This window comes from Guyparkeria sp. TX1 (genome assembly GCF_046523965.1).
Taxonomy (GTDB): domain Bacteria; phylum Pseudomonadota; class Gammaproteobacteria; order Halothiobacillales; family Halothiobacillaceae; genus Guyparkeria.
The window spans coordinates 707,489-821,808 of the sequence record NZ_CP144142.1; the positions used below are offsets into that span (position 1 = coordinate 707,489).

Here is a 114,320-nt window from a genome sequence, read left to right on the forward strand (position 1 = left end):
ATCGTCGGGGCGCCAGGCCTCGCGTCGGTAGGTCATCACGGTGTTCAGGCGGTCGGCCACGTGGGCGACCAGCGCATCCGGGTGGAAATGTGCCGAGAGTTGCCGGTGGGCCTCGACCACCGCCGGCATGTGGTTGCGCCACAGGTTGAGGCAGATCATGCCGCCGGGGGCCACCGCCTCGGCGAGCCGCGCGACCGCTTCGTCCGGCAGGCGGATCATGCCGTCCTGGTCGAACAGGTCGATCAGCACGACATCCAGTGGTGCCGGCGGCTCCCAATCCGGCGAGCTGACGTCGGCGAACTGCAGGTCCAGCCGGGGGTGCTCGAGATCCACTCCGAAGTGACGCGCCGCAATCGGACCAAGGGCGGGGCGCAGATCGACGGCGTGGATGCTAGACTCGGTATGTTCGAGAAGAAACTTCGCCAGGACGCCGCCACCGAACCCCAGCAGCCCGACGCGGGCGGGGTGCGGGTGCAGCGCCAGGGGCAGCATCATGGCCCGGTAATAGGCGAAGCAGAGTTGCTCCGGCTGCTCCGGTCGCCAGGCCGATTGCGAGGTGTGGTTGCCGAACTGGAGCGCGACCTCGCCGCCCTGCTCGATGACCTCGAGCGGGCCATGTTCGTCGTTCAGCCGTTCGAGCACGTTGGCCTTCATGCGATGGCCCCGTGATTCGATGAAGGATGAACTCGGCGAGAGGCCGCTGGTCTCTCGGTGACCCGGCGTGGCCTTGCGCGCTTGGAAAACAGGTATTTCGAGGTAACGATAATGTGGATCTCCCTTTCAGCGGGGCAGACAAGTGGGATGGGCGTGCCCGCTATTATCGGTGAGTGGGTTCGTGAACGAGTCATGAAACCGATCACCCGTCATATGGCCCGTGTGGCCGGCGTCACCGTTGGCGCGACACTGCTGCTCTCCGCCGGCCTGGCGTCCGCCGCAAGTTTCGAGGTGGGCGAAAAGGTCTTCGTGCCCATGTTCGAACCCAACCCCGAACTGGACGGTTACGCGGAGGGCTTCGTCGAGCAGGTGCATGACGATGGCACCTTGACCCTCCGGATCAACAAGGTCCAGACGGGCAAGGGCAAGACGCTGAGCGGCACCTGTCATCCCTCGGGTGGCACGGCGCTTTCCGGGGCGGAAATCGTTTCCGACGACCCGGATGACCTGGTGGTCGAGCAGCGCCTGCCGACCGATGAGGTGATGACCTATCGGCGTGGCAGCCAGCTCTATCTCAAGCGCGAGAACCTGAGTATCGCCTATCTCAAGTACCTCGGCAGCGGCATGGGCATGACGCCGGATCGATTTGACGTGGCCATCCGTCGTGCCGAGGAGGTGGGCCTGCCGCGCATGGTGGCGGCGATGGAGATCGGCAAGATGCAGGTCGAATCGACCCAGGGCAGAGGATTCCCCGTGCCGGCATCGCGAGCCCTGCAAAAGGCCGCACCGATGCTCGACGAGGTCGCCGCCAAGCTTGAGGGCTACCCCGAGTCGGTCGAGACGGCCGCGCGCATGCTCGGCGGCACCACCCCCGAGCATCGCGATGACCCACTGGCGGCAGTGATCGTGCGCCTGCACGAGATCCTCGACAAGCAGCTCGGCGAGCTTGCGCAGCAGAGCGACGATCCGCGCGAGGTGTCTGGGTTCAGTGTCGACGACCTGTTGGCCATCTACACCGGCTGGTTCCGCGTGATCACCGTCAATGACACCCAGCCATTCCAGAATGCCGATGTCGACTACTACCGCGAGCGCGCGGCCAAGGCGCTGAACGATGGCGAGTGGCCGGCACTCAAGTAAGCGCGCTGCACGTCGCGTCACAAAAACGCCCGGGCCATGCTGGTCCGGGCGTTTTTGTTGGGCCCGACCTATTTCTGGTAGCGGGCCTTCCACTCCTCGTAGGGCATGCCGTAGACGTGTTCGCGCGCCTCGGCATCCTCCAGGTCGATGCCCTGCTCCTCGGCCTCCTCGCGCAACCAGCGTGACAGGCAGTTGCGGCAGAAGCCGGCCAGGTTCATCAGGTCGATGTTCTGCACGTCGGTGCGTTCCTGCAGGTGAGCCACCAGCCGGCGGAAGGCGGCGGCCTCGATCTGATCACGGTTGCTGGAATCGATGGCCATGAGGGTCCCTCGCGTAACGGTTTTATTCACTTGGGGGGTGACTCACTCCGGGTGGCGCAAGTCGGGGCGAATCAGCTGTCGGGCGTCCGTGTGTCGTAGGTGACGGCATGCAGCTCGCCCGAATCAAGCAACGGCTTGAGGATGCGATTGAGGATCTGGTGTTGCTGCAGCAGGGACTTGCCGACAAAGGCGCTGCTGGTCACGGCGATGCGGAAATTGCAGCCTTCACCGTCCGGCCGTACGCGGGCGTCGGGCAGTTCGGCCTGGATCAGCTCGATGATCTCGTTGTCGGTCATCTGCGGAAGGTCCTCCGGGTCGTGCGGGTTTGAGGAAGGTCTGCGCGAATCCGATGTCACTCTGGCTTGGCGAGCCATTCGTGATCAAGGCGCGTCGTCGCCGACGTGCCGGTGGCCACGTCAAGACGGCGCAACACCGAGCACGGAAGGCTCGCCAAGCCCCGCAGGGCGCGCTCTGAGCCGCGCATCTGCGGTGTTGTCGTCCTATGAAAGAGAATAACTCTTTCACGACGGACGAGCGCCTTGCATCTGCGCGGCTCAGTGCGCGCAGAGCGATATCGGATTCGTGCAGACCTTCCCTAGTCGGGTGCCTGCAGGATGGGCGCGAGCAGTGGGGCTCGCCAGCCCTGCGTGAGCCTAGATGGCCGATCCGGATTGGCCAGCTGTTGTCTGAGTTCGGCGCTGGTGGCCAGCCGAGAGGGGCTGATGGCATGCTCCTCGGCGACGGCGACCAGCCTTGCCTGTCGGGATTTTACCAGCTCGCGCTGCGCTGGCGGCAGTGCCGGTGGACGCGACAGCCGCGGCCAGTCGGCCGGATCGCCGGCCAGTGCCGCCGCGATCTCCTGACCGAGGGCGTCCTGGGCGCTCGAATCCCGGCCTAGCGGGGATCGAGCGCGGACGACCTGGTCGGTGATGACCTCGGCACTCGGCCGGTTGTCGGCCTTGGCGGTCTGTCGCGCGATGGCGTGGGCGAGGTCCAGCATGGCCTGGTCGCCCCATACCCAACGGCGCGGCCGGTCCTGTTCGCGTGCCAGCCGTTCCCGCCAGGCCGCGAGGACCTGCAGTACCACCAGACCGGCCCGGTTGAGCGTCTGCACGCCACGCATCTTTTGCCAGCGTTGCTCGTCGGGCGGGGTGAAGCGCGCCGGCTCACATTGGCGTGCCATCTCTTCGGTCATCCAGTCGAGGCGCCCGGCGTCTTGCAGGCGTTGCTCGAGTAGCGGGTAAAGAGCGTGGAGCTGGGCGACATCCTGCACGGCGTAGTTCAGCTGCGTGTCGCTCAAAGGGCGGGCAAGCCAGTCGCTGCGTGTCTCGCCCTTGTCCAGGCGGGTGCCGAGCAGGGCCTCGGTCAGGGCCGCGTAACTCAATTGGCCGCCGATGCCGAGCAGTTCGGCCGCGACCTGGGTGTCGAACACCTGCGGCGGCAGTCGCCCGGCGGCCGTGAGGATCAGGTCGAGGTCCTGATCGCCGGCATGCAGGACCACCGGGGTGTCACGCGAAACCAGCTCCTGCCAGAAGGGCGTGAGATCGAGCCCGGCGATCGGGTCGACCAGCCAGACCGTGTCGGTGGTGGCGATTTGCAGCAGGGCGAGCTGGGGAAAGTAGGTGCGCTCGCGGACGAACTCGGTGTCCAGCGGCAGGTAGCGAGCCGCGCGCATGGCCTCGAGCAGGGCGTCGAGTTCTTCGCCATGGGTGACGAAACGGACCTGAGGTTGCTCGTGGTTCATGCGCCCGTCGACGGGGTCTGGCGGCGGGATCTAGGGAACCTCGGCACGCCGGTTATTCGCCAGGCTCGACGATGTGCGCCGATTCGATCCGCACGGTCTCGCGGGGCACGTCCTGGCGGAACGGGCCGGCTGCACCGGTCGGGATGGCGGCGATGGCCTCGACGTTGTCCAGCCCCTCGATCACCCGGCCGAACACGGCGTAGCCGGGCTTGCCGGCTTGACGATCAAGGAAGTCGTTGTCGGCGAGATTGATGAAGAACTGCGAGGTGGCCGAGTCCGGGTCGTTGGTGCGCGCCATCGACAGCGTGCCATGGAGATTCTTCAGGCCGTTGTCGGCCTCGTTCTCGACCGGGGCCCGGGTGGCCTTGCGCTCGAAGTCGGCGGTATAGCCACCAACCTGAACGACGAAGCCCGGGATCACGCGGTGGAAGATGGTGTCCTCGTAGAACCCGTCACGGACATAGGCGAGGAAGTTGTCGACCGTGGCGGGGGCCTTGTCGTCGAATAGCTCGATGAGGATGGCCCCGTGACTGGTATTCAGCCGCACCTGGGTGTCGGCGGCTGCCGGCAGGGTCGCAAGTGCCAGCGCGGCGGCCAGGGCGGCAGCCGCGAGACGGCGTACCGCATCAATCATCGCGCTGGACACGCTCGAGGCGCTCGTGGCGCTCTTGGGCCTCGATCGTCAGGGTGGCGATCGGGCGGGCTTCCAGGCGCTTGAGGCCGATCTCGTCACCGGTCTCCTCGCAGAAGCCGTAATCGCCGTCGTTGATGCGCTTGAGTGCCTTGTCGATCTTGTTGATCAGCTTGCGGTAGCGATCGCGGGTGCGCAGCTCGAGCGCGGCGTCGGATTCCAGCGTGGCGCGGTCGTTGATGTCCGGCTCCTGCCAGTTCTCTTCGCGCAGGTGGTTGATGGTCGAGTCCGACTCGGTCATCAACTGGTCGCGCCAGGTCATGAGCTTCTGCCGGAAGTACTCCAGCTGCATCGGGTTCATGTATTCCTCGTCTTCCGAGGGCTTGTAACCTTCCGGGAGTTCAACTGCCATGTTTATCCACCACCTCTGCCCGAGCAGACGCTGTAATTGAATGTGAAAGCGCCGAATGACGACTCGCGGAACGGGCCCTTTCGGGGCCGCCCCGGAGGTTGTGCAATCGCGCGGATCGCGCCGGGGCCGCTGCCTGCCTCGTCCTCCGGTCCATGGCCGAGAACGGGCGACGGGCAAGTATAGGGGCGGTATCCGGTGAGCGCAACGCCCGCCGAATGGGGCTGTCGGTTGTCAATCAAGGGCTTGTCGCCTCGTCGAGCAGCCGGCGGTCGCTGGTGAATACCCAGGTGCGCGTGATCACCAGCCGATCGTGCCGGGCGGCCAGCTCGTCGGGGAACGCCGGATAGGGGGCGGCGGCCTGCAGGAGGTTGCGTGCGGCGTTGTCGAGGATCGGGTTGCCGGACGACCGGCGAATGGCGAGGTTGAGCACGTGCCCGCCCTTGCCGATGGTCACCTCGAGGATCACCTGCCCCGAGAGGTTCTGCTGCACCAGCGCATCGGGATAATGCTGGTTGCCGTAGGCCTCGACCTGGCGCTTCCAGCGTGCGAGATAGCGCCCGGCAGGGCCGCCCTGCGTGCGGCTGGTGGCGTAGCCGGTGCGCAGTGCCTCGTTGACTTGTTCGTAGAGCTGGTCGATCTGATCCTGGGTGGAGATGCGGCGCGGCGTGTCGCTCGCCGCCCAGGCACCTTCCTGCTGCGGGCCCTGTCCGTCTTCCTTGAGGGTGTCGGTGGGGCTGTCCGGGCCGCGCTGGCCGGCGAGCATCGGGTCGGCCGGCAGCTCGCGATTGATGGCATCGGTCTCCCGGCCCGCATCGACGCTGCGTTCAGCCTCTGGGGCATCCAGGGTGATCTCGATGACCGGGCGCTGTTCGGCTTCAGGGCGGGTGATTTCGAGCAGCAGCAGGCCGACGTGGGCCAGCACGGCCAGCCCGATGGCGATCGGCAACACCCGGGACGAGCCCAGCGCGGGACTCGCGGCGAGGTCGTCGGGGCGGTGGTGTTCTTGTGTCGTTCCCTTGGTCGGCATCCCTGCGTTTTCCGGGTGGTTCTGGATTAGGGCGTGTGCCAGTCGATCGTGCGCCCGGCCGGTGTTGTGGACATGGCCGACTGCATGCCGGCATCGCGCCACGGCCTGCCATTCTCGGTTACCAGCAGGACGCCGTCGAGTCCCAGCTGTCCGGCAAGGCGCGCGGCCTCGCGGGGGGAGAGCAGCATCAGCGCGGTGGCGGCGCCGTCGGCGGTTATGGGGTCGCGGCCCAGCACCGTGGTGCCGGTGTTGTGGTGCGCCGGGCGGGCGGTCAGCGGATCGATGATGTGACCGAAGCTCTTGCCCTGATAGCGCAGGCGACGCTCGTAGTCGCCGGAGCTGCACAGCGCATGCCGTCCTGCGACCCGTACGCCTCCCAACGCCGCCGCGCCGTGCGGATCGCCCCTGGGGTCACGAATGCCCAGTTGCCAGTCCCGCCCGCCGGCGCGGCCCAGGGTGTAGAGATCGCCGCCGGAGTCGAGCAGGCAGTTGGTCACCCCGGCCGCCTCGATGGCATCGAGCACCCGTTCGGCCGCGAAGCCCTCGGCGAGGGCGTTGAAGTCGAACTGGACCCGCGGGTTGGTGGTGATCACGCGGTTGCCGTCGATCCGCACATCGTCGAGCGAGGGCGCCTCGGCCAGCCAGGCGTCCAGCACGGACTCGGCGGGCGGCGTGATCGGCGTGTCGCCGGCGTCCCGATGAAAGCCCCACAGGGCGATGAGCCCGCCGATGCTGGGATCGAAGCGTCCATGGCTGGCCTCGAACAGTGGGCGGGCGGCCCGGATCAGCGCGCGCACCTCGGCACTGGCAGTAGCCTCGCCGTGCTCGGCCAGCTGGCGGTTGAGCCGGGTCAGTTCGCTGTCGCGCCAGGGGTGCAGGCGACGGTAGAGCGGCTCGACGATGCCCTGGGCGGCATTGACGGCGGCATTGATCCGCTCGGCGGGGGTGTCGGCGAAGCGCAGGGTCCAGACCTGGCCGAAGACGCTGAAGCCCGCCTCGCGGAAGGTCGGCTCGTCCCCGCAACCGGGCAGGGTAGTCAGCGTGGCCAGCGGCAGGCCGGCCAGCCCGCCAAGCAGGGCGCGCCGGCGGCGGTCGATCATCGGTCGAGGCGTTCGGCGAGCCGGTCGAGCATGGTGCCGGTCACGTCCTGCCCGGTGACCGCGCTGATCTCGCGGGCACAGGTGGGGCTGGTGACGTTGATCTCGGTCAGCCAGTCGCCGATCACGTCCAGTCCGACGAACCCGTAGCCGCGCTCGGCCAGCCACGGGCCGACGGTCGCGGCGATCTCCCGGTCGCGCTCGCGTAGTGGCACCACCTCGCCACGGCCGCCGGCGGCGAGGTTGGCGCGAAAACTCTTCTCGCCCGGCACGCGCAGCAGGGCGTGATCGACCGGCTCGCCGTCGATCAGCAGCACGCGGCGGTCGCCGGTGCGGATCTCGGGCAGGTAGCGCTGCGCCATCACCAGCTCGGTCTGATCGCGCGTCATCACCTCGAGGATCACCTGCGTGTTCTCGTCGTCCGCGTGGATCTTGAAGATCGAACTGCCGCCCATCGCATCGAGCGGCTTGACCACGATCTCGCCCTGCTGGGCGATAAAGGTCTTGAACTGGTCGATCGAGCGGCTGACCAGCGTCGGTGGGCAAAGGGCGGGGAAATGCTGTGCCAGCAGTTTCTCGTTGGCGGCCCGGACGGCGTCCGGACGGTTGCCGACCACGACGCCGGCCTGCTCCGCGAGCGACAGCAGACCGGTGATGTAGTGGTAGTCCAGGTCGATCGGCGGGTCCTGGCGTTGCAGGATGATGTCGAAGTCGGTCAGCGCGTGGACGCCGCGCTCGCCGAGCGTGTAGAAGTCCGTGTCGCGATCGACAACTGTGATCGGGGCAGCCTGCGCTTGAGGCATGCCGTCGGCGAAGAACAGCCAGTCGGGCTCGATATACCAGCAGTCCCAGCCGCGGGCCTGGGCGCTGAGGAGGAAGGCGAACGAGGTGTCCTTCCAGGGCTTGATCCGTTCGATCGGATCCATGACGACGGCGATGCGCATGGGTTGGCTCCGGTTGCGGTTCGGATCAGTCGGTGGCCGGGCCGCCGATCAGGTCGCCTTGCTCGCGCGCGGCGGCGAGCAGCGCCAGCCGGGCCACCACGCCGTAGCAGTACAGCCGGTTCTGGTCGCTGTCGGGCGAGGCGCCCGGTGCCGGCGTCACGCAGGACTGGGTGAAGGGCAGCGGCACGAATTCCGCGCCGGGCGAGTTGAGGTTCTCGCTCTGGCCCTTCTTGGTGTGAACGCGATAGAAGCCGCCGACGACATGGCGGTCGATCATGTAGAGCACCGGCTCGGCGACGTGTCCGCTCGAGCCCAGCTTCTCGAAGCTGTAGATACCTTCCTGGATCAGCACGCGGTTGATGCTGCGGCCATCCTTGGAGGCGGCCATGCGCGTGCGCTGCTTGCGGTTGAGCCCGACCACCTCCTCGGCGGACTGGGCCATCATCACGCCCATGCCGTAGGTGCCGGCATCGGCCTTGATCACGACGAAGGGCTTTTCCTTGATCTCGAGTTCGTCGTATTTCTTCTGGATGGCGGCGAGCATCTCGCTGACCTTTTCCTGCAGGCAGTTCTCTCCCTCGCGCTTCATGAAGTCGATCTGGCCGCAGTCGAGGATCATCGGTGCGAGATGCCAGGAGTCGAGATCGATCAGCTCGGCCAGCTCGTTGGCCAGTGCTTGGTAATGACTGAAATGGTTGAACTTGGAGCGGTGCCACCAGCCCAGCGCCGTGGGGGGGACCACCGTCTGCTCGATATCTTCGAGGATGTCCTCGCGCCCGCCGGACAGGTCGTTGTTGAGCACGATGGTGCAGGGCGAGAAGCCGTCGACCTCGATCCGGCGCCCTTCGCGGTGGATCGGGTGCTGGGTCAGGGTGCGGCCCGACGGCAGGTCGAAGTGCGCCGGCTCCTCCAGTGCGTCGAGCGAACCGATGCGCGTCTCGAAGCCGGCCAGCTCGAACAGCTCGGCCATGGTGGCCAGTGACTCGAGGTAGAACTGGTTGCGCGTATGGCGCTCCGGGATGATCAGCATGCCGCGCGCGTCGGGGCAGGCGTGCTCGACCGCTGACTGGATCGCCTGCACCACCAGCGGGTCGAAGCTGTGGTTGAGGTTGTTGAAGCCGGCCGGGAAGAGATTGGTGTCGACCGGGCCGAGCTTGTAGCCGGCGTTGCGCAGGTCGACCGAGGCGTAGAAGGGGGCCGGCGTCTTGCGCCACTGCTCGCGGAACCAGGTCTCGATCTGGCGGCGGTTCTCGATGATGTGCGATTCGATCATCAACAGCGGGCCGCAGTAGCTCGCTTCGAGCTCGGGGGTCGAGTCCGAGGTGTCCAGTTGCAGGGCGGAATGATTGTTTGTCATCGACTTTTCGTCACGGTATTCGCGGGGGTGGGTGCGGGCCGGTGCTTGGCCACGCTTTCGTGCCCACAGTGTAAACGATGGCCGGCTCGCTTGTTCCTTCACGCGGGTAGCCGTCAAGGCGTTTGCCAAAGGCCGGCGCGTTGGTTACATTCGGCCGACGCAAGGCAAGAATTGGCCAGCAGCAAGGACGAAGACATGGAAGCGACAGAGAATCACGCCGGCCTCGACGGGCTGAGGGTCATGGTGGTCGACGACAGCAAGACCATCCGACGGACAGCAGACAGCATCCTCAGCAAGGCGGGCTGCGAAGTGGAAAGCGCGATCGACGGATTCGACGCCCTGGCCCGCATCGGCGCGTTCGACCCGGACGTGGTCATCATCGACATCCTCATGCCGCGTCTCGACGGCTACCAGACCACGGCGCTGATCAAGAACAACGATCGCTTCGCCGAGACGCCCATCATCCTGCTGTCCAGCAAGGACAGCATCTTCGACAAGGCGCGCGGCCGCATTGTCGGTGCCTCCGATTACCTCACCAAGCCTTTCAACAGCGACGAGATTCTCGCCGCGGTCGAGCGTTTCGCCGAAGGACGCCCCGTGGCCGACGAAGGCGCGATGGCGGACTGAGAATGGCGTGGCTACCGGGGTCCGATCGCGGATGTCGGCAGGATCGTATTGAACCGGATTTTTCTAGAGGAACAGGGTAGTGGCTCACATCGTTGTCATTGATGACTCGCCGACCGAGGTGTACGTGCTCCAGCAGATTCTCGAGCGTCACGGTCACCAGGTTTCCGTCGCCAACAGTGGCGAAGAGGGCATCGAGCTGGTGCGCCAGGTTCGCCCCGACGCGGTACTCATGGACGTGGTGATGCCGGGCATGAACGGCTTTCAGGCCACCCGCACACTCAACAAGGACAGCGAGACGAGCGGGGTTCCGGTGATTATCGTCACCACCAAGGACCAGCAAACCGATCGCATCTGGGGCATGCGCCAGGGGGCCAAGGAGTACCTTGTCAAGCCGGTCAAGGAGGCCGACCTGATCGACGTGCTCAAGAGCGTGCTCGGCTGACGTCATGCAGCGCACAGAGGACGTGTTCGACTATCTCGGCTGGATCAATCGCCAGGTCGATGAGCATGCCGTCGGGCTGCCGAGCAGCGACGACCATGTCAGGACCTGGCAGGGCATCCTGTTTGCCGTCGACGGTCGGCGCATGATCGTCGCCCTGGACGAGGTGCGGGCAATCGTCGCCCCGCCGCGCATGGTGACGCTTCCCGGGGCGCGCCCCTGGGTGTCGGGTCTGGCCAACCTGCGTGGCGAGCTGACCGGTGTGTTCGATCTGGCCCGCTTCTGGTTCGATGTCACCACACCGGAATCCCGCCACAGCGTGGTTTTCCTCGCCAAGCACGCCCAGGCCTCGTCCGCCTTTCTGGTAGAGCGTTCCTACGGAATCCGCCAGGTTGCCTACGGCGATGAGCGCCCCCTGAGCGATTCCGATCACCACCGCGAGCTTGCGTCCCTGCCGGGCTTCCACCAGGAGGTGCGGCTCAACGAGGAGTGGCTACCGGTGCTCGAGTTCCGGTCGCTGCTCGACCACGACCAGTTTCTCAATGCCGTCGCATGACGTCGGCTCCGGGCAGCTGCCCGGATATAACTAAACAATGACGATGAATTCCATTCAGGAGTAAGTGGCAACTATGAGTCTTGGCGCACGGATGGGCGGCATCAGCCGTAAGATACTGATCCTCGTGGTTCTCGCGGTTCTGGCCCTGGTCGCGACCGTTGTCGTGTTCATTTTCGCGGCCCAACGCGAGCAGGAGTTCCTCGACCGCCGTCTTGCCGGCGCCGAGTTGGAGCGTTCCTCGCAGGAGATCACCATCGAGGTGTTGCGTGCCATTCGCGGTAATCCCGGGGCATTCGATCGGGTCCAGTCGGTCCGCGCCGAGTTCACCGACAGCCTCACGGCCTTGCAGGGCAAGGACGCCGAACAACCGCAGTTAGCCGTGCCCGGCAATCGTCAGGACCTGCTTGGCACGGTCGATAGCCAGTGGATTGCTTACAACGACTCGCTGAGCAAGGTGCTCGAGGGCCGGGAGGCCATCCTCAGCGTCGGCGAGCAGTCCGCGCAGATCGAGGAGATCCTGCCGGACCTGACCGCGGCCTCGGACGAGGTGGTCCAGACGCTGGTCGCCAACGAAGCGCCCAGCCATCTCATCTACTTGGGCACCCGGCAGTTGATGTTCATCGAACGCATCGGCACCACGCTCGACGAGATCACCGGCGGTGGCGAGCAGGCCGTGAACGCCTCCGAGCGTTTCGGCCGCGATGTGGCCCTGTTCGGCGGCGTACTCAATGGCCTGCTCAACGGCAACCGCATGGCACCGCGCGTCAACAACGCTGAAGTCCGCGACGGGCTGCGCGAGGTGGGCGTCCTGTTCGCCACCGTCAACCAGCTGGTATCGGCCGTACTCGAACAGGCGCCACAATTGCTGGCGGCCAACCAGGCCGCGCGTGAAATCGACCGCATGTCGGGCGACTTCACCAGCGCGACCTCCGAACTGGCGCGCACGCTGGCCGCCGATCAGAACAAGGCATCGCAGTTCCTTTACCTTGGTTACGCCAGTGGCGCGATCGGCCTGTTGCTGCTCGTCTGGCTGGGCGTGACGCTGGTGCAGGAATCCCGCCGGGCCCTGAATGAGACCGAGGCGGCCAACCAGCGTAACCAGGCGGCAATCCTGCGTCTGCTCGACGAGATGATGACGCTCGCCGACGGTGACCTGACCGCGCACACCACCGTCACCGAAGACATCACCGGCGCGATCGCCGACTCGGTCAACTACACCATCGACGCCCTGCGCGACCTGGTCGGCACCATCAACGACACCTCGGTGCGGGTTGCCGCGGCGGTGCGCGCCTCGCAGGACAGCTCGCGGGCGCTCGCCGACAAGTCGCGCGGCCAGGCCCAACGCATCACCGAGATCTCGGATGCCATCGCGCAGATGTCCGACGAGATCGAGCGGGTCTCGGTCAGTGCGCAGGAATCGGCCCAGATCGCGGAATCCTCGGTCGACGTGGCCCACCGCGGGGGCGATGCGGTGCGCCAGACCATCACGGGCATGAACCAGACCCGCGAGCAGATCCAGGAAACTTCCAAGCGGCTCAAGCGCCTGGGTGAGTCCTCGCAGGAGATCGGCGACATCGTTGGCCTGATCACCGACATCGCCGACCAGACCAACATCCTGGCACTTAACGCCGCCATCCAGGCCGCCATGGCCGGTGAGGCCGGTCGCGGCTTTGCGGTGGTTGCCGACGAGGTCCAACGACTGGCCGAGCGCGTCAGTGACGCGACCCGCCAGATCGAGTTGCTGGTCAACACGATCCAGACCGACACCTCCGAGGCCATGCTCGCCATGGAACAGACCACCTCGAACGTCGTCGACGGTGCCACGCTCGCCGAAAACGCCGGTAAGGCGCTGTCCGAGATTGAGAGCGTCTCGTTGAAACTCTCGCAGCAGATCAACGACATCACCTCGGTGGCCCAGAAGGAGGCCTCCGTGGCGACCGAGCTGCGCGAGGCGGTCAACCGGATTCGCCAGGACACGCAACAGACGGCAGAAAACGCGACCCAGGCCGCCGACGAGATCGGCGAGCTGGGCTCGCTCTCGCAGGAGCTCAACCGCTCCGTGGCCGGCTTCACGATGCCCGAGCGGGACGACGCTCAAGCAGCGGGCTGAGTCCGGCAGGACAGCAGGCGGCCCGGTCGGCCGGCGAGGCTATCGTCGTGACCGGGGCACGGATCTTCCAGCAGGCGGGATGCCGAAAGGCGGTGAATTGAGACATGCGGACAGAAAGGAAAGTCGACGCGATCGTATTCGACTGGCTCCGTGAGGGGCTGGAGGAGCGGCTCGCCGAGCTCTTGAGGGCGCTGGAGCAGCTTTCCGAGGGCGAAAACGTCACCGAGCATGTCTTCGACGCCACCCAGGCGTTGCAGACCATCGACCGCGTTTTCTCCATGGTCGACATCCAGCTGGTGCGCGTGCTGGTGCGCACCCAGATGGCCGCCCTCGAGCCGCTTGAAGAGCCGTCCGACGACCAGACGGCTATTTCCGCGCAGATCGAGTCGGCGGCCCTGCTGCAGGCGCTGCTGGATCGCATGGCGGCCGGGGCGGAAATCGCGCCGGCAAGCCTGCTGCCGATGGTCAACCGCCTGCGAGGGACCATCAAGCAGCCGCCGCTCGAGGCCCGTGAGTTGGCCGCGCGCGCCTTCCTGTTGCAGGCCGAACACGAGCTGGGCAAGCGCCCGCACCGCGAAAAGGGGGTGGACGAGGAGGCCGAACTCCGCCCGCTGTTGCGTCGGATGGAGCGTGAAGTGCTCGCCGTCATGCGCGACGACTGGTCCGTCCTGCCGGGGTTGCGGGATCTGTCGATGCAGATCATCGCTCACGAACCCAGTCGCAGCGCGATCATCGCCATCCGGGTGGTCGGCGAATTGCTGCGCCTGACCGAATCCGATCCCGATCGTTACGCGCCGATGCTCAAGCGAGCGGTCGGGCGGGTCCTGCAGCTCTTCCGCCTGCAGCTTCAGGGTCGCAGCGAGTCGGTGATCAACCATGCCGGCCTGGACCTGGGCGCTTCCGTGCTGCTCTCACTGCTGGAGCGGGTCGACGATGACGAGTCAATCTGTCGGGACCGTGCCGGCGATTGGCTCGAGCAACTGGATCGCGCCGATGTGCCGGCGCGTTTCGTCGGCCTTGATGCCCAGGCCCTCGAGGCGGTCCAGCAGGCGCTTGAGGAAGAGCTGCTCGCCACCCAGGATGTGCTCGACCTGTTCGTCCGTGGCAAGCGCGATGACCTCGAGCCCCTCGGACGGATCCTGAACAAGTTCGAACAGATGAGCGGGGTGCTCTACACGCTTGGCTACACGGCTGCGGCCGAGGCGCTGGCAGACGGTCGCGAGCGCTTGCAGGCGGTGACACGGGGCGCCGAGCTCCTCGATGACGAGATGCTCATGGATCTGGCCGGCACGGTCATGTTGGTCGAGCAGGTCATCGACGGCATCCCGCGCAGCATGGCCGACGGTGACCGGGCCGAGGCCCTGCACGACCAGACGGTTGCCAGTTCGATTGGTGCGATCGCCAGCGCGGCGTTCGAATCCCTGAGCGAGGCTCGCGAGAAGATCAACACCGGCCTCGCCGGGCAGGGCGACGGCGAAACGCCGTCCGACGACCCGTTTGCCCAGGCGGCCGATCGGCTGACCGGCATCGGCGAGGTGCTCCGTCTGTCCGGCCGCGATGCCGCGACCCCGCTGGTCATGGCGTTGGCCCGCTGGAGTCGCGCACAGACCTTCGGTGAGCCGGTCGGCGACGAACATACCCTGTCGGCCTTGAGCGAGATATTCGCTGCGCTCGAGTTCTATCTCGAGAACCTGCGCGATTTCAGCAAGGAAATCGCCCGTTTCCTCGAAGCGCCCAAGCGGCGGATCGACGATCTATTGGGCGGCGCGGGCGACGTGAAGGAGACCATGGCGTCGGTCGAGGACCGCACGACCGAATCGGCGGCGTCCCACACCGCGCCAGACGAGTCCCAGTCGACTGCCGAGGAGGTGCCAGCCGCACCGGTCGACGACAGTCTCGCCACCCCGGACGAGTTGATCGAATTCTGGCAGGTCGAGGAAGAGGAGCTCGCCGCGGATGCCCCCGAAGCCGATCGCACATCGCCTGCCGAAGACGTCGAGCCGATCGAGGCCGAAACCCGTGACCAGGCGACTGGCGAGGAATTGGAGGCGGCGCTCGACTTCGCACTGGACGAGGGCGAGGAAGAACAGCGTGTTGCACCCGCGTCGGACGACCTGCCCGACTTGCCCGACGAGGTGGCGTCAACACCGCAAGCCTCGGAAACCCCGGCCGATCTCGATGCCCTAAGCCTGCCGGCAGACGAGCCGACCGAGGGGGATGAGGCGGAGTCTCAATCGGAGACGTCCGAGGGCGAATCCGACGAGACGGCGTTGGACTCTCTGCCACGGGACGAGTCGTCGGCCACTGCCGAAACGAAAGCCGAGTCGGACGAGGGCACGAGCGCCGTACGGGAGGAGGTCGAGGCGACGCAAGTCGCGGATCAGCCGGACGTCGATGCGCAAGCGTTGACGTTCTCCGAGACATCGGAGGAAAACTCGGAGGCCCTCGAGTCGGCTCTCGATTTCGGCTTGGCCGACGATCAGGACGAGTTGCGTTTTGAGCAGGCGCAATCGGAACGGCCCGAGTCGCCCGATGATGGGCTGACCGTCGACCTTCCCGATCAGCCGGTGGCCGCACCCGAAGAAGCGGGCTTGTCAGCAGACCAGCAGGACCACACGCTCGCGGAGACCGAGACCGAGACCGAGACCGAGACCGAGACCGAGACCGAGACCGAGACCGAGACCGAGACCGAGACCGAGACCGAGACCGAGACCGAGACCGAGACCGAGACCGAGACCGAGACCGAGACGGCGGGCGATCAGGGCGAGCCGCTGATGACCGACGCCTCGGACAGCGATACGGAGTCTGCTAGCGGCGAGCCGGCTGCCCTGTCCTTCGGAGAGACGGAAGACCTGCCCGATCAGTCCGCCGAGGCCCCGGAGCTGCCCGAGGTGGAGGCTGTCGCCACCTCCGCGGACGAGTTCGAGGAGACGCCGGACACCGAGGCCGTCACCGAGCCGGAAGACGACCCGATGATGGCGGAGATGCGCGAGGTCTTTGCCGAGGAGATGGCCGAGACCGTGCCGGACATGGGTGAGGCGGCCGAGGCCTGGCGTAGGCGAGAGGATGCCGAGGCGCTGGTGACCCTGCGTCGCGGTTTCCACACCATCAAGGGCAGTGGCCGGATGGTCGGTCTGGACACCATCGGTGAGTGGGCCTGGGGTTGGGAACGACTGCTCAATCAGGTGATCGACGGCAAGATCGACGGCGAAAAGGCGACTCGTCAGGGCGCGCTCGAGGCCGTTGCCCTGATGCAGGCTGCCCTGCCCGATCTCGAGGCGGGGCAGGCGACGCCCGAGTCTCACTGGGCCGAATCCCGCCGGCTGGCCGAGCGTCTCGAATCTGGCGAGCCCGTTGAGGTGGAGGCCTCGCCCGACGAGGCCACGGCCGAATCCCCGGCGGAGACCGAACCCACTTCACCTGCCGCTCCAGAAGGGGCGATCGAAACCGACGCGGTGTCATCGGACGAGATGTCGGCCGATGCCGAAGCGGTGGCGCCGGTCATCGACGACCCGGTGCTGCGAGAGATCTTCGATCAGGAGATCGGCGGCTATATCGACGAATTGCATCGCGAGATCGAGTCCGCGCGCGAGCATGGCGTCGGTCTTGCCTGTGACAACGACCTGGTGCGTCTGCTGCATACCACGCTCGGCTCGGCGCGCACCGCCGGCGTGGACATCATCGCCTCGCTGGCCCGTTACCTGGAAGACTGGACCCGCGCCCTTGCCGAGCATCAGGAGCGTCTGGGCGGTGAGGAACTGGCCCTGTTCGCCGAGGGGGCTGATGCCATCGAGGCATTGCGCCGCTGGGCGGTTGATCCGAGCCTTGAGCAGCCCGACACGACCGATCTGGAACAGCGCCTGGATATCCAGTTGCAGCAGGTGCTGGCCGAGTATGGCGAGGTGGCGGAAAGCGCCGAGGCGCGCGATTCGCGTCAGGCAGAAGAGCCCAAACCGTCGCTGACCGCCGACGATTCCGACGACGTGGCAGAAGAGGACGAGGCGTCCGACGCCCCGGCAGATGAGTCATCGGGTGTCGAGCTCCGGGAAGACGAGCAGACGGTCGATGAAACGGCCGTGGACGATGCCGAACCGGGTGAAGTCGAGACAGATCAGGTCGAGTTAGGTGACGTCGAGGCGTCACGAACCGAAGCGGACCATTCGCCTGGCGCGTCGGTCGGCGATGACGAGGTGGACGACGAGTATGCCGACATCGAGCATCGCCCGGACGATGATCCGTCCGAGCAGGACGAAGACATCCTGCAGATCTTCCTCGACGAGGCCGACGAGCTACTCGAGCAGGCCGATGCCTACCTGGCCCACTGGCGGGTCCACCCGCACGACCTCGAATCGATCCGTCTGCTGCACCGCAACCTGCACACCCTCAAGGGCGGTGCCCGCATGGCCGGCCTGCTCAATCTGGGGGACGTGGCGCACCATCTCGAGGGACGCCTGGACCTGGCCCGGCGCGACGAATCCGCGGATAAAGAGCCCCTGGTGGCGCTGGTCCAGCACAGTTACGACGTTATTGCCGGCCTGCTCGACCGGGTGCGCAACCAGCAGCCGATTCCGCAACAGCGCGAGTTGATAGGTCGGATTCGCGATCCGGAAGGTGCCCGCCGGTTTGCCGAACGCAACCAGGGCGGAGATGTTGCCCGTTCGGACGAAGCCGGTGGTCAAGGCACGCCATCGTCAGCCGCTGCCGGACCGGCGCCGCTGACCGTCGAATCAACCGAGGCCGGCGGCGGGTTCGGGCAGGAGGCCGGCGCCGAGCGCCGAGACGAGCAGGTGCGGGTCGCCGCGGGCAGCATCGATGCCATGGTCAACCAGATCGGCGAGTCGGTGTTGCTCCAGTCGCGCATCGATCGGCAGGTCAACGGCTTCGAGCGTCAGCTGTTCGAGCTTCAGCAGACCGTCACTCGCCTGCGCAGCCAGCTGCGCCGACTGGAGATCGAGACCGAGACGCAGATCAAGGCCGACCTGATGGAAGAGGCCGGGATCAGCGAGGAACAGTTCGATCCGCTCGAATTTGACCGCTTTACCCAGGTTCAGGAGCTTTCGCGCGGCATCATGGAGTCGCTCGGGGACGTCGCCAATATCGAGGAGAGCCTCAGTTCGCTCACCGAGCAGTCGCAACTGCTGTTGCTGCAGCAGTCCCGTCTCGGGCGGAAGATGCAGGACGGCGTGCTTGCCATGCGTCTGGTTCGCTTCAATGACGTCGCCGGTCGCCTGCGCCGCATCGTGCGCCAGGTGGGTGACGAGATGGGGCGTCAGGCCGAACTGGTGATCGAGAACGGTGATGCCGAGATCGACCGGGTCACCCTGATGGCCATGCTGCCGTCGCTGGAACACATGCTGCGCAACTCCATTGCCCACGGCATCGAGTCACCCGAGGAGCGGCGCGCCGCCCACAAGCCGCCGGTGGGTCGCCTGTTGGTCAACATTGACAGCGGGGGCGGCAATATTACCGTCAGCTTGCGTGATGATGGCCGCGGGCTTGATCTGGATGCCATTCGTCGCAAGGCGATCGAGCGCAGCCTGATGCCGGCCGACATCGACATCAGTGACGAGGAGGCGCGGTCGCTGATTTTCCTGCCGGGCTTCTCCACCGCCGGGAACCTCTCCCAGGTGGCCGGGCGCGGGGTGGGGATGGACGTGGTCGCCAGCGCCACGCGTGAGCTCGGCGGTTTCGTCGACGTGGGTTCCGAGCAAGGGCGCTACACCGAAATCCGGCTCAATCTTCCGCTGACCCAGGCGATGACCCGCGGGATCCTGATTGCCAGCGGCGATGATCGTTACGCCATCCCCTACAAGGGGGTAGTCGCGGTTACCCGCATGACCGGCGTGGCGCTCGCCGAGCACTATCGTGAGGAAAAGCCGCAGATCGAGCACGACGGCGAGCACTACCCGCTGTATTACCTGGGCGAGCTCCTGTGGGGGCAGCCGCCCGCCGAGACGGCGCAGGACGTGGCGGCCATCCGCCCGATCATGCTGTTCAAGCTGGGCGAGCGCCGTTTCGCCCTGCATGTCGACCATCAGCTCGGTGGCATCCAGCTGTTCGTCAAGTCGATGGGGCCGCAGCTTGGGCGTATTCCGGGCATGTCCGGGGCCACGATCGCCGACGATGGCGACGTCATCCTGGTGCTGGAATTGTTCGAGCTGGTCCAGCAGTTCCAGCGGCGCGATTATCAGCGTCGTCTGGGCACGCAGGCAGGCCTCAAGCCCGCTCGCGCCCGTCCGTCGGTGCTCGTGGTGGACGATTCGCTTACCGTGCGCAAGGTCACCGCCCGCACGCTGGAGCGCAACAACTACGACGTCGTCCTGGCGCGTGACGGCGTCGAGGCACTGGGCCTCCTGCAGGACAGCCTGCCGGATCTCGTGCTCACCGATATCGAAATGCCCCGCATGGACGGCTTCGAGCTGCTGGGTGCGATCCGCAATGATCGATCGGCCGCCGACACGCCGGTGATCATGATCTCCTCACGGACCGGCCAGAAGCACCGCGCGCGTGCCGAGGCGTTGGGCGTTTCCGCCTACCTGGGCAAGCCTTACACGGAACTCGATCTGATCGACACCATCACGCGCCTGCTGCCGGTAGCCGCGGTGGCCGGTGCCGACGAGGGTGCGGGTGACGAGCATGCCGACTGAAGGACAGCAAGCAGCCATGGCACAGCAAGAGCAACCGCAAGCCGGCGAGGCCCCGATCCGCGCCGTGCGACTCCCCACGCAGCTAACCGACCTCGAGCTGCTGATCCCCTATGCGCTGATCGCCGAGATTACCGATGTGTCCCTGCCCGAGGGCAGCATTCGTCTGGGGCGAAACGAGGCCACTATCGTCAACTGGCGCGGTCAGCGCGTGCCATTGGTCAGTCTCGAGGCGATGAACGGCGAGACCGTGCCCACCATCGGCCGGCGCGTGCGGTGCGCCATACTCTATGGAACCGATCCCGATCGGGCCTTGCCCTACTACGCCTTGCTCCTGTCCGGCGTGCCGCGTTCCGAGCAGGTCGAGCGTCGCCAGATCGAGACGGCGGGCCCGCAGGACAACCCGCTCTGGCATGCCGTCGTTCGTCTCGATGGGCGCCTGACGGCCATCCCGAATATCCGCGTGCTCGAGGAGCGAATCGATCAGATGCGCCTTGGCGAGGAAGAATCGCGAGCATCTCCCGACAGCGAGTAGTCCCTGCCTCGAGTTGTGCTCAGGCGTCGACGAAAAAACCCGGCCACTGACGTGTGCCGGGTTTTTTGTTGTGCCTCGCCAATTCCCGGGGCGAGGCGTGGGGGCTGGCGGCTAGCCGTGCCGCTGTGCCCGGGCTCCGTGGCGAACGACATTCGTTGCGGCCATGCCGGCCAGCGCGACTGCGCTGTAAATCGCCGCATTGATCACATAGCCACCCAGATACGGCGCCGTACGCTGGGCGTATTCGAATGCCGCCATGGCCCCGAACTGGCCGGAGAAGGCGTAGAAGGTGACGTTCGAGATGCCGAATGCGATCACGCTGCCCGCGAGCAAAGCCCCAGCAATCCATGCCGTCCCTGCGAAGGTGTTTTTCGAGCCATTCGTCAGTTGCGTGTCCGCGAGTCGCCCCGCGCCCCAGAGGGCGGCATAGGCGGCCAGCACACCGGGATAGGCCGGTGAGAAGCAGCTGGCCATTGCCGCGCCATCGAGCCAGACGCTGCCCAGATCGATCGCGACGGCAAGCATCAGCAGACCGCCCAGCACCCGCAGTTGACGGAACCACAGCCCGGCCAGGAAAAAGACCGCCCAGGAGGTGTCCGCCAGGTGCAGCGCCGAGCTGAAGTGGTGATAGCGCGTGGCCAGCATCGAGATCGCCATGACGGCAAGCGCCGCAATGGCGACAACTCGGCTGGGCGGGAAAAGTCGTTCCTGGAGCGGATGGGGCATGGTCGGATGACGTCCTGAAAACCGGGTGGGAAGCGCTATGTTACCGGCCGTAGCGCAGGCTCACAAACACGCCACGTGGGGCTTGATTGTATCCCTGCTCGATCTGGTAATCGCGGTCGAAGAGATTGTCGATGCGTGCCTCCACGCGCCAGTTGGTATTGATCCGGTAGGCGCCGCGCAGGTCGGCGGTGACGAAGCCGGCGTTGTCCTGCATGCCGGTGCTTTTTGAATTGCTTTGGCCCCTGAGGGTCGCCCCGACGTCGAAGCGCCCGAGCCGTCGATCGACGTCCACGCGACCGTTCCAGCGCGGCTGACGGACCAGTCGTTCTCCTGTCGTACGGTCTTCGGTGGTCAGGTAGGTCAGGCTGGCGCTGGCGGACCAGTTCGCATCGGTGTAAGTGGCGAGGGCCTCGGCACCGTGGATTCGCGCGCGGTCGATATTGACCGGTTCGAAACCGGTCCGGATCAGGTCACGGCCGTTGGTACGAAATGCCGTGAATTCGGCTTGCCAGGAACCCTTTTGCCACTGGAGGCCGGCGCGACTGGTGCGTGTCCTTTCCGCGTCGAGATCCGGGTTGCTGAATCCGGCGAACGGCGCGTAAAGCAGATCGAATGAGGGAGCGGTAAACGCGGTACCGTGGCCGGCGGTGAGTGTCCACTGGCTGGTCAAGGTGTAGGCCAGATCTAGCGAGCCGGTGTTGGCCGTGCCGAACTGTTCGTTGAAATCACGACGAACGGCGGCTTGCAGATCCAGCCGTTCGCCCAAACGGGAATTGACCTGCAGGAACAGGGCGCGATTGATGCGGTCGTTGATCAGGTAATCCGGCGACGTCTCGGCGGAATCCCGGCTCCAGTCGCCGCCCACCGTGATCGTGTGCTGCTCATTGACCTGGAAATCGTTGGCAACGAACACGGTGTCACGTTGATCGTCGTAGGCATACGCGGGTTGCCGCGCTGACAGAATGGCACGGTTTTCATAGAAATCCCGATCGGCACTCGAGCGCCCGGCGCGAGCCCTCAGTTGCCAGAAGCCGATCTGGCCGGTGCTGGCGGAAACACCGAAGGCACGCGAGCTTTCCTCGACTTCGTTGGCCCCGAACGGACCGAAGGTGCTGTCGAACTCGGTTTCCGCTTCCGAGCCCAGGAAGTGGCCACGTATATGGCCACCATCGCCGAATCGGTAGCCGATCTGCCCTTGGGCAGATTGATTCCGATAGCCATCGTCGTCGGGGTCGCTGCCCTCGAAACTGTCGAACCCGTCGGTTTCACGGTGGGACAGGCCGAACGAATAGTCGAACGCCCCCTGCCGGCCACCAAGGTGCGCGTCGGCCTCGCGGTTTCCACGCGAGCCGGCGCCCATACCGCCGGATAGATGCGTGCCATCCGCCGTGCCCTTGCGGGTGAAGATCTGGATCACCCCGCCGCCCGCATCCGCGCCCCATTGCCCGGAACGCGGGCCGCGCACGATCTCGATGCGTTCGATCTGCGCCAGCGGAATGTGTTCGAGGTAACTCTGTCCGGCTGACGGCAGGCCGATTCGAATCCCGTCAACGAAGACGGCCGTCCGGCTGGCGCTCTGCCCCCAGATCGAGACGTTCGACTGTTTGCCCGGCCCGCCCAGATTGGTCACGTTCAGCCCGGGACGGCCTGCCAGCAGCTCTTCGAGCGACCGTGCCTGGCTGCGCTCGATCTCCTCGCGCGTGATGACGGTCTCGGGCATCGCGGGGGCGATGGCCGGTGCCTCGCGGGTGGCCGTGATGTTGATCGGACCCAGCCGGTCATCGGCCTGTGATGGGGCGAGGGTAAAAAGCCAGGTCAGGCCGGTGAGCCCGGCGGTGAGCGACGACAGTCGCCGTGGGATAGCATGCGTCATGGATTTGATTTCACGTGACCGACCAGCCCACCGCAGGTCGGGAATGCCGATCAGAGGCCGGTCTCCGGGCTCGTGGTCTAGGGTATGTTCCCTGTCGGCATCCCCTTCCCGGCCCGGCGGTTGCCTAAACCAGTGGCTACATGATGCCGACGTCACCACCTACCGTTGCGGGGGCAGCGCAGGCATTGGACCTGCTTCCCTGTTTCAGTGCCCGCCACGTTCCGCGGGGGCACCACCTCTGACGTCGGGGCGCATTGTTTGCAATCCGTTGCGCAAAGGCAAGGGGCTGGCGTGAGCCATTCTCATGCCCGAGATGAATCCCCTGTCGGGCGGTGAGCCGGTCGGGCCAGCCGGCCTTGTCGGCTACAATGACGAAGAAGCGCGAAACCTTATTTCACCGGATCAGGCCGTGACATGCCCTCGAATGCCCCTCCCACCATCCAGGCGACCCGTACATTGGCCGAAACCCGCCTGTTTCGCGTGGAGGGCGTGGATCTGTGCTTTGCCAATGGCACCGAGGTGCAGTTTGAGCGTCTCAAGGGCAGCGCCAACGGCGCGGTGATCGTCGCGGCAGTGACCGACCGTGACGAGTTCGTCCTGATTCGCGAATACGCCTGTGGCACCGAGCGCTACGAGCTGGGCCTTCCCAAGGGCCGGATCGATGCCGGCGAAACGCCGGTAAAGGCCGCCAATCGCGAACTGAGGGAAGAGGCCGGCTTCGCCGCCCGCCGCCTGACCCGGCTCAACGAAATGACCATGGCGCCCACCTATTCCGGCCAGCGCACGCAGCTGGTGCTGGCCGAATCGCTTTACCCGGCCCGTCTGCCGGGCGACGAGCCCGAGCCACTGGAGGTCAGTTTCCTGCCAATGGCCGATCTCGATGACTTTGCCGCCTCGGGCGATTGTTCCGAGGCAAGATCACTGGCCGCCATGTTCCTGGTGCGGGCGCACCGGCAGCTACGGGAAAGGGAAGGGAGCGCATGACGGATCGTGTAGCCCCGACGGGGGATTCAGCGGCTGGCGAGATCCCTGGTGTCGATGCCGCACTGCTCGCCGAGGTGCGGGCGATTGCCGCGGCGGCCGGGCGGGCGATCATGACGGTCTACCGGCAGGACTTCGCCGTCGAACGCAAGGCGGATGCCTCGCCGGTCACCGAGGCCGATCTGGTGGCCAATCAGCTGATTGCCGATCGTCTGGCCACCCTGGGTGACGGCTGGCCGATCATCACCGAAGAGGGACGTGCCCCGGCCTGGCGCGAGCGCTGCACCTGGTCGCGCTACTGGCTGGTCGACCCGCTCGACGGCACGCGCGAGTTCGTCAAGCGCAACGGTGAATTCTCCGTCAATATCGCGCTGATCGATGGCGGTGTGCCGGTGCTGGGTGTCGTGCTCGCGCCGGCGATCGATCTCGAGTACGCGGCGATTCGCGGTCAGGGCGCCTGGCGCTACCATGACGAGCCCGGCCCCATTCATGTGCGGGCTCCGGCCGATCCGCCCACCCTGGCGCTGTCCCGTTCGCACGCCAGCCGGCGTGAAATGCAGCTGATCGACACCTTCTCCCGACCGGGTGCCGAGGCCAGCGTGGTGCGCTGTGGCAGTTCGCTGAAGACCTGCCTGGTGGCCGAAGGCAAGGCGGATCTCTACCCGCGCCTGGGGCCCACCTCGGAATGGGATACCGCCGCCTCGCAGTGCGTGCTGGAGGCCGCCGGCGGCGAGTTGACCGATCTCTCGGGCCGTCCGCTGCGCTACAACACCCGCGAATCGTTGCTCAACCCGATGTTCGTGGCCCACAACGGCCTGCATCTGGATTTCGATCGGTTGCACGAGATCGCCGCGCTTTGAAGCGCTCGCCGGTGGGGGCCAGCCCCCGCCTGCAGCGGGAGCTGGCTGTTACTCGGGCTCGGGCTTGCCGGCGCGGATGCCGGCCTTGAGGTTGTCCCAGTGGGCCCAGTTCTCGGCGCTCGGCGGCATCTGCAGATGAAAGCCCAGCTTTTCGATGTGGTCGCGCACGGTGGTGCTATCGGTGCGCGCGAGCTGCCGGTCTGCCGATAGGTCCAGCGCCATCACGAACTCGAGTTCACCCAGGCGCTCGCGCACCATTTGATCGAGTTCATCCATGTCCTGTCCCTCGCGCACGAACAGATACATGTCGGGGTTCTTGCGACTCTTGAAGATATGCGCCTGCATGACGGGCTTGACCTGCCTAATTCACCGATGGATGGGTGGGCGATTGTCGCAGATTCCGCATCCTCCTGCCCTCGCCTTGACTATCGGTAGCCCGGGAACCCTCCGGGGTAGCGGCCGGAGTAGCCGGGCTCCTTGATCGGCTGGCCGTCGCTGGAATACGGATCGCGTGGCGGGCGATCGCCATCGCGCGGGCGATGGTAGGGCGGTGGTCTGTGGTTCGGGAAGGGTTGGCCGCTGTCGAACCAGAGCGAGAAGCCGTCGTCGTCGAGGCGCATGCCGCCATGCGCGGGATCGCGGTAGCGATCGTAGGGTGGCAAGTGCTCACCCCGCGGGTAGTAGGGGGTGTAACGGGGCTCGTCGCGCCACGGGGCGACCACGACTACCTCCGGGTTGGACAGGCGTTGCTCGAGGGCACGCCGCTCGGCCTCTTCGCGTGCACGCTGCTCGGCCTCGACACGCTCGTCGTATTCCTCGGCAATCCGCTTGATGCCCTCGCGAGCCGCTTCGCCCCCGCTGCCCGCCTCCGGCGCCGTGATGGTCTGTATCTCCATCTTGCCGTTGCAGGGCTCATCGGAGTAGACGATGCGCCCATCCGAGTGGATGCACTTGTAGACGGTTTCGGATTCCTGCGCGATGGCCGCCTCGGTCGCCCCCAGGGTCAGCGTCAGGGCCAGGGCCAGGGCCAGGGCCAGGGCGGCCATGCCGATGGTGGCCGGCAGTCGTAATGAGGTATGCAACCGGATCATCCTGCTCGCGCCCCGCGTGGTTGTCTTCAAGCTCGTTATCCCTAACGGGTATAGACCAGTTTGTCGCGGTCCGGTTTCGCCCTCGTCCGGTCGAGTCATTGATCCGAGAGGGCCGCTTCGATGTCCTTGGCCTTGGGCGCACCCTTGCCGGCCAGCTCCTGGGCAAAGACGTCCAGCCGGTGGCCCTCGAGCAGGTCGAGCAGGGCCTCGCGTCGTTGCCACTCGACCAGGTCCGGGTGGCCCTTCATCAGCCGGTTGCGCACCTGCTCGGCGAGCGGGGCGAAGGTCACCCGCAGCATGCGATCGCGCTCCGGCTGGCGCTCCGTCTTCTCCAGGCGCTTCTCGGCGCCCTCGAGGTAACGCGGCAAGGCGGCAAGCCGTTCCTCGCTCGCCAGCCAGATCAGGCCGGGGTGGACCAGCAGGTCGATCTGGTCGCCGATCTCCTTGGCCGCCTCGATCACCGACAACGGCAGCCGCCCGCTCAGCTGGCGGCGCAGGCGATGCTGGTGCTCGAGGATAGCCTTGATCCGCTGCGCGAGCGCCATGGCCCGGCGCGGCAGCTCGCCATCGAGACGGGCAAGACGCTGACGGAAGGTATCGGGGCCGCGAATCGGTGGCTCGCCGGCGACGGCCAGTTCCCAGGCCGCGCGGAAGATCAGCTCCTGGTCGAAGGCGCGGTCGGCCCGCCGGGATGCCTGCATGCCCTCATTGGGGACCGGGCGTGGGGATTTCAACCGGCTGTAGTGCAGACGGACGGTGTCCAGCGAACGGTCGCCGCGCAGGTCGGACTCGGCCTGTCGGACCATCTGGGCGCGGGCCAGCAACATCAACCGGACGACGCCGGCCTCGTGGACCCGGCGCGCGCGCCCGGGATCGGCGATCAGTTCGATCGCGACGTGATCACCGTGGTCCACCAGTGCCGGGTGCGCTTCGACTTGAGCGCCTCCACTCTCCACCGTGAGCTTTTCCGGCAGCTCGTCGAAGTCCCATTCGGTCGCTTGGTGATCCTCGAGGCGATGCTTGCTGCGCTGGTTGAATGCCTCCTGCGCGCGTTGGGCCTGCCGGCCGCGCAGGGCGTTGATGTCGCGGTCGGCGTCGATCGGCTCACCGTCCTCGTCGACGGCCACGAAGCGCATGCGCAGGTGCTCGGGCAGCTTCTGCTCGTCGAACAGGGCCGGGTCGACCTCGTGGCCGGTCATGCGGCGCAGTTCGTCGGCCACGGCCTGCGAGAGCGAGATGTCGGTGTCGGTGATGCGGTCCTCGACGGCCTCGGCAAAGCTCGGGGCCGGGACGAAATGGCGGCGCTCGGCCTTGGGCAGCGCCCGGATCATCGCCTCGATCTTCTCCCGGCGCAGGCCTGGTACGAGGTGTGTCGTTGGCGCGACATCGATGTGGTTCAGCAAGCCGAGTGGGACGTGAAGGCTCACGCCGTCATCCGGTTCGCCCGGGGCGAAGTGGTAGGCAAGCGTCAGTCGGTAGCGCCCCGCCTGCCAGTGGTCGGGCAACTCGGACAGCCGTCGGTCGTCGGGTTCGGTGGCCAGCAGGTCGTCGCGGGTCAACTCCAGGCTCGCCGCAGCGGCGCGGTCCTGCTTGATCCAGTGATTGAGCTTGCGCGCGTCGGTGACATCGGCCGGGATGCGGGCCTGGTAGAAGTCGTAGAGCGCCTGGTCGTCGACCAGGAAGGCCGGCCGGCGCAGCTTGGCCTCGAGCGTGCGGATCTCCTCGATCAATGCCTGGTTGTGTTGCCAGAACGGCTGGGCCGATTCGAAATCCCCCTCGACCAGGGCCCGGCGAATGAAGACCTCCCGGGCGGCGACCGGGTCGATCGCGCCGAAGTCGACCCGTCGCTTGGTGACGATCGGCAGACCGAACAGGCGCACGGTCTCGAAGGCTGTCACCCGGCCGGATTTCGGGTCCCAGCTGGGCTCGTTGTGCTCGTGGGTGACGAGATGGCCGGCCATCGGCTCGAGCCAGCGCGGATTGATGGGCGCGTTCATCCGCGCGAACACCTTGGAGGTCTCGACGATCTCGGCGGCCATCATCCACTTGGGCTGTGCCTTGACGGTCACCGAGCCGGGGAACAGGTAGAAACGGCGGTTGTGTGCGCCCAAGTACACGGTCGGCGCCCGGCGCTTCTTGCCGCGATGATCGCCGGCGGCCTGCTGGTAGCTCTTCGGGGGAGCCGGGTCACGCATCCCGACGTGATCGAGCAACCCGGCGAGTGCCGCCTGGTGCAACTGCTCGATGCGTCCGGCCAACGCAGCGGGGAGTTTCTGTTTCTCGCCTTCCTCGGGCTTGTCCGGCATCACGATCGGCTCGAACTCCGGCAGGCGAATGCGGAACATCTCGTCGACCGACTGGCGCAGCTGACCGACCAGATCATGCCACTCGGTCAGGCGGTTGGCGTTGAGGTAGCGCTTGATGGCCCACTGGCGTGCCTGGCGGCGGCTCTTGTGGCGGCGCACCTCGTGCCAGGCCGACCAGAGCGCGAGCGCACTGGCGAAGTCCGAATCGGCCAGGGCGAATTCGCGATGGGCGGCATCGGCAGCGCCGCGTGCCTCGGTCGGTCGTTCACGCGGGTCCTGCAGGGCGAGGAACGCGGCGACCACCAGCATGTCCTCGGTGGCCCGGTCGCCGTGCTCGCGGGCCGCCACGATCATCCGGCCCAGGGTCGGGTCGATCGGCAGGCGCGAGAGTCGGCGGCCGATTTCGGTCAGGTGACCTTGCTCGTCGAGCGCGCGCAGCTCGAACAGGTGCTTGCGCGCCGAGGCCAGCTGGCGGGGCTCCGGTGGCTCGATAAAGGGGAAGTCCTCGGCCCGGCCCAGCTTGAGCGAGTCGAGTTGCAACAGCACCGAGGCGAGGTTGCTGCGCAGGATTTCGGGATCGGTGAAGGCCGGGCGCGACTCGAAATCCTCTTCATCAAAGAGGCGAATGCACACGCCCGGGGCGATCCGCCCGCAGCGCCCGGCGCGTTGGTTGGCCGAGGCCCGCGAGATCGGTTCGATGCCGAGCTTCTGCAGTCGGGCGCGCGGGTGGTAACGGCTGATCCGTGCCACGCCCGAGTCGATCACGTAGTGGATGCCTGGCACGGTCAGCGAGGTCTCGGCGACGTTGGTCGACAGCACGATGCGTCGTCCGGCGTGCGGGGCGAACACGCGCTGCTGGTCGGCGGCCGACAGGCGCGCATACAGCGGCAGGATCTCGGTGTTCCGCAGACCGTGGCGCGAGAGCTGGCGCTCGGTCTCGCGGATCTCGCGCTCACCGGGCAGGAACACCAGGATGTCGCCGGGGCCCTCGTGGACCAGCTCGTCGACCGCGTGCATCACGCCGCGGGCGACGACCGAGCCCAGCTCCTCGTCGCGGTCGGATTCCGGTGGACGATAACGCACCTCGACCGGGTAGCCCCGGCCGCTGACCGAGATGATCGGCGGGCGGCCGTCGCGCTCGTCGGCAAAGTGCTCGGCGAAGCGCTCGGGGTCGATGGTCGCCGAGGTGATGATCAGCCGGAAGTCCGGCCGGCGCTTGAGCAGGCGCTTCATCACCCCCAGCAGGAAATCGATATTGAGGCTGCGCTCGTGTGCCTCGTCGATGATCAGCGCGTCGTAGCGCAAGAGATCGCGGTCGTGTTGCAGCTCGGCGAGCAGCAGGCCGTCGGTCATCACCGCCACGCGCGAGTTCGGGCGGGTCTGATCGGAGAAGCGTACCTTGTAGCCGACCGCCGTGCGCCCGTCGCCGCCCCCCGCGTCGCCGCCTAGGCCCTCGTCGAGCTCCTCGGCCAGTCGCCGGGCGACGTTGCGCGCCGCGATCCGCCGCGGCTGGGTGTGGCCGATCAGCCCGCGACGGCCGTAGCCGAGTTCGAGCAGCATCTTCGGGATCTGGGTGGTCTTGCCCGAGCCGGTCTCGCCGGCAATGATGGTGACCGGGTGGGACTGGATGGCCTCGAGGATTTCCTCGCGCGCCCCAGACACCGGCAGGCTCTCGGGGTAGGCGATGTCGATCGCCAGGGCATCGCGCGCGGCCACCTCGTCGGCGGCGGCCGTCACGCGGTCGAGCAATCGATGCAGGGCCTCCTCGTCCGGGCGGCCTTCCTCGAGCCGGCGCAACTGCCGGTCGACCTGTGGCAGATGACGCAGGGCCAGGTGATCGCGATTGGCGTTGATATACGCGAGAATGCTCGCCGGATCGGCGGTGTCGACGGGATGACTCATCCGACCCATTGTACGAGATGGCATGGGTTGGATCGGCACATACTGGACAAGGATGGTTGGTCGCCCGATGGCCCGGGCCGAACACGCACTCACGCAGAGGTTGCCCCATGCCGGAAAACGTCAGTTTCTTCGCCGCCCTGGCCGTCGGGTTTTTCGGCGGTGTGCACTGCGTCGGCATGTGCGGCGGGATCGTCGGTGCGCTGACCTTCGGCCTGCCCGCCGAGACGCGCGAGCGCGCCTCGCGGCTGTTCCCCTACCTGCTTGCCTACAACCTCGCCCGGATCACCTCCTACACCGTCGCCGGGGCGATTGCCGGGACGATCGGGTTGCTGGGGCTGTCGCTGGTGCCGATGCAGCAGGCCCAGTTGGTGCTGCTGGGCATCGCTGGCTTGTTCATGGTGATGATGGGGCTGTACGTCGGCGGCTGGTGGTTCGGGCTGACGCGGATCGAGCGCTTCGGCTCGCGGCTGTGGCGCTTTATCGAGCCGGTGGGGCGTCGCCTGATGCCCGTGACTACGCCCACGCAGGCCTTCGGCCTGGGGCTGGTGTGGGGGTGGCTGCCCTGTGGCCTGGTCTACAGCGTGCTGATCTGGGCGCTGTCGGCGGGCGGCCCGTTGCAGGGGGCGCTACTGATGCTCGGCTTTGGCCTGGGCACGTTGCCGAACCTGCTTGCAATGGGCGCGTTCGCCGGGCAGTTGTCCGCCTTCGTGCGCCGGCCCTGGGTGCGCCGGGTCGCCGGCGGCATGGTGATCGCCTTTGGCGTCTACCAACTGCTGGTGGCCGGCGCGCGCCTGTCCGGCTGAACGGGTTACGCTCCGCGCGCCCCCAATCCCGGTCTGCGGCCTTAGCCGGCTATCACAAACTCGCCCAGCCCCTCGGGCGGCTCCTCTCGCACCGCGAGATCCTCGACCCGTGCCCGAGGCGGCCCGTCACGCAGCTTTTCCAGCATCGTCGACACCGTAGCCGTGTCGCCTTCGAATACCGCCTCGACCCGGCCGTCGTCGAGGTTGCGCACCCAGCCGGCCAGTCCCAGCGCCTGCGCCTGCTGCCGGGTGAAGTCGCGGAAGAACACGCCCTGCACGCGTCCGCTGACATGCACGTGTCGCCGGATGGTGTCGGCCATGGTCATCTCCCTCGGATCTGGATTCAGTCGAGCTCCCGCGCCTCGGCCGTCTGCGAGTCGTGCTTCGCGCGAGCCGCCTCGGGGACCTCCAAGTGAAGCAGGGTGCCCGGTCCCGTGCCCTCACGCACGATGTGCAACTGGCTGGCGTCGTGGTCGAAGGCGATGCCTTCCCACTGCTCGATGCGGGGCAGCGAGCGCGATGCGACCGGTTGGCGAATGGCCTCGCTCCAGCGTTCACCCACATCGCGGCGGAAGAAATACAGCGACGAATAAGTCAGTACCGCCAGCAGGCGGCCGTCGGGCGATAGCGCCATGCCGGTGGGCAGGCTGGTCTGGCGGCCGGTCAGCGGCGAGAGCAGCCAGTTGATCGGGTCGGTGGGTGCCAGGCCGCCCATCGGGCCGAGCAGGCGGGCTTCGTGCACCTCGGCACTGGCCAGGCGCTCGCGCGGGCTGCCCTCGTCGGGGAACGGCTGGCGTGCCGACAGTGGCAGGGCGAACAGGCGCGGCGGGTCCTCACGCTTGGTGAGCACCAGAATCTGGTCGCCATGCGGGTCGACAACCATGGCCTCGGTATCGGCCGGCCCGTCAGGATAGCTAAAGCGCAGCAGATGGGTCGGCGTGGTGGTGTGTGTCGTGACCGATCGTGGCAGTTCGGTCGGCTCGTCGATGAACCACAGCGCGTAGTCCGGCCAGCTGTCGCGATTGTCGCCGGTGTCGGCGACCACCAGGCTATGCGAGCCATCGATTCGGAAGCTGTCGATCGCCTCCCAGTCGCGTTGGGTCACCCCGTCCAGTTCGAGGCTCAGCAGGTGTCGCCCTTCGTGGTCGATGCCATGCACGAGCGGGGTGACGCGCTGCATGGAGCCGGGGTCGTTGATGTTGTCGTTGTGCGTCCAGAGCAGCCCGGCATGCTGGTCGGACTGTGTCAGCCCGGATGCCTCGTCGATGGCGCTCGGCAACTCGTGCTCCGCCGGGGCGGGTGGTGCGGCCCACAGGGGAATGCTGGCGGCTCCAAGCAGTAGGAGCAGCAGCCCGGTTGGCCAGCGGTGTGGGTCACTTTGGATTAGGGCCATGGTCAGTGACGGGGTAAGCAGAGATGGAAACGCCCCGCTCCACTAGGGAAGCTCTGCACGAATACGCAATGCCTCTGCGGGTCGCCAGGCGTCCAGATGCAAGACGCAGTGCGCCGACCAATGGCGATGGTCATTGGCAAGCGCTGCAACACCGCAGATGGGCGCCTGGAGGCCCGCCCTGCGGGGCTTGCCGGCTTGTTCGCCATCGGTGTTGCCGATTCTCGCCGGGCCCTCGTTATCATATTGGGCCCGCCTTCCAATCGGCGCCTTGATGGCGAACAAGCCGGCAAGCCAGAGGCATTGCGTATTCGTGCAGAGCTTCCCTGGGGCATCCCGGTTGGGCGGGGCGTGTTTCTGGATCGGCCGTTAGCCGGATCGGTTCAAGTGGGATTCTCGCAAAGGGGCGAGGTTCCCCGGGCACTGCCGCCGTGGCGGTCAGGCCGGGCCGTCTCCGGACTTGTCGACCCCCGCGCCACGCGTGTCGAAACCGATCAGCTTGTAGACCGGGCAGAAGTTGATCACGCCGGTGGCGAGAGGAATGATGCCGATGTAACCCCACCAGCCGATCACGCCAAACAGCGCCAAGGCGATCAGCAAGACGCCGACCACGATGCGCAACCACTTGTCGATCATTCCCACGTTGGCAGTCATCTCAGCATCCTCCGGTTGAGCGGGTTAAAAAGTCCATGCCCGGAGTGTAGTCACTCGGGCGGGAATTTCCCGTGCTCGACGCGGTGCAGCGCGATGCGCTTCTCGAAGAAGATGCTGAAGTCGGCGTAATCCCAGCGCGTGATGGGCGGCGTGGGGTGTTTGCCCGTGGCGGGCACGGGGGCGTGGCGACGCTCCGGCTCGCCGAAACGGGCGATGACCTGCTCCTGGGTCAGGCCGTGGACCGCGGCCGAGCGGTCGCCGCCCTGGGCGAGTGTCGGGCTGGCGGCCAGGATGCCGGCGAGTACCAGCAGGGCGACGGCCAGCGGCCGGGCGAGATGCGTCAGCGGGGTCATGATCGGCTCCTTGTCTTGCATTGATGACTCGTTCCCTGAATGATCGTCTGTCGCGCCCCGGTGGCCGGGCGGTGCCGATGCCCCGCTGGGGGCGGCCCGGCGGCCGGCGCGGCGGGGTGTTCGGCGCGATTGTCGCTAGTCTGCGTCACGCCGCCGTTGGCTGCAAGCGAGATGACCGGCGGCGCGGGTTAGACTCTCGTCCCGATACGTGGGCACGAATCGGCGGTTTCACGGTCGAAAAGGCCCACGACGAGTCGATTCATGTCGGCTCTCTTACGATATTCACCTACAGCACAGCAGGGGTCTGCATGCGGCGGACATTCGAATGGATGATCGGGTTGCGCTACACGCGCGCCAAACGACGCAACAGGTTTGTGTCGTTCATTTCGGCCACCTCGATCATTGGCATCACCCTCGGCGTGACCGCCCTGATCGTGGTGATCTCGGTGATGAACGGCTTCCAGGACGAGCTGCGCGAGCGCATCCTCGGGATGACCGCGCACGTCACCGTCAGCGAGCGGGGCGGTTCACTGGGTGACTGGCAGACGGTCGCCGAGCGGGTCGGCGAGGAGCCGTCGGTGCAGGCGGTCGCGCCCTACGTGCAGGCCGAGGCCATGCTGTCGGCCTCCTCGGAGGTCTCGGGGGCGATTATCCGCGGCATAGAGCCGGAGCGGGAATCGCCGGTCACCGACATCGGGGCCCATATGAAGGAGGGGGCGCTTGATGCCCTCGAACCGGGCGAGTTCGGCATCGTGCTGGGCTCGGCGCTGGCGCGCTCGCTGGGCGTGGAACTGGGCGACCGATTGATGCTGATCAGCGCGGACGTCGCGGTCACGCCGGTCGGCGGCATGCTGCGCCAGCGGCGCTTTACCGTGGTGGGGCTGTTCGAGGTCGGCATGTACGAATACGACCGCGGCACGGCGATGATCCACATGGCCGATGCCCAGGCGCTGTTCCGCACCGGTGAAGGCGTCTCGGGGCTGCGTCTCAAACTCGACGACATCTTCGGTGCGCCGGCCGTGGCGCGGGATCTCAATGAGCAGCTGGGTTACCCGTACGTGGCGCAGGACTGGACCCAGTCGAACGCCAATTTCTTCCGCGCCATCCAGATCGAGCGCACGGTGATGTTCATCATCCTGTCGCTGATCGTGGCGGTGGCCGCGTTCAATATCGTCTCGACGCTCGTGATGCTGGTCACCGACAAGCAGGGCGACATCGCCATATTGCGCACGCTCGGCGCCAGCCCGGGTTCGATCATGATGATCTTCATCATCACCGGGGTGGTGATCGGTCTGATCGGCACGCTGGTCGGGGTGGGCGTGGGCGTGCTGATTGCCGAGAACATCGGCGTGATCGTGCCCTGGATCGAAGATTTGGTCGGCACCCAGTTCATGCCTGCGGACGTCTATTACATCAGCGAAGTGCCCTCACGGCTCGACTGGGGCGACGTCGGCCTGATCGGCCTGATGGCCTTCGCGCTCTCGTTCCTGGCCACGCTGTATCCCGCGTGGCGCGCCTCCCGTGTCCAGCCGGCCCAAGCGCTCCGCTATGAATAACGAGGCCCTGCGTTATGAATGATCTCCCCGATACCCCTCGTTTGGTACTCGAGGCCAAGGGACTCACCCGCACCTTCCGCGAGGGCAGTCTCAATGTCGAGGTGCTGCGCGGCATCGACCTGGCCATTCACGCCGGTGAGCGGACGGCGATCGTCGGTGCCTCCGGGGCGGGCAAGTCCAGTCTGCTCTCGCTGCTGGCGGGGCTCGACCAGCCCACCGAGGGCGAGGTGTGGCTGGCAGGCCAGCGTTTCTCGGCCATGGGCGAGCGCCGTCGGGGGTTGCTCCGCAACCAGCACCTGGGTTTCGTCTATCAGGCCCATCACCTGTTGCCGGAATTCTCGGCGCTGACCAACGTCGCCATGCCCCTGATCATCCGCCGCGAACCGCGCGAGCAGGCCGAATCGCAGGCGCGCGCCCTGCTCGAGCGCGTCGGGCTGGGGCATCGGCTCGATCATCGTCCCGGTGAACTCTCGGGCGGTGAGCGCCAGCGCGTCGCCATTGCCCGGGCGCTGGTCACCCGGCCGGCGGTGGTGCTGGCCGACGAGCCCACCGGCAACCTCGATACCCGCAGCACCGAGGCGATCTTTCAGGCGATGCTCGAACTCAATCAGGCGATGGGTAGCGCCATCGTGCTGGTCACCCACGATCTCGAGTTGGCCGCCCGGATGGATCGCACCCTGCACATCGCCGACGGCCTGATCACCGACCGCGCCTGAGGCGCGACCCTCCTGCGCGCAGCGTCCCGCCGGCATCGCTCTGTTTCTCAAAACATATTGCGACCCGGCCATCACGGTCTACGCTCCTTTGCACGTTTTGCTCGCCCCGCCCCGGGGCGATTTCCGACTGTGCGATCGATCAAGGAGAACCGCCGTGGCAACACTCACCATTAACGGGCGATCCGTGACCCTCGAGGTCGCCGATGACATGCCCCTGCTGTGGGCCATTCGTGACTACATCGGCCTGACCGGCACCAAGTTCGGCTGTGGCGCCGGGCTGTGCGGTGCCTGCACCGTGCACGTCGATGGCGAGGCGACGCGCTCCTGCGTTACGCCGGTCGCCTCCGCGGACGGCAAGGAAATCACCACCATCGAAGGGCTTTCCTCGGCCGGTGATCACCCGGTGCAACTGGCGTGGGTGGCCGAGGACGCCCCGCAGTGTGGCTATTGCCAGTCCGGCCAGATCATGCAGGCCGCCGCGCTATTGGCCGACAACCCGGACCCCTCCGACGAGGACATCGATCGGGCGATGAAGGGCAACCTTTGCCGTTGCGGTACCTACAACCAGATTCGCGCGGCGATCAAGCACGCGGCCCGGGCCAAGATGGCCGGTTCTGATGTCCAGAGTGACAACCAGGAGGTGTCGGCATGACCACGCGCAGGCAGTTTCTCAAGGTATCCGCCGCCGTGGGCGGCGGCTTGCTGGTCGGCTTTCGTCTGGGTGCCCCCGAGTCGGCCATGGCCGCCGACGGTACGTCAGGCGCGTCGGGTTCGGCGAGTGTGTTCGAACCCAATGCCTGGATCGAGATGCATCCCGACGGTCGCACCATGCTCACCATCTCGGGTTCCGAGATGGGCCAGGGCGCGATGACGGTGATCCCGATGATGATCGCAGAAGAGCTCGACCTGCCCTGGGGCGAGTTCGACACCCGGTTCGCCCCGGCCGACGAGGCCTATGCCAACCCGGCGCTCGGCAGCCAGGTCACCGGCGGCAGCGCCACCGTGCGCGGTTTCTACACCAAGCTGCGCGAGGTGGGCGCGGCGACCCGCGAGATGCTGATGCAGGCCGCGGCAAACCGCTGGGACGTGCCGTTCGATGAGTTGCGCACCGAGCCGGGTGTCGTGGTGCATTCCGCCAGCGGTCGGCAGGTGGAATACAAGGATCTGGTCGGCGATGCCGCCCAGCTCGAGCCACCGGAAGAGGTCTTTACCAAGGACCGCAAGGACTTTCGCATCATCGGCAAGCCGACCAAACGCCTCGATTCGCCGCAGAAGGTCACCGGCCAGGCGGATTTCGGCATCGATGCCCGCCCGGATGGCTTGCTGCAAGCCAGCATCGAGCGTTGCCCGGTATTCGGCGGCAAGCTCAAGTCGGTGGACGCCGACGAGGCCCGCAAGGCCGATGGGGTCGAGGACGTGATTGAGCTCGATCACGGCGTGGCGGTGCTGGCGCGGGACTGGTGGAGTGCCGACCAGGCGCGCGGCAAGCTCTCGATCGAGTGGGACGAGGGCGATCTGGCCGACCTCGACGACGAGGCGATCGACGCGCAGTTCCAGGAACGGATCAAGGAGGATGCCCGCTCCGCACGTAGCGAGGGTCGTGGTGCCGATGCGCTGGGCAATGACGAGAACACCCATAGCGCGACCTATCGCGTGCCCTATCTGGCCCACACCACCATGGAGCCGATGAACGCCACCGCCTCGGTCACCGAGGACGGCGTGACCCTGTGGGTGCCGACCCAGGCACCGGGCTCGGTACAGAAGGTGGCCGCCGAGGTCGCCGGTGTCGACAAGGACAAGGTCACGGTGCATACCACCTTCCTCGGGGGTGGCTTCGGCCGTCGCTTCGAGACCGACTTCGTCCGCGAGGCGGTCGAGCTGTCCAAGCGCGCCGGTCGCCCGGTCAAGGTGATCTACTCGCGTCCGGACGACGTGCGTCACGACTTCTACCGGCCGGCGGCCTACAACGAGCTGTCGGCCACCCTCGGCGATGACGGTCTGCCCGTGACCTGGGTGCATCGCATCGCCGGTCCGTCGATCTGGTCGCGTGTCGCGCCCGGCATGGTCAAGGACGGCATCGATCCGGCCGCCGTCGAAGGCGCGGCGGATCACCCTTATCAGATCGAAAACATCGCCGTGTCCTATGCGAATGTCGACCCGGGTATCCCGGTCGGGTTCTGGCGCTCGGTGGGCCACTCGCACAACGCCTATATCGTCGAGTCGTTTCTCGACGAACTCGCCCGCCGGGCAGACGTCGATCCGGTCGAGTACCGGTTGCAATTGCTCGAGAGCGACTCGCGTCACGTCGGCGTGCTCAAGCGTGCCGCCGAAATGGCCGACTGGGGCGGCGAGGTGCCTGAGGGCCGTGCCCGCGGCGTCGCACTGGCCAAGTCGTTCGGCAGTTATTGCGCTCAGGTCGCCGAGGTCTCCATCGAGGACGGCAAGCCACGGGTGCACAAGGTCTGGTGTGCATTGGACTGCGGCATCGCGGTCAATCCGGCCGGGGTCGAGCGCCAGGTGCACTCCTCGATTGCCTACGGTCTGACTGCTGCCCTGTTCGGCAAGGTCACCATCAAGAACGGCCGGGTCCAGGAGCAGAACTTCAACGACTACCAGGCCGTGAGCATCGACCAGATGCCCGAGGTCGAGGTGGGCATCGTCGATTCGGGCCAGCCGCCGGGCGGCGTGGGCGAGCCGGGATTACCGCCGCTGGCGCCGGCCGTGGTCAACGCGCTGGCAAGCCTGACCGGCAAGCCGATCCGCCGCTTGCCGATCGAGCTGGGCGACGAGGCGTGACCCCGTCCCCGGCCGCGGCAAACGATCGCCAGGCGGCCCTGACCCTGGCGGTCGAGGCACTCGAGGCCGGCCGCGAGGTCGCGTTGATCACGGTGCTCGAGACCTACGGGTCGGCGCCTCGTCGTCCCGGCTCGCTGTGGGTGATCGTCGAGCCGGCTGGCCCGCAGTCCGAGGGGATCCCAAGGCAGGCCGGATCGGTCTCCGGCGGCTGCGTCGAGGACGACCTGCTCGACTGGCTCGCTGCTCACCCGGAGCAGGCGCGTTGTGGCAGGCCGGTCGAGCGGCATTTCGATGGCACCACTCACCCGGGTCTGCCGTGTGGTGGCACCCTGTCGGTGCTGGTGGAGTGGCCGCGCCGATCCTCCGATCTGCGTCCGGCACTGGCGGCCGTTTCCCGTCGCGAGGCGGTCTGGCGCGAGGTCGACCTGGCCACCGGCCGGGTGGAGTTTCACTCGATCGATGGCGTGGTACCGGAATCGCCCAGTCGTGGCGAGGGCGCCCTGGCCGTGCCCTTCGGCCCGGCGTGGCGGTTGGCGATCATCGGCACCGGGCCGGTGGCCGAGGCCCTCGCGCCCCAGGCCCTCTCGCTGGGCTTCGAGGTGGATGTCTGCGACCCGCGGCCACATGCCCATTGGTCCGTGCCCGGGGTGGCGCTGCACCGCGAGGTGCCCGAGCGGTTCTTTGCCGTGACCGGGCTGGATGCGCGCACGTCAGTGGTGGCCGTGGCGCACGACCCGCGGCTGGATGATCTCGCGCTGATGGATGCCCTCGAGTCGCCGGCCTTCCACGTTGCAGCCATGGGTGGCGCATCCACCAGTCGTGCGCGTCGCGACCGGCTGGCGGCCCTTGGCATCGATACCGAGCGACTGCGGGCGCCGGCGGGGCTCGATATCGGCTCGCATACCCCGGCCGAGATCGCCGTGTCGATGGCCGCCGAGCTGGTCGCGGCGCGTCATCTCGAGCGCCAGCGGGCCGCCGCGAGGCAGCCTGCCACACGGCACGTACTCGATGCCGGCTGATCAGGCACCGCTCGCCGGGGTGGCGGGCGTGGTGCTGGCGGCCGGGCGGTCGCGGCGCTTCGGCGCCGACAAGCGCTGGGCGTCCTGGCAGGACGAGCCACTGCTCGCCTACGTGCTGCACACCGCCCGCGCGGCCTGCGAGCGCGTGCTGGTGGTCGTCGAGCGACACGATCCCGCATTGGACGAACTGCTGGAGCGACTGCCGGCCGAGCTGGTGGTCTGCCCCGACGCACACCGCGGCCTGGTATTCAGTCGGCGGTGCGGGCTCGATGCCCTGAGAGGCGATACCGGGCTGCGCGGCGTGCTGGTCTTTCTGGGTGACATGCCGGCCATTCGCCCCGTCGATGCCCGTCGTCTGGGGGCAATGATGCTCGAGACCGGATTGCCGGTTCGTCCGGTCCATCGCGGTGATCCCGGGCACCCCGTCGCTTGCCCCGTGCGGTGGCTGGCCGAGCTGGGCGAGTCGGGTTTCCCGGCCGCCACCGGACGGGCGATCGAATGGGAGTACCCCGGCGTGGTGAGCGATGTCGACCGTCCGGTCGATCTCGATACTCTGCCTACGTCCTGATCCGGCCGGTACAGGCGCCGGTACGGGTTACCGTGCCGATTGGCTGTGCTAAGTTTTACGTGACCCCGTCGGCACTCGGCGACATGTCGAGTCCGCCGTCTCTTCCATTTCGACACCAGCGAAGGACCCCGGATGAACGAGCGTCCGTCCACGAGTCGTGCCACCGAACCGCTGCACGCCTCGCGTCATTGCTTCGCACAACCGCGGTTCGCCGACGAGTCGGCCGTGCTTGCCGATGCCTATCGCCTGCTCGATGACGCGGTGATCCGCTACCAGGGTCATCCTGTCGGCACGATGGCGAGCCTTGATCCGCGTGCCCCGGCCGAGAACTACCGTGACTGCTTCGTGCGCGATTTCGTCTCGGCGGCGTTCCTGATGCTGCTGGAAGGTCGCTCGGACGTGGTGCGCGAGTTTCTCGCCATGATCCTGCGCATGCGCGGTCAGCAGGAAGAACTGGAAGGGCAGCAGGTCGCGCCGGGTGTGCTGCCGGCCTCGTTCCGCGTCATCACCCTCGACGACGGCAGCGAGCAGCTCTCGGCCGACTTCGGCGACCGCGCCATCGGTCGGGTCGCCCCGGTCGACTCGATGATGTGGTGGGCGGTGCTGCTGCGTGCCTATGTGCGCTACACTGGCGACACGGCGTTCGCCCACACCCCGGAGGTCCAGCGCGGCCTGCGCATGATCCTGAGCCTTTGTCTGCAGAGCCGCTTCGAGGTCTTCCCCACGCTGCTGGTGCCGGACGGCTCGTTCATGGTCGATCGGCGCATGGGCGTCAACGGCCACCCGCTCGAGATCCAGGCGCTGTTCGACATGACCCTGCGCACGGCCGATCTCCTGACCGTCGACGAGGGCAGCCACTGGCTGATCGATCTGGCCAAGCGCCGTCGCGACGTGCTGCGCGACTACGTGCGCCGTTACTACTGGCTGGATCTGGACGTGCTCAACGAGGTGCACCGCTTCTCCACCGAGAAGTTCGGCGTTGATGTCGACAACGTCTTCAACATCTACCCCGAGTCGATCCCCGAATGGGTAGCCGACTGGCTGCCGGACGACGGCGGCTACTTCGTTGGCAATCTCGGCCCGGGGCGGATCGACTTCCGCTTTTTCTCGCAGGGCAATTTCCTCGCCACGACCACCGGACTGGCGACCGCGGAGCAGGGCGGTCTGCTGATGCACACCGTCACCGAGCGCTGGGACGACCTGGTCGGGCAGATGCCGGTCAAGCTGGTCTATCCCCCGGCGCGCGGGGCCGAGTGGCGCCTGATGACCGGGTCGGACCCGAAGAACGTGCCCTGGTCGTATCACAACGGCGGCAATTGGCCGGTGCTGATCTGGCCGATGGTGGCCGCGGCACTGGCCGTCGATCGCCAGGACCTGGGCGAGCGGGCCTTCCGCGTCGCCGAGCGGCGCCTGATGGCCGACAGCTGGCCTGAATATTACGACGGTCGGCACGGCCGCCTGATCGGTCGTCGGGCCAATCTGCACCAGGTCTGGAGCGCGACCGGGCTGCTGTTGGCCCGTCACCTGCTGGCCAACCCCGAGAACTTGGTCGAGCTGGGGCTGTCCGAGGATGAAAACAGTGCCCCCGGCGACGGGCGCGGCGGTTAAATAGGGTCAGATGAGGGAGGGGAGCGATGCCATGGCTATGGTGGGAGGTCGCGACGGGCTGTACATCTGTCTGATCAGCGTGCATGGGCTGATTCGTGGGTACAACCTGGAATTAGGTCGAGACGCCGACACTGGCGGGCAGACCCTCTACGTGGTCGAACTGGCGCGCGCGCTGGCGCGCCGTCCCGAGGTGGCCCGCGTCGACCTGTTCACCCGGCGGGTGATCGACCCGCGCGTGGATGCCGACTATGCCCAGCCCGAGGAAGACCTCGGTGACAACGCCCACATCATCCGTATCGATGCCGGTCCCGAGGAGTATCTGCCCAAGGAGCGGCTCTGGGACTACCTCAACTGCTTTGTCGACGGCGCGCTGGCACACATCGATCGGCTCGGCCGGACGCCGACATTGATCCACAGCCACTACGCCGATGCCGGTTACGTCGGCGTGCGGCTGGCCCATCACCTGGGCGTGCCGCTGGCCCACACCGGCCACTCCTTGGGCCGCGTCAAGCGCCGCCGCCTGCTGGCGCGAGGCGAGAGCAGCGAGACCATCGAGTCGACCTACGCCATGTCCACCCGTGTCCGGGCCGAGGAGGAGGTGCTGCTCGCCGCGGACATGGTGGTGGTCAGCACCGGCCAGGAGATCGAGGAGCAGTACGGGCTTTACGACTGGACCGATCCCGAGAAGATGACGGTGATCCCGCCGGGCGTGAACCTCGAGCGCTTCTCCCCGCCGCCCGAGCAGTTCGCACCAGCGATCTGCGCCGATCTGCGTCGCTTCCTGCGCGAGCCCGAGCAACCGATGGTGTTGGCGCTGTCGCGTCCCGATGAGCGCAAGAACATCGCCACCTTGATCGAGGCGTTCGGCGCGCATCCCACGCTGCGCGAGCAGGCGAACCTGGTGATCATCGCCGGCAACCGCGACGACATTCGCGACATGGATGCCGGGCCGCGCAAGGTGCTGACCGATATCCTGCTGCTGATCGACTACCACGACCTCTATGGCGTGGCCGCCTATCCGCGTCATCATCAGTCCGATGACGTGCCCGATCTCTATCGGCTGGTCACCCGCAGCGGCGGGGTGTTCATCAACCCGGCGCTGACCGAGCCGTTCGGCCTGACCCTGATCGAGGCGGCCGCGGCCGGGGCGCCGATCCTGGCCACCGAGGACGGCGGGCCGCGCGACATCATCGCCGCCTGCGAGAACGGCGAGCTGATCGACCCGTTGGATGCCGACGGCATCGGCGAGCGGATCGCCGCGCTGCTCGAGGATCGCGAACGCTGGCGGCGCTACTCGCAGAACGGCATCCGGCGCGTGCGCGAATGCTACGCCTGGGATGCCCACGTCGAGAGCTACCTCGCCCGCGTGGCCAGCCTGTTCGAGGGCGAGCGTCGCGCGGTGCGTCCCAGCCTGCCGGATCATGTGCTCACCCAGGTCGACCGGGCGCTGGTGGTCGAGTTGGCGGCGCTGGGCGATTCCACCGATGCCGGCACGCGCCGGCGGCTGGTCGAGACATTGCGTGCCCATCGCCGGCAGGCCGGCTTTGCGGTGGTATCCGACCGGCCGCGCCGCGAGGTGCTCAGTGCGCTCAAGGAGTTGGGCGTGCCCACACCCGACGTGCTGATCACCCGCGGCGGCACGCAGATCCACTACGGTCCGCGCCTGTCTCGCGACGAGGGCTGGAGTCGCCATATCGGCTATGCCTGGCAACCGGACCGCGTCTACAACCTGCTGGCTCGGACGCCCGGCGTGGAGCTGCGTTCCCGGGCGGTACAGGGGGTGCATGCCGTGCATGCCTTTATCGCGGACACCGATGCCTTCCCGGGCTTCGAGGCGCTGGAAAACGAGCTGCATCAACTCGACATCCACGCCAACCTGGTGCGCCTGTCGCGCAACGAACTGCTGGCCATGCCGGTGCGCGCCTCCAAGGGCTTCGCGCTGCGCTATTTCGCCACGCAGTGGGGCATTGCGCTCGATCACCTGCTGGTGGCCGGTGGCGTGGCGACCGACGAGGACATGCTGCGAGGCAATCCACTCGGCGCGGTGGTCACGCCCGACGGGGCGCGCGAACTGCCGGGCCTGACGGACCTTGATCGCGTGATCTTCACCCGGGGACACGGGCCCACGGGCGTGCTCGAGGCCATCGATCACTACGATTTTTTCGGTGCCTGTGCCCTGCCCGAGGGGCGGCGTGACGATGACGGGCAGGCGTCATGAGCGAGCTGGCGCCGATCCTGTTGTGCTGTGACCTCGACCGTACGCTGATCCCCAACGGTCGGGCCGAGGAATCGGCCGAGGCTCGGCCGCGGTTGGCGCGCTTCTGTTCCCATCCGGCGGTCCAGTTGGTGTTCGTGTCTGGGCGGGACCTCCAGCTGGTGCTCGACGGCATCGACGAGTGGTCGCTGCCGCAGCCTGACTACATCATCGGTGATGTCGGCACCGCCATCTATGCGCCGCGATCACAGACGGGTCATGAGGATGGAGACTGGATTCACTGGCCGGCGTGGACGGATCAGATCGCGCCGGACTGGAACGGGCTGACCCACGACGATGTCACCGACATGTTCGCCGACATTTCCGCCATCCGTCCCCAGGAGCCGGCCAAGCAGGGGGCGTTCAAGGCGAGCTATTACGTCGACCGGCAGGCGAACCAGGAGGTGCTCGATGCCGAACTGCACGGCCGGCTATGGCGAAACGGGGTCGACGCGCGACTGGTCTGGTCGCTCGACGAGGCGGCCGACGTGCTGCTGCTCGACGTGTTGCCCACCGGCGCGAGCAAGCTGCACGCGATCGAATTTCTCATCCAGCATCTGGCATTCGACGAGTGCCGGGCGATGTTCGCCGGCGATTCGGGCAACGACCTCCACGCCCTCGGCAGTCATATCAACGGCACGCTGGTCGCCAATGCCGAACCGGCGGTCAAGGCGCGTGCCCGCGAACTGGTGCGTGCCGGCGCGCTGGAGGGCACGCTCTACCTCGCCCAGGGCGGGCTGTTCGGCATGAACGGCAATTACGCCGCCGGGGTGCTCGAGGGGTTGGTGCACTACCTGCCAGAGACCCGTGAGCACATGACGCTGGCGGCGGATTCCAGCGGGGGGCCGAGTTGACGGTCTGGCGCTGGCTTCTCGGCCTGTTCGGTCGACACTCCCATCAAGCGATCGACATTCCGGCCCCGGCCTGGAAACGCGTCTGCCGGGGGCAGCCGGAGCTCTCCGTGTTGTCGGTCGAGGAGGGCGAACGCCTGCGGTCGCTGGCCGGGCGGTTTCTCGCCGGGCGGCCGTTCTACGCCGGTGGGGCGATCGAACTTACCGACGCCATGCAGCTGCGGATCGCGGCCCTGGCAAGCTTGCCGGCGCTCTCGCTCGGAATGGACTGGCTGGCAGGGATTCGGTCGGTCGTGGTCTACGCGGATGCCTTCGAGGTCGATCACGAGGAGGTCGACGAGGACGGGGTGGTGCATCACGTGCGCGACCTGCGCGCCGGCGAGGCCTGGTCGCATGGCACGCTGGTGCTCTCCTGGGCGGATATCGAGGCCGGGCTCGACCCGGATTACGCCACCAGCGTGGTGATCCACGAGGTGGCCCATTTCATCGACGGGGCCAACGGCGCGGAAAACGGCTTCCCGCCACTGGGCAAGGGGCATGACCGCGTCCGCTGGACGCATGACTTCCAGACGGCCTTCGACCGGCTCAACCGGGAGATCGACGCCGGCCATGAGCCGGCGATCGACCCGTACGCGGCCACCAACCCGGCCGAGTTCTTTGCTGTGCTCTCCGAATACTTTTTCCGCCTGCCCGAGGCGCTGTGGCACTTCGATGCCGCGATCTACGCCCACCTGTCGCGCTTTTACGGCCAGGACCCGCGGGCGCGCGTCGCAGCCCTTTCGGCTGGCAAAATCCCTGCAGACGTCTAAGGTCTTGCACAGGTCCGGCGGGAACGACTGCCGGAGAGGGTTTTCATCCAAATCATGGAGGGCTACCACCCATGTGCGCAGCCAAGGCAAAGAAAGGCGAAAAGACACTCAAGAACCTGCAGCAGGCGCTGTCGATGGAATTGACCGCCACCCACCAGTACCTGCTGCACGCCCACGTGCTCGAGGACTGGGGGCTGGATCGCCTGGCCACCAAGATGAACGGCGAGGTGCAGGAAGAGCTGGGGCATGCCAGCAAGTTCATCGATCGCATGCTGTTCCTCAATGGCGATCCGGTGGTCTCTGAGGCCAAGCCGACCAAGCGTTCCACGTCGCTGACCGAGATGTTCAAGGCCGACCTGAAGGAAGAGCTCGCCTCGATCGCGTTCTACGGCAAGGCCGCCGGCGAGGCCGCCGATGACGGGGACGTGGGTACCCGCCAGTTGTTCGAGGAAATCCTCATCGACGAGGAAGGGCACGCCGACTGGCTGCAGACCCAGCTCGAGCTGCTCGATCGCATGGGCGAACAGAACTATTTCGCCGCCTACCACACGCCGAATACCGGCGAGTAAGGGCGGGCCCCGCCGGCCAAAACCGGTCGGCGCAGGGGCGCCCGAAGTGGCCACATAAATGGGCCGGCTCCACTGGGGTCGGCCTTTTTCGTGTTCTCGCGGTTATCGGTTGGCTGTGGGACGGTGTGGGACCGCCGGGGCCGTCACCGGCCACCTGACGAGAGGTGGTCGATCACCACCTTCGCCACGCGCCCTGACCAGAGCAGTGCGAAGTGATTCACGGGCAGGCAGCGGTGATCGGCCATTTCGGAGGCCACGGTTTCGGCGACGGCCACCGTACCGTCGTTGGGCGATTCGAGCGCGTCGGCGACGAGACGACCTGGCCCGACCGGTCGGGTGCCGGCCAGCATCAGGGTGTTGGGGGCGTTCCACGCCGGAACGTCGCCGTCGAGCCCGGCCTCCAGGCTGCCGCCGAGCAGCCAGCGCCCGAGCCGCCATTGGGCCAGGCCTCGGGCGACGGCGCTGCCGCCCAGGGGGGAGCCCAGCAGCACGAGGCGTGCATCGGGCGGCCGGCTATCGGGGTGGCGAGCGAAGAGGTGGGCGAGGACCACGCCGCCGAGACTGTGGGCGAGGAAGTGGCCGGGTGGGCTGCATTGCTCGTCCAGCCAGCGCGCGAGTCGCTCGGCGTTGGCCGCCGGGGTGGCGCGGGTGGGGTAGCCGAACAGTAGGGGATCAAACCCGGCCTGTTTCAGGCGACGTGCCAGTGGCCACATGGCCCAGCGTCCCATCCACAGCCCGTGGATCAGTACCACCGGCCTGCGGTCGGAGGAGGGCGTCACTGGGTCGTTGTCAGACGTGATAGCCGATCAGGTTGCCGATGAAGGCGGTCGCACCCATGGCGGCCACGCCCCAGAACAGCACCCGCGCGGCACCGCGGAGGACGGAAGCGCCGCCGGCGCGGGCCGCCAGGCCACCGAGCAGGCCGAGCGAGACCAAGGTCATCACCACCACGGCGACCATCATGGTCGAGTCGGGAGAGAACAGCACGGTCAGCAGGGGAAGGCCTGCCCCGACGGAGAAGGAGGCGGCCGACGACCAGGCGGCGAGAAAGGGTTGAGCCCGGGTGATCTCGTGCAGTCCCATCTCGTCGCGTGCATGCGCACCGAGGGCATCGTGTGCCATGAGCTGCTGGGCGACATCCTGGGCCGTTTCCGGTTTCAGGCCACGGTCGATGTATATCTCGCGCAACTCGGCCAGCTCGTGGTCGAAGTTGATCTCCAGCTCGCGCGCCTCCATGGCGAGATCCGCCTTTTCGGTGTCCTTCTGCGACTGCACCGAGACGTACTCGCCGGCCGCCATCGAGAGCGCCCCGGAGACCAGCCCGGCGGTGCCCGCCAGCACGATGGCCGCACGCGGGGTGCCTGCCGCGATGAAGCCCAGCATCAGACTGGAGACCGACACGATGCCGTCGTTGGCCCCCATCACGGACGCCCTCAGCCATGAATTGCGATTGATGCGGTGATGCTCGGCGTGAATATCGATCTTCTTTTCCATGAGGCGCCTTCGTCCTGGGGCATCCCCGGCTGGCGGGCCGGGTGATAATCTGGTGACACCCCGCCGGTCGGACCGGCAGGGACGCGTTTTAACGGGATATTGCCACGGTAATCCGCCGTAACCCAACACGAGGCCGCGGGTCGGCCGGCAAGGCCATCGACCTAACATCATGCAGCATCCGCTCGACATCAGCTCCGATCATCTCTGCCAGCGCCTGCAACAGGTTCTCGATGGCATGGACGACGAGGTCACGCCCGACGTGGCGCTGGCCGTCGAGCGGTTGTGCCTGTCGGTCGCGCGGGAATCGGCATCGGCGGCCGGCCCGCGTGTCGCCGTGGCGCTGGCGGACATCCAGGCCGACCTGCCTACCCTGGTTGCCGCCTTGCTGGCGGACCCGGCCCTGGGCGAATCTGGTGTCTCCCCGCCGGCACCCTCGATGCTGGGCCAAAACGGCAAGCGGGACGTACAGCGCCTGATCGAGGCGATCGAGCGTTTGCGGGGCTGGGAGGCTCGTTACCCCGAGCCGCAGGCGGAGGGGCAACGCGAGTACTGGCGCCGCCTGCTGCTTGCCGGCGCGCGTGACGCCCGCGCGGTGCTGATCGATCTGGCCTACCGGCTGGAGGGGATGCGGGCGCTCGGTGACGAGCCCGACGAGGCGCGGCGCCGGCGGTTTGCCGGCATGACGCTGGCGGTCCATGCGCCGATCGCCCATCGGCTCGGCCTGGGTCAGATCAAGTGGGAGCTCGAGGACCTGGCCTTCCGCCATCTCGAACCGAATACCTACGTCGAGATCGCCCGCCTGCTCGACGAGCGTCGCACCAGCCGCGAGTCGTACCTGGTGCAGGTCGAGCAGAAGCTGAACCACGCCCTGCTCCAGGCGGGCATCCGCGCCGAGGTCTACGGCCGGCCCAAGCACATCTACAGCATCTGGGGAAAGATGCGCCGCAAGCAGCTCTCCTTCGAGGGGCTGTTCGACGTGCGCGCGCTGCGGGTGCAGGTCGACTCGGTCACCGACTGCTACGCCGCGCTCTCGGTGGTCCATGAGCTGTTCCGTCCCATCCCCAGCGAGTACGACGACTATATCGCCCGCCCCAAGCCCAACGGCTACCAGTCGCTGCACACCGCGGTGCATGCCGACGAGGACAAGGTGGTCGAGATCCAGATCCGCACCGAGCGCATGCACGCCTTCGCCGAGTTCGGGGTGGCCGCTCACTGGCGCTACAAGGCCGGCGGCGGATCGGCCAATCCCTTCGACATGCAGGTCGAAGCGCTGCGGCGTGGCCTGTCGCGCGGCGAGATTCGGCCGCTGGCCGCGCCGATGGTGTATGCCTTCACGCCCAACGGCGAGCTGGTCGAACTGCCGGCGGGGGCGACGGTGCTCGATTTTGCCTATCGCATCCACACCCACCTGGGGCACCGTTGCCGCGGGGCGAAGATCAACGGCCACATCACGCCGCTGAAGACCGAGGTCGCCAACGGCGACACGGTCGAGGTGCTGACCAACAAGGAGCCGGCGCCCAGCCGCGAGTGGGCGCATGCCAAGAGCGGTTTTCTGCGATCGGCCAGTTCGCGGGCCAAGGTGCGCAACTGGTTCGCGCAGTTCGATCGCGAGGATGCCCGTGAGCGGGGACGCCTGATCTGCGAGCGGCTTTATCGGCGGTTCTCCATGGATGCCCCCGCGCGCCGGCAGCTGCTCGAGGCGCTGGGTGTGAACAGCGAAGACCAGCTGTTCCTGGCCGTGGGGCATCACCGCATCGCCCCGGAGACGCTGCAGGCCGCCGCCCGTGGTCAGTTGGGCGCGGCGGCCGACCGCTCCGCGCGCCCGCCGCGCGAGGAGACACCCGCGGGCGAGCCGTTGCCCGAGCCGCCGGGCGGGCGCAGTCTCGTCATCGAGAACCAGTCGATCGACGGGCTCAAGGTCATCCCGGCCAAATGCTGCAATCCGCAACCGGGCGAGCGGGTGATGGCCTTTCTGAGCCGCTCGCAGGGCTACAAGCTCCACCGCCCCGATTGCCGCAACCTCGCCCACCTGGCCGGCCAGTACCCCGAGCGCGTGTTGCCGGTCGAATGGCCCGATTAGAACGGCTGCCCACATGTGATACCACCCGGGTCCGGCGAGCCGTCGGTGATCAAGGGGTCCAGGGTGGCATCGGATACATGCAGACCGTCCTTCGCTGACAACAAATCGTCATGCGCGCCGGGTAATTTGGCGCCAATGGAAAAGACACCTGCTTCCCCGGCGCTGCACCTGGCCGACGTCACCATGTTCTGGGGCCCGGCCTCGGGCGGTGTGAGGCGTTACCTCGAGGCCAAACGCAGCCATATCGCCGATTGCCCGGATTGCCAGCACAGCCTGCTGGTGCCCGGTCCCCACCCGGCGTGGTCGGCCGATGCCAACCAGTGGCTGCGCCAGTTGCCGGCCTGGCGCCTGCCCGCCGGCGATGGCTACCGGTTTCCCCTGCGCCCCGGTCCCTGGCGCGAGGCATTGATCGAGCTGGCACCCGATGCGATCGAGTCGGGCGATCCCTACGTCACCGCCCACGCCGCCCAGGCCGCAGCGAAACGACTGGGCGTGCCGGCGGTCGGCTTCTTCCATTCGGACCTCTCGCGCTTGCTCGCGCTGCGCTGCGGCGACTGGGTCCGGCCGCTGTCGGGGCGCTACCTGGGTCGGCTGTATCGCCGATTCGACTGGATGTTCGCCCCGAGTGACGTCATGGCCAGCCAGCTGGTCGACCTGGGCGTGCGACATGTCAGCGTGCAGCGGCTCGGCGTCGATACCTCGGTCTTTCGTCCTTCGGCGGTCCAGCCCGGACTGCGTGACGCGCTCGGCATTCCGCGCGATGCCCGCTTGCTGGTGTTTGCCGGGCGCAACACGCGCGAGAAGCATGTCGACCAGCTGGTCGCGTCGCTCGACGAGCTCGACGACCGTTACTACCTGTTGCTGATCGGCGCCGGCATGCCGGTCGGCAGTCATCCCCGTCTGCGCGTGGTCGACTACGTCGCCGACGAGCACACGCTGGCCGCCTACCTCGCCTCGGCGGACGCCTTGCTGCATGCCGGTGATGCCGAGACCTTCGGTCTGGTGATCCTCGAGGCGATGGCCTGCGGCCTGCCGGTGGTCGGCGTGGATGCCGGGGCCACGCCCGAGCTGGTCGACGAGACGGTGGGCGAACTGGTCCCGAAGGCGCGGGCCGCGGCACTCGCCCGGGGCGTGACGCGCCTGTTCGACCGCGACTGGCGGACCGCCGGCGCCGCCGCGCGCCGACGGGCCGTGCGTCACTACGGCTGGGGGCCGCAGCTCGATCGGCAATTGCTGAGGATGGGCCAGCTGTGCCGCGAGGGGCGGGTGAGTGACGACAGCGCCGCCGAGGCATCGTGGCCGGAGAAGGGCTCGGTTTCCGCCTGATCGCGCTACGCGTACCCGTCATCTCGCGGCGGGGACGATTTGGTACCCGTGCCCGCGGTTGTGCCGCCCCGCCCGGATTACCTCGCCAGTGCCGCGCTCTTGACCAGGGCGATCACGGCCTGGCCGGCATCCAGTCCCATGTCGGTGACCGCACGGTCGGTGACCTCGCTGACCAGCCGCTGGCCATCGTTCAGGGTGAGGAACACGGCCCGGCGGCCCGGGGCGCTGGTGTCGATCCGTTCGATCCGGGCCGGGAGCTGGTTCTGCATCGAGATGTTGTCGAGTCGCTCCCGGGCCAGTGCCACGTCGTCGGCGCGCACGCGCAGGCGGCGCGGGCCGTGCTCGGTCATCGAGCCGTCCGCGCCCAGTTGGAAGGTCACCGGCTGGCCGGTGGCCGTTTGTGGCGTGGTGACGAAGCGCAGCCGATGCGGGTCGCCATCGACGTGCTCCACGTGGCCGTCGAGCGAGGCGACCGGGCCTTCCTCGGTGAACAGCGGCGAGTCGACCCGCCCGAGCGCCTCCTTCAATGTCTCGACCCGCTCGACGCGCCCCTCGCTCATGAACACCACCCGGTCGGCGAGGCGCTCCACCTCCGCCGGGGCGTGGGTGATGATCACCGTGGGAATGCCGAAATCGCGGATCACCGTCTCGAACAGGTCCAGGAGATCGGCCTTGGCGCGCCAGTCGAGCGCGGCCAGTGGCTCGTCCATCATCAACACGCGGGGTCGGCCGATCAGGGCCCGGGCGATGGCGATGCGTTGGCGCTCGCCGCCGGAGAGCTTGCCCACTGCCCGGTCGAGCAGCGGGCCGATACCGGTGCGCTCGATGATCTGCTCGCGGTCGATGGCCGCGCCGCGATCGGTCGGTGCACGCGTTGCGGCGAAGTCGAGGTTGCCGCGGACCGTGCGGTGGGCGAGCAGGGCCGCATGCTGGAAGACCATGCCGATGTCGCGCCGCTCGGCCGGGAGGCCGCGCCGCCCGTCCTGCCAGACCTCGTCGTGAAAGCGCAGCTGGCCGCGGGTGTGCCGATCCAGGCCCGCCATGGCGCGCAGCAACGTGCTCTTGCCCGAGCCCGAGCGACCGAACAGCGCGGTCACCCCGTCCGAATCGAAGCGGAAGTCGCCGGAGGCCATGCGGAAGTCGCCGACGGTCAGTGTCAGGTTGCCTGCGAACATTGGATTATCCGAGTCGTGCCGAGAACCGGCGATTGATCAGGTACACGCCCACCAGCGTGGCGAAGGAGAAGGCCACCATCACCGCCGAGAGCAGGTGGGCCTGGGCGTACTCGAACGACTCGACGTGATCGAAGATCGCGATCGAGACCATGCGGGTCTGTCCTTCGATATTGCCGCCGACCATCAGCACCACGCCGAACTCGCCCACCGTGTGGGCAAAGGTGAGCACCGAACCGACCAGCAGCCCCTGGCGCGACAGCGGCAGGATTACGCTGAAGAACCGGTCGAGAAAGCCGGCGCGCATCAGCCGGGCGGCGTCCAGCACCTCCTCGGAGAGCCCGTGGAACGCCGAGAGCATCGGCTGGACCATGAACGGCAACGAGAACAGCACCGAGCCGATCACCAGCCCGACGAAGTTGAAGGTCAGCTGGCCGTCGAAGCCGAACAGGCCCAGGAACTGGGTGAGCGCGCCGTTGGGGTTCATGGCGATGATCAGGTAGAAGCCCAGCACCGTCGGCGGCAGCACCAGCGGCAGGGAGACCAGCGCCTCGAAGACCACCCGCCAGCGCGATCGCATGCGGGAAAGCCCCCAGGCGATGGGCACGCCGATAAGCAGCAGGAGGATGGTGGTCACCGCCGCCACCTGCAGGGTCAGCCAGATCGGGTGGGTATCGAGCGGGATGCCGAAAAGCGTCATTAGAACCTCGGAAAATCTGTTGCGCCACCCGATTGCGGCGTCGCGTGCTCACTCGCTTCTCGCCTATCTTTTGGATATGTCTCGTCGCTCGTTCCGCGGCTCCTTGCACTCGGGCGGCTCACGACGATTTTTCGAGGTCTCATCATGAAATTGTCTCCAAACCGGCCGGTCCTCAGGGCGTGTCGTAGCCGTACTTCTGGATGATCGTCGCGCCCTGGTCGCTGCGAACGAAGGCCAGGAAGTCGTCGACCAGCTCGGGGTGTTCGCTGCGGGTCAGCGCCGCGGCGCCCTGCTCGATCGGGTCGTAGTCCTCGGCCGGCGGCATCCAGATATACCCCTTGTCCGTTACCGGGCTTTGCGGGTCCCGCAACTGCGACAGGGCGACGAAACCCAGTTGGGCATTGCCGGTGGCGACGAACTGGAAGGTCTGCGTGATGCTCTCGCCGGTGGCGATTTTCCCCTCCGCGCGATAGCGCTGATAGAGATCATGCTTTTCCAGCACCTGCTGCGCGGCCAGACCGTAGGGCGCGGCCTTGGGGTTGGCCGCGGCCAGGTAGCGGAAGTCGCCATCGGCCAGAATCTCCTCGGCGCGCTCGTGAACGGGCAGATCGAGGCTGAACAGGGCCAGCTTCCCCCGCGCATAGACGAAGACGTCCCTTGCCTCGCCGGACTCGGCCAGCTGCTCCGGTCGGCCGGTGTCGGCGGAGAAATAGGCGTCGAAGGGGGCGCCGTTACGGATCTGGGCCAGGAGCTTGCCCGATGGGCCGAAGGAGAACCGCACGTCGTGGCCGGTCTTCGCCTCCCAGGCCGCGCCGATCTCCTCCGCGGCCTTGGTGAAGTTTGCGGCCACCGCCACGGTGATGGTCTCGGCCTGGGCGGCCGCCGCGGTCAGCCAACCGCTGGCAAGCAGGGCGGCCATCAGGGTCTTTTTCCACATCTCGGACTCCCTGTTTCGTCTTTCGATTGGTTGTCGGGTATATATCGATGTGCACGGCGAGACGCCGAGTGAACGCCCGCGCGGCTACTCGTCCACGCCCAGGATCACGTGGCTGGCCTTGACCAGCGCGCAGGTCGCCGCCCCCTCGGCAAGGCCCAGCGTGTCGATGCTGGTGTTGGTCACCACCGCCGTCAGGCGCGCGCCGCCGGGCAGGGCGACCACCACTTCGCTGTTGACCGCGCCGGTCTCGAGGCGCTCGACCGTGCCGCAGAGCTGGTTGCGTGCCGAGGTGCGCGAGCCGGCATCACTCAGGATCACGAAGCTTGCCTTGATCAGGGCGTGCACGGCACGCCCCTCGGCCAGCGCCATGTCCTCGGCGCTGCGGCGCGTGATCACGGCGACCAACTCGTCGCCACCGGCCAGTGCGACGACCACCTCGCTACTGACCGGGCCGTGGGTGATCGCCTTCACCCGGCCGGCCAGGGCGTTCCTTGCGCTGGTCTTCATGTGGATCCTCCGCAGCAGGTCCAGATCGTCGGTCAGCTCGTTGCGTTCGAACAGGGCCAGTAGCTCCCGCTGCATGCCGTTGAGTCGCTTCCAGGCGGCTAGCAGGCGCCGCCCTTCCTCGGTGAGCCCCGCCCCACCACCCTTCGACCCGCCGTGACGGGTGGTGACCAGCGGCTTGTCGGCGAGGTTGTTGATCGCGTCGACCGCGTCCCAGGCCGCCTTGTAGGTCATGCCGATCGACCGCGCCGCCCCGCTGATCGAGCCGGTCTGTTCGAGGGCGGCCAGCAGTCGCAGGCGGCGGTCGGACACCTCGCCTGCACCCAGTTTCAGGCCGAGCGAGCCGGTGAACATCGCGTTATGTTTTTCACTATATATCGACATGAGGCGTGGAACAACGGGGTAAACGGGTGACCGATCTTACCCGCATCGGCCGTCACCGCTCGTAATCCTTGATCTGCGCGAACGCCTCCAGGGCCGCCTCGCGGGAGGCCTTGAGATCGACGATCGGGCGGGGGTAGGTTTCGCCAAGTGTCACGCCGGCGCGGTTCAGGGTGCCGGGGTCGGCCTCCCAGGGGGCGAACAGCGCCTTGTCGGGCAGCTCGGCCAGCTCCGGCACCCAGCGGCGGATGAAGGCGCCCTCGGGGTCGAACTTTTCGCCCTGCAGGACGGGATTGAAGATGCGAAAGTAGGGCGCGGCGTCCGCGCCGGTGCCGGCCACCCACTGCCAGCCGGCGGTGTTGCTGGGCAGATCCGCGTCGACCAGCGTGTCCATGAACCAGTCGGCGCCCACGCGCCAGTCGATCAGGCAGTTCTTGGTCAGGAAGGAGGCGACGATCATCCGGGCGCGATTGTGCATCCATCCGGTCGTCCACAGGGCGCGCATGGCCGCGTCGATCACCGGGATGCCGGTCTGGCCGCGCTGCCAGGCGACGATGTGATCCGGGTCGTTGCGCCAGGGCAGGTGGTCGAAGCGCGCGTCGAGGTTCTCGGTTTCGGTCTGCGGGAAGTGGTAGAGCAGATTGGCGCCGAACTCGCGCCAGCCTACCTCGCGCAGGAAGTGCTCCGGGCCCTTGTCGTCGAGGGCATCCGGGTATTCGCTGCGCACCCGAGCGACGACTTGGCGGGGAGAGATCTCGCCGAAGTGCAGGTGCGGCGAGAGCCGCGAGGTGCCGTCCAGGTCGAGCCGGTTGCGGGTCTCGTGGTAGCGCGAGACGTCGTCGAGGAACGACTCGAAACGGTCCCAGGCGCCCGCCTCGCCCGGCGTCCACCAGTCGGCAAAGTCGTCGGCCCAGTCGAGTCCCGGCAGGAGCCCGAGCGAGTCGATCGACTCGCCCGTGATGGCCTCGTCCACGGCTGGCAGTCGCTCGGGGTCGGGCAGGACGGGTAGGTCGATGCCCTCGGCGAGCAGCGTCTTCCAGTAGGGGGTGAACACCTTGTAAGGCGCGCCCTGCTTGTTGAGCACGTTCCAGGGCTCGTGCAGGTAATTGCCGGCAAACGACTGGACGCTCAGGCCCTGTTCGCGGAGTGACTGCTTGACCGCCCGGTCGGTGGCGATGCCGGCCGGTTCCAGGCGACGGTTCCAGTGCACGGCGGTCGCGTCGCTCTCGGCGGCCAGCCGGGCCAGCACCTCGCCCGGCTCGCCGCGGCGGACGATCAGTCGGCTGCCCAAAGCCCGCAGGTCGCGATCGAGTGCCGTCAGGCTGTGATGCAGCCACCAGCGACTGGCTCCGCCCCGGAGAAAGCCGTCGCGGCGCTCGCCCGATCCCTCCGGGGGTACGATGTAGGCGGGTATGATGTGCTCGGATGCCAGCGCGGCGTCGAGCGCCGGATTGTCGGCAAGGCGCAGATCCTGGCGGAACCAGACGAGGGTGGTCGATGTGGACATGGACGGTTGGCTAATGGCTGCAGGGAGGGATGGCCGGTGAGTATGGCAAAGCGCCCTGGTTTTTTTCTGCTGCTCGCCGGCCTGGTCGCGGCACTGGCCCTGCCCACGGGGCGGACATTGGCCACGTCCGAGGTGGCTGAAGCCGGTACGCCGGTGGTGCTGGTCGCCCCGGTGGCAACCGGCGTGGTGGAACAGGCGCCGCTGGTCGGCGAGGTGACCGCCGAGACCACGGCATCGGTCGGCTTTCAGGCCGCCGGGCGGATCGACGAGCGCCCGGTGCGGCGTGGGCAGCGCGTCACCGTTGGTGAACCCCTGGCCCACCTCGATCCCCGCGATCTGGCCGCACGGGTCGAGTCGGTCGAGGCCGAGCTGGCCCAGGCCGAGTCCGAGGCGCGACTGGCCGGGCAGGAGCTTGCACGCACCCGCGAGCTGCGCGAGCGGCAGGTAGCCAGCCAGCAGGCCCTCGACCAGGCGATCTCGCGTGAACAGGCGACCCGCGCCCGCGTGGCCAGCACCCGCGCGCGGGTGGCCGAGGCGCGCAATGCCCTCGACTACGCCACGCTGGCGGCGCCCTTCGCGGGCGTGGTGATCGAGCTGGTCGCCGATGTCGGCGACGTGGTGGCCGCCGGCCAGCCGGTGGTGCGGCTGGCGGCCGATGACGGCCGGCTGATCGAGGTGGACGTGCCCGAGCGGCTCCTGTCCGGTCTGCCCGAAACGGGTATGGCGCGCCTGGAAAGCGATGACGCCGAGCTCGAAGCCACGCTCGATTCGGTGAACGGCGCGGCCGATCCGGTCAGCCGGACGTTTGCCGCCCGCTACCGGTTGCCCGCGGCCGACGGGTGGCCCTGGTCGCTGGGCCAGACCGCCATGCTGGAATTCAACCAGCCGACACCGCAGCAGCGCGTGCCGATCGGCGCCATCTTCGGCCGTGACGATGATCCACGGGTCTTCCGGGTGGTCGATGGACGGGTCGAGGCGGTCGCGGTACGCGTGCTGCGCCTCGAGGCCGGCCATGCCGTGATCGAGTCAGACCTGCCGGCCGGCGCGCTGGTGGTGATCGCCGGGGTTAATCGCCTGCATGACGGCCAGGCCGTTGAGCCGCGGCGCGGCGACGAGGTCGCGGCGGGTGCGGGGGACGAGGTCGAGGAGACCTCGCCTTGAGCCAGTCGGTGGTCAGCCGTTTCAATCTCTCCGCGCTGGCCGTTCGCGAGCGCTCGATCACCCTCTACCTGATCCTGCTGGTCGCCTTCGCCGGGCTGTATGCCTTCGTCTCGCTGGGGCGTGCCGAGGACCCGGCCTTCACCCTCAAGGTGATGCTCGCCGAGGCGCACTGGGACGGCGCGAGTGCCCGCGAGATGCAGGAGCAGGTGGGCGAGCCGCTGGAGCGGGCGCTCGACAACGTGCCGTATTTCGACTTCGTCGAGACCATCGCCCGGCCCGGGTCGGTGTATCTGCGCATCAACTTCGAGGAATCGACGCCGCCCGAGGCGGTCAATGACATCTTCTACCAAGTGCGCAAGCACCTCTCCGATGCCGGCCCACAGCTGCCGCCGGGGGTGGCCGGGCCGTTCTTCAACGACGATTTCTCGGATGTCTATTTCACCCTCTACGCGCTGACCGCGCCCGGGGTGGATCAGCGCACGCTGGTGAATGCCGCCGAGACGCTGCGGCGCGAGGCGCTGCGGGTCGAGGGCGTGGGCAAGGCCCACCTGATCGGCGAGCAGGACGACCGGGTCGAGATCCGTCTCGATCCGGCCCGCATCCAGTCGATGGGCCTGTCGGTCGAGGCGGTCGCCGCGGCCATCGACGGCCAGAACCGCCTGACCGGCCGCGGGCTGATCGAGACCGACGGGCCACGGTTGTACCTGCGGGTCGGGCCGGGGCTCGATGCCGAGGGCCCCGAGACCATCGAGCGCATCGCGGCCACCCCGCTGACCATCGACGGTCGGGTGCTGCGCGTCTCGGACGTCGCCGAGGTCTCGCGCCGACTGGCCGAGCCGCCCGCCTTCATGGTGGAGAATAACGGCGAGCGCGCCCTGATGGTGGGCGTGATCATGGAGGACAACGTCAACGGCCTGAAGCTCGGCAAGCGGTTGGCGGCCTTCGAGGAGCGTGTCGCTGCCGGTTTGCCTGCCGGGGTGCAACTGGAAAAGGTCACCAACCAGGCCGATGCGATTCGCCTCGCGGTCGACACCTTCCAGATCAAGTTCCTGCTCGCCCTGGGCGTGGTGATGCTGGTGGGCTTCCTTGCCCTGGGGCTGCGCGCCGGGTTGGTCGTGGCGATGGCCGTGCCGCTGACGCTGGCCGTGACCTTCGTGGTGATGCAGGTCACCGGCAAGAACCTCGATCGCATCACCCTCGGGGCGCTGATTCTCTCGCTCGGCCTGCTGGTGGATGATGCCATCATCGCCATCGAGATGATGCTGGTGAAGCTCGAGGAGGGCGCTGATCGCATTGCCGCGGCGGGTCATGCCTGGACGGTCACCGCCATGCCGATGCTGGTGGGTACCCTGGTCACCGTGGTCGGCTTCGTGCCGATCGGCTTTGCCCAGTCGAACGTCGGCGAGTACGCCGGCAACATTTTCTGGATTCTCGGTATCTCGCTGATCGCCTCGTGGTTCGTCGCGGTGGTTTTTACGCCGTATCTCGGCGTCAAGCTGTTGCCGCGCATCGAGCCGTCGCCGGGCGAGATGTATAGCGGGCGGATCTACCGGGCACTGCGCTGGCTGATTACCGCTTGCGTCGCGCATCGCTGGTGGGTGCTCGGCGGCACGTTGATTTTATTTGTCGCCTCGGCGGTGCTGATGGGCAAGGGCGTGGCCCAGCAGTTCTTCCCCAGCTCCGACCGGCCCGAGTTGCTGATCGACATCCAGCTGCCCGAGGGCAGCTCGACAACGGCCACGCGCGAAGTGGCCGAACGGCTCGCCGCGGCGATCGAGGACGACCCGGCGCTGGAGTCGCTGTCGACCTACATCGGCCGCGGCGCGCCGCGTTTCTTCCTCGCCCTCAACCCCGAACTGCCCGACCCCGCCTTCGCCAAGATCATCGCCGTCACCCGCGATGCCGAGGCGCGCGAGGCCCTGCGCGAGCGGCTGGAGACCATGATCGCCGAGGGTGCCTTCCCCGAGGCTCGCGTGCGTCCGCACCCGCTGCTCTACGGCCCGCCGGTGGTCTGGCCGGTGCAGTTCCGGGTGATGGGCCCGGAGATCGAGCAATTGGTGGCGATCGGCGAGCGGGTGCGTCGCGTCATGGCCGAGAATCCGCACCTGGTCGACCCGCATTTGGAGTGGGGGCGGCAGGTGCCCACCCTGTCGCTGTCGCTCGATCCGGCGCGGCTGGCGGCCTTCGGCCTGACACCGGTCGAGGTGCAGCGCCAGACCGCCGGCTTGATCAACGGCCAGGTCGCCACCGAGCTGCGCGAGGGCATTCGCGGTATCGAGGTGCTGGTGCGCGGTGACCCGGCCGTGGCACGCGACCCCGCCCGGCTCGAGACCCTGCCTATTCGCCTGCCCGACGGCAGCAGCGTGCCGCTCGCCCAGCTCGGTGAGATCCGTGTGGAGACCGAGCTACCAGTGTTCAAGCGACGCAACCAGACCCCGTATCTCAATGTGAACGCCGAGATCCGCGGCGCGCAGCCGCCGGATGCCACCTTCGCCAGCTGGGACGACCTTGCCGAGTTGCGCGCCGAGCTGCCGGCCGGTTACCGCATCGAGATCGGCGGCACCGTCGAGCAATCCGGCCGGGCGCAGGACTCGATCAAGGTGGTGATGCCGTTGATGGTCGTGCTGATGCTCACCCTGTTGATGCTCAACATGCGCTCGTTCCCGGGGCTGTTCATGGTGCTGTTGACCGCGCCCCTGGGTCTGATCGGCGCGGCCGGCGCCCTGGCGCTGTTCAACCAGCCGTTCGGCTTCGTCGCGCTTCTTGGCCTGATCGGGCTGGCGGGAATACTGATGCGCAACACCCTGATCCTGGTGGGGCAGATCGACGAGAACCGCCGCGCCGGCGACGACCGTCACACGGCGGTGATCGAGGCGACCATCCGTCGAGCCCGCCCGGTGGTGCTCACGGCGCTGGCGGCGGTGCTCGCCTTCGTGCCGCTGACGGCCAGCACCTTCTGGGGGCCGCTGGCGGTCACCCTGATTGGCGGGATCGCCGTCGGCACGGTGTTGACCATCGTGTTCCTGCCCGCGATGTACGCGGTGTGGTTCGGGGTCAGGCCCCCGCAGACGGCATGAGGTCCGCCTGCGACGGCGGGGTCAGAAATCGGTGTTCAGATATCAGAAGTGGCCGCCTTGGCTTCTTGTCTTCTCACTTCTGGTCTCTTGTTTCTTCGCTTGTCATCGAACCGTTGTCACACATTCATCTTGCTGTCACATACGATCCTCAGACTCCACTCCTGTACTAGCGTTGTGTTGCATTTCACCTGAGGTATCACCTGTATGAAACCGTTTGCCGTAACCAGCATTGGCCTGGCCGCCGTCATGGCCGCCTCCATCAGCACGGCCCACGCCCGGGACCAGATCCGCATCGTTGGCTCCTCGACCGTGTTCCCGTTCGCCAGCTACGTGGCCGAAGAACTGGGCGCGACCACCAAGTGGCCGACCCCGGTCATCGAGTCGACCGGTTCCGGCGGCGGCATGAAGCTGTTCTGTGAAGGCAACGGCCTGAATACCCCGGATATCACCAACGCCTCGCGTCGGATGAAGCCCTCCGAGTTCGAGCGCTGCCAGGAAAACGGTGTCACCGACATCACCGAGGCCATGATCGGCTACGACGGCATCGCCTTCGCCCAGAGCAACAAGAACGACAGCGCCGAGTTCACCCGCGAGCAGATCGCCATGGCGCTGCTCGAGCAGGTGCCGGTCGATGGTGAGCTGGTCGACAACCCGTACAAGAAGTGGAGCGACATCGACTCCTCGCTGCCGGATCGCGAGATCCGCGTCTACGGCCCGCCGTCCACCTCTGGCACCCGTGACGCCTTCGAGGAGCTGGTGCTCGAGGCCGTGACCGAAGAGATGGAAGCTTACGGCAACGAGGGCTACGCCAACCTGCGCAAGGATGGTGTCTACATCGACGCCGGTGAGAACGACAACCTGATCGTGCAGAAGCTCGAGAACGACACCGACGCCTTCGGCATCTTCGGTTACAGTTTCCTCGAGGAGAACAGCAACAAGCTGATCGGCTCGAACGTTGACGGCGTGGCGCCGGAGCCGGACGCGATCGGTTCGGGCGAGTACCCGGTCTCTCGTTCCCTGTTCTTCTACATCAAGAACAGCCACGCGGATGACGTCCCTGCCATGAACGACTACGTCGAGCTGTTCATGAGCGACAAGATGATCAGCGACCTGGGCTACCTCAAGGGCATCGGCATGATCCCGTTGCCGCAGGCGGAACTCGAGGAGCTGCAATCGGCAGTCGCCGAGCGCAAGAAGCTCCAGCTGTCCGACCTCAAGTAAGCGCAGGGGCCGTTTCCCCAGCGATGGGGACGGATGCCCTCCCAGGGACGGGGAAAGCCGGTGGGTCATCCGCCGGCTTTCTCTTGTCGCAAGTGTTTGGTGTCTCGATCACCGAATGCTTGCAACAGGAGCCAGCTTCTCAATAATGGCCGTTTTGGATCACCCAACCCGGACTCGCTCGGTCATGCCGTGGCGATGCACGAAACGAGACGGAAAGCGCTGAAATGCAGACCGACCAGATACTGATGACGTTCTTTGCCGGGGTGCTGCTCCTCGGGCTGCTGGGGTTCTTTCTCGGCCGCTCCAAGGCTGCACGGGTCCGTGCTGGTGGGGTGCACATGCATTCCCAGCCGGATCAATACGCCTGGTTCACCGTCCTGAGTGCCGCCGGCCCGGCGGTGGTCGTCGCCATGATCGCGGCCATCGTGCTGGGCCTGTCCGAAACGGCCTTCCCCGGCTGGCTGGCAGTGGTCGGCGCGTTGGGGCTCGGGGCGTTCGGCTTGTTCGTCGGCCTGAAACGCGTTCGGCCGGAGCTGCGTGCCCGCGACTCGCTCGAACGGGCGGTCAAGTGGGTGCTGATCGGCGCGGCCTCGATCTCGATCTTCGCGACCTTCGGCATCCTGTTCTCCATCCTGTTCGAGGCGATCCGCTTCTTCCAGATGGAGAGCTTCTGGTACTTCATCACCGGCACCAACTGGGCCCCGGGAGATTCCTTCCTCGAGTCGGCTGGGCGCGCCGAGGCCGGTGAAGGATCCAGCGGCAACTTCGGTGCCCTGCCGCTGTTCGCCGGCACCTTCATGATCACCGCCATCGCCATGCTGGTGGCCGTGCCCATCGGTGTCTCGGCGGCGATCTACATGGCCGAGTACGCCCCACCCAAGGTGCGCGACGTGGCCAAGCCGGTGCTCGAGGTGCTCGCCGGCATCCCGACCGTGGTCTACGGCTTTTTCGCCGCGATCACCGTCGCCCCGCTGATCGTCTCGGCGGCGGATTCGGTCGGCCTGGAGGCCTCGTTCAATAACGCGCTGGCTCCGGGGATCGTCATGGGCATCATGATCATCCCGTTCATCTCCTCGTTGTCCGACGACGTGATCAGCTCGGTGCCCACGGCCATGCGGCAGGGGTCGCTTGCGCTGGGCACCACGCGCAACGAGACCATTCGCCACGTGGTGCTACCGGCCGCCTTGCCGGGCATCGTCTCGGCGACGTTGCTGGGCGTCTCGCGCGCGCTGGGCGAGACCATGATCGTGGTCATGGCCGCGGGCATGCGCCCCAACCTCACCGCCAACCCGCTCGAGGACATGACCACGGTGACCGTGAGCATCGTTTCGGCCCTGACCGGCGACAACGAGTTCGAGTCGGCCGCGACCCTGTCGGCCTTCGCCCTCGGCCTGATGCTGTTCGTGGTCACGCTGGCGCTGAACTTCGTCTCGGTGGTGATGATCCGCCGCTTCCGCGAGAAGTACGCGGTCAACAACCTGTAATTCGATCAACCGGAAAGCTCCCGTCATGGCCCAGTCCCTCGACGACATCTCCCGCCAGCTGAAAAAGCGCCACCGCAAGTCCGCCCGGATGAAGTGGTTGTCGATGTCGGCGCTGATCGCGGCCGGCGCGTTCCTGCTGTTCTTCCTTGCCGACATGCTGATCAAGGGGCTGCCGGCGTTCCAGCAGGCCTACATCGAGATCGAGGTCGACTACAGCGAACGGGCCGCCGAACTGCCGCTGGCCGCAGTCGAAGCGGAGTACCGGGAACTGGTCAGCCGCGGCTACCTGCGACTGATCCCCGGGCGCATGGCCGAGGACGACTCGCTGCTGGGCACCAAGCAGACCGAATGGGTGCTGGCCGACGACGCGGTCGACCAGCACCTCAAGGGCAGGAAGTCCCGGCTCAAGGACAAGCAGGTCGCGGTGGTCGAGCGGATGGTCGAGGAAGGGCGCGCCGAGCTGCGTTTCAACACCGGGTTTTTCACCAACGGTGATTCCAAGTTGCCCGAGATGGCGGGTCTCGCCTCGGCGGCGATCGGTTCGGTGCTGGTGCTGATCGTGACCCTGGCGTTTGCCTTCCCGGTGGGGGTGATGACGGCGGTCTATCTCGAGGAATTCGCGCCGGACAACCGCTTCACGCGCTTTCTCGAGATCAACATCAACAACCTCGCCGCGATCCCCTCGATCCTGTTCGGTCTGCTGGGGTTGGCGATCTTCATCAACTTCTTCGGCGCGCCGCGTTCCTCGGCGCTGGCCGGCGGCCTGACGCTGGGCCTGATGACGCTACCTATCATCATCATTACCTCGCGCGCCGCGCTGCGCGCCGTACCCGACTCGATCCGCCAGGCGGCCTACGGCGTCGGTGCGACCCGCTGGCAGACGGTGCGTGACCACGTCTTGCCGCTATCGATGCCCGGGATTCTTACCGGCTCGATCATCGGCCTGGCCCAGGCGCTGGGCGAGACCGCGCCGCTGATTATCATCGGCATGATCGCCTATATCCCGGATGCACCGGGCAGCTTTACCCAGGCGGCGACCGTCCTGCCGGCGCAGATCTTCACCTGGGCGGGTATGCCGGAGTCGGCCTACGTCGAGCGGACCGCCGCGGGCATCCTGGTATTGCTGTCGGTGCTTATCACGCTCAATGCGACCGCGGTCTATCTGCGCAAGAAGTTCGAGCACCGCTGGTGATCGCCGGTAGTGCCAATCGAAGCCACTCAATGAACGCCCATCAACAACAGGTACGGCGAGCATGACAACCAAACTCGCATCCCCCGGTGCCCCGGTCACCTTCAACCAGGAGACCACCCACGACCTCGAGCTGACCGTGCGCGATCTCAAGCTCTGGTACGGGGACAAGCAGGCGCTTCACGGCATCGATCTGGATATCTACCAGAACAACATCACCGCGCTGATCGGACCGTCGGGTTGCGGCAAGTCCACCTTCCTGCGCTGCCTGAACCGCATGAACGACCTGATCCCGTCGGTGCGTGCCGAGGGCGAGGTCGTGATGGAAGGCCGGAACGTGCTCTCCAAGCAGGTCGACGAGGTCGCCCTGCGCAAGAAGGTGGGCATGGTGTTCCAGAAGCCCAACCCGTTCCCCAAGAGCATCTACGAGAACATCGCCTACGCGCCGCGCATGCACGACATCGTCAGCAAGGGCAGTGAGCAGGACGACCTAGTCGAGCAGTCGCTGCGTGCCGCCGGTTTGTGGGACGAGGTCAAGGATCAGCTCGACAAGCCGGGGACGTCGCTTTCCGGTGGCCAGCAGCAGCGCCTGTGCATCGCCCGGACGATCGCCGTGCAGCCGAGCGTGATCCTGATGGACGAGCCCACCTCCGCGCTCGATCCGATCTCCACGGCCACGATCGAGGAGCTGATGCACGAGCTCAAGCGTGACTTCACCATTGTCGTCGTCACCCACAACATGCAGCAGGCCGCAAGGGTCGCCGATTACACCGCGTTCTTCCACTTGGGCAAGGTGATCGAGTACAACGACACCGCGACCATGTTCTCCACCCCGGAGAAGCAGCAGACCGAGGACTACATCACCGGGCGGTACGGCTAAGCTTCAAGCTTTCAGCATCCAGCCCTGATAAAGAAAAAGCCCCGCGAGTCGATGACCCGCGGGGCTTTCTTGCATCCGGGTTGTCCGGAAGGCCTTAGCCTTCCTTGTGGTAATCCCAGAGGCGCTGGACTTCGTTCTTGGAGCCCAGGATGACCGGCACGCGCTGGTGCAGCTTTTCCGGCTCGATGGTCATGATCCGGTCCGGGCCGGTGATCGACAGGCCGCCGGCCTGCTCGACGATCATGGACATCGGGTTGGCCTCGTACATCAGGCGCAGCTTGCCGCCGCGCTCGCGGTGCTTGCTGTCGATCGGGTACATGAACACGCCGCCACGGACCAGGATGCGGTGCACTTCGGCGACCATCGAGGCGACCCAGCGCATGTTGAAGTCCTTGTCGCGCTCGCCTTCCTTACCGGCCAGGCACTCGTCGACGTAGCGCTTCACCGGCGCGTCCCAGAAGCGCATGTTCGACATGTTGATGGCGAACTCGGCGGTGTCTTCCGGGATGGTCATGTTCGGGTGGGTCAGCTTGAACTCGCCGACCGAGCGGTCGAGCGTGAAGCCGTCGACGCCGTCACCGATGGTCAGGACCAGGATGGTGGACGGGCCGTAGGTGACGTAACCGGCGGCGACCTGCTCGGTGCCCGGCTGCATGAAGTCTTCCTCGGTCGGGTTCTCCTTGCCGGTGGGGGCCTTGAGCACGGAGAAGATGGTGCCGACGGTGACGTTGACGTCGATGTTCGACGAGCCGTCCAGCGGGTCGTAGGTGCACAGGTACGGGCCGCGGTGCTTGCCGGCCGGCAGGTCGTAGACCTCGTCCATTTCCTCGGAGGCGAGACCCGCGACGTGGCCACCCTCGGTGAGGATGTCGGTGAACTCGTCATTGGAGATGATATCGAGCTTCTTCTGGGTCTCGCCCTGGACGTTCTCGGTCTCGGCGGAGCCCAGCAGGCCGATGAGGTTGCCGCGGCCGACCTGGTCGGCGATCAGCTTGCAGCCGGCAGCCACGTCGCTGATCAGGCCGACGAAATCGGCGTCGACGCGGCCCTGGCGCTGGTGCTCGGCCAGGTACTGCGAAAGTCGCTTGGCTTCAGACATGGAAAAGTCCTCTGTGTCAGTCGAATGGTTAAACGGATTTTGGAGACAGGAAGTCTTTGAATGGTTGGGAAGAACGTCCCAGGCATTCAGAGCCGCCCTGCTACAAAAATCGGCGCCTATAGTAACCGATCGCCGGCAGCAACCGAACCACGGCCGACGAGCGGCGCTGGCATACGGTTTCCGGGCGGCTGCAGGGTAAGGCCAAAATGGGTATGCTTGTCGACGCTCATGCTTGGGCGGCGCCCGCCGCCCGGCCGAACCCATGGATCCGGAGTCATCGGTCTTGGACGATCAGGACATCAAAACCGTCCGCTCTCCTCGCGCCATCGAGCGCTCGCTCGAGCGACTGTACGAGGCCCGCGGACATCTCTGGCTGATCCCCGATGACGACCCGGATTTCCAGGGCCAGGTACAGGTGGTGGGCAACGAATCCGAGGCCCGTCGGCTGGTGCTCGACTGCCCGGATCCGGTGGTGCTTCGCCACATCCTTCACGCCCGGCAGGTGCGATTCCAGGCGGTCATCGACGGCCTGCTGAACTGGTTCTATTCCGCCGATCTCGCGACCCGTGAAGAGGGTGGCGATTGCTACCTGAGTGTCGGCTATCCCGAGGTGATGCAGCGTCTCCAGCGCCGGGCGGCCTTTCGTATCGATCTCCCCCCGGATGTGCCCGGCACGCTGGCGTTCTGCCCGTCGCCGCCGCGAGGCGTCACGTCCGGCGACGTGGTCAACCTTTCGGCCACCGGTTGTGCCGTGAGCGTGGTCGGAGACAAGGATCCGGGGCTCAAGCCCGGCGACGAGGTCGGCGCCGCGCGCCTGAAGGTCGGCGAGGGCATCGATGTGCGCCTGGAGTTCATTGTCCGCAACCGCCGCCCGGGGGTGGGCAAGAGCGTGGTCTACGGCCTGGAATTCGCCGCGCTGCCCCCGCGCGACAGCCAGCTTATCGACCGCGAGGTCATGCGCCTGCAACGCCTGCGCCTGACGCGCGGCTGAGGCTACCGGGCCGGACACCCTCGAATTGGCCCCGAAAAAATCCCCCGGCCGACCCCGCGTCTCGGCAGGACGGTGCTCAGGTGCGCAGCACGCCGTTGTCGCCGGTGCCGTACGGGTTGGGCACGTAGGCGTCGGCCGCCTCGTCGTTGTCCCACCGTTCCTCGTCGATCAGGTAGCGGAAGGCGTATTCGCTGCCCTGCGGCAGGCTGACCGTGGTCCGGTAGCTGCCGTCGCGCTGGCGTTTGAGCGGTAACGTTTCATCACCCCAGCCGTTGAAATCGCCGCGCACCTCGACGCGATGTTTCTCGCCGTCGTTCGGACGGTAACTGAAGGTGACGCGACACTCGGGACGTACCTTGAGCGGTTTTTTCGTGATCGACATGGCCTTCCCTCCATTGACACACAAAGCCGACCGGGCGTCGGTCGCCTTACATTGCCTAAGCAATGTCGGGCGAACGGGCAATCCAGTCAAGTGATTGTTTACGCGACAATCTTGACGGTTGTGTGACGGGGCGGTTCGAGCTCAGCGCGACAGGTTCTTCTCGAGCACGCGCATCAGCCGGCCCTCGCTGACCAGTCCGGCGGTGACGAAGGCCAGCAGCAGGAGTACCAACAACCCCACGGCCAGGAACAGCATCGGCGCGGTCACGGCCAGCAGGGCCTGGGTGGCCGAGTCGAGGTTGCCGGTCTGCATCAGTTCGAGCACGTGCAGCGGATTGACCAGGATGGGGCGCTGGAAGAAGGCCCAGACGTAGAAGCCGATGGTCACCGCGCCCAGCAGCAGGGCGATCGCCGGCCAGATGCGAATCAGCCGGCGTCGGCGGGAAATGATCTGGCGCATCTCCCGGTGCATTTCGTTGGCGGGCAGCTTCTTGGCCATGGCTCAGCCTCCGGTCACCGGTGGGAAGAAGGCGACCTCGTCACCATCCGAGAGCGGATGGTCCAGGTCGACATATTCGTGATTGACGGCCGCCAGGGTGTTGCTGGGGCGCTCGATGTCGGTGACCCGCTGCCAGGCCTCGGCCACGGTGGCGGGGGTCTGGTCGAGCCGGGTCTCGTCGAAGCCGATGCGCTCGCGCAGGCTGGCAAACAGGCGGACGGTGATGCTCATGGTCGGTCGTTTCGCTGACAGTGTATGTACGCCTTGCCGGACGTTTCGACACCTGCGAACGCCCGGTCTGGCAACGCCTATTGTCTGCTAAAGTCTGAACCAATCCTAGTCCGGATTGCGCCCGAACCACGCGAATCGACCGGGCCGATCGGACCAACCGGGCACGCTTGCCCGGCCATCGACATTCGAGGACGACCCTGCATGAAATGGATCAAGCGCATTGGCCTGCTTTTCGTCGCGATCGTGTTGGTCGCCATCCTGGCGATCGTCGCCTTCGCCCTGACCTTCGATCCCAACGACTACAAGCCGCAGATCGCCGCCCAGGTAGAAAAAGAAACCGGGCGCAGCATCCAGTTCAACGGTGACCTCTCGGTAACGATCTTCCCCTGGCTGGGGGCGACCACCGAGGACGTGGTGCTGGCCAATGCCGAGGGTTTCGAGCCCGAGTCGATGATCGAGGTCAAGCGGCTCGAGGCGCAGGCCGCGCTCCTGCCGCTGCTGCGTGGCGAGTTCGAGATCGGCACCCTGCTGCTCGAAGACGCGCAGATTCACCTGACCCGTCTCGAGGACGGGCGCAACAACTGGGACGACCTGCTCGAGCGCTCCGCCGAGTCGGCCGAGGCATCAGGTGGCGAGCCGGAGAGGGTCGAGCCGCAGGATGGCGGCGGGCCGTCGCTCGTGCTCACTGTCGGCGGTGTCGACATCCGCAATGCCACCCTGCACTGGCGCGACGAGCAGGCCGATCAGCAGTTGACCATCGACGGGCTGGATCTCACGACCGGCGAACTGGCCGACGGCACGCCGACCGACATCGAGCTGGTCTCGGGCTTTCGCCTGGCGATGCCCGACATGCCGGTCCTGAACGGCAGCGTCGATCTGACCACGCAGGCCCAGTTGTGGCTCGACCGTCAGGACATGCTGTTCGAGGATCTCGAGCTCAACCTGGTGGCCAGCCACAACGACGGAGCCGAGGCCGGCCTGCCCGAGCGCATCGAGGCGATGCTGCAGGTCGATAAGGCCGACGTGCGTGCCGGCAAGTCACAGGCGCGGCTCGATGGCGTGGTGCTCGACCTGAACGGCAAGGGCGTCGGCCCATTGACCTACCTCGAGAGTCGGCTGGAGACCGTGCTGGAGGCCGACTGGGCCGCCGGGCGCTACCAGCTGCCGCGCCTCTCTCTGAGCGCCGATCTCAAGGGGCTCCCCGAGGTCGACGACACGGTGAGCGTCTCGGCCAACGCGGTGGTCGACGCCGATCTGGCCGCCGGCACCGCCTCCATCAGTGATCTTGTGTTCGCCTCCGATCCGGTCAGGGGCTCGGGGCAGATCGATGTCAGCGGTCTGAACACGGGCGAGCTGGTCTCCTCCGGTCCGATCGAGATTGCCGCCTTCGATCCGCGCGAGCTGGCCGACCGGCTGGGCATGACCGTGCCTGAGATGCGCTCGGACGAGGCGCTGCGCCAATTCGCGATGACGGGGCAGATCGACGTGACCCCGTCGCGGGCGATGATCAACGATCTGCGCGTCACGCTCGACGATCAGGAACTGACCGGCCGTGCCGGTATCGACAACCTCGAGACCGGGCGCCTTCTTGCCCGGCTGCAGGGCGGTGATTTCGACGCCAACCCGTACCTCGCGCCCAAGACCGAAGGCGACAAGGATGCCAGCGAATCGTCCGGTTCGGGCAATGGTGGCAGTGCGCAGAGCAAGGCCGCCACCAAGAATGCCGAGATCGACTTGCCGGTCGAGACCCTGCGTGGGCTCAATCTCGATGCCCGGCTGCAGCTGGAAAGCCTCCGCTACGAGGATTACCGCCTGAGCAGCCCGGTGGTGCACCTGACGGCGGCCGGTGGCCAGCTGCAACTGGCCGAGTTGACCGCCAATGCCTTCGACGGAGCGATCAACGCCAGCGGTGCGCTGGACGTGCGTGGCGAGGTGCCGAGCTACGCCGGCAAGGGGCGCGTGCAGGGCGTGTCGCTGCAACCGTTGCTCATCGCTGTAATGGACGAGGATCGGCTGCTCGGCAAGGGTGACATCTCCTTCGACGTCACCACCCAGGGCAAGCGGGTCGATCAGCTCAAGTCGGGGCTCGACGGCAATGCCGATTTCTCCTTGCGCGATGGCAAGATCAAGGGCTTCGACATCGGCTACCTGCTGCGCCGGGCCCAGGCGCGCCTCGAGGGCAAGACCGAGCCGGAACCCGAAGAGCTGTCCACCGACTTCACGGCCATCACGGGCACGGCGGCCATCCGCAATGGCGTGGTGCGCAATGACGATCTCGCCGGCTCCTCCCCGCTGCTACGGGTCGCCGGCAAGGGCGAGGTCGACCTGCCGCGAGAGCAGATCGACTACGGCCTGACCGTCACCGTGGTGAATACCGCCACCGGCCAGGGCGGCAAGGACCTCGAGCGCCTCAAGCAGGTGCCGGTGCCGATTCGCATCAAGGGTGCATTCAGCGACCCGTCGATCTCGCTCGACCTCGAATCGCTGGCCAGGGAAGCGGCGAAGGGCGAGGTGAAAACGCGCGTCGAGGAAGAGATCGACAAGCGTCTGGACGAGAAGGGCGGCGACGCGGTCAAGGAACTGCTCAAGGGCTTCGGCCTGTGAGTCGGTCCGGTGCAGCCGTCATGCGATCAGCCGGTCGCCCCCGTCGCGGGCCGTGACGGGGCCGTTCGCCGAACGGCTGCTGGCCTGGTTTGACGACCACGGTCGGCATGACCTGCCGTGGCAGCACCCGCGCACGCCCTACCGGGTGTGGGTCTCGGAGATCATGCTCCAGCAGACCCAGGTCGCCACGGTCATCCCGTATTTCGAGCGTTTCATGGCGCGTTTCCCCGATATCGATGCGCTCGCGGCCGCCGAGGCGGACGACGTGCTCTCGCTTTGGTCGGGGCTCGGTTACTACGCCCGTGCCCGCAACCTGCATGCCGCCGCTCGAACAATGGCGGAAACGGGCGTGCCGGAAACGGTCGAGGGCTGGGGCGACCTGCCGGGTGTGGGGCCGTCCACCGCCGCAGCGATCGTCGCCCAGGCCTTCGACCGCCGGGCGGTGATCCTGGATGGCAACGTCAAGCGCGTGCTCGCCCGTCATGCCGCCGTCGACACCCCGCAGGAAGCGGCGGCGACCCAGCGCGTTCTCTGGGTGCTGGCCGATGAGCGCACCCCGGGTGATAGTGCGGCCGACTACACCCAGGCAATCATGGACCTGGGCGCGACCGTCTGTCGGCGGGGCACGCCCCGCTGTGATGTCTGCCCGGTCCGTGATGACTGTCGGGCACACCGGCAGGGACGCGAGCAGGAGTTGCCCGTCCGCCGGCGGCGCAAACCCAAGCCGGTGCGCGAGCGGGTATTGTTGTGGCTTGAGGACGGTGACGGGCGCCTGTTCCTGGAAAAGCGCCCGCCGAGCGGCATCTGGGGAGGTCTGGCCTGCCTGCCGGTGAGCGAGACGCCGGACGCGGTCGATCGCCGGATGGCCGAGCTTGGCGTCAAGCCGGCCGGTGACTGGCAGGCGCTGGGGCAGCTGCGGCATGTCTTCAGCCACTTCGAGCTGGCCGCCGAGGTGTGGGGTAGGCAGGTTGCGCCCGCTGCCGTGGCCGAGTGCCATGGCGAATGGCATGCGGTCGAACAGTTGGTCCACGAGCCGCCGGTGGGGCTGCCTGCCCCGATCCAGCGACTGATCCGCGAACGCGGCGGGGCGGCACTGGGTCAATCGTGAATCCGGGCCGCCTCTCGAGCACCACGGCATTTCGGTAGGGCGTCGGTCCGGCGATTGCCGCCGAGGCGATCCGGTGAGGGTGAATCCCGCGCACTCACTGACCGGTGGTCCCTGCCGGCACTGTTATCATTCCGGACACATTCCGCATCGAGTCGCGAACGAGGTTTTCATGACTGACCGCACCGTTTTCTGCCAGCGCCTGCAGTGCGAGGCCGAGGCCCTGCCCAAGCCGCCCTATCCGGGCGAGATGGGCGAGCGCATCTACAACAACATCTCCAAGGCCGCCTGGCAGCAATGGCTGGCGCACCAGACCATGCTGATCAACGAGTATCGCCTGACGCCGATCGACCCCAAGGCGCGCGAATTCCTGGTCCGCGAGATGGAAAAATTCCTGTTCGAGGGCAACGAGGACAAGCCGGAAGGCTACGTCCCGCCGAGCGAGGGCGAGTAAGAGGAGCCCGCGACACTCTTGTAGGAGCGGCTTTAGCCGCGAAAGGCCGCGGCAGATACCTGGCGTTCGCGGCTAAAGCCGCTCCTACGGAGCCTTGGGGCGCGGCTTTCGCCGTCGTTATCGGCCGACCAGAACCGCCGTCGCGGCCAGGAAATCATCCAGAGGCTCGAATGGCGCGGTATCCATTGCCTCGCCACGGCTGTTGGGCAGGGTGATCGCCCGCAGGTGTCGGATGCCGAAGTCCTCGGCGGCCGCCAGGGCGACCAGGTTGTCGTCGACCAGCAGGGTTCGGTCGGGGTCGAAGTGCAATTGCTCGGCCAGCCGATCCCAGAAGCGGGGCGACTCCTTGGCCGCGCCGATCTCGTGGGCGTTGAACAGGCGGTCGAGCCGCGTGGAGAGGTCGACCCGTTCGAACTTGAGATCGACGCTGGCCGGGTGGGCATTGGTCACCAGCACGCGCTGCTTGCCTGCCCCGCCGAGGCGCTCGAGGAATTCGGGCACGCCGTGGCGATACCGGATGTGGTGGGCCAGCTCGCGCTTGAGGGCGATCAGGTCGAGCTCGTTGCGGCAGTCGGGCGCCAGCGCACGGTGCCAGTCATCGAGGCAGTACCAGGCCAGTTGGCCGCGCAGGCCCTCGAAGCGGGCGTTGAGCCGCGCCATCGCCTCGGGCTCGGCCAGCCCGCTCAGCTCGACGTAGCGCTGCGGGAAGTGTTCCTTCCAGAAGCGGGCGTCGAAGTCGAGATCGAGCAGCGTGCCGTCCATGTCGAGCAGCACGGTATCGATGTCCTGCCACGGCAGGGCTGGATGGGCGGGCGTGTCGCTCATGGAGGCGGCCTGAACAAAAATGGGTGGACTGGTCGTGAGGGAAACTCTGCACGAATGGCATACCACTCTGCGTGCCTTGAGCCGGGCAGATACAAGGCGCTCGTCCGACGCGGAAGGGTTGTTCCCTTTCCAAGGACGATAACGTAGCAGGTGCCTGGCTCAAGGCGCGCCCGGCGGGGCTTGGCGAGTCGCCCGTGCTCCGCGTTGCGATGTCTTGACGTGGCCACCGGCACGCCGGCGACATCGCGCCTTGATCACGAACGACTCGCCAAGCCAGAGTGGCATGGCGTTCGTGCAGAGTTTCCCCCAGGCGGCCAGTGCGCCATTCTACCAGCAGCAACTTTCCACTCGGCCCGGTAGGCCGATGGCACAGGAGACACACGATGGCCGAATCCACCGTCCGTATCGAGCTCAACGGCGAGCCGCGCGACGTGCCCGAGGGCACCACGATCGAGGCGCTGGTCACGCTTGCCGGGACCAGCGGCAAGCGCTACGCGGTCGAGGTCAACGGCGAGATTTGCCCGCGTGCCGAGCACGCCACCGCCGTGGTCGCTGACGGCGACCGGGTCGAGATCGTCCAGGCGATCGGCGGGGGCTGAGAATGAACGCCTTGCGCCGGCTCGCGATCGTTCTCGTTCTCCTGCCGTGGGGGCTCGTTCAGGCAAGCGCCACGTCACCGGGGCAGGCCGCGATTGCCACCGCCCACCCCATGGCCACGGCCGCCGGGCGCGAGGTGCTGGAGGCCGGCGGCAATGCCTTCGATGCCGCGGTGGCGATCACGGCCGCACTCGCGGTGGTCGAGCCCTACAGCTCCGGCTTGGGGGGCGGCGGCTTCTATCTGCTCCATGACGCGGCAAGCGGGCGCGACGTGATGCTCGATGCCCGCGAGCGGGCGCCGGGGCAGGCGACGCGCGACATGTACCTGGATGACGAGGGCAACCCGCAACCCGATCTTTCCGTCGACGGCGCGCTGGCTGCCGGCATCCCCGGCATCCCCGCCGCCCTCGATCACCTGGCCGCCGATTACGGCGCACTGCCGCTTGGCACGACCCTCGAACCGGCCATCCGCGCCGCGCGCGAGGGTTTCCAGGTCACCGAGATGTATCGCCGCCTGGCCGGTTTCCGCGAGGAGGTGCTGGCCGCCGACCCGGGCAGTCGTTCGATCTTCCTCGATGAGGGCAAGCTACCGGAGATCGGTCATGTCGTTCGCCAGCCAGATCTGGCCGAGACGTTCGAGCGCATCGCTGTCGAAGGGCGCGGCGGCTTCTACCAGGGCGAGTTGGCCGGTCGACTGGTCGACGGGGTGCGCAAGGCCGGCGGCATCTGGTGTCGCTCGGACCTGGCCGGCTACCGCGTGGTCGAGCGCGAGCCGGTGGTCAGTCGCTTCCGCGGTTTCGAGGTGGTCTCCGCCGCGCCCCCGTCCTCCGGTGGCGTCGCCATCGCGCAGATACTGAACACCTATGGCGTCCTCGAGCGGCGCGCCGGCGAGCTGGACGACCTGTCCGTGCTGGGCCTGCACTACCGGACCGAGGCGATGCGCCGCGCCTACCGCGACCGAGCCGAATACCTGGGCGACCCGGACTACGTCGACATGCCGATCGAACGACTCACCAGCGACGATTACGCCGCCGGGCTGGCGGTGGGTATCTCACCCACCGACGCCACGCCCTCATCCGCGCTCGCCCCGGTGGTCACCGAGCCCGAAGGCCCGCATACCACGCATTTCTCCGTGATGGATGCGCAAGGCAACTACGTCGCTGCGACCCTCTCGATCAACTACCCGTTCGGTGCCGGCGTGACCGTGGCGGGCACCGGTGTGCTCCTGAACGACGAGATGGACGATTTCTCGCAAAAACCGGGCGTGCCCAATGTCTACGGGCTGGTCGGTGCCGAGGCCAATGCCATTGCCCCGGGCAAGCGGCCGCTGTCCTCGATGTCGCCCACCTTCGTACGCAGTGAGGACCTGGTCGGCGTGCTCGGCACGCCCGGCGGCTCGCGCATCATCACCATGGTGCTCGGCGGCGTGCTGGCGGCGACCCGCGGCGAACCGGTCGACGACTGGGTGACCGGCCCGCGCATCCATCACCAGTACCTGCCGGATCGCATCGAGGTCGAGCCCGACCTGTTGACCGACGAACAGCGCGCCGAGCTCGAGTTGATGGGGCATCGCATCGAGGTCAATGATGGCTTTGGCAACATGCAGGCGGTCGCCTGGTGGCGTGACGACGGCCGGCTCGAGGCGGCTAGCGACCCGCGCGGCGAGGGCGAGGCCAGCGTGTTCACCCCCGAGGCGCTATGAGCGACGGCCGGCCGTTCGCGTTGGGCTGCTTCCGCTCGGTCAATGGGCCGGAAGGGGGCGCGGCACTGTTCGGTCTGCCGGGCAGTGTCCGTCGATTGGCCCGGACCACCGGCTCGTTCACCCGCGCCCTGCATCGGCACACCGGCCGACCGGTGGTGGTCAGGCGCCTTGCCGAGGGGTGGCGCAATCAGAAAGCCAACCACTGGCCCATCCCCCGGGACACCCGCGTCTGGCAACGACGCGTGCGCCTGGAAAGCGGTGAGGTCCGCGTCGAGGCACTGACCGAGGTGGCCGGCGTGAACGGCCCCATTACCCCGCGACTGCACCGCGCGATTGCCGGCCTGGCCGATACTCCGCTGATGGGGATTCTCGAGCGCCAACCGCTTTGCCGGCGGCTGAGCTTCCGAGTCCGCCGCGAGGGCCGCACGATCACCCGCGAGACTGTCTACCGCATCCACCTGGCCCGGGTGCGCGTCACCGAGTGGTTCGATATCGATGCCTGTTGATACCGAACGGCCCGGCTTTGTAGGAGCGGCTTTAGCCGCGAAATCAAATGGCGTGCCCTCCGGGCATTTCGCGCCTGAAGGCGCTCCTACGGCGTGTGTTTCGGCGCACGGACATGAAAAAGCCGCGCCCGGATTGGCTCCGTGGCGCGGCTTTTCTCGGTCGGTCTGTCGACCCGGCTTAGCCGAATTCCATGCTCTGGGTGTTGCCGCCTAGGTCGCCGAGGGTCTTTTTGACCTGCTCGGTGAAGGCCGGCGGGCCGCAGACGTAGAACTCCTCGGACAGGTCGCGCACGTGCTCGCGGATAAAGCCGTCGTCGACGTGGCCGCTGTGGGTGCACAGCGGCGAGTGCTCGCGGGTGCAGACGAAATGCGCGTTCTCGCCGAAGGCGGCCTCCAGTTCGCGCTGCTGGATGATGTCGCCGGCGGTCTTGTTCGAATAGATCAGCTTCTGGCCGTCGAGCTGGCCGCGGTCGGCGAGGTCGCGAATGATGGCGAGAAACGGCGTGATGCCGGCGCCCGCGGCGATGAACCAGCCCGGCCCCTCGTAGTTGAAGCTGTCGAAGGGCTCGGAGATCAGCAGCTTCTGACCGGGCTGGGCCTGGGCCAGGTGCTGGGTGACGCCGTCGTGGCTGCCGTAGCTCTTGATCATCAGTTCCAGCACGCGGTCACCAACCCGGTTGGTCAGCGTGAACGGGCGGCCCTGGTCGCGCCACTGGGGCTCGTCGATGGCCAGCTCGAGCGCCTGGCCCGGCGTGAAGGTGTAGCCATCCGGCTTGGCCAGGATGTATCGCTGTACGTCATGGGTGACGAATTCGCGCAGCAGCAGTTCGGTCTGGAACATAGTGGTGTTGAATCGTGGTTCGGCTGGAAAATGTCGGGGGAGTCTAGCCGATTTGCGTAACCGCCGCTGCCAGGTCCCGGAAGCCGATACCGAGCGCGGCGCGTGCCGGATGGCCGCAACGCGGCTCCCGGCCGATGGTCGACCCATGTCGTTCTTAAAAAATCGCGCCGAATCCGGTACATTGACCGCCAGTTTCCGCGCGTGCGCCCGTTCGACCGATGCCGGTTTCGGCGATCGGGACGGGCGCCGCTCGACCGAATTTCCCCGAATCTTCCCCAATTATCCGAGGACCGCGAGATGAGCGACTACATCATTGCCCCCAGTATCCTGTCGGCCGACTTCGCCCGCCTGGGCGAGGAAGTGGACAACGTCCTGAAGTCCGGCGCCGACTGGGTGCACTTCGACGTGATGGACAACCACTACGTGCCGAACCTGACCATCGGCCCGCTGGTCTGCGACGCGCTGCGCAAGCACGGCGTGACCGCGCCGATCGACGTCCACCTGATGGTCAAGCCGGTCGATCGCATCATCCCGGACTTCGCCAAGGCCGGCGCCACCTCGATCACCTTCCACCCGGAGGCCACCGAGCACGTCGACCGCAGCCTGCAGCTGGTCCGTGACGAGGGCTGCCAGTCCGGTCTGGTCTTCAACCCGGGCACCCCGCTGGACGTGCTGGAATGGGTGATCGACAAGGTCGACATCGTCCTGCTGATGTCCGTCAACCCGGGCTTCGGCGGCCAGAAGTTCATCCCGGCGACCCTCGAGAAGGCCCGCCAGGCGCGCGAGATCATCGACCGCTCCGGCCGTGATATCCGCCTCGAGATCGACGGTGGCGTTTCCAGCGCCAACATCGCCGAGATCGCCGCGGCCGGCGTGGATACCTTCGTCTCCGGTTCCGCGCTGTTCGGCAAGGGCCAGGATTCCGACCCCAACGGCTACGACAGCGTCATCAAGGAGATGCGCGCCGAGCTGGCCAAGGTCAAGTGATGCCACGCTTCACGCCGCGCATGGTGCTGTTCGACCTGGACGGCACCCTGGTCGACTCGGTGCCCGACCTGCTGGTCTCGGTCAACGCCATGCAGCGTGAGCTGGGCAATCCCGAGCGCGCCGAAGAGGACGTCCGCAACTGGGTGGGCAACGGCGTCGAGCGACTGGTCGAGCGCGCGCTGACCAACGATCTCGACGGCACGCCCGATCCGGCCGAGCTCGACGAGGCCCTGCCGGTGTTCAAGCGTCACTACGCCGAGAACAACGGGCAGCACTCGCAGGTCTTCGACGGCGTGCTGCAGGGGCTGGAGTTCGTCAAGTCGCTGGGCCTGCCGATGGGTTGCGTGACCAACAAGGCCGAGGCGTTCACCCTGCCGCTGCTCGAGCAGACCGGCCTGCGCGATCACTTCGAGGTGGTCATCAGCGGCGACACCCTGCCACTGAAGAAACCGGACCCGGCGCCGCTGATCTACTCGGCGGGCTGGTTCCACGTGCATCCCTCCGAGGCGCTGATGATCGGCGACTCGATTTCCGACGTGAAGGCCGCGCGTGCCGCGGGCTTCTCGATCGTCTGCATGAGCTACGGCTACAACCACGGCAAGGACATTCGGGATTTCGACCCGGATGCCGTGATTGATTCCATGACCGAGCTCGCCGGTCTCGTCGGCAGGTAGGCACCATGACGGGCCCAGGGAAGATGGCTGCGGCGATGATGACTACGGGAACGACGCGATGGCGGAGACGATGGCGTAGCTGAACGCGCACTCGTCCCCGTCCCTCGCTTTCCCTTCCGGAGCCCGTCATGCCCAACCGTTTCCAGCCCTACCAGCCCACCCGCCACGACCTCGAACGACTCGCCGGCCAGGGCTACAACCGCGTTCCCGTCACCCGCCGCGTACTGGGCGACTACGACACGCCGCTGTCCGTCTACCGCAAGCTGGTCGAGGGACCGTTCGGCTACCTGTTCGAGTCGGTCACCGGCGGCGAGCGCTGGGGGCGCTACTCGATCATCGGCCTGCCGTCCTCGACGGTCCTGACCGTCCACGGCCACCACGTGGTGGTGAGGCAGAACGGCGAGATCGTCGAGGACGAGACCGTCGATGACCCGCTCGCCTGGATCGAGACCTTCAAGGCCCGCTACCGCGTCTACGAGCCGGTCGACATGCCGCGCTTCCACGGCGGGCTGGTGGGCTACTTCGGCTTCGAGACCATCGGCTATATCGAGCCGCGCCTGGCCAACTTCGATGCCGACGACCCGCTGGGCGTGCCCGACATCCTCCTGATGGCCAGCGAAGAGGTGGTCGTGGTCGACAACCTTTCCAGCGAGCTGCTGCTGGTGACCCTGATCGACCCGGCCGAGGCCGGCGCGCTCGATCTGGCGAACGTCCGCCTGGATACCCTTGCCGCCCGCCTGCGCGAGCCGGTGGCCAATTACGGATCAAGCGCCCCGGGCAAGCCGATCGACGAGAACGACTTCACCGCCACCTTCACCCGCGAAGGCTACGAGAACGCCGTGCGCGCCATCCGCGAGTACATCGCGGCGGGGGATGTCATGCAGGTGGTGCCCAGCCAGCGGATGAGCATCGAGTTCGGCGCCGCGCCGATTGACCTCTACCGCGCGCTGCGCAGCATCAACCCCTCGCCGTACATGTACTTCATCGATGCCGGCGAGTTCACCGTGGTGGGTTCGAGTCCCGAAATCCTCGCGCGCCTCGAGGACGGCACCGTCACCGTCCGCCCCATCGCCGGCACCCGTCCGCGCGGGGCCACCGAGGCCGAGGACAAGGCCCTCGAGCAGGATCTGTTGAGCGATCCCAAGGAGATCGCCGAGCACGTCATGCTGATCGACCTGGGACGCAACGACACCGGCCGCGTGGCCCGGGTGGGCAGCGTCAAGCTCGAGGAGCGCATGATCATCGAGCGCTACTCGCACGTCATGCATATCGTCTCGCAGGTCACCGGCCAGCTCGACGACGATCTCAACGCCATGGACGTCCTGCGCGCGACCTTCCCCGCCGGCACCGTCTCGGGTGCACCGAAGATCCGCGCGCTGGAGATCATCCAGGAGCTCGAACCGGTCAAGCGTGGTGTCTATGCCGGGGCGGTGGGTTACTGGGCGTGGAACGGCAACATGGATACCGCGATTGCGATCCGTACCGGGGTGATCAAGGATGGGCAGTTGCACGTTCAGGCGGGTGGCGGGATCGTTGCCGACTCGATTCCTGCGACCGAGTGGGAGGAGACGTTGAATAAGCGGCGGGCGTTGTTTCGGGCGGCGAATATGGCTAGTCGGGGGTTGGATGTTTAGTCTTGATTGTGTGCTTGGAACGTTTGTGTGAAACACTAATTGCATGAGACTATATTGGTGGGCGTGAATGTAATCAAAAAAATGAAAAAAGGTTTGTTATGAGGATGCGTGCGTTCTTTTTGCCGGTCATGCTGTGTGTTTCTCCCTCTCTACTGGCTTCCGACTGGATGTATGAAGAAAAGCGGGACGCATTTAATGATGAAGACCGGAGTTTTGTTTGGCCAACTGAGGCTAATATCGAAAGAAATCAGCCTGATGTCATTTTGGCCGCTGAGTGCAATGGTGATGATCTTTACGTGTTTTTGGTGCATGGTTATCTGGGAGGGAACCAAGATGACAACGTCAAGGTGGATTTGCGAGTAGATAAGAATTCTGCTTATGGTCCTTCGTATTGGGTTCTGTCAACTACCAATAAAGGTAGCTTTATGCCCATGTCTGATGTTGATTCATACTTGGAAGAGTTGAAGGCAGGGGATTCTTTAGCTATTCGGGTGACTGACCCTATGGATGGCGGGGTGAGTAGTGGGAAATTGTCTCTTTCTGGTTTTTCGGAGAGTGTCGAGAAACTGGCGTGCTATTAGGAAGCGGGTTTTTCAATATTCGATATAATTTAGTGCTTGGCTTTGGTTTTCTTTGACACCGTTGGCGCTATTGGACTTTATCGGCTGGTTCGGTTGAATGGCCCGATATTGAGAATATTAGCGCCCCTTTAGGTGTATGCCAGCGCGTGAGGGCCGTTTCTGGTAAAAGATGGCTCATCAAGTGTTGAGTTCGTGGTCGTACTGCGAGGCGCTGTGGAATAGTTTCACGCGGCGCTTGCGCGAACCGGCATTGGTTGGCTGCAGTGCCCTGCGCGCGAGTCGGTTTTCTTGCTTGTCCAAGAAAACCAACGAAAAGAAGGACACCCCGACGCCTTGGCCCTGCGGGCCTGATCGCTGTGCGATCAGCCTCGCGAACGGGCAATCGCGGAGGGGTCGGTTCGACGCGACGTCGTGTCGCGGCGAACCTCGGGCCGGCGTCCCTGCCGGCCCGACCCTGCGATTCCCCGCTCGCGAGGCAAGGCGTAAGGGGGTTCACCCTTCGATCCACATAATTCACGGACTTCAGCGGCGGACATGCCTTCGGTTTCCGGTGGGATGAACGCCCCAACGGGCACGGCGCTTAACGAAAGTCGCCCCCCCCCCTGACGGCTTGTCTCACGGCCGGCGGGTGGCCGGGGTCGGAGCGACATGGATGTCGCTCCGAGGCTCGCCGCGACACGACGTCGCGTCGAGCCGGCCCCGAGACAGCCGGTGGTCGTGAGGCTTCGAGGTCGGACAAACGTCCGGCCTCGAAGGCCCGAAGGGCCAAGCCGTGGGGTGTCCTTCTTTTCGCCCCTTTTCTTGGACAAGCAAGAAAAGGGGCTCGCGCGCCAGGCAGGGCGGTCGCTATCGGCCGCTCCGCGCAACGGGCGTGCGAAACAATTCACCAGCGTGTATTCGTCTGTTCGGAGTAGTCGGCCAATGGCCGACGTCGGACTGAAGTCCGACCTACAGGGGAAGCGTTGAGGCGGGGAAGGGAAGAGAGCCCTATTTCTCGGGCGCCGTTTCTCCCCAATCCGCCTGGGCCGCCCGACTCTCGTTGAGCGCCTCGTATGCACGCTGGACCACGGCATCGGCATTCTCGTCCTCGACCCGGAAGGCATCCACGCCCACGCTGACGTCGTATGTCGTCGTGGCCTCGGCGTCTTCAACCAGGAAGTAGGCCGCCGCCAGGCGTAGCTTGTCCGCGACCGCCGAGGCGCCGGCAACCGGGGTGTCGGGCAGGATCACGGCAAACTCGTGGTCGGCGATGCGAAACGACATGTCCATGCCACGTAGCGTCTCGCGCAGGCAATCGCCGAAGGCGCGCAGGACGCGGTCTTCGGCCGACGGGCCGTGGTGGTTAATGTACTGGACGATATCGAGCAGGATCAGGCTCACCGGTAGATCGTGTCGCCGATGTTGACTGAACAGGGTGTCCAGTTGGCGCACGAAGTCACGGCGATTGCCCAGGCCGGTCAGATCATCGATCAGCGCCTGCTGCTCGAGTCGCGCGGGCTCACGTCCCTCCGCCTGGTCGAGTTCAGCGGCCATGGAGCGCAGGCGCTCGATCAAGCCTTCTCGATCAAGCGAGTCGATATCCGCCAGCCACTGCGCAGACGGGTTGCTGGAAGGGGACTGACTCACGGGTGACTCCTTTTCTGATCCGGGCGGTGCGCCGCGCGCGATGACGAGAGTAAGTCTAGGCGGGGCCAAGCCAAGGGTAGTCGATTCAGCGCATAAGTCTCGTCTGCTGTTCGGGGTTTGTTGACGCCGTTGGCAGCGCTTGCCGCCGGCCCCGTTGATGCGTGATGCGCAACACGCTACGATCATCCAATGATTCGATCATTCCGCCACAAGGGACTCCGGCGGTTCCACAGGTCGGGCAGTGTCGCCGGGATTCAACCGGCGCAAGCCGGGCGCTTGAGGATGCAGCTTGCCGCACTGGAGACCGCCACGACGATCGACGACATGGACGTGCCGGGCTTTCGTCTACATGCATTGCGCGGGGAACAGGCCAGTCGCTGGTCGATCCGGGTGAGTGGCAATTGGCGGCTGACGTTCGAATTCCGCGACGGCGATGCGCACGTTCTGGACTACGAGGATTATCACTGATGACCATGCACAACCCCCCTCACCCAGGCGAGTTCATCCGCGACGTCTATCTCGAGCCGTTCGGGATGAGTGCGCGCCATCTGGCGGCTCGCATGCAGGTTGCGCCGTCGACGGTCGCGCGGCTGCTGCGTGGACAGAGCGCTGTCAGTCCGGAGATGGCGTTGCGGCTTTCGCGCGCGCTGGGGCGTTCGCCAGAGAGCTGGCTGGCCATGCAGGACATGCACGACCTGGCCGTTGCCCGGTCGCAGATTGACCTGGCCGGTATCGAGCCGTTGACGTTCGACGAGGCGGCTCACTGAGCCGATCGGTGCGCTGGGTCCGCATGGACTGGAATCCTCGTCGGGCTCTGGCATTAGTGTAGTGCTTCGTAATTTCTGGAACATTCAGCGAGCCGCTGGCCGGTCAGATGCAAGGCGCGGCCTCGCCGAAAGGGTGGTTCCCTTTCAAGAGACCGCAACGCCGCAGATGGCCGGCCAGCGGCTCGCTGAATGTTCCAGAAATTACGAAGCACTACACTAGCCGCCATGTTTTCAGCAAACCAAGTTCTGTTTCTCACCCGTGCCGGCTACGAGGGCGACTGCGCCGCCCAGGTGCAGGCCGTCGCCGCCGAGGCTGGCGTGCATGGGTACTGCAAGGCCAAGGCCGATACCGGGTATCTCACCTTCATCGCCCACGACGCGCAGGCACTGACCGAGTGGTTCGAGACGCTTGCACTCGACGAGCTGATTTTTGCCCGGCAGCTGTGCCTCGCGGGCGAGCCGCTGGCCGACCTGCCGCCCGACAACCGGCTGGGGCCGATCCTCGCCGCGCTCGACGGGCAGGTGTTCGGCGGCGTTTTTGTGGAGACGCCGGATGCCGACGCGACCCGGCCGCTGATGCGACTGGCCCGCCAGTTCACCAAGCCGCTGGAGCAGTCGATGCGCAAGCGCGGGCTGCTCGAGCCGGGCAACCGGGAGCTGCCAAGACTTCACCTGACGTTCACCGATTCCACCACCGTGATCCCCGGCTGGTCGCACCCGGGGCAGGCGGCACCGCGACCGATGGGCATCCCGCGCCTGAAGCTCTCCAAGCACGCGCCCAGCCGCTCGGCCCTCAAGCTCGAGGAGGCGCTGATCACCTTCCTCTCGCCCGACGAGCGCCAGGAACTGCTGCGCGCCGGTTTGGAGGCCGTGGATCTCGGGGCCGCGCCCGGCGGCTGGACCTGGCAGCTGGTGCGCGACGGGCTGATGGTCACGGCCGTCGACAACGGCCCGATGGCGGAAGAGCTGGCCGCCTCCCACCAGGTCGAGCACCGTCGCGAGGACGGCTTCACCTTCCGCCCCGAGCGGCCGGTGGAGTGGCTGGTCTGCGACATGGTGGAAAAACCGATCCGCGTGGCGGCGCTGATGGCCGACTGGATGGCGCGCGGCGATTGCCGCCGCGCGATCTTCAATCTCAAATTGCCGATGAAGAAGCGCCAGCAGGCGGTGATGGAGTGTCGGGAGTTGATCGAGGATCGGTTGGTTGCAGCCGAGGTGCCGTTCGAGTTGGATATTCGGCAGCTGTATCACGATCGGGATGAGGTGACGGCTTACTTGCGACGAGTGTCGTAGTCGTCTCTCGTCAGGCGTTGTTTTTGGTTTCGCACGCCGTTGTCGCTCGGTGGTTTGCGGGGTGACGCCATGCCAGGCGCGCCTCGGAGCGCCGTCCATGTCGCCCCGGCCCTGAGCCATCCACCGGCCCCGAGACAGGATGCAATGGGGTTTCTCCGATACGTCTCCCGGCAAGTACGAAGTGCTGTCGCTCTCAATTCAAGTGGGACACCGTATGGCTGGCTTGCCACCTATTCCGGTTTAAAGTTGAGGCGGATCTTTTCCTGCCAGATGGAGCTAATTGCAGGGCGGGGGAGTGGAGACGAGGACTCGATAGCGGAACGGACTGAATCCTTGAAGGAGCTCGTTCCATCGCACCGTTCGATCTTGATTGTTTTGACTTCACCGGACTCCTTCATCCATATCGTCGCAGTGCATGTCCAGCCGACGGAGGCGTCATCGGGACGTTTCCAGTTGTCGCGTAGTTTTTTCTGCACGGCCATGGCCCAGTGGGAAAGGGCTTGGTGTTTCATCTTCTTGTTTTCAGCAAGGATCTCCTGTGTTGTTCGACCGTCGTCTGGTGAGTTGGCGCCGGCGTAGCATCGACGGAATACATGTTCGCCAAAGCCTCGTCCCCCATTGCCGATTTCCCTGGGGCCTTTCGTGTACGCCTCAAGCACGATTGCCTCGCGCGTCGGATCGCCCGCTACTTCGAGCAAAGCATCCGATAGTGGGATTTCCTTTACGAATCGGTCGTTCGCCGTGCGGGATGCGAACTTCTCGAGTTGTTTGCAGGCCTTAATTGCATTTCGCGTATCCATAGCCTCTGTCGCCAGGGCTGGATTGTTGATTACGGTTACGAGCGCGACGGTGATGTAAGCGGTGAGTAAACTGAGGTGCATAGTGGAAGCTCTTCCGTGGCTTTTTGTTGCGAAAACATTTGCTTAATGGGGCAGGAGGGTGCTTAACATTTTATCTCGTTATTAACCCTCTTTCCGCCGTTTTGTCGTTCTTTTGTCGATTGCCTGGCACTCGTGATCTCGTGCACTCTTCTGCAAAGAGTGTGTCATTTTCGACAATTGTCGTGAGGTGAAACGAAGCGCTGGTCCCCCTTGTGCCTTGCCTCGCGAGCGAGGGATTGCAGGGTCGGGCTCGCATGGACGCGAGCCCGAGGTTCGCCGCGACACGACGTCGCGTCGAACCGACCCGTCCGCAATCGCTCGTTTGCGAGGCTGATCGGCGCGGATCTCATCCGCGGCGATCAGGCCCGAAGGGCCAATGCGCCGGGGTGTCCTTCTTTTCGGGTGTTTTCTTGGACAAGCAAGAAAATACCCTCGTGCGCCGGGCACGGCGCCGACTCCATACCTACTCGCGCAACCGGCGCGCGAAATATCAACCAGCGGCACAAACACGTGTTACCCAAGCCACGCGTGACCGCCGTGTGCAACGGAACGGCCACTGACACGGCCTTCGCGAACAAGGCCCGCACCCAAACGCCTACCCATCTCGGTCGATGCGAAAGGCGCGGTCTACCCTCTGGGTGATGGTGCATGGCGGGCGCCATGTCTGTGTGGTTTTCGGCACTTTGAGTGCTTGTCGGTGTCTAGAACCAGGCTACATGTCATATGCGACGGAGGACCCGTAATGAGTCAGAAAACGCAGATGTCCGGCATGAGTTGGGGGCGCTTTACGGCGATGATCGCGACGTCGACCTTCGTCATGTTCTTCTTGATGTACCAGCTGGTCTTCTCGATGGACCACGCTACGTTCAGCCTGAACCGCCTGACGGCCTCCCTGCTGATGGGGTGCGTGATGGCCGTGGTGATGCTCGGTTTCATGTGGCCGATGTACAAGGGGCTGAAGACCAAGATCTCGGTCGTCGTCGTGGCGGCCCTGGTGGGCGTGTTGCTGCTGGCCGTGAACAGGGGTCAGATGCTGATCGACGATGACGACTTCATGAAGTCGATGATTCCCCACCACTCGATCGCGATAAACAACGCGCGCAAGGCAGATATCAGCGATCCACGCGTACGCGAACTGGCCGACGAGATCATCGCCGCGCAGGTCCGCGAGATCGAGTTGATGAAGCGGCTCTTGGACGATATCGATGAAAACGGGGAGCGGGGCGGTGCCAGCCTTCCACCTCGTTCCACCGAGGTGACGCCCGAAATGGAGCGCAAGATCGAAGAGGCGATGAAGTGAGCGAACGCATCGTCTGATTCGTGGCCTTGCGGTGGGGTTACTTATTCTCCTGCTTTCTTTTTGACGGTTGCTCTACCGCCTCAGCGGCGATGCGCATCACCTCGATCCGGGCGTAGCGCTTGTCGTTCGCCGGGATGATGTGCCACGGCGCGTACTCGGTGGAGGTGCGGATCACCATCTCGTTGACCGCGGCCTTGTAGTCGTCCCACTTGTCGCGATTGCGCCAGTCCTCGGGCGTGATCTTGTGCTGCTTGTAGGGCGTCTGCTGGCGGGCCTCGAAGCGCTTGAGCTGCTCATCGGGCGTGATGTTGAGCCAGAACTTGAGCAGGGTGACGCCGTGCTCGGCGAGCTGCTCCTCGAAGGTGTTGATCTCGTGATAGGCGCGCGCCCAGTCGGGCTGGGCGGCGTATTCCTCGACCCGTTCGACCAGCACCCGGCCGTACCAGGAGCGGTCGAAGATGGTCCAGTAGCCGTCGCGCGGCACGTGTCGCCAGAAGCGCCACAGGTAGTGGTGGTCGGCCTCCTCGTCGGTGGGCGCGGCAATGGGGATCACGCGGTAGAGGCGGGCGTCGAGCGCCTCGGTGAGCCGGCGGATGGCCCCGCCCTTGCCGGCGGCGTCCCAGCCCTCGAACAGGGCGACGACCGGCCGGCGCGCCTCGAAGCCCTGCCAGCCGAGGCGGTTGAGCTGGGCGTCGAGCGACCGCTTTCGATGCTTGTAGTCGTCCTTGTCCAGCACGAGATCGTCGGGAACGTGGTCGACGATGGTGCGCCGGGCGCTGTCGGCCTCGGGCAGGGCCGGCGAGTGCGAGACCTTGACGGAGTTCTCGTGGGCTCCGTTTGCCAGGCGGGTTTCGATGGCGCGCAGCAGGGTCTTGCCGGCGGTCAGGTCGCGGAAGTGCGGATCGGTGGCCTCGATCAAGAACCACGGTGCCTCGCCGGTATCCGTCTCGCGCACCACGCGGGTGGCGATCTCGATGAATTGGTCGTAGTGATTGGCCTCCTTGGCCGTTTCCGGGGCCATGTGCCAGTGGCTGGTGGGGTCCTTGCGGCGTTCCTTGACCCGGCGGGCCTGTTCACGCGCTGGCAGGTGGAACCAGAACTTGACCAGCAGCGCGCCGCCGTTGATCAGCATGTGCTCGGTCTCGCGGATGCGTTCGAGCTCGCCGCTGACACCGTCTTCCTCCAGGCGGCCGTGGCGGGCATCCTCGATCAGGCGCTGATACCAGCCGCCAAACAGTACGCCGATCTCGCCGCGCGCCGGCATCGCCCGCCAGTAACGCCACCAGCGCGGGCGCTGCTTCTCCTCGTCGGTCTCGTCCCAGAACACGTGTGTCTGCACGCCGCGCGAATCCAGCCACTCGAGCAGGTGGTTGACGAGCTCGCCCTTGCCGGCCCCGGCCACGCCGTTGATCAGCAGCAGCACCGGCAGGTTGGCGGCCCGCGCCCGCCGCTGGGCATCGAGCAGCTGCAGGCGCAAGGACGGCACGGCGTCCTTGAAATCGGCCTTGGAGAGGCGGCGGCCCAGTTCGGCGGCTTCGAACATGTGGTGTCCAGCATGAGGAGGAAGAGAGGCAAGCCTAGCATTGTGGCCGTCGCCTGCCCGACCCCGCATTTCCCGCCTGGCTGTGCCATTCTCGAACTCTACCCTCGAACGAGCTGCTCCCATGAGTCGATTGCCCCCGCTCTTGCTGTCGCTGGCCCTGCTGGGATGGACGATCGGCGTCGCGACCGCCGAGAACCGCCTGGCGGATACCGCCTCGGATTACCTGCGCGATCACGCCGACAATCCGGTCGACTGGTATCCCTGGGGTGAAGAGGCCCTCTCGCTGGCCCGCGAGCAGGGCAAGCCGATCTTTGTCTCGGTGGGCTATTCCACCTGCTACTGGTGCCACGTCGCCAAGCGCGAGCTCTACGAGGACCCCGAGATCGCCGCGGCGATGAACGAGGGCTTCATCAACATCAAGGTCGACCGCGAGCAGCGCCCCGACCTCGACCGGGTGTTGATGGCCGCCACACGCGCGCTGGGCGAGGGCGGCGGCTGGCCCAACAACGTCTTTCTCACCCCCGAGCTCGAGCCGTTCTTCGCCGGCAGCTATTTCCCGCCCGAGCCGCTGCCCGGCCGCGAGAGCTTTCCGCAGCTCCTCGAGCGTCTGTCCGACCAGTGGCAGTCGGACCGCGAGCCACTGATCGAGCGGGCCGAGGCAACGGCCGAGGCGCTCAGGGAGGGCGCGGATACCAGTCTCGCGCCCGAGCGCATCGACCCGGCCGACTGGCGGGCGCGGGCCATCGAGGCGCTGGAAGGCCAGTTCGACCCGCTGGTGGGCGGCTTCGCCCCGCCGGGGCAGTCGAGCCGCTTTCCGCAGTCGCCCAGGCTGGCGCTGCTGCTCTCGGCGCTCGATGGTGACGACCAGGCCGCGCGGGCGGAACCGATGCTGCGCCAGACCCTGGCGGCGATGAGCATCGGCGCGCTGTTCGATCACGTCGGCGGCGGGTTCCACCGCTACACCGTCGACCCCGAGTGGGCGATTCCGCACTTCGAGAAGATGCTGGTCGACAACGCCCAGCTGGTCGGTCACTACGCGCGGGCCGGGCAGCGGCTGGACGAGGACTGGTTCGATGACGTCGCCGCGCGCAGCGTCGATTATCTCGAGCGTCGGCTGTGGGCGGACGAGGGCGGCTATTTCACCGCGGAAAACGCCGAGCTCGACGGCATCGAGGGCAAGAGCTACGTCTTTACCGCCGAGGAGATCCGCGCGGTGCTCGGCGAGGATGCCGAGGCCTTCCTCGACTGGCACCAGCTGGCCGGCTTGCCGGAAAGCCGGATCGATCACGAGTTGCCTGACGGCGGCGCGGTGAACCTGGCCGTCGGGCGGGCCTGCGCTGCCTTCGAGCAGGGCGGGCTGGCGGAGTCAATTGCCGGGTTCGAGACGGAGTACGCGGCCCTGCTCGAGGCGCGCCAGGAGCGCGGTCTGCCCAAGCGCGATCGCAAGCAGGTCGCCGAGTTCAATGCCCTGACCGGGCTGGGGCTGCTGGCAGCCGCCCAGCCGCTCGACCGGGGCGATTGGCACGAGCGGGCGCAGGCGGTGGGTGACTGGCTCTGGGCGAGGCTTTGGGATGCCGATGAGCAGCACCTGTACCGGCAGGTCTACGAAGGCGAGGTCTCCGGCGAGGCATTTCTTTCTGATCACGCGGCTGCCGGTCGCCTGATGCTGGCGCTGTACGGATCGAGCCACGATATCCGTTGGCTGTTCCGCGCCCAGCGAATCGCCGCGACGATCGAACGCGATTACCTCGACGAGTCGGGGCGGCTGCATGAGCGCCCGCCGGAATCGGGTGGCGGGTTGCCGCTTAGCCCGCCGCTGGTGGGTGACGACGCCGCACCATCGGGGCATTCGCAGGCGGTGGTGTTCCTGCTGGATCTGGGGACCGTGCTCGAGGATGCGGCGCGCCAGGAGCGGGCCGTGCGCGCGCTGGCGGGGTTCGCGGCCGAGGTCGATGCCGCGCCGACCGACTGGGGTTTCCTGGTCGGGGCGCTGGCCCGGCCGTCACGTGCCGAGGTGGTGACGCGCGAGGCGGCGCGACTGGCCGAGGCGACCGAGACCACCGGCGGGCCGGGCGAGACGCGCGATCACGTCGAGGTCGAGGCGCGCGCGGCCGACGGCGGTGCGGCCATCGTCGTGCGTATCACCATCGACGAGGGCTTTCACATCAATGCCAACCCCTCCAGCGAGGACTTCCTGGTGCCGACCCGGGTCACCGCCCTGGATGGCGAGATCGGGCCGATCGACTACCCCGAGGGCAAGCCCTTTCGCGCCGAGTTCGCCCGCTCGGCGATCGATGTCTACGAAGGGGTGCTCGAGTTGCGGGTGCCCGTGACCGGCGAGATGCCGACGCGCCTGCGCCTCGATCTGCAGGCCTGCGATGACGAGGTGTGTCTCGCGCCGGACGAGGTGGAGGTCGAGGTCGAACGGGGTGGCGAATAGCGGGCCGGGCTGATTTTGCCGTGCGGTTGGAGAAAGCGTAGGAGCGCCTTCAGGCGCGATGGGAGAAAGCCTTCCTTCCCCTACGCATCGCGGCTAAAGCCGCTCCTACGGCGCCCGCTCCCACAGTGGGGCTTCGATTTCTCGGGGTGCCAAACCAAACGGGCCGCGGCCGACCGGGTGGTCAGTCGCGGCCCGTGATGGCCGTGGTGTCGTTGCCGATCAGGCCGAGACGGAGGCCTGCTGGCTGTCGGCCGGCTCGTCGAGCTGGCAGCCGTCGGGGATCAGCGGGGTCAGGCCGAGCTTCTCGAACATCGCCTCGTCCGCTGCGGCGTCGGCGTTCTCGGTGGTCAGGAGCTTCTCGCCGTAGAAGATGCTGTTGGCCCCGGCGAAGAAGCACCAGGCCTGGATCGCCTCGCTCAGTCCCTCGCGGCCGGCGGACAGGCGCACGTGCGAGCTCGGCATCAGGATGCGGGCCACGGCGATGGTGCGGATAAACTCGATCGGGTCGAGCGCCGGGACGTCGGCCATCGGCGTGCCCGGGATGCGCACCAGCATGTTCAGCGGCACGGATTCCGGCGCGCGCTCGAGATTAGCCAGCGTGGTCAAAAACGACGCGCGATCCTCGCGCGATTCGCCCATGCCGAGGATGCCGCCGGAGCAGACGTTGATGCCGGCCTCGCGCACGTGGTCGAGCGTCTCGAGGCGGTCGTCGATCGAGCGGGTGGTGATTACCTGGTCGTAGAACTCGGCCGAGGTGTCGATATTGTGGTTGTAGTAGTCGAGCCCGGCTTCCTTGAGGCGGCCGGCCTGCTCGGGTTTGAGCATGCCGAGCGTGACGCAGGCTTCCATGCCGGTCTCCTTGACCACGCGCACCATGTCGATCACCCGCTCGAGCTGGGTATCGGTGGGGTTGCGCCAGGCCGCGCCCATGCAGAATCGCGATGCGCCCTTCTCGCGCGCCCGGCGGGCGGCGGTGCGCACCTCGTCGAGCGGCAGTAGACGCTCGCGCTCGAGGCCGGTGTCGTAGCGCGCGCTCTGCGAGCAGTACTTGCAGTCTTCCGGGCAGGCGCCGGTCTTGATCGATAGCAGGGTGCTGACCTGGACCGCGTTGGGGTCGAAGTGCTCGCGATGCACCGTCTGGGCCTGGAAAAGCAGGTCGTTGAAGGGCTTGGCGAACAGGTCGAGCGCTTGTTGCTTGCTCCAGCGCGGGCGGGTCATGGGAATCAGTTATCCTCGAACGATTCGGGCGGTTCGGTGAAGGAATCTTCCCAGGTATCTTGCTTGATCCGGTAGAGGTCGTAAAGCGACCAGGGGATCAGGATCACCGCGGCGATCACCCAGAGGACCAGGTAGAAGGTCAGGCTCGGCGGGGCGAACACGGCGACTACCATCGCGGTGCCGGCCACGCCGTAGAAGCGATAGGCGGCCCACTGGGTGTAGTAGCCCACCTTGGGGTTGGGGTGGTGCTTGTTCAGGGCGTAGACCAGCATGGACAGGCCGGTCCAGAAGATCGCCAGCGGCAGCGGCACGATCATCGCGACGATGTTGCCCCAGTTGAACCAGGTGGCGGCCCGCCGGGCCGACTTGCCGGAGATGCGGGTCGGGGTGTGCTCGTCGTTTGTGTCGAACGTTTCGGCGGATGCATCGTGGCTCATGATGAAACGACCTCTAAATATGCGTATGGGATGCAGATTAGCATGGAATGGATGCCCTCGCGACGGTGGCGCTGGTTCGACGCGCCCTGTCATCTCTGCCGCCTCGATACCGTCGATGCCGATGGTCTGTGCCCGGACTGCCGCCGCGAATGGCGCGCCGCGCTGGGCCAAGCACGTTGCCGAACCTGCGGGTTGATCCTTGCTGGCGACCTAGCCGCCGGGGCGGGGGACGAGACCTGTGCGGCCTGTGTCGGTCGGCGATCACCGTTCGAACGCGTGGTCGCGGCGGTCGATCTCGATCCGGCGGTGCGCGCGCTGATCCACCGGCTCAAGTACCGTCAGGATTTCAGCGTCGTTCCGCTGTTGCAAGCCACGCTGATCGAGGCCGTCGCCGGGCAGGAGGAGGCGGCGAGAATCGATGCGCTGGTGCCCATGCCCCTGCACCCGAGGCAGCGCCGTCGACGCGGTTTCAACCAGGCCTGGCTGCTGGCCGACGGGCTGGCCCGCGCCACCGGCGTGCCGTTGCTGCGTCGCGGGGTGCGGCGGGTGCGGGATACCGGCTCGTTGACCGAGCTTGCGGCCCGTGCCCGTCGTGGTGCCCTGCGTGGGGCCTTTGTCGCCGACGGGCCGATCCCCGAACGGGTCGCGATCGTCGATGACGTGTTGACCACCGGCGCGAGTGCCGAGGCGCTGGCGGCGGCCTTGCGGCTAGGTGGCGCGAGAGCCGTGTCCATCTGGGCGCTGGCGCGCACGCCCTAACCCGGATATTTCATGAAATCCACGCGCCCTCGCTAGCTTGTTGACCGCACACGGGATTTTCTTCCGTCGACCGTATTCCCTGATACGGCACTCCGTCAGAAAAACCCGTGTGCGACCAACACTCTGCGCGATCTTCACGCGGATTCATGACATATCCGGTCTAGGAGTCTGGGCGGCAGAAGCCGACCAGACTCCTGCCCCAAGCACGCGCAAATGTGGCTTGTGCCGTGCCGGGAGTTTGGGTAGAATCTCGCGCCTTGGCCGTCCCGGCCGCGTACGCCCGTGGTGATTGTCAAATCCCGGTGCGATGCGATGGGACGGCGGCCCCGCCAGGGGCGAACCCGAAGACGATCAACCTGAGATGCGGCCCCGGCGGCATCCGACCCAACTTTCGAACCTTTACCAGGGGCAGAATCGAGATGAAAGAAGGCATTCACCCGAACTACCAGGCGGTGGTATTCCAGGACGTCGCGGCGGATTTCGCCATCCTGACCCGTTCGACCATGAAGTCGAAGGAGACCATCAAGTGGGAAGACGGTAACGAGTACCCGCTGGTCAAGATCGACGTATCCTCCGCGAGCCACCCGTTCTTCACGGGCAAGCGCTCCGAGGGCAGCATGGCCAAGCAGGTGGACAAGTTCCGCAACCGCTACGGCCAGAAGAAGTAAGATCAACATGGTCGCGTTCCCGCCAAACGGCCGGACGCAGCAAAAGGGCACCGCGGGTTTTCCCGGTGCCCTTTTTCGTGTGCGCTCGATGGGGCTGAGCTGGCTGCTCGCCGCGCTGGTCGTCTCGAGCGGCTGCGTGGCCGAGGAGCCGCCGCAGCCGCCCTCGGGTGACTGTGCCCCGCCGCCCGAACTGTCGATCGAGTCGGCCACGGTCAGCTACGTCAACGACGGCGATACCGTCCGGCTGTCCAGTGGTGACCGGGTGCGGCTGGTTGGCATCGACACCCCCGAGCTGGGGCGTGACGGCGCGGACGACGAGCCCATGGCCCGCGAGGCGCAGCAGGCCCTGCGTGCGTTGTTGGCCGAGTCGCGCAACCGCGTGACCGTGGTCGATGCCACCGAGGGCGAGGACCGCTACGGCCGCCGGCTGTCCTACCTCTACTTGCCGGACGGGCGCTCGGTGCAGGCGCGGTTGCTCGAGCAGGGCATGGCGATGGCGGTGTTCGTCGCCCCGAATCTGGAACTGGCCGACTGCCTCATGGCCCGCGAGCAACGCGCGCGGCAGGACGAGCGCGGCATCTGGTCACTGCCCGCCTACGATCCGGGCCTGCCGTCGGCCCGGGGCATTCCCGAGCACGTGCAGGGCGCGGCGATCGTCCGCGGCCGCGTGGAGTCGGTGGGCGAAAGCCGGCGCAATATCTGGCTCAACCTGGAGGGTCGGGTGGCCGTGCGCATCGATAAGGCCGATCTCGAGCGTTTCCCCGGCTGGGATTTCGACGCGCTGGAAGGCGAGGAACTGCGGGCGCGTGGCTGGATCGTGCATCACAGCAACCGCTACCAGGACTGGTTCATCCCGGTGGATTCGGCGCACGCGCTTGAGCGGCTCGACTGACGAGCGGGCAAACGGAAGGAAAAAAGGGCGAACCTAACCGGGTTCGCCCTTTTTTCGTCGGAGTGCGGCAATCGGGTCAGCGTTCGGCCAGCCAGTCGCGCGGGCGCAGGAACTCGTCGTAGAGACGTGCCTCTTCGCTGCCGGGCTCCGGGTGGTAGTCGTAGCGCCAGTCGGCGCGCGGCGGCATCGACATCAGGATCGATTCGGTGCGCCCGCCGGACTGCAGCCCGAACAGCGTGCCGCGGTCATAGACCAGATTGAATTCCACGTAGCGCCCGCGGCGGTAGGCCTGGAATGCGCGCTCGCGCTCGCCATAGGGCGTGTCCTTGCGCTTTTCCACCAGCGGCAGGTAAGCCGGCAGGTAGTGATCGCCCACCGAGCGCATGAAGCCGAAGGCGGTGTCGAAGTCGACCTGGCCGTCGGCGCCGTAGTCGTCGAAGAACAGACCGCCCACGCCGCGCGGCTCGGCTCGATGCTTGAGCCAGAAGTACTCGTCGCACCACTGCTTGAAGCGCGGGTAGTGGTCGTCACCGAAGGGCCGGCAGGCGGCCTCGGCCTGTTCGTGCCAGTGCACCGCGTCCTCGGTGAAGCCGTAGTAGGGCGTGAGATCAAACCCGCCGCCGAACCACCACACCGGCTCGACCCCTTCCTTCTGTGCCTGGAAAAAGCGCACGTTGGCGTGTGAGGTGGGTACGTAGGGATTGCGGGGATGGATGACCAGCGAGACACCCATCGCCTCGAACGAGCCGCCGGCCAGATCTGGTCGGTGGGCCGTGGCCGAGGGCGGCAGCTTGTTGCCGGTCACGTGCGAGAAGTTGATCCCGGCACGCTCGAAGGTGGAGCCGTCCTCGAGGATGCGGCCGCGGCCCTCGCCATTGAGGTGATCGCCCGGCGGACGTTTCCAGTCGTCGTGAAGAAAGCGCGTGCCGTCTTCCTGACCTTCGAGGCCGGCGACGATCCGGTCCTGCAGGTCGATGAGGTAGTCACGAATGGCCTGGAGGTCGGCCTGTGTATCGGCCTGGTTGTCCGCCATGTCAGCTCCTGATGGTCCGCCCGGTGGGCCAGTGGATGATCTGGGAGGGGCGGGCGCGCCGGTCGACGCTGCCCGGGATGATCTGGACGTCGGCACGGGCGAACAGGCGCCGTGCCGTCAGCGCGTCGCGGGCCGACGGCCGGCCGCTGATATTGGCGCTGGTGGAGACGATCGGCCCGCCGAAGGCGCGACTGATCGCGCGCGCGGTCTCGTGCGCCGGGACTCGCAGGGCGATCTCCTTGCGCCCGCCAGTCAGCCAGGGCGGCACGCCGTCGGCCGCGGGCACGATAATGGTGCGTGCCGCCGGCCAGTCGGCCGCGATGCGGTCCCATTCCTCGGCGCTCACCGCGGCGAAGGGCTGGAGCATCTCCGGCGTGTCGGCGATCAGGATCAGCCCCTTGCCCACGTCGCGCTGCTTGAGCGCGAGCAGGCGCATGACCGCGAACGGATCGAGCGGCGCACAGCCCAAGCCGAAGACCGCCTCGGTCGGGTAGGCGATCAGCCCACCGTCATCGAGGTGGCGGGCGATCTCGCGCAGGTGGAACGGCGACGGGACGCTCATTCGGCCTTGTCGCCGGAGGCGCTTTTCGGCGCGCTATTCTTGGCGGCGGTCTTCTTCGCCGTGGTCTTTTTCGCCGGGGCCTTCTTGGCCGTGGCCTTGCTCGCTGTCTTCTTGGCTGTCGCCTTCGTGGTGGCCTTGGCTGCGGTCTTGGTGGTCGTCGCCTTCTTGGCGGCGGCCTTGGGCGCAGCCTTGCGACCCCGGCCCTTGCGTTCCGGGGCCTTGGCGATCATCTCAATCGCCTGCTCGTGGGTGATCGCCTTGGGGTCGTCGTCCTTGGGGATCTTGGCGTTCTTTTTGCCGTCGGTCACGTAAGGGCCGTAGCGACCGTTGAGCACCTGGATGCCGTCGTCGAACTCGTTAATGATCCGGTTCTTCTCGGCGAGCTTCTTGACCTCGATGATCTCCAGCGCGCGCGGCAGTTCGACGGTGTAAGGGTCGTCGTCCTTGCCCAGCGAGGCGAACTTGTTGCCGAATTTCACGTAGGGGCCGAAGCGGCCGATGTTGGCCTCGACCGGCTCGCCCTCGGGGGTCTCGCCGAGCTTGCGCGGCAGCTTGAACAGCTCCATGGCCTCGTCGAGCGTGATGGTGGCTATGCTCTGGTGCGGGCGCAGCGAGGCGAACTTGGGCTTTTCCTCGTCGTCCTTGGTGCCGATCTGCACGAACGGCCCGAAGCGGCCCAGGCGGGCAACCACCGGCTTGCCGCTCTTGGGATCGGTGCCGAGCTCGCGGCCTTGGGCGGCCTCCTGGCGGGAGACGTTCTGCTGGGTGTGCTCGATGCGCTTGGAGAACGGCTCCCAGAATTCGCGCAGCAGCGGCACCCAGTCCATCTCGCCGCGCGAGACGGCGTCGAGCTCGTCCTCGAGCTTGGCGGTGAACTCGTAGTCGACCACATCGCGGAAGTATTCGGTCAGGAAACCGTTGACCACGCGGCCCATGTCGGTGGGCTTGAAGCGACGCTGCTCGAGCTCGACGTATTCACGCGAGCGCAGCGTGGAGATGATGCTGGCGTAGGTCGACGGGCGGCCGATGCCGTATTGCTCGAGCGTCTTGACCAGGCTTGCCTCGGTGAAGCGCGGCGGTGGCTCGGTGAAGTGCTGGGTGGCGTTGATCGCGGCGAGCTCGATCTGCTGGCCTTCCTCCAGCGGCGGCAGGCGACGATCGTCGTCCTTGTCGGAGGCCTGGTCGTCCTCGTCCTCGCGGTACGCGGCGATAAAGCCGGGGAACTTCAGGGTCGAGCCGGTCGCGCGGAAGCTGTGCTCGTCACCGGCGGCGAGATCCACGGAGACCTGGTCGAAGATCGCCGGATTCATCTGCGAGGCGAGTGTCCGCTTGAAGATCATCTCGTAGAGGCGGAACTGGTCGCGGTTGAGAAACGCGCGCACCTTGTCCGGCGTGTTGGCGATCGAGGTCGGGCGGATCGCCTCGTGGGCCTCCTGCGCGTTCTTCGACTTGGTGCGGTACTGGTTGGGCGTTTCCGGCACGTAGTCGGCGCCGTAGCTCTCGCCGATGTGATGGCGGATCTCGCCGATCGCGTCGTTCGACAGGTTGACCGAGTCGGTACGCATGTAGGTGATCAGGCCCACGGTGCCCTGGCCGATGTCGACGCCCTCGTAGAGCTCCTGCGCGGTGCGCATGGCGCGCGAGGCCGTCAGCCCGAGCTTGCGCACCCCCTCCTGCTGCATGGTGGAGGTGGTGAACGGCGGGGCGGCGTGGCGCTTGCGCTCGCGGCGGTCGACCTTGGCGACGGTGAGCTTGCCGGCGGCGGCCGCCTCGAGGCGTTCCCGCGCGGCGGTGGCGCTGGTCTCGTCCTCGAGCGTGAACTGCGCGACCTTCTTGCCGTCGAGCTGGTAGAGACGCGCCGAGAACGGCTGGTCATCGGTGCGGCAGTCGGCGGCGATCGACCAGTACTCGCGCGGGTTGAACGCCTCGATTTCCTGCTCGCGCTCGACGATCATCCGCAGGGCCGGGCTCTGCACGCGGCCGGCCGACAGGCCCGGGTTGATCTTCTTCCACAGCAGCGGCGAGAGGTTGAAGCCCACCAGGTAGTCGAGCGCCCGGCGCGCCTGCTGGGCGTCGATCAGGTCCTCGGATAGCCCGCGCGGGTGGGCGATGGCCTCCTGCACGGCACGCTTGGTGATCTCGTAGAACACCACGCGCTTGGCCTCGCGTCCTTCGAGCAGGCCGGCCTCCTTGAGCAGCTCGTAGAGGTGCCAGGAGATGGCCTCGCCTTCGCGGTCGGGGTCAGTGGCCAGCAGCAGGGTGTCGGCCTTCTTGAGTGCCTTCTTGATGGCATCGACGTGCTTCTTGTTCTTGTCGATGACCGTGTAGTTCATCGCGAAGTCGTTGTCGGGGTCGACCGCGCCGTTCTTGGGCACGAGATCCCGCACGTGGCCGTAGGAGGCCAGCACTTCGTAGCCGGGGCCGAGGTATTTCTTGATCGTCTTGGCCTTGGCAGGCGACTCGACGATGACCAGGTTTTCGCTCATAGAATGTCTTTCGCTTGTGACGTCAGTGCAATATGGCGGCGTCTTCGAAGACGAGGTCTTCCATCCAGGCAAAGGCCTGTTCCTCGCCGGGTTTGGCGAACAGGACCAGCAGGACGATCCACTTGAGACGCTCGACGTCGATTTCGTCCTCGCCGAGGGCCATGGCGCGCTCGATCACCGTCTCGCGGGCGGATGGCGAGAGCACGCCGATCTGTTCGAGTTGCATCAGAAAGCCGCGGGCATCGACGTCGAGCATCATCTGCTCGTCGTCACTGTAGACCCTGAAGGCCTGGTCGCGTTCGGGGCCGGACTCGCTGCCCTGTTCCAGCACGCCTTCGAGCCAGGCGAAGGCATGTTCGATCTCGTCGTGGTCGAAGCCTGCTTCCAGCAGCTTCATCTGCAGGCCGGCACGCTCGTTTTGCGGGGGGAAGCGGTCTTCGTCTTCCATGTAATTCTCGAAGAGGAACATCAACAGGTCGAGAACGGTCTCTTTCATCGGCTCACCGGGACAAGATGGCTTGAGTCTGCGCGCGCGGGCGGGAATACATGGGAGCGGCGGCAGGCGCGGTCGGCAGGTTGTTCTAGCTCGTGCGGACGTACAGTCCACCGGGCAGGGTGGACACTTCTCCCGCCAGTTCAAGCATGAGGAGGATGGAGGAAACCTCACCGGCGGTCAATCCGCTCGCCTCGATCAGGGTGTCGGCCGGTTGCGGGTCATGGCCGAGCAGGTCGAGGATGCGCTGCTGGTCCGGATCGCGCACCGGGGCGGGCCCCTCGGTCGCCGAATCGGTCGCGGTATCGGCGGCCCGGCTCAGTACGGCGGCCGACGCTTCCAGTTGACGGCGCAGGGTGGGGGCGAGTTCCTCGAGCACGTCCTGACCGGTCTCGACCAGCTTGGCGCCCTCGCGAATCAGCCGATGGCAACCACGGGCCAGCGGGTTGTGTATCGAGCCGGGAATGGCGAAGACGTCGCGGCCCTGCTCGCCGGCCAGGCGGGCGGTGATCAGCGAGCCGCTCTTGACCGAGGCCTCGACCACCAGCACGCCGCTGGCCAGGCCGCTGATCAGCCGGTTGCGGCGCGGGAAGTGCCCGCGGCGCGGTTCGGTGCCCGGCAGCCATTCGGACAGGATCACCCCACCGCCGGCAACGATCTCGTCGGCCAGCGAGGCGTGTTCGGGCGGATAGATGTGGTCGAGGCCCGAGCCGAGCACGGCGATGGTGATCCCGTCGGCATCCAGCGCACCGCGATGGGCCTCGCCATCTACGCCCAGGGCCAGTCCGCTGGTGATCACCAGCCCCTGGGCGGCCAGGTGGCGGGCGAAGGCGCGGGCGTTCTGGCGTCCGCCGGTGGTGGGCGTGCGCGAGCCGACCATCGCGACCTGCGGCTCGGTGAGCGCGGCGATCCGACCGCGGGCAAAGAGCGCAGCCGGGGCGTCGGGGAGATCCTCGAGGGCGGCAGGAAAGTGCGGGTCACCGCGGGCGATCAGGTGGTGGGTCTCGTCGGCGGCCAGCCAGTCGGCGATTGCCCTGACCTTCTCGTCATCCGGGCGGGCCCGGATGACGCCCTCGGGAAGCCCTGCGAGGCGCCATTCGCCGCGCGGGCTGTCGAGGGCGTCCTTTGGGGTGCCGAAGTGCGCCAGCAACAGACCGAGCCGCTTGGGACCCATGCCGTGGGTCGCAAGCAGCTCGATCAGGGCGGTGGTTTCGTCGCCGTTGCCCGGGGCGATCGCCCGGGCGTTTGGCGAGGAGATCGGTGCGGGAGGCACCGCTTAGAGGCGACTTCCCTGAACCGGGGTCTGGGCGAGATCGCCCTCGTGGACCGGCTGGGTGGCCTTGATCACCAGCGCGTAGCTGACGCGGTCGTAGGCGCGGAAGACCATGGCGGTGCCGATCGGGTGATCCGGCAGCAGCACGGCCGGACCGTGGGTGGCCTCGCGGCCATCCTCGCCGGTGTCGCGCTCGGCGAAGCGGTCCTCGACCACGCGGCCGCGCTTGCTGATCTGCAGCAGGTCGCCGGCGGTCACGCCCGATTCGCTGCCCCGGTCGATCACGACCACCTGCTGGCTGCCCACCTGGGTGATGGCATCCGGCAGCAGGATGATGGTCGCGTCGATCGGGAAGGCCGGGATCTGCGGTGTAACGTCGCGATCGAAGGCCTCTTCGGTCATCTCGACCAGGCGGTCGCCTTCATTGACCTCGCGCACGGTGTCTTCGAGCTTGACGGTGGTCGGGTCGCCGGTTTCGACCACGTTCGCCTCGCCCTTAAAGATGGCGCGGTAGCCGAGATGCTCGTCGGTGCGGCCGTCGAGGAGCGCCTTGCCCTGCTCGACCACGGCGAAGCGTTGCTGCGAGCCGTCGAGCGGCGGGCGGACGTAGGCGGTGTCGCCGCTGCTGGCGTGGATCGAGCCCTCGCGGTTGGCGAGGATGTAGGGGGCGGCCTCGAACTCGTCCTCGTTCATCACCTGGTCGTGGGTCAGGAACGGGCGCACCAGGTCGAGCGGCACGGCGGTGACCGCCGGCGGCAGCGATTCGTAGCGGATGTGCGGGCGCAGACCGACGGACAGCCGCGGGCGGTCGCCGACGAAGACGATCTGGATGCGGTCGCCCGGATAGATGCGATGCGGGTTGGCGATTTCCGAGTTGGCGTACCAGATCTCGGGCCAGTAATAGGGGTCCTTGAGGAAGTGGTTGGCGATCGACCAGAGGGTGTCGCCCTTCTTGACCACGTAGTCCTCGGCGGACAGGTCACGGAACTGGTCGCGGGTTTCCTCGGCGGAGAGGGTCCGCTTGACCGGGCCACGCTCGGCGCCCAGCGGCAGGGCATCGGCGGACATCGGTTCGCGTGGGTTGACCACGTCGTCTTCGGTCAGTGCGCAGCCGGTGAGGCTGGCGGTCAGCGGCATCAGGCCCGCGAGCGCGAGTGCCGGGGCGAGTGCCAGGGGGAGTCCTTTGGTCGATCTCATCGTTACAACGTCCTTGGTGTCCGGCCGAGAGCAGCCCGCGTGCGAACTGTTCTCCCGTGATTGTCGACATTCATCTGGGTTCTGCCGAGTGCTGGCGTACAATGTATCCCCAAATACGGCTTGTTGTAAAAGATTTCGCCCTTACCGTCCAGTCGGTCAGCGGGCGAATGAATCGCCGTGCCAGTGACCCCACCGTGGCGAATAATTGAAACCAGTGACCGACGTATGAGCCTGCGAGACATCCTCATCTATCCCGACGACCGCCTGCGCGAGATTGCCCGCCCGGTCGATTCCTTCGAGCCCGCGCTGGCCGAACTGGTCGCCGACATGTTCGAGACCATGTACCAGGAGCGCGGTATCGGGTTGGCCGCCACCCAGATCGACGAGCATCGGCGGCTGTTCGTGGCCGACGTCAGCGAGGATCGCAGCGGGGCGATGGCGTTCGTCAATCCCGAGATCGTGGCCCGCGCCGGGGAAGTCGAATCCGAAGAGGGGTGCCTGTCGATCCCGGGGATCAACGAGACCATTCCGCGCGCCGAACGCATTCGCGTGCGTGCCCACGACGAGAAGGGCAAGGCCATCGAGCAGGATCTCGACGGGCTGCTCGCCATCTGCGTCCAGCACGAACTCGACCACCTCGATGGTCGGCTGTTCATCGACTACCTCTCGCCGCTCAAGCAGCAGCGCATCCGCAAGAAGATGGAAAAGGCCGCGCGCCGGGAGCGTGTATGAGCCTGCGCGTCGTCTATTGCGGCACGCCCGATTTCGCCGTGCCGGCACTCGAGGCGCTGGCGCGCCTCAACGAGATCGGCGGCGAGAAGGTCGAACTGGTCGCCGCCTACACCCAGCCCGACCGTCCGGCCGGGCGGGGCAAGAAACTCACCGCCTCGCCGGTCAAGCAGGCCGCCATCGAGCTGGGGCTGCCGGTCGAGCAGCCCCTGAGTCTCAAGGACGAGGCCGCCCAGGCGCGGCTGGCCGAGTATCGGCCCGACCTGCTGGTCGTCGCCGCCTATGGACTGATCCTGCCGCCGGCCGTGCTCGAGATGCCGCGTCTCGGCGCGATCAATATCCACGCCTCCCTGTTGCCGCGCTGGCGCGGGGCGGCGCCGATCAATCGCGCCATCGAGGCGGGCGATACCGAAACCGGCATCACCATCATGCAAATGGAGGCCGGGTTGGACACCGGGCCGATGTGGTTCAAGCGGATCGAGCCGATCCATCCCGATGATACCGCTGCCACTCTCCACGATCGGCTCGCGCCACTCGGTGCGCAGGCGCTGATCGAGGCGCTGCCGGCCATCATTCGGGGCGAGGGTGCGCCCGAACCGCAGGACGATGCGCAGGCTTGCTATGCCGCCAAGCTCGCCAAGCCCGAGGCAAAGGTCGACTGGCGCGAGCCGGCGGAGCTGATCGAGCGCCGCGTACGCGCCTTCAATCCCTGGCCAGTCGCGCAGACCACGCTGGACGGCGAGCCGTTGCGCCTGTGGGGTGCGCGCGTCGTCGATGGCAACGAGGGGGCGACACCCGGCGAGGTGATCGAGCTGAGCACTGATGGCCTCGTGTTGCAGACGGGGAGTGGTGGTTTGGAATTGACCCGCGTGCAGCGCGCTGGCGGCCGGCCGATTGCGGCCACCGACTTCGCCCGCGGGCGAGATCTGCTGGGGGTGCGGCTTGGCGGATAACCCACAGGCCGATCGTCAGTCCAGGCGCCGCCCCGATGGCCAGCGGGGGCGCCCGCGTCGCCGTCCCGGTGGTGCCGATCACGGCGGGGCGCCGCGCTCGCCCGAGGCCCTGGTCGCCGAGGGGTTGCTGCAGGTCGTCGATCACGGCCGTTCCCTCGATAGCGTGCTGCCCGAGCTGACCGCGCGGGCCCAGACCGCCCATCGCAGCGTGGTCCAGGCGATGAGCTACGAGGTGTTGCGTCACTATGAGCCGCTGGCCTGGTGGCGTGACCAGTTGCTCGACCGTCCGCTCAATCCGCGCGCCGCCGAGGTCGGCATGCTGCTGCTGGTAGGCCTCGAGCGCCTGACCGGCTCCAAGCGCGAACCCTCGCGCGTGGTCAACGCCGCGGTGCATGCCGCGCGCGAGCTCAATCACAACTGGGCGACCGGGCTGGTCAACGCCGTGCTGCGGCGTGCGGTGCGCCAGCTCGAGGGTGGCGAGACGCCGTTCGCCGAAGCGCCGCCGGCCGTGCGTGCGCGCCTGCCGGACTGGCTGTTCGGCATGCTGGCGAACGACTGGGGCGAAGAGCGCACCATCGCGTTGGGCGAGCAGCTCGCCACCCATCCGCCCATGACCCTGCGCGTCAATGCCGCCGAGCAGAGCGTCTCGGCGTATCTCGAGCGTCTCGCGGAACAGTCGATCGAGGCGAGCGCGACACGCTTCGCCTCGCACGGCGTGGCACTCGCCTCGCCGCTGGACGTCGAGCGCCTGCCCGGGTTTCACCAGGGCGAAGTCTCGGTGCAGGACGAGGCGGCCCAACTGGTGGTCGACCTGATGGCGCTCGCGCCCGGCCAGCGCGTGCTGGATGCCTGCTGTGCCCCCGGCGGCAAGACGCTGGCGATCCTCGATTCCGAGCCGGCCGTGCAGATGACGGCGGTGGATATCGACGTCACGCGCCTGGCGCGGGTGCAGGATAACCTCGAACGTTCCGGGCGTTACGCCGAGCTGGTCTGCGCCGATCTGACGGCGCAATCGATCGAGCCGCCGGGGAGCTTCGACCGCATCCTGGCCGACGTACCCTGTTCGGCCACCGGCGTGATTCGGCGCCACCCGGACATCAAGCGCCTGCGTCGCCCCGAAGACCTGGATACCCTGGTGCGCCGGCAGCGCGAGATCCTGGAACGGCTCTGGGCCTTGCTGCGCCCGGGCGGGCGCCTGGTCTACGCGACCTGCTCGATCCTCAAGCGCGAGAACGCCAAGCAGGTCGAGTCCTTCCTGCGCGACCACCCGGACGCGGTGGCAGTGCCGCTGGATGTCGACTGGGGTGAGCCGCAGGTGGTCGGTCGGCAACTGTTCCCGCAGGCCGACGGTCACGACGGCTTTTATTACGCGGTCCTGGAAAAAGCGGTGGCCGACGGATGAGGTGGGGCCGCGTGTCACGTCCGGGTTGGTTGCTCCTGATGCTCGTGATCGGGCTCGGCGGCTCGGCCGGGCTGCACGCGGATGCCCGGGTAATCGACGTGCATGCCGAGGTGCGCGAGGAGTCGGTGTTCCTGGATGCCAACCTCGAGCTGTCGCTGGGCAGCGAGGTGATCGAGGCGCTGCGCAACTCGATCGCCGTGAACCTGATCGTCGAGGCGGAGATTGCCGAACCGCGCGAATGGCTCTGGGATCGGCGCCTGCTGTCTGATCGGCGGCGGCTGCGCCTGGAGTACCACGCGCTTTCCCGTACCTGGGTGGTCACCGACTATCACGCCCGCGAGACGCACACCTTCTCCGAGCTGGTCGGCGCGGTCGAGTCGCTCTCGCGCGTGCGCGCCTGGCGGCTGGGTCCCTGGGCGCCGCTGGCCGACAAGTCGCGCCTGCTGGGCAAGCTGCGCGTGACGCTGGACGTCAACAAGCTGCCGCTGCCGCTGCGCGTCCCGGCATTGTTCAAGGACGCCTGGGATCTCGACAGCGACTGGTTCCTGTGGGGGCTCTCGGAGGTGCGGCGATGACGCGCCTGGGCCGCCGCATGCAACGCTGGGTCAGGCGAGCCATCCCGCCGATCAGCGCGACGGTCATCGTGCTGCTGCTGGTGCTGCTGTACCTGGTCTCCGACTCGCTGCGCGCCGTCGAGCAACCCGAGGGGCTGTTCCTGGCCCTCCTGGGTATCAGTGCGGTGGGGCTGTTGTTCCTCGCCATGGTGGTGCTGTGGCACATCGTTCGGCTGATCCGCGATTATCGCCGCGGCACGCCCGGTGCCCGGCTGACCGCCCGCCTTGTGGTGACCTTCGTCGCGTTGTCGGTGGTGCCGGTGGCGATCGTTTTCTACTTCTCGCTCACCTTCGTGCAGCGCGGCATCGATTCCTGGTTCGACGTCCAGGTCGAGCAGGCGATGACCGACGCGCTCTCGCTCTCGCAGATGTCGTTCGACGGACGGATGCGACAGGCGCTTGAAGAAACACGTCGTGCGGCCAGTGACCTGCAGGATGGCGGGTCGGAATTGATTGCACTGAAGCTCTCGCAGGTGAGGCGCACCACCGGCGCCGAGGAGATGACCATTCTCGGCCAGCGCAACCTGATCGTCGCCTCGTCCTCTGAAGATTCCACCAGCATCGTCCCGGCGCGGGCCGACGATACCGCGCTGGCGCACGCCCGCTCCGGGCGGGATTTCATCGGGCTTGATCCCGGCGGCGACGGCAATCTGCAGATCCGCGTGGTCGTGCCGATGGAGGCCGGGCTTACCAGCGAGGGTGGCAAGCGGGTGCTGCAGGCCCTGTTCGACGTGCCCGACGACGCCAACGAGCTTTCCAAGAGCGTGCAGGATGCCTTCAACGACTACCGCGAGCTGGTCTACCTGCACAGCTCACTCAAGCAGACCTTCACCCTGGCGCTGACCCTGGCGCTGCTGCTGTCCCTGCTGACGGCCGTCTGGCTGGCCTTCCTGGCCGCGCGTCGGTTGCTGAGCCCGATACGCGAGCTGGCCGCCGGCACCCAGGCGGTCGCCGAGGGCGACTACAGCCTGCGCCTGCCGGTCGACCGGCGTGACGACCTCGGTCAGCTGGTCCAGTCATTCAACACCATGACCGCCCGGGTGCGCCGGGCCCACGAGGTGATGCGCGAGCTCCAGGAGCTGGCGGACAAGGAACGCGACTATCTGGACACGGTGATCCAGCACCTGTCCTCCGGCGTGCTGACGTTGTCCTTCGACGGGCGCATCATCAGCGGCAACTCCGCCGCGCAGCAGATTCTTGGGGTGGCGTCGGAGGAGTTGTTCGAGGGAACACTGCAGGCGGTCTGTCGTGAGCATGCCAGCCTGTTGCCGCTGTGCGAGGCGTTCCTCGACCGGCTGGGGGCGGCGGGGCCGCCTCCCGGCGAGACGGTCGAGGCCCAGGTGCGCATCATGAACGGCAGCGGCCGGAAGGTGTTGCTGGCCCGGCTGGCGGCTCTGCCGCCGGATGGCGAGAGTGACGCCGGTGGCTACGTGATGGTCCTCGAGGACGTCACCGCGCTGATCCAGGCCCAGCGTGACGCGGCATGGTCGGAGGTGGCGCGTCGTCTGGCCCACGAAATCAAGAATCCGCTGACCCCGATCGGGCTGTCGGCCGAGCGGCTGCGCCGGCGTATCCTGCCGCAGCTCGACGAGGAGCATGCGCCGATCCTCGATCGGGCCACCGCCACGATCATCGCCCAGGTCGACGCCATGAAGCAGATGGTCAACGAGTTCGCCGAGTACGCGCGAAGCCCGCAGGTGAGCTTCGAGCGACTCAACCTGCAGGCCCTGGCCGGCCAGACGGTCGAGCTCTACCGGGGCAACACGGCCGTCAAGGTGCGCTACCTGCCGGAGGTCGACGAACCGGTGTGGGTCGAGGGCGATGGCAACCGTTTGCGCCAATTGCTGCACAACCTGATTCGCAACGCCAGTCAGGCGCTCGACGAGCGCGGCGCGGTGGCCGGTGAGCCGATGGTGTTGCTCGACCTGCGGGTGGTCGGGGAGGAAGGGCATTGCCTTGCCGAGCTGACGGTGGCCGACAACGGGCCGGGCTTTCCGGCCGAGATGCTCGACCGCCTGTTCGAGCCCTACGCGACCACCCGACCCAAGGGATCGGGGCTGGGCCTGGCGATCGTCAAGAAGATCGTCGAGGAGCACGCCGGGGCCGTGCATGCCTGGAACGCGTTTGACCAATTGGAGAACGACGACACCGAGGCGGGCCGGCGGCTTGCCAATCACGGTGCTCGCGTTACGATTCGCCTACCCTTGGAATCGGGGCGCTGCGAGGCAAGTGACAATCGCCGCCGCGAAGGCGCTGAAGTCGAAAAGAGTCGCCACGAGGGCACCCAAGTCGAAAAGGGCCGCCATGGTGGCGCCCACGTCGAAAAGGGTCGCCAAGGTGGCACCCACGGAGAAACGGGAATTTCCTGACGAATGAGTATCGGACACATCCTGGTCGTCGATGACGAGAGCGAGATCCGCAACCTGCTGGCCGACGTGCTTGAGGACGAAGGGTTCACGGTCAGCAGCGCGGCCGATGCCGTCGAGGCACGCGGCTCGATCGCGGTGCGGCGGCCCGACCTGATCCTGCTGGACATCTGGATGCCGGGTACGGATGGCATCGGTCTCTTGCGGGAATGGCACGAACGAGACCAATTGGTCTGGCCGGTGATCATGATGTCGGGCCACGGCACGGTCGAGACGGCCGTCGAGGCCACCCGCCTGGGTGCGTTCGACTTCATCGAGAAACCCATCTCGCTCGACAAGTTGCTGCTGCTGATCGAGCATGCGCTCGACAACCGGCGCCTGGCGCAGGAAAACGCGGCACTCAAGCGTGGCGAGGTCGATCCGCTCGATTTGATCGGCGATTCCGAGTACATGCAGGAGTTGCGCGATCAGGCGAAGAAGATCGCCGACCACGACGCCTGGGTGCTGATCTCCGGCGAGCCGGGTACCGGCAAGCAGGCGCTGGCTCGATTCATCCACCGGCATTCGGCCCGTCGTCATTTCCCCTTCGTCGACACCGGCGGCAGCGCGGTGTCCGGGCGGCAGAACGCCGCGGTGGAGCTGTTCGGTGCCGAGGAGGACGGGCGCATCCGCTACGGGCTGCTCGAACAGGCCAATGGCGGGACGCTGTTCATCGCCGAAGCGGCCGACATGGACGAGCAGACCCAGATGCAGCTGATCTCGGCGCTCGAGAGCCAGTCGTTCTTCCGCGTCGGCGGCAACGAGCCGGTGCGGGTGGACGTGCGCGTGATTGCCGCGACCCGCAAGGACCTCGAGGCCGAGGTGCGCGCCGGCAACTTCCGCGAGGACCTCTACTACCACCTCTCCGTGGTGCCGGTGCACATCGAGCCGCTGCGCGAGCACCCCGAGGACATCCCGGTGCTGCTGTCGCACTACCTGGAGACGGCCCACAAGGTCGAGGGCCTGCCGCGACGCGAGCTGACCATCGGCGCGCGTAACCTGCTGCGCTACCACCACTGGTCGGGCAACGTCCGCGAGCTCAAGAACCTGGTTCAGCGCCTGCTGATCCTGGGCAGCGGCGAGGTGATCGACGAGCAGGAAGTCCAGCGGGCGCTGGGGCTTGCGCCGATGGACGAGGCCGGCGCGGATAACAGCCCGGCGCTGGTGTCGCTCAACCTCGACCTGCCCCTGCGCGAGGCGCGTGACGAGTTCGAGCGGCGTTACCTGCTCGCCCAGTTGAAGAACGTCGACGGCTCGATGACCGAGCTCTCGCGGCGTACCGGCATGGAGCGCACCAATCTTTATCGCAAGCTCAAATCACTGGGCATCCAGACCGGTGGCGAACGATCCACGGGGACGAATGCATGAAGGTGATCGTGCTGGGAGCCGGCCAGGTCGGCAGTTCGGTGGCTACCGCGCTGGCGACCGAGACCGACAACTCGGTCACGGTGGTCGATACCGACGTCGAGGCGCTCAACTGGCTGCAGGAACGGCTCGATATCCGTACGGTGACCGGCCTGGGCTCGCAGCCCAGCGTGCTCCAGGAGGCGGGTGCGGCCGATGCCGACATCCTGATCGCGGTGACGCATTCGGATGAAACCAACATGCTCGCCTGCCAGATCGCCTGGACGCTGTTCCACACGCCCACCAAGGTCGCGCGGATCCGGGTCACCGACTACCAGGATCACCCGGCGCTGTTCGACAACGCGGCGATCCCGGTCGACTTCATCATCAGCCCCGAACGGCTGATCAAGGACTACATCGCCCGGCTGATCCAGTACCCAGATGCCCTGCAGGTGCGCGAATTCGGCGACGGCAGGCTGCTGCTGATCGGCATGGAGGTCGACCGCGGCGGACCCATGGTGGGCGAGCCCATCCACCGCTTGCGTGATTTGCTGCCGGGCATCGAGGCGCGGGTGGCGGCAATCTACCGACACGAGACCTCGGTCCCCCCCGAGGGCGACACCCGCCTGCTGGCCGGCGACGAGGTGTTCTTCCTGGCCAGGAAGAGCGACATCCGCCGCGTGATGAGCGTGATGCGCCCGCTTGACAAGCCCTACAAGCGCATCATGATCGCCGGCGGCGGCAACATCGGCGGGGCGCTGGCCGGCAAGCTCGAGGACGATTACCAGGTCAAGCTGATTAGTCACAACCTGCGCCGAGCGCGCGAACTGTCGGCTTCCCTCGATCGCAGCATCGTGCTCTCGGGCAATGCCTCGGACACGGAGCTGCTCGAGGAAGAGAACATCGAGGACATGGACGTCTTCCTGGCCCTGACCAACGACGACGAGGACAACATCCTCGCCGCCATGCTGGCCAAGCGTCTCGGGGCGCGGCGGGCGATGTGCATCGTCAACCGCACCGAGTACGTTGACTTGATCGAGATGGGCAGCATCGACATTGCCCTCTCGCCTCACCAGATCACCATCGGCGAGGTGTTGACGCACCTGCGGCGTGGTGACGTGGTCAGCGTGTATTCCCTGCGCCGTGGCGCGGCCGAGGCGATCGAGATCATCGCCCGTGGCGACGAGAGCACCTCGCGGGTGGTCGGCCGGCGCATCGACGCGCTGAATCTGCCGCGCGGCACCACCATCGGCGCAATCCTGCGCGACGATGAAGTCCTGATTGCCCACCACGACACCGTGATCCGGTCGGATGACCACGTGGTGCTGTTCCTGACCGACAAGCGCCGCATCGGCGAAATCGAGCAGTTGTTCTCGGTCGGCTTCGGCTTTTTCTAGGGAAGATCTTCACGAATGTCATACCGCTCTGCGTGCCTTGAAGCGGGTAGATGCAAGGCGACCGTCCGCCGTGAAAGGGTGATTCCCTTTCCAAGGACGGCAACGCCGCAGATGCGCGGTTCAAGGCGCGCCCCGCGGGGCGTGGCGAGCCGCCCGTCCCCCGCGTTGCAATGTGTTGGTGAGGTCGCCGATACGCCGGCGACACGCGCCTTGATCACGAACGGCTCGCCACGCCAGAGCGGCATGGCATTCGTGCAGATCGTCCCTGATGTCGGCAGCGAGCTCCAATGCAATTTCTGATCGTCATCCGTATTCTCGGGATCCTCCTGATGGTCTTCGGCCTGACCTTCATCCCGCCGTGGCTGGTGGGCTGGGTCATGGGGGATACCAACCTCACGCCCTTTGTCCTGAGTTTCGTCATCAGCGTGACGCTCGGTGGCGTTCTCTGGGGGCTGACGCGCAACTACCGCCGTGAGATGAAGCTCCGCGACGGGCTGCTGATCGTGGTCTCGTTCTGGGTCGTGCTGGGCCTGATCGGCTCGACGCCGATCTACCTGCAGCCGGACCTGGGCCTGAGCTTTACCCAGGCGGTGTTCGAGTCGGTCTCGGGCATCACCACCACCGGCGCGACGGTGATCACGGGGCTCGACGAGTTGCCGCGCTCATTATTGTTCTACCGTCAGCAACTCCAATGGCTTGGCGGGTTGGGGATCATCGTGCTGGTGGTGGCCTTTCTGCCGCTGCTGGGCGTGGGCGGCATGCAGCTGTACAAGGGCGAGATGACCGGTCCGATCAAGGATTCGCGCCTGTCGGGCCGCATATCCGAGACCGCCAAGGTGCTCTGGCTGGTCTATACCGGCATCACGGTGCTCTGTGCGCTGGTCTACAAGATCGAGGGCATGAGCTGGTTCGATGCCGTCAGTCACTCCTTTACCACCGTGGCGACCGGCGGGTTCTCCACCCACGACGCAAGTTTCGGGTATTTCCAGAACCCGACCATGGAAGTCACGGCCATGGTCTTCATGATCCTCGGGGCGCTGCCGATGGCGCTGCACTTCATCGCGCTTCGGCATGGCTCGCTACGTGCCTACTGGCGCAGTGCCGAGGTGCGCTTTTTCCTCGGCTGGATGGCCGCGGTCGCGGCGATGGTGGTGGCGTTCTTTCTGGCCAACTGGCCGGAGGGCAGCTGGCTCGACACGGTGCGCCTGAACCTGTTCAACCTGGTTTCCTTCGCCACGACCACCGGCTACACCGCCACCGATCACACCGCCTACGGGCCGTTCCTGATGTTGCTGCTGGTGATGACCACCGTGATTGGTGGCTGTGCCGGCTCGACCACCGGCGGGATGAAATCGGTGCGCGTCATGTTGCTGGCCCGCCAGGGATTCCACGAGATACGCCGCCTGATCCATCCGCACGCGGTGTTCGTCATCCGCCTGAGCGGACGTCCACTCGACCCCAGTGTGATCAGTGCCGTGTGGGCCTTCTTCGCTGCCTGGATGTTTACCTTCCTGTTCTTCTTCTTCGCTATGCTGTTCACCGGCATGGACATCGAGTCGGCCCTGGGTGCGGTGCTCGCCACCCTGGCCAACCTCGGTCCGGGCATCGGCTCGGTGGCCAGCAATTTCGCCTCGGAGTCGGACACGGTGCTGTGGCTGGGCATGCTGGCGATGATCCTCGGGCGTCTCGAGATCTTCACCGTGTTGGCCATCCTGTTGCCGATGTTCTGGCGGCGATGAGCCCGAGCAGTGGCACCGTCGGGCCGCCGGTATTTCGTCGCCGACTGTTGGCCCCCCGATACTGGCCCACCTGGCTGGGGATCGGCCTGCTGCGCCTGCTGGCCGTGGGTGGGCACCCGCTGCGCCGCGGCGGGGCACGGGTGCTTGCCGGGCTTTACCGTCGTCTCAACCCGCGCCGGGTCGGTATCATCGCCACCAACCTGCGGCTGTGTTTCCCGCATCAGACTGCTGAGACCCGCGAGCAATGGCTGCGCCAGTATCTGGAACGGCACATGCTCGCGCTGCTGGATCTCGGCCGCATCCGTCGCGCAGCCCGCGGCGAGCTGACCCGCCAGACCGAGGTGGAGGGACAGGCGGTTCTCGACCGGCTGCGTGCCGAGCCCGGACTGATCCTGACCGTGCACAGCGTCGGGCTGGAATGGGCGGCGGCCATGCTGGCCGAGACGGTCGAGGGCTCGACCATCTACAAGCCCTTCGCCGACAACCCGGTGATCGACTGGTGGTTCGGCGGGATGCGCACCCGGCACGGCACCGAGGCGTTGCCGCGCGAGCGCGGCATGGGGCCGCACCTGCGCGCCCTGCGGTCGGGGCGGAGTTTCTTCTACATTGCCGACGAGGATCTGGGCGCCGAGCACAGCGTCTTCGCGCCGTTCTTCGGCGTGGAAAAGGCGACCTTGCCGCTGGCGGGCAAGCTGGCGCGGGCCAGCCGCCGGCCGGTCTATCCGGTGATCGGTCAGCTCGACGAGGTCACGGGACGGTACCGCTTGCGATTCCTCGAGCCGGTCGACTTGCCGGCGGGCAACGACCGCGAGGCGGCCACGGCGATCAACCGCGTGATCGAGGAGCTGGTGATCGATGACCCCGCCCAGCTGATGTGGTCGCTCAAGTACTTCAAGACCACGCCGCCGGGCGAGGATGATCGATACCGGGGCTGACCGGCTGACGCCTGTGCTCAGTCTTCCTGGCGCTGCTCGCGCCGCCGGACCCGCCCGCTGGCCTGGCGCCGGAAGCGCCGGTAGGTCCACTGGTACTGGTTAGGCTTTTCCCGCACGACCCGCTCGACCTCGCGGTTGAGGGCCGCGGCGGCCTCGACCGGGTCCTCGTGGTCGATGGGTTCGGTGACCGGCGCGTAGTGGATTTCGAAGCCGCGGGCATCGGGCAGCCGTTCGGCCCAGCCGGTGAAGGCGACCGCGCCGGTGCGACGAGTCAGCGTGCGGATCAGGGTCATGGTCAGCGCCGGCTGGCCGAAGAATGGCGCCATGACGCCCTCGCCGTGGCGCGGCGCCTGGTCGGGCAGGACGGCGACCAGCTCGCCGCGTTTGAGTGCGCGCAGCGCCTTGCGCACCCCGCCGAGGTTGGCCGGTGCCAGGGAGCCGCCGGTGCGGGCCCGGGCCTCGACCAACAGGCGTTCCATGGCCGGTTCCCGCGGTGGGCGGTACATGATGGTCGTCGGCACACGCGCCGCCGTGGCGAGCCCGCCGAGTTCCCAGTTGCCCATGTGCGGGGCAAGCAGGATCACGCCGCGGCCCGCCGCCAACGCCTGCTCGATCGCATCGAACCCCCGCCTCTCCACGATCACGGCCTCGATGTCGGCTGGCCCCCACCGCCAGGCCGGCGCGGTCTCGATCAAGCCCTTGCCGGTCTCGATCAGGGTGCGCCGCGCGATCGCCTCGCGCTCCGCCAAGTCCTTCTCGGGCAGGCAGCGGGCGAGGTTGTCCTCGACCGTCCGGCGCATCGAGCCGTGACTCATCCAGGCGAGCCGGCCAAGTCCGCTGCCGAGGCGCTGTGCCGCCCCCAGCGACAGCCAGCCCACCCCAGCCAGCACGGCGCGGGCGGCGCCGAGTCGCAGCCGGCCACGCCAGCGGTACCACGCCGTGTCTCGTCGCTTGCTCACGATTGAGCGGTCTCTTGCGGCGTATCTCGAGTTGATGCCTCGGTCGACCCCTGGGCCACATTGCGGGTCGATCTCCGCGTGGCGGCATGGGCCGTCGCGTGGGCGATCGCCCGGTCGGCCCCGTCGGCGACCAGCGGCGCGATGGCCGATCGGAGCGAGTGGAACAGCTGACCGTTGTCCCGCTCCTCGGTCGCGAGCAGCTGCTTGAAGTGCTCGCGCTGTGTGGGCATGG

General features: G+C 66.7%; 102 protein-coding genes and 1 riboswitch (2 of these 103 running past the window's edge). Of the genes, 57 read left to right on the forward strand and 45 right to left on the reverse strand.

The window, feature by feature from the left end; genetic code table 11:
* On the reverse strand, positions 1–654 hold the 5' portion of the coding sequence (locus VWP12_RS03390; RefSeq protein ID WP_410474609.1) for a hypothetical protein. It extends 105 nt beyond the left edge of the window; only the first 654 of its 759 coding nucleotides appear in the window; its start codon is at positions 652–654; its stop codon lies beyond the left edge, outside the window.
* 192 nt (positions 655–846) lie between these two features.
* Here VWP12_RS03390 and VWP12_RS03395 point away from each other — a divergent pair, with 192 nt between their 5' ends.
* Positions 847–1,791 (forward strand): hypothetical protein, encoded by a 945-nt coding sequence (locus tag VWP12_RS03395; RefSeq protein ID WP_410474610.1) that lies wholly within the window; start codon positions 847–849, stop codon positions 1,789–1,791.
* Between the two features lie 68 nt (positions 1,792–1,859).
* Here VWP12_RS03395 and VWP12_RS03400 read toward each other — a convergent pair whose 3' ends face one another.
* The 9 genes from VWP12_RS03400 to gshA all read right to left on the reverse strand — a co-directional run bounded on the left by VWP12_RS03400 (position 1,860) and on the right by gshA (position 9,323).
* Positions 1,860–2,111, reverse strand: coding sequence for a DUF1244 domain-containing protein (locus tag VWP12_RS03400; protein ID WP_410474611.1), 252 nt, complete (start codon positions 2,109–2,111; stop codon positions 1,860–1,862).
* 71 nt (positions 2,112–2,182) lie between these two features.
* Positions 2,183–2,407, reverse strand: coding sequence for a BolA/IbaG family iron-sulfur metabolism protein (locus VWP12_RS03405; RefSeq protein ID WP_410474612.1), 225 nt, complete (start codon positions 2,405–2,407; stop codon positions 2,183–2,185).
* 299 nt (positions 2,408–2,706) lie between these two features.
* On the reverse strand, positions 2,707–3,855 hold the full coding sequence (locus VWP12_RS03410; RefSeq protein WP_410474613.1) for a ribonuclease D: 1,149 nt from the start codon (positions 3,853–3,855) through the stop codon (positions 2,707–2,709).
* Positions 3,856–3,907: 52 nt separating this feature from the next.
* Positions 3,908–4,489: a peptidylprolyl isomerase gene (locus VWP12_RS03415; RefSeq protein WP_410474938.1), complete on the reverse strand. Its 582-nt coding sequence runs from the start codon at positions 4,487–4,489 to the stop codon at positions 3,908–3,910.
* A complete protein-coding gene (gene dksA / locus VWP12_RS03420; RefSeq protein ID WP_410474614.1) occupies positions 4,482–4,898 on the reverse strand; it encodes an RNA polymerase-binding protein DksA in 417 nt (138 codons plus the stop codon). Before dksA ends, VWP12_RS03415 begins: the two co-directional genes overlap by 8 nt.
* A gap of 235 nt (positions 4,899–5,133) precedes the next feature.
* Positions 5,134–5,925, reverse strand: coding sequence for an energy transducer TonB (locus tag VWP12_RS03425; protein ID WP_410474615.1), 792 nt, complete (start codon positions 5,923–5,925; stop codon positions 5,134–5,136).
* 26 nt (positions 5,926–5,951) lie between these two features.
* Positions 5,952–7,025, reverse strand: coding sequence for an FAD:protein FMN transferase (locus tag VWP12_RS03430; RefSeq protein WP_410474616.1), 1,074 nt, complete (start codon positions 7,023–7,025; stop codon positions 5,952–5,954).
* Positions 7,022–7,966 (reverse strand): glutathione synthase, encoded by a 945-nt coding sequence (gene gshB, locus VWP12_RS03435; RefSeq protein ID WP_410474617.1) that lies wholly within the window; start codon positions 7,964–7,966, stop codon positions 7,022–7,024. The genes VWP12_RS03430 and gshB overlap by 4 nt, the downstream gene beginning before the upstream one ends.
* Positions 7,967–7,991: 25 nt before the next feature.
* Positions 7,992–9,323, reverse strand: a complete 1,332-nt coding sequence (gshA, locus tag VWP12_RS03440; protein WP_410474618.1) for a glutamate--cysteine ligase — start codon at positions 9,321–9,323, stop codon at positions 7,992–7,994.
* 195 nt (positions 9,324–9,518) lie between these two features.
* On the opposite strand from gshA, the gene VWP12_RS03445 reads away from it, so the two are divergent.
* The 6 genes from VWP12_RS03445 to VWP12_RS03470 all read left to right on the forward strand — a co-directional run bounded on the left by VWP12_RS03445 (position 9,519) and on the right by VWP12_RS03470 (position 20,234).
* The gene (locus VWP12_RS03445; RefSeq protein WP_410474619.1) at positions 9,519–9,950 is read left to right on the forward strand and encodes a response regulator; all 432 of its coding nucleotides are present in this window, start codon (positions 9,519–9,521) and stop codon (positions 9,948–9,950) included.
* Positions 9,951–10,029: 79 nt separating this feature from the next.
* Positions 10,030–10,392: a response regulator gene (locus VWP12_RS03450; RefSeq protein ID WP_410474620.1), complete on the forward strand. Its 363-nt coding sequence runs from the start codon at positions 10,030–10,032 to the stop codon at positions 10,390–10,392.
* A 4-nt stretch (positions 10,393–10,396) separates the two neighbouring features.
* Positions 10,397–10,945, forward strand: a complete 549-nt coding sequence (locus tag VWP12_RS03455) for a chemotaxis protein CheW (RefSeq protein ID WP_125198128.1) — start codon at positions 10,397–10,399, stop codon at positions 10,943–10,945.
* 73 nt (positions 10,946–11,018) lie between these two features.
* On the forward strand, positions 11,019–13,055 hold the full coding sequence (locus VWP12_RS03460) for a methyl-accepting chemotaxis protein (RefSeq protein ID WP_410474621.1): 2,037 nt from the start codon (positions 11,019–11,021) through the stop codon (positions 13,053–13,055).
* 104 nt (positions 13,056–13,159) lie between these two features.
* Positions 13,160–19,702 (forward strand): Hpt domain-containing protein, encoded by a 6,543-nt coding sequence (locus VWP12_RS03465; protein WP_410474622.1) that lies wholly within the window; start codon positions 13,160–13,162, stop codon positions 19,700–19,702.
* On the forward strand, positions 19,692–20,234 hold the full coding sequence (locus VWP12_RS03470) for a chemotaxis protein CheW (protein ID WP_410474623.1): 543 nt from the start codon (positions 19,692–19,694) through the stop codon (positions 20,232–20,234). The genes VWP12_RS03465 and VWP12_RS03470 overlap by 11 nt, the downstream gene beginning before the upstream one ends.
* A gap of 111 nt (positions 20,235–20,345) precedes the next feature.
* On the opposite strand, the gene VWP12_RS03475 is transcribed toward VWP12_RS03470, so the two are convergent.
* Complete coding sequence (locus tag VWP12_RS03475; RefSeq protein ID WP_410474624.1) at positions 20,346–20,960, reverse strand: hypothetical protein; 615 nt, start codon at positions 20,958–20,960, stop codon at positions 20,346–20,348.
* Positions 20,961–21,000: 40 nt separating this feature from the next.
* Positions 21,001–22,833: a TonB-dependent receptor domain-containing protein gene (locus VWP12_RS03480; RefSeq protein ID WP_410474625.1), complete on the reverse strand. Its 1,833-nt coding sequence runs from the start codon at positions 22,831–22,833 to the stop codon at positions 21,001–21,003.
* A gap of 37 nt (positions 22,834–22,870) precedes the next feature.
* A riboswitch (cobalamin riboswitch) is annotated at positions 22,871–23,088 on the reverse strand.
* 159 nt (positions 23,089–23,247) lie between these two features.
* On the opposite strand from VWP12_RS03480, the gene nudE reads away from it, so the two are divergent.
* Complete coding sequence (gene nudE, locus VWP12_RS03485; protein WP_410474626.1) at positions 23,248–23,817, forward strand: ADP compounds hydrolase NudE; 570 nt, start codon at positions 23,248–23,250, stop codon at positions 23,815–23,817.
* The gene (gene cysQ / locus VWP12_RS03490) at positions 23,814–24,674 is read left to right on the forward strand and encodes a 3'(2'),5'-bisphosphate nucleotidase CysQ (protein ID WP_410474627.1); all 861 of its coding nucleotides are present in this window, start codon (positions 23,814–23,816) and stop codon (positions 24,672–24,674) included. Before nudE ends, cysQ begins: the two co-directional genes overlap by 4 nt.
* Before the next feature lie 48 nt (positions 24,675–24,722).
* On the opposite strand, the gene VWP12_RS03495 is transcribed toward cysQ, so the two are convergent.
* The 3 genes from VWP12_RS03495 to hrpA form a co-directional block, all read right to left on the reverse strand.
* On the reverse strand, positions 24,723–25,019 hold the full coding sequence (locus tag VWP12_RS03495) for a YcgL domain-containing protein (protein ID WP_125198122.1): 297 nt from the start codon (positions 25,017–25,019) through the stop codon (positions 24,723–24,725).
* 80 nt (positions 25,020–25,099) lie between these two features.
* Positions 25,100–25,765, reverse strand: a complete 666-nt coding sequence (locus tag VWP12_RS03500) for a DUF4124 domain-containing protein (protein WP_410474628.1) — start codon at positions 25,763–25,765, stop codon at positions 25,100–25,102.
* Between the two features lie 95 nt (positions 25,766–25,860).
* On the reverse strand, positions 25,861–29,973 hold the full coding sequence (gene hrpA / locus VWP12_RS03505; RefSeq protein ID WP_410474629.1) for an ATP-dependent RNA helicase HrpA: 4,113 nt from the start codon (positions 29,971–29,973) through the stop codon (positions 25,861–25,863).
* A gap of 107 nt (positions 29,974–30,080) precedes the next feature.
* On the opposite strand from hrpA, the gene VWP12_RS03510 reads away from it, so the two are divergent.
* On the forward strand, positions 30,081–30,776 hold the full coding sequence (locus VWP12_RS03510; protein ID WP_410474630.1) for a sulfite exporter TauE/SafE family protein: 696 nt from the start codon (positions 30,081–30,083) through the stop codon (positions 30,774–30,776).
* Between the two features lie 41 nt (positions 30,777–30,817).
* On the opposite strand, the gene VWP12_RS03515 is transcribed toward VWP12_RS03510, so the two are convergent.
* The 4 genes from VWP12_RS03515 to VWP12_RS03530 form a co-directional block, all read right to left on the reverse strand.
* On the reverse strand, positions 30,818–31,096 hold the full coding sequence (locus VWP12_RS03515; RefSeq protein WP_410474631.1) for an acylphosphatase: 279 nt from the start codon (positions 31,094–31,096) through the stop codon (positions 30,818–30,820).
* Between the two features lie 23 nt (positions 31,097–31,119).
* Entirely contained in the window at positions 31,120–32,169 is a 1,050-nt protein-coding gene (locus VWP12_RS03520; RefSeq protein WP_410474632.1) for a hypothetical protein, read from the reverse strand.
* A gap of 435 nt (positions 32,170–32,604) precedes the next feature.
* Entirely contained in the window at positions 32,605–32,820 is a 216-nt protein-coding gene (locus tag VWP12_RS03525; RefSeq protein ID WP_125198116.1) for a DUF2892 domain-containing protein, read from the reverse strand.
* Between the two features lie 50 nt (positions 32,821–32,870).
* A complete protein-coding gene (locus tag VWP12_RS03530) occupies positions 32,871–33,194 on the reverse strand; it encodes a hypothetical protein (RefSeq protein WP_410474633.1) in 324 nt (107 codons plus the stop codon).
* A 287-nt stretch (positions 33,195–33,481) separates the two neighbouring features.
* Between VWP12_RS03530 and VWP12_RS03535 the strand changes: the two genes are divergently transcribed.
* From VWP12_RS03535 to VWP12_RS03585, 11 genes are all read left to right on the forward strand, one after another.
* The gene (locus VWP12_RS03535) at positions 33,482–34,729 is read left to right on the forward strand and encodes a lipoprotein-releasing ABC transporter permease subunit (protein ID WP_410474634.1); all 1,248 of its coding nucleotides are present in this window, start codon (positions 33,482–33,484) and stop codon (positions 34,727–34,729) included.
* A 14-nt stretch (positions 34,730–34,743) separates the two neighbouring features.
* Positions 34,744–35,445, forward strand: coding sequence for an ABC transporter ATP-binding protein (locus tag VWP12_RS03540; protein WP_410474635.1), 702 nt, complete (start codon positions 34,744–34,746; stop codon positions 35,443–35,445).
* A 154-nt stretch (positions 35,446–35,599) separates the two neighbouring features.
* Positions 35,600–36,097: a (2Fe-2S)-binding protein gene (locus VWP12_RS03545; protein WP_125198113.1), complete on the forward strand. Its 498-nt coding sequence runs from the start codon at positions 35,600–35,602 to the stop codon at positions 36,095–36,097.
* Positions 36,094–38,241 (forward strand): molybdopterin cofactor-binding domain-containing protein, encoded by a 2,148-nt coding sequence (locus tag VWP12_RS03550; RefSeq protein ID WP_410474636.1) that lies wholly within the window; start codon positions 36,094–36,096, stop codon positions 38,239–38,241. The genes VWP12_RS03545 and VWP12_RS03550 overlap by 4 nt, the downstream gene beginning before the upstream one ends.
* Positions 38,238–39,260: an XdhC family protein gene (locus tag VWP12_RS03555; RefSeq protein WP_410474637.1), complete on the forward strand. Its 1,023-nt coding sequence runs from the start codon at positions 38,238–38,240 to the stop codon at positions 39,258–39,260. The genes VWP12_RS03550 and VWP12_RS03555 overlap by 4 nt, the downstream gene beginning before the upstream one ends.
* Positions 39,250–39,828, forward strand: coding sequence for an NTP transferase domain-containing protein (locus VWP12_RS03560; RefSeq protein ID WP_410474638.1), 579 nt, complete (start codon positions 39,250–39,252; stop codon positions 39,826–39,828). The genes VWP12_RS03555 and VWP12_RS03560 overlap by 11 nt, the downstream gene beginning before the upstream one ends.
* A 132-nt stretch (positions 39,829–39,960) precedes the next feature.
* On the forward strand, positions 39,961–41,436 hold the full coding sequence (locus tag VWP12_RS03565) for a glycoside hydrolase 100 family protein (RefSeq protein ID WP_410474639.1): 1,476 nt from the start codon (positions 39,961–39,963) through the stop codon (positions 41,434–41,436).
* Positions 41,437–41,467: 31 nt separating this feature from the next.
* Entirely contained in the window at positions 41,468–43,654 is a 2,187-nt protein-coding gene (locus VWP12_RS03570; protein ID WP_410474640.1) for an HAD family hydrolase, read from the forward strand.
* Positions 43,651–44,544 carry an HAD-IIB family hydrolase gene (locus tag VWP12_RS03575; RefSeq protein WP_410474641.1) on the forward strand — a complete coding sequence of 298 codons (894 nt, stop codon included), beginning with the start codon at positions 43,651–43,653 and terminating at the stop codon, positions 44,542–44,544. Before VWP12_RS03570 ends, VWP12_RS03575 begins: the two co-directional genes overlap by 4 nt.
* Positions 44,541–45,350: a zinc-dependent peptidase gene (locus tag VWP12_RS03580; RefSeq protein ID WP_410474642.1), complete on the forward strand. Its 810-nt coding sequence runs from the start codon at positions 44,541–44,543 to the stop codon at positions 45,348–45,350. Before VWP12_RS03575 ends, VWP12_RS03580 begins: the two co-directional genes overlap by 4 nt.
* Positions 45,351–45,421: 71 nt before the next feature.
* Positions 45,422–45,919 (forward strand): bacterioferritin, encoded by a 498-nt coding sequence (locus tag VWP12_RS03585; protein WP_410474643.1) that lies wholly within the window; start codon positions 45,422–45,424, stop codon positions 45,917–45,919.
* 143 nt (positions 45,920–46,062) lie between these two features.
* Here the strand turns inward: VWP12_RS03585 and VWP12_RS03590 are convergent, their stop codons facing one another.
* A complete protein-coding gene (locus VWP12_RS03590; RefSeq protein ID WP_410474644.1) occupies positions 46,063–46,698 on the reverse strand; it encodes an esterase/lipase family protein in 636 nt (211 codons plus the stop codon).
* Between the two features lie 10 nt (positions 46,699–46,708).
* On the reverse strand, positions 46,709–47,413 hold the full coding sequence (locus VWP12_RS03595; RefSeq protein WP_410474645.1) for a VIT family protein: 705 nt from the start codon (positions 47,411–47,413) through the stop codon (positions 46,709–46,711).
* A gap of 169 nt (positions 47,414–47,582) precedes the next feature.
* On the opposite strand from VWP12_RS03595, the gene VWP12_RS03600 reads away from it, so the two are divergent.
* Both VWP12_RS03600 and VWP12_RS03605 read left to right on the forward strand, forming a co-directional pair.
* On the forward strand, positions 47,583–49,493 hold the full coding sequence (locus VWP12_RS03600; protein WP_410474646.1) for a RelA/SpoT family protein: 1,911 nt from the start codon (positions 47,583–47,585) through the stop codon (positions 49,491–49,493).
* 135 nt (positions 49,494–49,628) lie between these two features.
* Positions 49,629–50,819 (forward strand): glycosyltransferase, encoded by a 1,191-nt coding sequence (locus tag VWP12_RS03605; RefSeq protein ID WP_410474647.1) that lies wholly within the window; start codon positions 49,629–49,631, stop codon positions 50,817–50,819.
* Between the two features lie 77 nt (positions 50,820–50,896).
* Here VWP12_RS03605 and modC read toward each other — a convergent pair whose 3' ends face one another.
* From modC to VWP12_RS03630, 5 genes are all read right to left on the reverse strand, one after another.
* Positions 50,897–51,994, reverse strand: coding sequence for a molybdenum ABC transporter ATP-binding protein (gene modC, locus VWP12_RS03610; protein ID WP_410474648.1), 1,098 nt, complete (start codon positions 51,992–51,994; stop codon positions 50,897–50,899).
* A 4-nt stretch (positions 51,995–51,998) separates the two neighbouring features.
* Positions 51,999–52,691 (reverse strand): molybdate ABC transporter permease subunit, encoded by a 693-nt coding sequence (modB, locus tag VWP12_RS03615; protein WP_410474649.1) that lies wholly within the window; start codon positions 52,689–52,691, stop codon positions 51,999–52,001.
* Between the two features lie 172 nt (positions 52,692–52,863).
* On the reverse strand, positions 52,864–53,628 hold the full coding sequence (gene modA, locus VWP12_RS03620) for a molybdate ABC transporter substrate-binding protein (protein WP_410474650.1): 765 nt from the start codon (positions 53,626–53,628) through the stop codon (positions 52,864–52,866).
* 84 nt (positions 53,629–53,712) lie between these two features.
* Positions 53,713–54,516 carry a TOBE domain-containing protein gene (locus VWP12_RS03625; RefSeq protein ID WP_410474651.1) on the reverse strand — a complete coding sequence of 268 codons (804 nt, stop codon included), beginning with the start codon at positions 54,514–54,516 and terminating at the stop codon, positions 53,713–53,715.
* A 52-nt stretch (positions 54,517–54,568) separates the two neighbouring features.
* Complete coding sequence (locus tag VWP12_RS03630; RefSeq protein ID WP_410474652.1) at positions 54,569–56,020, reverse strand: cryptochrome/photolyase family protein; 1,452 nt, start codon at positions 56,018–56,020, stop codon at positions 54,569–54,571.
* Positions 56,021–56,062: 42 nt separating this feature from the next.
* Between VWP12_RS03630 and VWP12_RS03635 the strand changes: the two genes are divergently transcribed.
* The 6 genes from VWP12_RS03635 (at position 56,063) to pstB (ending at position 65,032) form a co-directional block, all read left to right on the forward strand.
* Entirely contained in the window at positions 56,063–57,181 is a 1,119-nt protein-coding gene (locus VWP12_RS03635; protein WP_410474939.1) for an efflux RND transporter periplasmic adaptor subunit, read from the forward strand.
* The gene (locus tag VWP12_RS03640) at positions 57,178–60,258 is read left to right on the forward strand and encodes an efflux RND transporter permease subunit (RefSeq protein WP_410474653.1); all 3,081 of its coding nucleotides are present in this window, start codon (positions 57,178–57,180) and stop codon (positions 60,256–60,258) included. The genes VWP12_RS03635 and VWP12_RS03640 overlap by 4 nt, the downstream gene beginning before the upstream one ends.
* A 204-nt stretch (positions 60,259–60,462) precedes the next feature.
* On the forward strand, positions 60,463–61,479 hold the full coding sequence (locus VWP12_RS03645) for a PstS family phosphate ABC transporter substrate-binding protein (RefSeq protein WP_410474654.1): 1,017 nt from the start codon (positions 60,463–60,465) through the stop codon (positions 61,477–61,479).
* Between the two features lie 224 nt (positions 61,480–61,703).
* Entirely contained in the window at positions 61,704–62,963 is a 1,260-nt protein-coding gene (gene pstC, locus VWP12_RS03650) for a phosphate ABC transporter permease subunit PstC (protein WP_410474655.1), read from the forward strand.
* A gap of 25 nt (positions 62,964–62,988) precedes the next feature.
* On the forward strand, positions 62,989–64,155 hold the full coding sequence (pstA, locus tag VWP12_RS03655) for a phosphate ABC transporter permease PstA (protein WP_410474656.1): 1,167 nt from the start codon (positions 62,989–62,991) through the stop codon (positions 64,153–64,155).
* Positions 64,156–64,216: 61 nt separating this feature from the next.
* A complete protein-coding gene (gene pstB, locus VWP12_RS03660) occupies positions 64,217–65,032 on the forward strand; it encodes a phosphate ABC transporter ATP-binding protein PstB (RefSeq protein ID WP_410474657.1) in 816 nt (271 codons plus the stop codon).
* Positions 65,033–65,126: 94 nt separating this feature from the next.
* Here pstB and VWP12_RS03665 read toward each other — a convergent pair whose 3' ends face one another.
* Positions 65,127–66,131 carry a class 1 fructose-bisphosphatase gene (locus VWP12_RS03665; RefSeq protein ID WP_410474658.1) on the reverse strand — a complete coding sequence of 335 codons (1,005 nt, stop codon included), beginning with the start codon at positions 66,129–66,131 and terminating at the stop codon, positions 65,127–65,129.
* Positions 66,132–66,414: 283 nt separating this feature from the next.
* On the opposite strand from VWP12_RS03665, the gene VWP12_RS03670 reads away from it, so the two are divergent.
* On the forward strand, positions 66,415–67,122 hold the full coding sequence (locus VWP12_RS03670; RefSeq protein ID WP_410474659.1) for a flagellar brake protein: 708 nt from the start codon (positions 66,415–66,417) through the stop codon (positions 67,120–67,122).
* A gap of 76 nt (positions 67,123–67,198) precedes the next feature.
* Here VWP12_RS03670 and VWP12_RS03675 read toward each other — a convergent pair whose 3' ends face one another.
* The 3 genes from VWP12_RS03675 to VWP12_RS03685 form a co-directional block, all read right to left on the reverse strand.
* Positions 67,199–67,504 (reverse strand): isoamylase early set domain-containing protein, encoded by a 306-nt coding sequence (locus VWP12_RS03675; protein ID WP_410474660.1) that lies wholly within the window; start codon positions 67,502–67,504, stop codon positions 67,199–67,201.
* Between the two features lie 141 nt (positions 67,505–67,645).
* Positions 67,646–68,002 (reverse strand): hypothetical protein, encoded by a 357-nt coding sequence (locus VWP12_RS03680; protein ID WP_125198088.1) that lies wholly within the window; start codon positions 68,000–68,002, stop codon positions 67,646–67,648.
* Between the two features lie 3 nt (positions 68,003–68,005).
* Positions 68,006–68,233, reverse strand: a complete 228-nt coding sequence (locus VWP12_RS03685) for a MoaD/ThiS family protein (protein ID WP_125198087.1) — start codon at positions 68,231–68,233, stop codon at positions 68,006–68,008.
* Between the two features lie 201 nt (positions 68,234–68,434).
* On the opposite strand from VWP12_RS03685, the gene VWP12_RS03690 reads away from it, so the two are divergent.
* The 3 genes from VWP12_RS03690 to VWP12_RS03700 all read left to right on the forward strand — a co-directional run bounded on the left by VWP12_RS03690 (position 68,435) and on the right by VWP12_RS03700 (position 72,396).
* Positions 68,435–70,837 carry an AsmA family protein gene (locus VWP12_RS03690; RefSeq protein ID WP_410474661.1) on the forward strand — a complete coding sequence of 801 codons (2,403 nt, stop codon included), beginning with the start codon at positions 68,435–68,437 and terminating at the stop codon, positions 70,835–70,837.
* Positions 70,838–70,889: 52 nt separating this feature from the next.
* Positions 70,890–71,945 (forward strand): A/G-specific adenine glycosylase, encoded by a 1,056-nt coding sequence (mutY, locus tag VWP12_RS03695; protein ID WP_410474662.1) that lies wholly within the window; start codon positions 70,890–70,892, stop codon positions 71,943–71,945.
* Positions 71,946–72,114: 169 nt separating this feature from the next.
* On the forward strand, positions 72,115–72,396 hold the full coding sequence (locus VWP12_RS03700; protein ID WP_125198084.1) for an oxidative damage protection protein: 282 nt from the start codon (positions 72,115–72,117) through the stop codon (positions 72,394–72,396).
* A 117-nt stretch (positions 72,397–72,513) separates the two neighbouring features.
* On the opposite strand, the gene VWP12_RS03705 is transcribed toward VWP12_RS03700, so the two are convergent.
* Positions 72,514–73,221: an HAD-IA family hydrolase gene (locus VWP12_RS03705; RefSeq protein WP_410474663.1), complete on the reverse strand. Its 708-nt coding sequence runs from the start codon at positions 73,219–73,221 to the stop codon at positions 72,514–72,516.
* A gap of 383 nt (positions 73,222–73,604) precedes the next feature.
* On the opposite strand from VWP12_RS03705, the gene thiS reads away from it, so the two are divergent.
* Genes thiS through VWP12_RS03720 form a run of 3 tightly spaced genes read left to right on the forward strand, consistent with a single transcriptional unit; the run spans position 73,605 to position 76,026 of the window.
* The gene (gene thiS / locus VWP12_RS03710) at positions 73,605–73,820 is read left to right on the forward strand and encodes a sulfur carrier protein ThiS (protein ID WP_410474664.1); all 216 of its coding nucleotides are present in this window, start codon (positions 73,605–73,607) and stop codon (positions 73,818–73,820) included.
* 2 nt (positions 73,821–73,822) lie between these two features.
* Entirely contained in the window at positions 73,823–75,520 is a 1,698-nt protein-coding gene (gene ggt, locus VWP12_RS03715) for a gamma-glutamyltransferase (RefSeq protein WP_410474665.1), read from the forward strand.
* On the forward strand, positions 75,517–76,026 hold the full coding sequence (locus VWP12_RS03720) for a chorismate--pyruvate lyase family protein (protein ID WP_410474666.1): 510 nt from the start codon (positions 75,517–75,519) through the stop codon (positions 76,024–76,026). Before ggt ends, VWP12_RS03720 begins: the two co-directional genes overlap by 4 nt.
* A 178-nt stretch (positions 76,027–76,204) precedes the next feature.
* Here VWP12_RS03720 and VWP12_RS03725 read toward each other — a convergent pair whose 3' ends face one another.
* Complete coding sequence (locus VWP12_RS03725) at positions 76,205–76,867, reverse strand: FAD-binding oxidoreductase (RefSeq protein WP_410474667.1); 663 nt, start codon at positions 76,865–76,867, stop codon at positions 76,205–76,207.
* A 297-nt stretch (positions 76,868–77,164) separates the two neighbouring features.
* Here VWP12_RS03725 and rpe point away from each other — a divergent pair, with 297 nt between their 5' ends.
* The 4 genes from rpe (at position 77,165) to VWP12_RS03745 (ending at position 80,743) form a co-directional block, all read left to right on the forward strand.
* Entirely contained in the window at positions 77,165–77,854 is a 690-nt protein-coding gene (gene rpe / locus VWP12_RS03730) for a ribulose-phosphate 3-epimerase (RefSeq protein WP_125198078.1), read from the forward strand.
* Complete coding sequence (locus VWP12_RS03735) at positions 77,854–78,528, forward strand: phosphoglycolate phosphatase (RefSeq protein WP_410474668.1); 675 nt, start codon at positions 77,854–77,856, stop codon at positions 78,526–78,528. Before rpe ends, VWP12_RS03735 begins: the two co-directional genes overlap by 1 nt.
* 128 nt (positions 78,529–78,656) lie before the next feature.
* Positions 78,657–80,162: an anthranilate synthase component I gene (gene trpE, locus VWP12_RS03740; RefSeq protein ID WP_410474669.1), complete on the forward strand. Its 1,506-nt coding sequence runs from the start codon at positions 78,657–78,659 to the stop codon at positions 80,160–80,162.
* Between the two features lie 104 nt (positions 80,163–80,266).
* Positions 80,267–80,743 carry a hypothetical protein gene (locus VWP12_RS03745; RefSeq protein WP_410474670.1) on the forward strand — a complete coding sequence of 159 codons (477 nt, stop codon included), beginning with the start codon at positions 80,267–80,269 and terminating at the stop codon, positions 80,741–80,743.
* A 987-nt stretch (positions 80,744–81,730) separates the two neighbouring features.
* Here VWP12_RS03745 and VWP12_RS03750 read toward each other — a convergent pair.
* Positions 81,731–82,369 (reverse strand): GGDEF domain-containing protein, encoded by a 639-nt coding sequence (locus VWP12_RS03750; protein WP_410474671.1) that lies wholly within the window; start codon positions 82,367–82,369, stop codon positions 81,731–81,733.
* A 189-nt stretch (positions 82,370–82,558) separates the two neighbouring features.
* On the opposite strand from VWP12_RS03750, the gene VWP12_RS03755 reads away from it, so the two are divergent.
* From VWP12_RS03755 to rlmM, 3 genes are all read left to right on the forward strand, one after another.
* On the forward strand, positions 82,559–82,837 hold the full coding sequence (locus VWP12_RS03755) for a type II toxin-antitoxin system RelE/ParE family toxin (RefSeq protein WP_410474672.1): 279 nt from the start codon (positions 82,559–82,561) through the stop codon (positions 82,835–82,837).
* The gene (locus tag VWP12_RS03760; RefSeq protein WP_125198071.1) at positions 82,837–83,136 is read left to right on the forward strand and encodes a HigA family addiction module antitoxin; all 300 of its coding nucleotides are present in this window, start codon (positions 82,837–82,839) and stop codon (positions 83,134–83,136) included. The genes VWP12_RS03755 and VWP12_RS03760 overlap by 1 nt, the downstream gene beginning before the upstream one ends.
* 225 nt (positions 83,137–83,361) lie before the next feature.
* Positions 83,362–84,429, forward strand: a complete 1,068-nt coding sequence (gene rlmM / locus VWP12_RS03765; RefSeq protein ID WP_410474673.1) for a 23S rRNA (cytidine(2498)-2'-O)-methyltransferase RlmM — start codon at positions 83,362–83,364, stop codon at positions 84,427–84,429.
* A gap of 230 nt (positions 84,430–84,659) precedes the next feature.
* On the opposite strand, the gene VWP12_RS03770 is transcribed toward rlmM, so the two are convergent.
* The gene (locus tag VWP12_RS03770; protein ID WP_410474674.1) at positions 84,660–85,310 is read right to left on the reverse strand and encodes a TonB C-terminal domain-containing protein; all 651 of its coding nucleotides are present in this window, start codon (positions 85,308–85,310) and stop codon (positions 84,660–84,662) included.
* A 742-nt stretch (positions 85,311–86,052) separates the two neighbouring features.
* Between VWP12_RS03770 and VWP12_RS03775 the strand changes: the two genes are divergently transcribed.
* Entirely contained in the window at positions 86,053–86,610 is a 558-nt protein-coding gene (locus VWP12_RS03775) for a DUF305 domain-containing protein (RefSeq protein WP_410474675.1), read from the forward strand.
* 37 nt (positions 86,611–86,647) lie between these two features.
* Here VWP12_RS03775 and pap read toward each other — a convergent pair whose 3' ends face one another.
* On the reverse strand, positions 86,648–88,153 hold the full coding sequence (gene pap, locus VWP12_RS03780) for a polyphosphate:AMP phosphotransferase (RefSeq protein ID WP_410474676.1): 1,506 nt from the start codon (positions 88,151–88,153) through the stop codon (positions 86,648–86,650).
* Between the two features lie 121 nt (positions 88,154–88,274).
* On the opposite strand from pap, the gene VWP12_RS03785 reads away from it, so the two are divergent.
* Positions 88,275–90,593: a DUF255 domain-containing protein gene (locus VWP12_RS03785; protein WP_410474677.1), complete on the forward strand. Its 2,319-nt coding sequence runs from the start codon at positions 88,275–88,277 to the stop codon at positions 90,591–90,593.
* Positions 90,594–90,812: 219 nt separating this feature from the next.
* On the opposite strand, the gene bioB is transcribed toward VWP12_RS03785, so the two are convergent.
* A complete protein-coding gene (gene bioB, locus VWP12_RS03790) occupies positions 90,813–91,811 on the reverse strand; it encodes a biotin synthase BioB (protein ID WP_125198065.1) in 999 nt (332 codons plus the stop codon).
* A gap of 5 nt (positions 91,812–91,816) precedes the next feature.
* Complete coding sequence (locus tag VWP12_RS03795) at positions 91,817–92,248, reverse strand: hypothetical protein (RefSeq protein WP_410474678.1); 432 nt, start codon at positions 92,246–92,248, stop codon at positions 91,817–91,819.
* A gap of 42 nt (positions 92,249–92,290) precedes the next feature.
* Between VWP12_RS03795 and VWP12_RS03800 the strand changes: the two genes are divergently transcribed.
* The 3 genes from VWP12_RS03800 to VWP12_RS03810 all read left to right on the forward strand — a co-directional run bounded on the left by VWP12_RS03800 (position 92,291) and on the right by VWP12_RS03810 (position 94,567).
* On the forward strand, positions 92,291–93,007 hold the full coding sequence (locus tag VWP12_RS03800; protein WP_410474679.1) for a ComF family protein: 717 nt from the start codon (positions 92,291–92,293) through the stop codon (positions 93,005–93,007).
* A 419-nt stretch (positions 93,008–93,426) separates the two neighbouring features.
* Positions 93,427–93,675, forward strand: coding sequence for a type B 50S ribosomal protein L31 (locus tag VWP12_RS03805; RefSeq protein ID WP_410474680.1), 249 nt, complete (start codon positions 93,427–93,429; stop codon positions 93,673–93,675).
* An 88-nt stretch (positions 93,676–93,763) separates the two neighbouring features.
* Entirely contained in the window at positions 93,764–94,567 is an 804-nt protein-coding gene (locus tag VWP12_RS03810) for a thermonuclease family protein (protein WP_410474681.1), read from the forward strand.
* Positions 94,568–94,643: 76 nt separating this feature from the next.
* On the opposite strand, the gene hemF is transcribed toward VWP12_RS03810, so the two are convergent.
* The 6 genes from hemF to VWP12_RS03840 all read right to left on the reverse strand — a co-directional run bounded on the left by hemF (position 94,644) and on the right by VWP12_RS03840 (position 101,611).
* Positions 94,644–95,600 carry an oxygen-dependent coproporphyrinogen oxidase gene (gene hemF / locus VWP12_RS03815; RefSeq protein WP_410474682.1) on the reverse strand — a complete coding sequence of 319 codons (957 nt, stop codon included), beginning with the start codon at positions 95,598–95,600 and terminating at the stop codon, positions 94,644–94,646.
* Position 95,601: 1 nt separating this feature from the next.
* Positions 95,602–96,162, reverse strand: coding sequence for an L-threonylcarbamoyladenylate synthase (locus VWP12_RS03820; RefSeq protein ID WP_410474683.1), 561 nt, complete (start codon positions 96,160–96,162; stop codon positions 95,602–95,604).
* On the reverse strand, positions 96,159–98,648 hold the full coding sequence (locus VWP12_RS03825; RefSeq protein ID WP_410474684.1) for a DNA topoisomerase I: 2,490 nt from the start codon (positions 98,646–98,648) through the stop codon (positions 96,159–96,161). The genes VWP12_RS03820 and VWP12_RS03825 overlap by 4 nt, the downstream gene beginning before the upstream one ends.
* 22 nt (positions 98,649–98,670) lie before the next feature.
* Entirely contained in the window at positions 98,671–99,144 is a 474-nt protein-coding gene (locus tag VWP12_RS03830) for a DUF494 family protein (RefSeq protein ID WP_125198057.1), read from the reverse strand.
* A gap of 85 nt (positions 99,145–99,229) precedes the next feature.
* Positions 99,230–100,414, reverse strand: coding sequence for a DNA-processing protein DprA (dprA, locus tag VWP12_RS03835; protein ID WP_410474685.1), 1,185 nt, complete (start codon positions 100,412–100,414; stop codon positions 99,230–99,232).
* 3 nt (positions 100,415–100,417) lie between these two features.
* Positions 100,418–101,611: a LysM peptidoglycan-binding domain-containing protein gene (locus tag VWP12_RS03840; protein ID WP_410474686.1), complete on the reverse strand. Its 1,194-nt coding sequence runs from the start codon at positions 101,609–101,611 to the stop codon at positions 100,418–100,420.
* Positions 101,612–101,836: 225 nt separating this feature from the next.
* On the opposite strand from VWP12_RS03840, the gene def reads away from it, so the two are divergent.
* The 9 genes from def to VWP12_RS03885 all read left to right on the forward strand — a co-directional run bounded on the left by def (position 101,837) and on the right by VWP12_RS03885 (position 113,129).
* A complete protein-coding gene (gene def / locus VWP12_RS03845; RefSeq protein ID WP_125198055.1) occupies positions 101,837–102,343 on the forward strand; it encodes a peptide deformylase in 507 nt (168 codons plus the stop codon).
* Positions 102,340–103,293, forward strand: coding sequence for a methionyl-tRNA formyltransferase (gene fmt, locus VWP12_RS03850; RefSeq protein WP_410474687.1), 954 nt, complete (start codon positions 102,340–102,342; stop codon positions 103,291–103,293). The genes def and fmt overlap by 4 nt, the downstream gene beginning before the upstream one ends.
* Complete coding sequence (gene rsmB / locus VWP12_RS03855; protein WP_410474688.1) at positions 103,283–104,695, forward strand: 16S rRNA (cytosine(967)-C(5))-methyltransferase RsmB; 1,413 nt, start codon at positions 103,283–103,285, stop codon at positions 104,693–104,695. The genes fmt and rsmB overlap by 11 nt, the downstream gene beginning before the upstream one ends.
* Positions 104,696–104,706: 11 nt before the next feature.
* The gene (locus tag VWP12_RS03860) at positions 104,707–105,270 is read left to right on the forward strand and encodes a DUF4390 domain-containing protein (protein WP_410474689.1); all 564 of its coding nucleotides are present in this window, start codon (positions 104,707–104,709) and stop codon (positions 105,268–105,270) included.
* Positions 105,267–107,678: an ATP-binding protein gene (locus VWP12_RS03865; protein ID WP_410474690.1), complete on the forward strand. Its 2,412-nt coding sequence runs from the start codon at positions 105,267–105,269 to the stop codon at positions 107,676–107,678. Before VWP12_RS03860 ends, VWP12_RS03865 begins: the two co-directional genes overlap by 4 nt.
* Positions 107,679–107,681: 3 nt before the next feature.
* On the forward strand, positions 107,682–109,082 hold the full coding sequence (locus VWP12_RS03870; protein ID WP_125198050.1) for a sigma-54-dependent transcriptional regulator: 1,401 nt from the start codon (positions 107,682–107,684) through the stop codon (positions 109,080–109,082).
* On the forward strand, positions 109,079–110,455 hold the full coding sequence (gene trkA / locus VWP12_RS03875) for a Trk system potassium transporter TrkA (RefSeq protein WP_125198049.1): 1,377 nt from the start codon (positions 109,079–109,081) through the stop codon (positions 110,453–110,455). The genes VWP12_RS03870 and trkA overlap by 4 nt, the downstream gene beginning before the upstream one ends.
* A 287-nt stretch (positions 110,456–110,742) precedes the next feature.
* Complete coding sequence (locus tag VWP12_RS03880) at positions 110,743–112,194, forward strand: potassium transporter TrkG (protein WP_125198048.1); 1,452 nt, start codon at positions 110,743–110,745, stop codon at positions 112,192–112,194.
* The gene (locus tag VWP12_RS03885; protein ID WP_410474691.1) at positions 112,191–113,129 is read left to right on the forward strand and encodes a hypothetical protein; all 939 of its coding nucleotides are present in this window, start codon (positions 112,191–112,193) and stop codon (positions 113,127–113,129) included. The genes VWP12_RS03880 and VWP12_RS03885 overlap by 4 nt, the downstream gene beginning before the upstream one ends.
* Positions 113,130–113,146: 17 nt before the next feature.
* Here the strand turns inward: VWP12_RS03885 and VWP12_RS03890 are convergent, their stop codons facing one another.
* Complete coding sequence (locus tag VWP12_RS03890) at positions 113,147–114,088, reverse strand: lysophospholipid acyltransferase family protein (RefSeq protein ID WP_410474692.1); 942 nt, start codon at positions 114,086–114,088, stop codon at positions 113,147–113,149.
* Positions 114,085–114,320, reverse strand: the 3' portion of a protein-coding gene (locus VWP12_RS03895; RefSeq protein ID WP_410474940.1) for a tRNA 2-thiocytidine biosynthesis TtcA family protein. The gene runs 556 nt beyond the window's last position; 236 of the gene's 792 nt are visible here — the last part of the coding sequence; its start codon lies off the right edge, out of view; it ends in the stop codon at positions 114,085–114,087. Before VWP12_RS03895 ends, VWP12_RS03890 begins: the two co-directional genes overlap by 4 nt.

Coding starts and splice junctions, on each gene's coding strand:
- VWP12_RS03885 (WP_410474691.1), top strand. CDS start 112,191: ATGAGCCCGAGCAGTGGCACCGTCGGGCCGCCGGTATTTCGTCGCCGA.
- VWP12_RS03460 (WP_410474621.1), top strand. CDS start 11,019: ATGAGTCTTGGCGCACGGATGGGCGGCATCAGCCGTAAGATACTGATC.
- VWP12_RS03575 (WP_410474641.1), top strand. CDS start 43,651: ATGAGCGAGCTGGCGCCGATCCTGTTGTGCTGTGACCTCGACCGTACG.
- VWP12_RS03465 (WP_410474622.1), top strand. CDS start 13,160: ATGCGGACAGAAAGGAAAGTCGACGCGATCGTATTCGACTGGCTCCGT.
- trkA (WP_125198049.1), top strand. CDS start 109,079: ATGAAGGTGATCGTGCTGGGAGCCGGCCAGGTCGGCAGTTCGGTGGCT.
- fmt (WP_410474687.1), top strand. CDS start 102,340: ATGAGCCTGCGCGTCGTCTATTGCGGCACGCCCGATTTCGCCGTGCCG.
- VWP12_RS03445 (WP_410474619.1), top strand. CDS start 9,519: ATGGAAGCGACAGAGAATCACGCCGGCCTCGACGGGCTGAGGGTCATG.
- pstC (WP_410474655.1), top strand. CDS start 61,704: ATGCAGACCGACCAGATACTGATGACGTTCTTTGCCGGGGTGCTGCTC.
- VWP12_RS03565 (WP_410474639.1), top strand. CDS start 39,961: ATGAACGAGCGTCCGTCCACGAGTCGTGCCACCGAACCGCTGCACGCC.
- VWP12_RS03595 (WP_410474645.1), bottom strand. CDS start 47,413: ATGGAAAAGAAGATCGATATTCACGCCGAGCATCACCGCATCAATCGC.
- VWP12_RS03530 (WP_410474633.1), bottom strand. CDS start 33,194: ATGCAAGACAAGGAGCCGATCATGACCCCGCTGACGCATCTCGCCCGG.
- hrpA (WP_410474629.1), bottom strand. CDS start 29,973: ATGAGTCATCCCGTCGACACCGCCGATCCGGCGAGCATTCTCGCGTAT.
- VWP12_RS03425 (WP_410474615.1), bottom strand. CDS start 5,925: ATGCCGACCAAGGGAACGACACAAGAACACCACCGCCCCGACGACCTC.
- VWP12_RS03550 (WP_410474636.1), top strand. CDS start 36,094: ATGACCACGCGCAGGCAGTTTCTCAAGGTATCCGCCGCCGTGGGCGGC.
- modB (WP_410474649.1), bottom strand. CDS start 52,691: ATGACGCTTTTCGGCATCCCGCTCGATACCCACCCGATCTGGCTGACC.
- VWP12_RS03810 (WP_410474681.1), top strand. CDS start 93,764: ATGGGGCTGAGCTGGCTGCTCGCCGCGCTGGTCGTCTCGAGCGGCTGC.
- bioB (WP_125198065.1), bottom strand. CDS start 91,811: ATGACCCGCCCGCGCTGGAGCAAGCAACAAGCGCTCGACCTGTTCGCC.
- gshA (WP_410474618.1), bottom strand. CDS start 9,323: ATGACAAACAATCATTCCGCCCTGCAACTGGACACCTCGGACTCGACC.
- ggt (WP_410474665.1), top strand. CDS start 73,823: ATGAACGCCTTGCGCCGGCTCGCGATCGTTCTCGTTCTCCTGCCGTGG.
- VWP12_RS03665 (WP_410474658.1), bottom strand. CDS start 66,131: ATGTCTGAAGCCAAGCGACTTTCGCAGTACCTGGCCGAGCACCAGCGC.
- VWP12_RS03585 (WP_410474643.1), top strand. CDS start 45,422: ATGTGCGCAGCCAAGGCAAAGAAAGGCGAAAAGACACTCAAGAACCTG.
- VWP12_RS03820 (WP_410474683.1), bottom strand. CDS start 96,162: ATGAGCGTCCCGTCGCCGTTCCACCTGCGCGAGATCGCCCGCCACCTC.
- VWP12_RS03515 (WP_410474631.1), bottom strand. CDS start 31,096: ATGGCCGACACCATCCGGCGACACGTGCATGTCAGCGGACGCGTGCAG.
- VWP12_RS03630 (WP_410474652.1), bottom strand. CDS start 56,020: ATGTCCACATCGACCACCCTCGTCTGGTTCCGCCAGGATCTGCGCCTT.
- VWP12_RS03405 (WP_410474612.1), bottom strand. CDS start 2,407: ATGACCGACAACGAGATCATCGAGCTGATCCAGGCCGAACTGCCCGAC.
- cysQ (WP_410474627.1), top strand. CDS start 23,814: ATGACGGATCGTGTAGCCCCGACGGGGGATTCAGCGGCTGGCGAGATC.
- VWP12_RS03400 (WP_410474611.1), bottom strand. CDS start 2,111: ATGGCCATCGATTCCAGCAACCGTGATCAGATCGAGGCCGCCGCCTTC.
- gshB (WP_410474617.1), bottom strand. CDS start 7,966: ATGCGCATCGCCGTCGTCATGGATCCGATCGAACGGATCAAGCCCTGG.
- thiS (WP_410474664.1), top strand. CDS start 73,605: ATGGCCGAATCCACCGTCCGTATCGAGCTCAACGGCGAGCCGCGCGAC.
- VWP12_RS03870 (WP_125198050.1), top strand. CDS start 107,682: ATGAGTATCGGACACATCCTGGTCGTCGATGACGAGAGCGAGATCCGC.
- VWP12_RS03690 (WP_410474661.1), top strand. CDS start 68,435: ATGAAATGGATCAAGCGCATTGGCCTGCTTTTCGTCGCGATCGTGTTG.
- VWP12_RS03880 (WP_125198048.1), top strand. CDS start 110,743: ATGCAATTTCTGATCGTCATCCGTATTCTCGGGATCCTCCTGATGGTC.
- VWP12_RS03760 (WP_125198071.1), top strand. CDS start 82,837: ATGACCATGCACAACCCCCCTCACCCAGGCGAGTTCATCCGCGACGTC.
- VWP12_RS03840 (WP_410474686.1), bottom strand. CDS start 101,611: ATGAGATCGACCAAAGGACTCCCCCTGGCACTCGCCCCGGCACTCGCG.
- VWP12_RS03570 (WP_410474640.1), top strand. CDS start 41,468: ATGGCTATGGTGGGAGGTCGCGACGGGCTGTACATCTGTCTGATCAGC.
- dksA (WP_410474614.1), bottom strand. CDS start 4,898: ATGGCAGTTGAACTCCCGGAAGGTTACAAGCCCTCGGAAGACGAGGAA.
- VWP12_RS03470 (WP_410474623.1), top strand. CDS start 19,692: ATGCCGACTGAAGGACAGCAAGCAGCCATGGCACAGCAAGAGCAACCG.
- VWP12_RS03785 (WP_410474677.1), top strand. CDS start 88,275: ATGAGTCGATTGCCCCCGCTCTTGCTGTCGCTGGCCCTGCTGGGATGG.
- rlmM (WP_410474673.1), top strand. CDS start 83,362: ATGTTTTCAGCAAACCAAGTTCTGTTTCTCACCCGTGCCGGCTACGAG.
- VWP12_RS03705 (WP_410474663.1), bottom strand. CDS start 73,221: ATGAGCGACACGCCCGCCCATCCAGCCCTGCCGTGGCAGGACATCGAT.
- VWP12_RS03645 (WP_410474654.1), top strand. CDS start 60,463: ATGAAACCGTTTGCCGTAACCAGCATTGGCCTGGCCGCCGTCATGGCC.
- def (WP_125198055.1), top strand. CDS start 101,837: ATGAGCCTGCGAGACATCCTCATCTATCCCGACGACCGCCTGCGCGAG.
- hemF (WP_410474682.1), bottom strand. CDS start 95,600: ATGGCGGACAACCAGGCCGATACACAGGCCGACCTCCAGGCCATTCGT.
- VWP12_RS03825 (WP_410474684.1), bottom strand. CDS start 98,648: ATGAGCGAAAACCTGGTCATCGTCGAGTCGCCTGCCAAGGCCAAGACG.
- VWP12_RS03745 (WP_410474670.1), top strand. CDS start 80,267: ATGCGTGCGTTCTTTTTGCCGGTCATGCTGTGTGTTTCTCCCTCTCTA.
- VWP12_RS03830 (WP_125198057.1), bottom strand. CDS start 99,144: ATGAAAGAGACCGTTCTCGACCTGTTGATGTTCCTCTTCGAGAATTAC.
- VWP12_RS03475 (WP_410474624.1), bottom strand. CDS start 20,960: ATGCCCCATCCGCTCCAGGAACGACTTTTCCCGCCCAGCCGAGTTGTC.
- VWP12_RS03795 (WP_410474678.1), bottom strand. CDS start 92,248: ATGAGCCACGATGCATCCGCCGAAACGTTCGACACAAACGACGAGCAC.
- VWP12_RS03495 (WP_125198122.1), bottom strand. CDS start 25,019: ATGCAGGCGCATATCTTCAAGAGTCGCAAGAACCCCGACATGTATCTG.
- VWP12_RS03430 (WP_410474616.1), bottom strand. CDS start 7,025: ATGATCGACCGCCGCCGGCGCGCCCTGCTTGGCGGGCTGGCCGGCCTG.
- nudE (WP_410474626.1), top strand. CDS start 23,248: ATGCCCTCGAATGCCCCTCCCACCATCCAGGCGACCCGTACATTGGCC.
- VWP12_RS03800 (WP_410474679.1), top strand. CDS start 92,291: ATGGAATGGATGCCCTCGCGACGGTGGCGCTGGTTCGACGCGCCCTGT.
- VWP12_RS03600 (WP_410474646.1), top strand. CDS start 47,583: ATGCAGCATCCGCTCGACATCAGCTCCGATCATCTCTGCCAGCGCCTG.
- VWP12_RS03535 (WP_410474634.1), top strand. CDS start 33,482: ATGCGGCGGACATTCGAATGGATGATCGGGTTGCGCTACACGCGCGCC.
- VWP12_RS03775 (WP_410474675.1), top strand. CDS start 86,053: ATGAGTCAGAAAACGCAGATGTCCGGCATGAGTTGGGGGCGCTTTACG.
- VWP12_RS03680 (WP_125198088.1), bottom strand. CDS start 68,002: ATGGCCAAGAAGCTGCCCGCCAACGAAATGCACCGGGAGATGCGCCAG.
- pstB (WP_410474657.1), top strand. CDS start 64,217: ATGACAACCAAACTCGCATCCCCCGGTGCCCCGGTCACCTTCAACCAG.
- rpe (WP_125198078.1), top strand. CDS start 77,165: ATGAGCGACTACATCATTGCCCCCAGTATCCTGTCGGCCGACTTCGCC.
- VWP12_RS03510 (WP_410474630.1), top strand. CDS start 30,081: ATGCCGGAAAACGTCAGTTTCTTCGCCGCCCTGGCCGTCGGGTTTTTC.
- VWP12_RS03560 (WP_410474638.1), top strand. CDS start 39,250: ATGCCGGCTGATCAGGCACCGCTCGCCGGGGTGGCGGGCGTGGTGCTG.
- VWP12_RS03735 (WP_410474668.1), top strand. CDS start 77,854: ATGCCACGCTTCACGCCGCGCATGGTGCTGTTCGACCTGGACGGCACC.
- pap (WP_410474676.1), bottom strand. CDS start 88,153: ATGTTCGAAGCCGCCGAACTGGGCCGCCGCCTCTCCAAGGCCGATTTC.
- VWP12_RS03725 (WP_410474667.1), bottom strand. CDS start 76,867: ATGTTCCAGACCGAACTGCTGCTGCGCGAATTCGTCACCCATGACGTA.
- VWP12_RS03455 (WP_125198128.1), top strand. CDS start 10,397: ATGCAGCGCACAGAGGACGTGTTCGACTATCTCGGCTGGATCAATCGC.
- VWP12_RS03480 (WP_410474625.1), bottom strand. CDS start 22,833: ATGACGCATGCTATCCCACGGCGACTGTCGTCGCTCACCGCCGGGCTC.
- VWP12_RS03625 (WP_410474651.1), bottom strand. CDS start 54,516: ATGTCGATATATAGTGAAAAACATAACGCGATGTTCACCGGCTCGCTC.
- VWP12_RS03395 (WP_410474610.1), top strand. CDS start 847: ATGAAACCGATCACCCGTCATATGGCCCGTGTGGCCGGCGTCACCGTT.
- VWP12_RS03685 (WP_125198087.1), bottom strand. CDS start 68,233: ATGAGCATCACCGTCCGCCTGTTTGCCAGCCTGCGCGAGCGCATCGGC.
- VWP12_RS03755 (WP_410474672.1), top strand. CDS start 82,559: ATGATTCGATCATTCCGCCACAAGGGACTCCGGCGGTTCCACAGGTCG.
- VWP12_RS03865 (WP_410474690.1), top strand. CDS start 105,267: ATGACGCGCCTGGGCCGCCGCATGCAACGCTGGGTCAGGCGAGCCATC.
- VWP12_RS03520 (WP_410474632.1), bottom strand. CDS start 32,169: ATGGCCCTAATCCAAAGTGACCCACACCGCTGGCCAACCGGGCTGCTG.
- VWP12_RS03635 (WP_410474939.1), top strand. CDS start 56,063: ATGGCAAAGCGCCCTGGTTTTTTTCTGCTGCTCGCCGGCCTGGTCGCG.
- trpE (WP_410474669.1), top strand. CDS start 78,657: ATGCCCAACCGTTTCCAGCCCTACCAGCCCACCCGCCACGACCTCGAA.
- VWP12_RS03525 (WP_125198116.1), bottom strand. CDS start 32,820: ATGACTGCCAACGTGGGAATGATCGACAAGTGGTTGCGCATCGTGGTC.
- VWP12_RS03805 (WP_410474680.1), top strand. CDS start 93,427: ATGAAAGAAGGCATTCACCCGAACTACCAGGCGGTGGTATTCCAGGAC.
- VWP12_RS03540 (WP_410474635.1), top strand. CDS start 34,744: ATGAATGATCTCCCCGATACCCCTCGTTTGGTACTCGAGGCCAAGGGA.
- VWP12_RS03500 (WP_410474628.1), bottom strand. CDS start 25,765: ATGATCCGGTTGCATACCTCATTACGACTGCCGGCCACCATCGGCATG.
- VWP12_RS03410 (WP_410474613.1), bottom strand. CDS start 3,855: ATGAACCACGAGCAACCTCAGGTCCGTTTCGTCACCCATGGCGAAGAA.
- VWP12_RS03770 (WP_410474674.1), bottom strand. CDS start 85,310: ATGCACCTCAGTTTACTCACCGCTTACATCACCGTCGCGCTCGTAACC.
- modC (WP_410474648.1), bottom strand. CDS start 51,994: ATGTTCGCAGGCAACCTGACACTGACCGTCGGCGACTTCCGCATGGCC.
- VWP12_RS03700 (WP_125198084.1), top strand. CDS start 72,115: ATGACTGACCGCACCGTTTTCTGCCAGCGCCTGCAGTGCGAGGCCGAG.
- pstA (WP_410474656.1), top strand. CDS start 62,989: ATGGCCCAGTCCCTCGACGACATCTCCCGCCAGCTGAAAAAGCGCCAC.
- VWP12_RS03605 (WP_410474647.1), top strand. CDS start 49,629: ATGGAAAAGACACCTGCTTCCCCGGCGCTGCACCTGGCCGACGTCACC.
- VWP12_RS03415 (WP_410474938.1), bottom strand. CDS start 4,489: ATGATTGATGCGGTACGCCGTCTCGCGGCTGCCGCCCTGGCCGCCGCG.
- VWP12_RS03675 (WP_410474660.1), bottom strand. CDS start 67,504: ATGTCGATCACGAAAAAACCGCTCAAGGTACGTCCCGAGTGTCGCGTC.
- VWP12_RS03720 (WP_410474666.1), top strand. CDS start 75,517: ATGAGCGACGGCCGGCCGTTCGCGTTGGGCTGCTTCCGCTCGGTCAAT.
- modA (WP_410474650.1), bottom strand. CDS start 53,628: ATGTGGAAAAAGACCCTGATGGCCGCCCTGCTTGCCAGCGGTTGGCTG.